Below are 115,343 nucleotides of genomic sequence, written 5' to 3'. Positions count from 1 at the left end.
CACTGATAACTGATAACTGATAACTGATAACTGATAACTGATAACTGATAACTGATTAAAATGACTTTAATTTTAGGAACTACGTTAGCTGATAATCTCGCTGGATTTGTCGAAAACGATGAAATCTATGGTTTAGAAGGAGATGATACTCTACAAGGTCTTGCGGGTGATGATACGATTAATGGCAATCCGGGAAAAGACTTGATTTATGGCAACCCCGGAAATGATTTACTCTTTGGAGGAAAAGGAGACGATATTCTGATTGAAGAATCAGGCACTAATCAACTCTTTGGGAATTTAGGTTCAGACTACTTAGTTGGGGGAGTTAATAATGACTCTTTGTTTGGGGGGAAAGACCAAGATTTACTGGCAGGTGGAGGGGGGAATGATTATGTTTCTGGTGATGTTGGGGATGATTATGTAGCGGGTGTGGATGTTAATACTGCCAGTCCGGGATCGGGTGAAATTGATACCTTAGTGGGTGGAGCCGGATTTGATGCGTTTTATTTGGGAAGTTCTGATTCTACCAGTTATTATTCAACTGGAGGTTTAACGGATTTTGCGTTTATTACTGATTTTAAGGTTGGTGAAGATTACTTTGCTTATAAAACTGGGGATGTAATTACATTCAATGATTTAACATTATCAGGTTATGGAACAGGAGCCGGTATTTATGTTAACAAATCCGGTCAACAGGAATTAATTGCATTTTTACCGGGAGTACAAGCCAATCAACTTAATCTTAACCTGGATTTTACACCGATTTAAAGATTAGGAGTAGGGGTAATTCATGAATTACCCCTACATATTGAATTCCGCCTATATCAGTAAACAGTTATCAGTGATCAGTAATTCGTAATTCCCTGCTCCCTGTTCCCTATTAACTAATTACTGATTACTAATTTGGGCTGCATATTGTTGGGCTCCTAAACCGACTAATAAATGCAAGATCCCATCCGGTAAACGTAAAATTCCTTCTACACCTGCCGCTGTTAATGCCGCTTCATCAATTAGGGTATTATCAATCACTTGGACTCGTAATCGAGTTAAAGCAACTGCCTCAACCGTTTGAATATTCTGTTTTCCTCCGAGAGCAATAATGATATTTTGAATCCGATTTTTTGCCTCTACATCTAGGGTAATTGTAGGTGAAATTTCCTCATTTTGTATGGAATCAGCAGAAGCTGTTGCAGAGGGTGAACTTTCCACAATATCTGCTTCTGGGCCAGCCGTTTTGAGATATTCAATCATATCGGTTTTTAAGTTTTCTGAACGAGGGCCAAATATAGCTTGGGCGTTATTTCCAATTTCTAACACTCCCGATGCGCCTAACGCTTTCAGTCGGTCTTTATTGACCTTTTTCATATCCTTAACCGTGATGCGTAACCGAGTAATACAAGCATCTAATGTTGTAATATTACTGCGTCCTCCAAAAGCTCGTACCAGTTCCATTGCTAGACTACCTACTCCGGTTCCTAGGGCAATATTTTCTACTATTTCTACATCATCTTCTCGACCTGGGGTAGGTAAATTGAACTGTCGGATTCCAAAGTAAAACACACAGAAATATAAAGCGGCAAAAAATGGCCCTAAAGCGGGAATTAACCAAGCTTTTGTTCCTAAACTATTGAATAGGAAAAAGTCAATAAATCCCTGGGAAAAGGTAAATCCCATACGCCCACCGAGGGTAATAAATAACCAATCACAAAACCCTGCCATTAACGCATGAACTCCATATAAAGCTGGGGCGACAAACATAAATGAAAATTCAATCGGTTCGGTAATTCCGGTTAGAAAAGAGGTAAAAGCTGCGGAGATCATAATCCCTCCCGTTACCACCCGATTTTTGGGTTTTGCAGCCCGCCAAATGGCAATGGCAGCAGCAGGTAAACCGAACATTTTAAACCAATAAGCACCCCCTAGAATTCCGGCTGTTGGGTCACCTGCAAAGAAGCGATTAATATCTCCGGTAACGACTCGGTTTGTAATCGGATCAGTAAAGGAACCAATTTGAAAGAAGAACGGAACATTCCAAATATGATGTAATCCAAAGGGCAATAATAAGCGTTCTACAACCCCATAAATTGCGGCGGTAATACTAACATTATTTCCCGATGCAGCCGCATTTGCAGCCGCAGAAATCGCGTCTCCAATGGGGGGCCAGATCACGCTCATTAAAATTCCCATTGCGATCGCTGCAAAGGACGTAATAATGGGAACAAATCGTTTTCCGGCAAAAAATCCTAAATATTGTGGGAGTTGAATTCGGAAAAATCGGTTAAATAAATAAGCTGCAACACAGCCCATAATTAAACCCCCAAATACCCCCGTATCTAACGAAGAAATCCCCATGACTTTGACTAAATCGTCGGGATTCATGCCAAATAAAGTGGTAGAAGCTGCCCCCAATGAAGCCACAAAAACAACGAATCCAACGGTCGCAGCTAAGGCAGAAACCCCATCATTTTCAGCAAATCCAATAGCAACGGAAATCGCAAAAATAATCGGTAAATTGCCAAAAATAGCATCCCCGGAATTCTTCATAATGGTGGCTAACCAATCAGGTAACCACCAAAATTTAGGGGAGGTAATCGTTCCCGATGCCAAGTTTTGCAATTCAATTAAACGAGCACTCCCCAATCCCAATAATAAACCAGCAATGGGTAACACAGAAACGGGAAGCATTAAAGACTTTCCCATTTTTTGTAATAAAGCAAAAGCGTTTTTTAGCATTGTTTTTCTTAAGTAGTGAGCCCTTCAGGGCTCTATCAAATGTAGTGAGTCCTTCAGGACTCTATCAGATTTGTTACTGATAACTGATAACTGCTACAGACGCGCCATGGCACGTCTCTACACTGATTAAAGCACCCGAACATCTGCTCCTGTTTCTGCGTTTAATGCTTTTTGGGCTAATTCTTGACATTGAACTAAACTTAATTCTCGGATTTGTGCCTTAATACTAGGAATATTGGGAACACTGACACTTAATTCCTTAACGCCTAAACCAATTAATAATGGAATTGCTTGCGGATCACTGGCTATGCCACCACAAACACCTACCCATTTTCCCTGTTTAGTTGCTCCTTTTACGGTTAAATCAATTAATCTTAAAATAGCGGGATTTAAGCCATCAACATAAGGAGCAAGTTTTGGATGTCCTCGATCCATTGCTAAAGTATATTGGGTTAAATCATTGGTTCCAATGGAGAAGAAATCAACTTCTTGGGCAAACTGTTCAGCCATCATTGCTGCGGCTGGAATTTCTACCATAATTCCCACAGAAACCGCCAGAGCATTTAACTTTTCTCGTTCTTCTTCTAACATGGCTTTTGCCATTTTTATTTCTTCTAATCTCGCAATCATGGGAAACATAATTTTCAGATTTCCCGAAGACGCTGATCTCAGAATGGCTCTTAACTGGGTTCTTAAAATTTCAGGACGATCAAACCCAACTCGAATGCCTCTTTCTCCTAAAAATGGGTTTTCTTCATGGGGAATGGGTAAATAAGGTAAAGGTTTATCTCCCCCAACATCTAACGTCCGAATAATTAACGGTCTTTCCTTTCCTAAAACTTCAGCAATACTGCTATAAATCTCGGTTTGTTCGTCTTCTGTGGGAGCCGATGAGCGATCCATAAAAATAAATTCGGTTCGCAATAAACCCACCCCTTCTCCGCCTAATTGAACGGCAGTTTCTGCATCTAGTTGGTTGCCAATATTTGCCACAATTTCCATTCGATACCCATCCGTTGTGATGGCGGGTTTCATCGCATTAGCTACATCCTGTTCTCGCTTTTTAGCAATTTCAATTTGTAAGGTTTTCACCTCTTCCATTTCTGCGGAAGTTGGGTTTAGCTGCAACGTTCCTTTATTGCCATCTAAAATCACCCAAGTTCCATCAGGTAAATCTAACACTTGGGGTTCCGTTCCTGCGATCGCTGGAATTCCCATTGAACGAGCTAAAATCGCAACGTGAGAAGTCGCTCCCCCCGCAACAGTACAAAATCCAATCACTTTAGATCGATCTAACGTTGCCATATCTGAAGGTGTTAAATCTTCAGCAATCAAGATAGTATTATCGGGATAAATAGGCCCGGTTGAATTGACTCCTGTAAGAATTCTGAGTACCCGTTGTCCCACATCTCGGACATCATTTGCCCGTTGAGATAACAATTCATTTTGTAATTTTGCTAATTGTTCTGCACTATTGGTAAAGGTTTGTTTCCAGGCAAAAGCGGCACTTTTTCCCTTATCAATGGTACTGGTTGCAATATCAATTAATTCGGGATCTTCTAATAATTCTTGATGAGCGGCAAAAATCGCCGATTTACTCGGATCACCTTGTCCATGTACATTAGCGCGTAACGCTTCTACCTCTAATTGGGCTTGTTTAATGGCGGCTTCTAGTTTACGCCGTTCTGAATTGGGGTTTTCGCCCCGTTCTTTCACCTCAATCTCCTGTTCCCGAACTCGGAACGTCTGACCGACAGCTACCCCGGAGGATGCTGCTACCCCTAAAATTAGATTGGGATCATCAGAACGGCGACGGGGAGGCGGTGCTGAGATGTCCCCTTGAGCAACACTCGCAGGTGCAGCAATGGGGACTGTTCCTTCTTCTCCTAAACCGGAACGGATGGCATCGCAGAGTTCGGCGATCGCTTCTGCTGCATCTAGCCCTTGGGCGACTAAAACCACCCGATCTCCGTGATTAACTTCTAACCCCATTAACCCAACAACGCTGCGAATATTGGCGTCTTGATCGCCCCGTTGTAACCGAATTTTCGATTGATATTTTTTGGCTAAATTGGCTAAGACAGCCGAAGGTCTAGCGTGTAATCCTGTGGGATTAGGAATAATAATTTCATCGGAAGTAATGGTCTGATTAGAAGTAGGAGTCTGCTTTTTAACGGTTGTGGACAAAATGAGTTTTAAAATCACCGTTTCGCCAGCAATAACAGTGCCAGAATTCGCCTGAAAATTTGCCACTTCCTCACTATTTGTAATTACAATTTGAGTGAGCAAACTTTTAGCATGAAGGGCAACATAATCAATATCAAATTCAATTAAGGGATCACCGGTTTGAATGCGATCGCCCATTTTTACTTTAGGCTTAAACCCCTCACCCCGCAATGTTACGGTATCTAAACCAATGTGCATCAAGACTTCTAACCCCTCGGCTGTTTTGAGAGTGACAGCATGATGGGAGGGATGGAGTTGTATAACTTCCCCATCACAAGGAGCAATTAAAACTTGACTCACCGGGTCAATTGAAATCCCATCCCCAACCATTTTTTGAGCAAATACCGGGTCAGGAACTTGTTCAAGGGGGAGAATATATCCCGATAAAGGTGCTTTTAAGACAACGCCAGTCCCTTGAGAAACTGGTGTTACAGTATTAATCATTATTAAGCTCTGTTTCAATTTTAGTTTTTTAATCAGGGTCGGTTGTTCAACCCTGGATATTGTTTAAGATACAGTGACCTTTTCTGTGTTGTTCAAAAATTCTTATTTTTTTTTAATTTGCAACAATTCTTAATATAAGCAAGATCAATTTTAAGCCCAAACAAAAGGGTTATGCAAATTTATGTTTCAATGAGGGTATAATACAAAAAAGTTGTCTTTTTAGTTTCCCCAATCCCAAATGAGTGACATCAAAAGAATAGACACAAACGCTTATGTGACAGTACAAGGGCAATATGCTGTAGTCAATGAAGGTTCTGGGTATGCGATCATCAATACTCAAACAAAACAGGTAATTGCCCGCAATATCTCATCTTTCCTGGATTGTGTAAAAACGCTAGAGTATATCTTGAGTAATGCTGAATCTAAAAATTCTGATCCAATTCAAACCTCTGCTTCTATTTCTGAACCAGATACTCCTCCTAAATCAGTTCAGGAAAAAATTAATTATGAAACTAAAAAACTAGATGAATTAGATTTTGCTCTTGTCAGAAGTATAGCCTCTTATTTTGAATAAATGAATGGTAAGATTCGCCACTACCATCGAGATCATCATGCCTCAAAAGAAGAAGCAGATGTAATCGGGAATTATTATCTAAAGACTGCTAGTATTGTTAGGGGTGTTAAAACTCAAAAAGATTTGGTAGAACTGATAGAATATATAGAAAACCTTAAGGAAAAGGTTAGCATATACCAGCATAAAAGCGATAAATATCGTTGGTCTACAGGTTTAGAAAAAGACGTTCTAGCTAAATTAAGGAAAATAAGGGATACACTCAAGAATTAATTGAAAGATGAGCAGAAATCAACTGATTAGCGAAAATTTGATTTTTTTGTGAGTCAGACCACAAACCAGTTCTCTACTCTTAAGTTTTGAAAATTAGCATAGTCTGAAACGTTATTAGTGATCAGGGTAAGATTATTAACCTGTGCAGTTGCGGCGATTTGTCCATCTGCATAAGCAGGAGGTTTACCGTTTGCTGTCAGTCTCGCTCTTTCTAAAGCAAACCACTCAGCCGCTGCGACATTATATGAAAGAATTGGAATATTCGGCTCGATTATTTCGTGAAGATACTGTTCAATTCTCTCTCTTCTTTTAGAAATAGGTAAACGATAGCAACCGAAAACTAATTCGTGCCAAGTAACGGTAGCAATAGAAACTTCCTCCTGATATTGTTGCAACCTGGAGATGATAACTGGATTGGGTTTCAGTTTTAAGGGTTCAGATATAATGTTAGTATCAAGTAAGAAGCGGTTCACAGGTTCACCTCACGTCCAGGGGACTTGTCGCGGACATTTTTCCACACTTCATCGGGGTCAATTTCGATGCCTTCTTCGATCATTTCTTGGCGAAATTGTTGAAGAGATTCCCAGAAACCAGGAGCTTTATTGACTAATCGTTCATATTCTGTTGTGGAAAGAATAACGGCAATTTGTTGACCTTGGCGTGTAATTTCAATGGGTTCACCTTGTTCGACTTCCTGAATAATTTTATTCAGGTTAACAGGTATTTGTTCAATTGAATATTGCTGAGACATTACGTTTCACCTCCATATTAGTTTTGACCTCACCCCAACCCATTGCCTTTTAGGAGAGGCGGCTAGGGGGAGAAGTTCTAAGGTCGCGTAACATTTTGCTTGTTCCTAAATCAATTGCTTTTGGTACCAGTTGGGGAATAATTTCTGTTAGGGATAACTCAGGAAAAATCCGACTATTAACCGTTTCAGTATAGCTTTGATCACAAAGCAAATAAATTTTTAACTGTTGATTTTCATAAATCCAAACTTCAGGAACTCCGATAGCTTCGTAGGCTTCTAATGTTGTTTTAGAAGTAACATCTGCTTCTATTGCTAAGTCTGGCGGTGGATATTGTTTTAAATCTAAATGAGTACAACCTTGCACCCGTTGAGCATTTTCAATATAAAAGCAAGTATCCGGTTCTATTCCAGCCAGGGGTGGACGTTTGAGCGTCGTTGAACCAAAATCCTCCCAATCTCGTCCTTGAATATCAAGAATTGTTGTTAGAATATAACCGATAATCCGGTGGGGACGATCAGGTCGTGCCAAAGGAGACATAATTTCTAAGGTTCCTCGGTAGTAAGCAACACGACTACTGCGTTTTTCTCCCAAATCGATCAAAATTTGTTCAAAATCTTGCCAAGATAGGTTAGAAATAGTAATCTGGCTACCCGGAGTGAGTTTAATCGCTTGAATTGGAAAAGTTACACTCATGTTTTTGTCCCCATTCCTGCATTGTTTCTTCAATTTTGGAGAGTCATCATTTCCCTTTAGCCTTAGCTTTTTTCTTTGCATCTTTCGCTGCTTTTTTAGTGGCTTTCTCCGCTTCCAATTTAGCTAAACGGGCTTGTTCTTTTTCTTCTTCCAGTTTATCGAGATAATAATGATAATCCCCTAAATAAACCCGAAACTCTCCATCTCGAATCTCAACAATTTTATTAGCAACACGAGAAATAAAATAACGGTCATGGGAAACAATTAAAACCGTACCCTCATAATGTTGTAAAGCTTCCTCCAACATTTCCTTCGCCGGAATATCTAAATGGTTTGTGGGTTCATCTAAAATTAAGCAATTCACCGGTTGCAGTAATAATTTCGCTAAAGCTAAACGCGCTTTTTCCCCTCCACTTAACGCCCCAACTTGTTTAAAAACCGTATCTCCGCTAAATAAAAACCGTCCTAATAAAGTCCGAACTTCTTCATTTTTCCACTCAGGAACTTCATCATGAATGGTTTCCATAACCGTTTTTTCTAAATCCAAAGCTTCCGCTTGATTCTGTTCAAAATAGCCCGGAATAACATTATGTTCCCCTAAACTAACAGTGCCTTCTGTGGGTGCTTCTAACCCCATAATTAAACGCAGTAAGGTCGATTTTCCACACCCATTCGGCCCTAAAAAGGCAATGCGATCGCCCCGTTCAACTAATAATTCTGTCCCTAAAAATAAGATTTTTTCATCATAAAAATGAGTTAAATCTTTAATATTTACCACTTCTCGACCACTTCTCACCGCCGACGGAAACCGGAATTTTAAGGTGGGGGAATAGGACGTAGGAGCTTCAATTCGTTCTATTTTATCCAGTTGTTTTTCACGGCTTTTTGCTTGGGTACTGCGGGTGGCACTAGCTCGAAATCGTTCAATAAAAGCCTGTTGTTTTTCTAACTCTTTTTGCTGCCGTTCATAGGCACTTAATTGAGCTAATTCCGCTTCTTCTTTTTGTTGTAAATAAGCTGAATAATTCCCTAAATAGGTTTTAGAAACTCCCTGTTCTGTTTCCACAATTTGAGTACAAAGACGATCTAAAAATTCTCGGTCATGGGAAACAATTACCATCGGCGTTGTTAAGCCTTTGAGATAGGTTTCTAACCATTCAATTGTTTCTAAATCTAAATGGTTGGTCGGTTCATCTAATAATAATAAATCCGGTTCTTGAAGTAAAATTTTTCCTAAACTCATTCGCATTTGCCAACCGCCACTAAAGGCACTAACTAAGCGATCGCCATCTTCTGAATCAAACCCCATTTCCGGTAATATTTTCTCAATTTGAGACTCCAATGTATACCCGCCAATGGCTTCCAATTCTCGATGTAAACGATCTAATTTTTTAATTAATCGATCTAACTCCTCTGGAGTTGCTGTTTGCATTTCATGTTGTACCTGTGTCAAAGATTCATGAATCTGATTTGCAGCTTCAAAAACTGTCCAAAACTCTTCCCGAACCGTATGAGTGGGATTAACTTCAAATTCTTGGGTTAAATAGGCAATTTTTAAACTTGCTGGACGAATAATTTCCCCAGAAGTCGGTTCCATTTCCCCCGCAATAATTTTTAATTGAGTTGATTTTCCCGCCCCATTCACCCCAACTAAACCCACGCGATCGCCCGGTTTTACTTCCCAATTAATATCTTTAAGAACTAAACCTGTAGAATAAATTTTACTGATATGTTCAAGTCGTAACATTTTAATTTCCTTGAGTATAATTGTTATTTTATTAAAGCCAAACTTTAAATTAAAAAATAATCTATTTATTTTCTATCTAGTTTAACCCTTTAAGTTTTATTATCATCTCTCTCCTTGCTGGCTTTATAAGTTTCTACTGCCTTTTGAATAATGGCTTTAAATGCTTCAGGCTCCCAGGGCTTTGTAATACATTTAAAAATCAAAGTTGATGTTATCGTTTCCGAATCCAACTCTAAAGCATCTTCAGAATAACCCGTTAGTAGAACCCTAATTGTATCAGGGAAACGGTCAGTGACCAGGGTAAAAAACTGGATTCCCGTCATTTCAGGCATACTTTGATCAGAAATAATCACCGCCATTTCTCCTTCTGTATCGAGAATATTCATAGCACTAGAAGGACTATCGGCTCTAAATACCTGAAATTCCCGCCTAAATGTTCGATAGAGCAGATCGAGATTATCTCGCTCATCATCAACCACCATGAGTTTCAGTTTGCTTTGCGGCATATCTTGATCTCTAGGAAACTAAAAATAAAATTAGATAAAATTTGGAGTTTAGGATAACCATTAATTGTAACTTCAATTCTATCTTAAAGCGCGCAAGAGGACTGCATTTACCCCCAAAAATAGGTTCTAGGGAGAAAATATTGAATATGAGTGGTGCTTAATGTCAAAAAAAGGCGAGACTCCGATGAGTTCTCGCACTTGCTGCAATTAGGACTGACTCTGGGAGAACATGATCTCAACAGTAAAGCCAAAACCCCTTGAATTACACTGAAACGGGATTAGATGTGGAGTTTGCTAATTCAGCTAACCGTTCCTCTTGATCTTTAGCAATACAGGCACCCAGTACATTTTCTAAATTTCCCTCCAAAATTGTAGCCAGAGGAAAATTTTCACCTAAGCGATGATCAGTCACGCGATTGTCTTTATAGTTATAAGTACGGATTTTCTCAGAACGTGACCCCGTTCCTACCTGGGAACGACGCATCGACGTTACAGCCTCCTGTTGTTCCCGCAGTTTTGCTTCGTACAACTTCGCGCGTAAAATTTGCATCGCCCGTTCCCGGTTTTGTAATTGACTGCGCTCTTCGGTACAGAAAATCCGAATTCCCGTGGGTTTATGGAACAGGTCAACCGCCGTTTCCACCTTGTTCACGTTTTGACCCCCCGCACCCCCGGAACGAGCCGTTGTCATCTCAATATCCTTGGGATCAATTTCGACGTCCACTTCATCCACTTCTGGCATCACCGCCACCGTCGCAGTAGAAGTATGAACCCGACCACCAGCTTCCGTTACCGGAACACGCTGAACCCGGTGAACGCCTGCTTCAAACTTGAGTTTGCTATAAACGCTATCCCCTTGGATTTCTAAAATCGCTTCCTTAAAGCCACCCATATCCGCCAGAGATTCGCTCACCATACTCACCCGCCAGCGTTGGCTTTCCGCATATCGGGTATACATTCGCACTAAATCCCCAGCCCAAATACTGGCTTCTTCTCCTCCGGTTCCAGCCCGAATTTCCAACATGATGTTTTTCTCATCATTGGGGTCACGGGGTAGTAACAGGATTTTGAGTAGAATTTCCAGTTGGTTAATTTGGGTTTCCAACTCTGCCACTTCCAGAGAAGCCATTTCCCGCATTTCCGGGTCTTCTCCAGCTTCCTTCATAACTTGACGAGCGCCCAGGAGTTGTTCTTGAGCGGTTTTCCAATCTTGATACGCGACCACAATTTCTTCCATTGAGGAGCGAGCTTTAGCAACCCGTTGAAATTCATCCGGGTCGGTGGCAATATCAGGATCAGCTAAACGCAGGGTCAACTCATTGAAAGTTTGTTCAATGGATTTAAGTTTATCAACAAGATAAGCATCAGCCATAAGGTTGTCCTTTGTCAGTTGTCAGTTGTCAGTTGTCAGTTGTCAGAGGCATTGAACCTCTCAATCAAATCAAAGGCTGGGGGAGGGCTGAGTCCAACTTGAAATCAGCACCGAATGCCCTGCCAAAACGGAAAAAGTCAGTTGTCAGTAGAGAAAACTACAGACAACAGACGACAGACAAACGACAACCTCGCTATTTTTGGGCTTGCTTATCATCCATCATGCCGTACTTCCGAAGGAAGCGCTCAACACGTCCTTCCGTATCTAAGAGTTTCTGAGTTCCAGTGTAGAAAGGATGATTTCCTGACCACACATCAACATAAAGCCGAGGCTGAGTAGAACCAACGGTTGTGACTAATTCACCGTTGCAATAAACTTCAGCCTCTGGATACCATTCGGGATGAATACCAGGTTTAGGCATGGCGAGTAATGTTCTAAATTTACAAAGTGTTCAATTACAATTTTAACGGGGATTCTGTTCCCCAAGGGGCGTAAACCTTGTCTCGGTTTACCGTTTGGAGTATTGAGGAGCTTTACGCGCTTTGCGTAAACCATATTTTTTCCGCTCTGTAGCACGGGGGTCACGAGTTAAGTAACCCTCGGTTTTAAGCGGTTTGCGGTTATCCGGGCTAAGTTCACATAAGGCACGGGCTACCCCTAAACGGATAGACTCGGCTTGGCCGGTTAAACCCCCACCCTTGACACTGACCAAAATATCATATTCATTTTCCAGTCCCAGGGTGTCCAGGGGAGCTTTAGCCGCAGACAGATAGCCCATGTTGTATTGCAAATACAAATCGCCCTCTTTACCATTAATCGTCAATTTGCCTGTGCCAGGAACCAGACGAACTCTTGCCACAGAACATTTACGACGGCCCGTTCCCCAATAAACAGCACGGCCAGTATCGGTTGCTTGCATTAATTACCTCCTGTTGGAATTGTATTAATTGTTAAAGTTTCGGGTTTTTGAGCTTGATGAGGATGATCCGGCCCTGCATATACTTTTAGTTTAGTAAACAGGTTCCGCCCCAAGGTATTTTTGGGTAACATCCCTTTAACGGCTTTCTCAATAATTCGTTCGGGTATCCGGGCTTGCAATTTATCAAAGGTTTCGGTTTTCATGCCCCCCGGTCTACCGGAGTGACGGCGATACAGTTTTTGAGTCCGTTTTTTACCCGTCACTTGAACTTTTTCCGCATTTACAATAATCACAAAGTCACCCGTATCTAAGTGAGGGGTGTAAATGGGTTTATTTTTTCCCCGAATAATGCGGGCGACTTCGCTGGCTAAACGACCTAAACGTTGGTCAGCCGCATCAATGACATACCATTTCGGTTCTAGGGATGTTTCTGAAGGAAGGAAGGTTTTTGTGGTCATTCTTGATTGTCCTTAAGTTTAAGAATAAATCGGTTGTGTGGAACAGGCATCTTGCCCGTTAACTGGGGTGTCAGGTCTCTGTTGGAACATCAACCATCAACCCACAACAAATTTAGGAAAAGTATCAAACCAAATAGCCTGATCAAAGGGAAACTCTGGATAACCAACTCGCAATAAACAAAGCCCTTGGGCTGGGGCTGCATATTTAACGACTTCTCGGCGTTCTTGAACCCAGATGTCTCGAAACTCCTCTAAGGAGCGTTCCCCGTTTCCAACCTGTACCAGCAACCCGACTAACAGCCGCATCATTCCATATAAAAATCCACTGGCTTGCACTTCAATATGGATGAAGGGTTCTTGGCGTTGACAACTGACAAATTGTATGTCTACCCAAGCATGGGGGCGGGATGTGCCACTCCGTTGAAAAGCCGATAAATGGTGATATCCCAGTAATTGCTCTAAGGCGGATTGGATTAACTGTTCATCCAAAGGATGATGGTAGTAATGCCAAGTGAAAGGACGGACAAATAAGTTGGGTCGAGGATCTGTATAGAGGGTGTACCGATATCGACGCCATTTGGCGGAAAAGCGAGCGTGCCAAGCGGAGGGAACAGAAGCTGATGACCGAATCAACACATCCTCAGATAAGCGATTGTTGAGAATGGTCGCCCAACGATAAGCTGGGATATGGCTGGGTGCATCAAAGTGCGCCACTTGGGCTGCCGCATGAACCCCCGTATCCGTGCGACCCGCTGCGTGCAGTGTCACGGGAGTTTGAGTTACCGTCGCAATCGCGGTTTCAATTTCCTGCTGTACTGTCCGTTGATTCGGTTGTCGTTGCCAACCTTGAAAGTGAGTTCCCTGATACTGAATCACTAAGGCAATACGCTGTTGATCCATTATTTGTTATGCAATGGAGGGATTAACCCCAGGCTTAACCGTTGACCATTAACCGCCAACCGCCAATCGTCAACAGCACTCAGGGTTCCTACACCAATTCAATAATTGCCATTTGTGAATTATCTCCCCGACGGCTTACGGTTCTAACAACACGGGTGTAACCCCCATTGCGCGAACCATACCGTTCTTGGGCTCCCTCAAATAAGGCATGAACCAGTTGTTTGTCATAGATATACCCCATGGCTTGGCGACGGGCTCCTAAGGAGCCGTCTTTGGCCAGGGTAATCATTTTTTCTGCTTCTGATTGTACCGCTTTCGCTCTAGCTTTCGTGGTGGTGATTCGACCATGACGAATAAGTTCGGTTGCCAGCGATCGCAACAGTGCTTTACGCTGATCCGCAGGTTTGCCCAATTGGGGAACACGACAACGATGACGCATAATTACCTTAAGGTAGAAAATGATTGAGTGGGTTAAATCAGTTATCAGTTATCAGTTATCAGTTATCAGTGCAAGAGTTTAGGGTTATATTTTCTTTTGGCTGATTACTGATTACTGATTACTGTTTACTGAATTCGGTCAAACTAGCTTCTCAAGGTGATGAAGCCGCCGGTTTAGAGGCTCGCTCTTGAGGTAGCGTAATTCCTAAGCGTTTTTGTAACGCCTCGATGACTTCTTCAGCAGACTTCTGACCGAAGTTTTTAATTTCTAATAGGTCTTCTTGAGTATAATCTCGTAAGTCTGCCACTGAGTTGATTTGAGCGCGTTTGAGGCAGTTGTAAGCCCGAACCGACAACTGAAGTTCTTCAATAGGGATTTGGCTGGTCGGATCGATATCATCATTCTGGTCACTTTTAATCGATTCCAGCGTGATATCTTTCAACGGGGTGAACAAATCCACCAGAATATTGGCGGCTTGGCTCAGGGCTTCTTGGGGTGAGAAACTCCCATTTGTCCAAATTTCCATGATCAGTCGGTCTTTTTCTAAAGACCCCCCGACCCGTGCATCCTCAACGGTGTAATTTACTTTTCGCACAGGCATAAACACGGCATCGATTTGGAGAAAATCCAAAGCCGTTGCCTCATCCCGGCTGCGCTCAACAGCCCGATATCCCGTTCCTTTCTCAACTTGGAATTCCATTTCCAAGGTTGCTCCAGGAGCCAGGGTAGCGATATATTGGTTTTTGTCTACTACCTCAACCTCGGACGGTAAATCAAAATGACCTGCGGTTACCGTCGCTGGGCCTTGGACAAGTAAGCGACCGATTTGTTTTTGATGGGTATAGCTTTTGAGAACAACTTCTTTGAGGTTGAGCAGAATTTCCAAAACATCTTCCCTAACCCCTGTAATCGTTGCGAACTCATGATTAACACCAGCAACCCTGACTGATGTAATCGCTGATCCTTCTAAGTTCGAGAGTAAAACCCGTCTTAGGGCATTACCAACCGTTGTCCCTTGACCCCGTTCTAAAGGTTCCAAGACAAATTTTCCGTACTGACTCCGGTCTGTATCAGTGTTCGATTCAATACACTCAATCTTAAACTGCGCCACCGATGGACCTCCCTTCTCCATTGAACCCCAAAATGAATTGACAGTATAAGGCAAAGAATGAAACTAAGCGTTTTGGTTCATTCTTGCTAGTAGAGACGCGACCCACGTGCACCTGTACAGCTTTGCACAACTGCACTTAAACTCGACGTCGTTTGGGGGGACGGCAACCATTATGGGGAATTGGAGTAATGTCTCGAATCAGGGTAATTTCTAAACCAGCCCCTTGCAACGCGCGAATCGCGGTTTCCCGACCCGCACCCGGGCCACTGACCATGACTTCAATCTGACGCATTCCCTGATCATTGGCTCGGCGTCCCGCGTTTTCTGCTGCGGTTTGTGCAGCGAAAGGAGTCCCCTTTTTAGCCCCTTTAAATCCTGTAGACCCGGCAGAGGCCCAAGAAATGACCTCTCCATTAGGGTCAGTAATCGTTACAATCGTATTGTTAAAGGTGGATTGGATGTAGGCTACCCCATTGGGGACGTTACGTTTTTGCTTTTTAGGCCCTGTTTTTTTCGTTTGTCGCGCCATAGTAATCTCGTTTACGATTTTCTTGTTCTGTGAATTCAGAACGCTGCTGGAGTTTAATCAGCAGTTTCTGTCGTTGGAAACGCCCTGCCTAATTATTTCTTAGCGGCTGCTTTTTTCTTGCCCGCAACGGTACGGCGAACGCCTCGACGGGTTCTAGCATTTGTCCGTGTGCGTTGACCGCGCACAGGCAGACCTAGACGATGACGACGCCCCCGATAGGTACCAATATCCATGAGGCGTTTAATATTCATCGCCTCCATCCGTCGCAGATCCCCTTCCACCTGATACAGTTGAACGGCGGCGCGTAGGGCTGCAACATCAGCATCACTCAAATCTTTAACGCGGATATCAGGATTGACACCCGTGTCTTTGATGATTTGTTGAGACCGTGAAAGTCCAATTCCATAAATGTAAGTCAGACCGATTTCAACACGTTTATCCCGTGGAAGGTCTACTCCGGCTATCCGTGCCACAATGAACGTCTCCCTTTAAAATGTACAATCACAACAATGCCTAAATCATGCAGTAGAATGATAGGCAATTAATTGATCCCCAATCGGCTGAAGGGCTTGAGCCCTGAATGCAAGTTGAAGCTACGGTTTAGATGGATACTGCACACTCTTTCGCGTGGGAAGGAGCATAATTGTAGCTACTCCTTAAAGACTTAACCAGGATCTAGGCGGGTTCAAAGCTAGGCGTGAATCGCAGCAGTTTGAAATCTTGAGTCTGTTTCGTTTTCCTGTGTTCAGGAAGACCCAGAGCCAGTCCTCGCCGAATCACCCAGGGTGTTAGCCTTGGCGTTGCTTATGCTTGGGGTTAGAACAAATCACCATCACTCGTCCTCGACGGCGAATGACGCGACACTTTTCACAAATTTTGCGGACTGATGCTCGAACTTTCATGCCAATTTGGGCGACACTACAACAAATTTATTATTATATCACTGAAAACCTGATTTTTATCTAGTCTAACCCTTACCCCAAAGGCTAAGGGATAAGATTTCAATCTATTTTTTGCGTAGACGATAGGTGATTCTGCCTTTGGTTAGGTCATAGGGGGTTAATTCTACTTTGACGCGATCTCCCGGCAAAATCTTAATGTAATTCCGACGAATTTTGCCCGAAATGTGCGCCAAGACATTAAACCCATTATCCAAGTCTACGCGAAACATAGCATTAGGAAGGGATTCAGTGACTGTCCCTTCCATTTCAATGAGATCTTGTTTAGCCAAGTTATTTTTACCTCAATTCAACAATCTGTCCCCTCGATCAACAGAAGACCGAGATTTGCTCCTCTGACGACGTTTAGAAATTCGAGTTCAAACGCATTTCTTAACAGATTTTATCAAAAAATTGAGCGTAATCTCTGTTTTTTGTCAATCTCTTTCCTTCAATTCCTGGGGAAATCTAGGGTAAACCAACGGCTGAGGGGAGATGTTGACTCGTAAGGTAGGAGGAACTTTAGTCCAAAGAGTTGCTCTTCGATCCATCTGGCTGCTGGAAAACTTCGGGAAAAAGTTTACACTTCAAGAACCCGGAAATCTCCTAAGCAGAAACAATCTGGCTCAAATCCTCAGTCACTTCATCAATAGAACGGTTTCCATCGATGTGATAAAGCTGATCTCGATCCTGATAATAATCAATTAAGGGAGCCGTTTGTTCCCGATACACTTGCAAGCGGTGACGAATGATTTCCTCATGATCATCCTGACGTCCTCGGGCTAACAATCGCTGTACCAGAATATCATCAGGAACATCTAAGTTAATCACTCGAAGCTCTCTGACTAATTCTTTCGGGTGACTGTCAGCCGGGATAATTGTGGTTGCCACGAAGTCCGCTTGAGAAATGTTTCGGGGAAACCCATCTAAGATCCAACCGTTTTGAGCATCAGATTGTTCAAGACGATGGACAACCATATCCAAGATCAAATCATCAGGGACTAATTCCCCTTGATCCATATAATCCTTAGCTTTTTGACCCAGATCAGTTTCTTGACTGACATGAGTGCGTAAAATTTCACCGGTCGAGATATGAGGCACTGTAAACTTGGCAGAAATCTGGCCTGCTTGAGTCCCCTTTCCCGACCCTGGAGGGCCTAGAAAAATCAAGTGCACTATCGTTTCACCATTCCTTCATATCGTTGAGAAATCACGTAGGTTTGTACCTGTTTAGCCGTATCAATGGCTACCCCCACCAAAATCAGCAGAGAGGTGGCGCCAAAGCCCCGGAAAGTAGGAACTCGTGTAGCACTCTCAACGATGGTTGGGATAATGGCAACTAACCCTAAAAAGATAGCTCCCAAAAAGGTCAAGCGATTCAAAACCCGCTCAATATACTCACTGGTAGCGCGACCTGGACGAATACCCGGAACACTAGCTCCCATTTTCTTAAGGTTCTGTGCCATATCTATAGGATTCATAATTAATGAAGCATAGAAATAGCTAAAGAACACAATCAGGAATAAATAGAAAATGGCATAGAGCCAAGGGGAACCACTTGGCGTTAAAGCGGTTGCTATGTTAACCAGAATCGGATTGTTTGTAAATTGAGCCAGGGAAGCCGGTAAGACCAAAACCGCCGAGGCAAAAATAATCGGCATCACCCCGCCTTGATTTAAGCGCAGAGGCAGATAGCTGGTTTTTTCTCGGTATAATTTACGACCGACTTGGCGACGAGCAGAAACGATCGGAATTCGTCGTGTTCCTTCCTGAACAAACACAATCCCCACGATCATCGCTAGAAAAACGATTAACAGCAGAATCACCCGACCCACAATCGCCTGATCTCCGCTTTGAGCTAACTCAAAGGTATTACCGAGGGATGTCGGTAATACGGCCACAATGCCCAGAAAAATCAGTAAAGAAGCACCGTTGCCAATGCCGCGTTCAGTAATTAGTTCCGAGAGCCACATGACAAACATTGATCCGGCTGCCAGGGCAAGAACCACTTGAACTTGGAATAGGATGCCGGGATTATCCGCAAAGGGATTAATCCAAATGGCAATCCCCACACTTTGTAACAGGGCCCACCCTAAAGCGACATAACGAGTAATTTGAGAAATCTTCCGGCGTCCGGCTTCTCCCTCATTTTTTTGTAAATCTTCGAGACTGGGTAAAGCCGCCGTCATCAATTGCATGATGATGGAGGCATTAATATAGGGCAAAATCCCCAGTGCAAAAATTCCCAGAGCCGATAGTCCGCCTCCAGAAAATAAATCAAGGAATCCAATCACCGGACTATTCTGAATTGCCGCAGAAAAACTGGCCCGATCAATTCCGGGAATGGGGATGAATACCCCCACACGCACCAGAATGAGTAAACCAATGGTGACTAAAATCCGACCTCTTAGACCAGCAGCTTGTGCCATCTGCAAGAAGGTTTCCTGTGCAGTTGGCGCTTTGTCTCGACTAACGACCATGAAGGACGACCTCAATCAGTAATCAGTTGTCAGTTATCAGTAATCAGTTGTCAGTTATCAGTAATCAGTTGTCAGAAGTCAGTTTTTAGTTAACAATTGACGACTATTAACTATTAACCTCTTAAGGATTTACTGATTACTATTGACTGGTAACTGACAAGTCCCACCTGCGGCTTCAATTTTGGTACGGGCTCCTTGGGTAAAGGCTGCCGCTTCTATCCGCAGTGCCACATTCAGTTCCCCATGCCCTAAAATTTTCAGAGGGCCACGAGATCCTGTTAAGAGTCCCGCTTCTAATAGGGAATTCAGGGTAACTTCAGTATTAGCACTCAGGGATGCCAACTGACCTACATTAATCGTAGTGTATTGTTTACGATTAACGAGAGGGAAGCCTTTAAGTTTAGGAAGGCGACGATAGAGAGGATTTTGACCTCCTTCAAAGCCAGGGCGGGTACTGCGACCGGAACGAGAATTTTGACCCCGCATCCCTTTTCCAGAGCTTGCGCCTTGACCAGCAGAGATCCCACGACCTAGGCGACGACCGCGTTTGCGAGAGCCTGGTTTGGGTATAGCATCGTTGAGTCTCATGATTGCTTCTACTTGAACTGTTTCAGATGAATAATGGAATTAGGCGTAAAGATGCTCAATGGGAATGCCCCGCTCTTTGGCCACGTCTGCAAAGGTTCGTAATGATTTTAAAGCATGAATTGTGGCTCTGGCATTATTCAGAGGGTTGCTGGAACCGAGTTGTTTGGCTAAGATATTGCGAACCCCTGCTAATTCCAAAACGGTACGCACCGCTCCCCCAGCAATTACCCCTGTCCCCGGAGCAGCAGGACGCATCATGACTTGAGCGCCTCCCCCTTCACCATTAACCGGATGGGGAATCGAATTAGATTTAGTTAAGGGAACTTCTACAACGTTTTTACGACCGTCTGCCACCCCTTTTCTCACGGCTCCGATGACATCGGCGGCTTTACCGACACCGACACCAACCTGACCTTTTTCATTACCAACAATCACCACAGCCCGGAAGCTGAGTTTTTTACCGCCTTTGACCACTTTAGTAACCCGACGGATTTGGACAACCCGTTCTTGCCACTCAGTTTCTTTTTCTTTGGTGCGATTACTTTTTTTACGACGCTGCTGTTGCTGCTGCTCTGCCATAGTTTTAATATCCTGAACAACTTTTACGATTGAGGGGTTGACTGTTAACTGTTGAAACACCACCACAGCCAACCTGATTAGAAGTCTAGTCCAGCTTCTCGGGCGGCATCGGCTAAAGCTTTGACACGACCGTGATAGATGTATCCACCCCGATCAAAAACAACCTGTTTGATGCCTTTAGCTACAGCGCGTTCAGCAATTAACTGGCCAATTTTGACAGAAGCGTCGCAGGTTGAACCTGATAAATCTTCGGATTTAAAACCCGGTTCCACCGTAGAAGCCGCAACTAAAGTGTGATGTTTGGTATCATCTATCACCTGCACATAAATATGCTGGTTGGAGCGAAACACTGCTAATCTGGGACGTTCAGCAGTGCCAAATACCTTGACCCGAACTCTGCGATGACGACGATCACGGGATTCTTGACGAGTTAGTTTCATAGTTTATTTTTTCCCACCCTTACCAGTTTTACCAGCTTTACGTCTAACCACTTCGCCTTGATAACGAATGCCTTTGCCTTTATAAGGTTCTGGGGGACGCACAGCCCGAACGCGGGCGGCCATATTGCCGACAATTTCTTTGTCAATCCCGCTAATAATGACGTTCGTGTTATTTTCAACAGCAACGCGAATGCCTTCAGGCGGTATCATTTCTACGGGTTTACTGTAACCCACATTTAACACCAGGTTTGTCCCTTGCACGGAAGCCCGATAACCCACCCCTTGGATTTCTAAACGTCGTTCAAACCCATTAGAAACCCCTTCGACCATATTAGATACAAGGGTTCGACAAAGGCCATGACGCTGACGAGCAGTCCGGGATTCGGAAGCTCGTTTGACATTGACGGTTTCTCCGTCCTGTTCCACTACGACTTCCGGGGGGAGAACACGAGAAAGCTCACCCTTGGGGCCTTTAACAGTCACGTGTTGACCATTAATGGTAAGGGTGACTTGCTTAGGTACGGAAATTGGACGTTTACCAATTCTAGACATAGTTATCTATTTGTTGACAGTTAACGGTTGACAGTTGACGGTTGACAGTTGACGGTTGACAGTTGACAATGAACACCTCAACAGTCAACAGACAACGGACACTCTTACAACTACCAAATGTAACAAAGCACTTCACCACCGAGTCCTTGACGTCGAGCTTCTCGGTCGGTCATCACCCCGCGAGATGTAGAAATAATGGCTACGCCAATTCCACCTAAAACGCGAGGGAGTTCTTTGCGGTTGCGATACACTCGCAAACCCGGTCGGCTGACTCGCTGTAACTTCTGAATGGTGGGAGCCTTCGTTTTAGAGTTGTACTTGAGAGAGACAACCAAGTATTTTTTAATGCCTTCGCCAGTTTCTTCAAAATCCCCAATAAAGCCTTCTTGTTTAAGAACTTGGGCAATACTACGGGTCATTTTTGTAGAAGGAATTTGTGTAGTTTGATGCCGCGCCATGCAAGAATTGCGAATGCGCGTCAACATATCCGCAATGGTATCGTTTGCCGCCATAGTTTCCTCGTTACTTTAAGTTACAGGCAAGATGCCTGTTCCACACTAGCTGTCCCGGAAGGGCATTCCCATTTCTTTGAGCAAGGCTCGCCCTTCTTCGTCGGTTTTGGCTGTGGTCACAATTGCAATATCTAAGCCTCGAATTTGATCAATACTGTCATAGTTAATTTCAGGAAAGATCAATTGTTCTCGGACACCCAAACTGTAATTTCCTCGACCATCAAAGCTTTTGCCACTGACACCGCGAAAATCACGAATCCGAGGCAAAGATAAATTGATCAGTCGATCTAAGAAGGCATACATCCGGTCTGAACGTAAGGTTACCATCACACCGACGGGCATTCCTTTGCGAATTTTGAACCCGGCAATGGCTTTTTTAGCGCGGGTGACAACGGGTTTTTGTCCCGTAATCACAGCTAATTCATTGATGGAGGACTCTAAAGCTTTGGCATTTTGAGAAGCTTCGCCTAAACCCCGGTTGACCGTGATTTTAACAATCTTAGGCACTTGATGGATATTTTCATATTTGAACTGATCCATCATTTTGGGAACGATTTTGTCCAAGTAGATCGTCTTGAGTTTAGCTACCATAGTTGTTGCTCTTTATGAACCCTGGGCTTGGTCAGGATAATTGTTGACAGTTGCAATTACGAATTGCGAATGGGTAATAGGTAATGAGTAAGGGGTAATTGCCTGTTCCCTGTTCCCTGTTCCCTGTTCCCTCTTTAATCAATAATTTCACCAGTTTTTTTCAACATTCTCACCTTGCGGCCGTCGTCGGTAAAGGTATAACACACCCGACTGGCAACGTTTTCTTTGGTGGAATAAAGCATGACGTTAGAACTATGAATCGGAGCTTCAAAGGTCGTAATTTGACCGGATTCACCCTCTTGACGAGGTTTAACGTGCTTGGTTCTCACGTTAACATCTTTAACAACGACTTTGCTCACTTTAGGGAGAACTCGTAGGATTTCTCCCACCTTCCCTCTATCGCTACCCGTAATCACCTGCACGGTGTCGCCTTTTTTAACGTGCATTTTATAACGTTGGGATTTGTCGGATGTTGTTTTCTTGGACATTAAAGAACCTCCGGTGCAAGAGAAACAATTTTGGTGAAATTCTTATCCCGTAGTTCCCGCGCTACAGGGCCAAATACACGAGTTCCTCTGGGATTCCCATCGGCGTTGATAATCACAGCCGCATTGTCATCAAACCGAATACTCATGCCACTATCCCGGCGTAAACTATGACGAGTCCGAACAATTACAGCCCGAACCACATCGGATTTTTTGACCGCCATATTGGGGATAGCATCTTTAACAACAGCAATGATGACATCACCAATGCCGCCATAACGACAGTTGCCACCTTTTAAAACGCGAATACACATTAATTTTCGTGCACCGCTATTGTCAGCAACATTCAGAATCGTTTGAACTTGGATCATAGTCTTATTTTTTCCCTCTCAGGTATGACGATTCCTTATAGAGAGTTGAAAGCTCAAGTCTCTACAGATCAGTTTTGCTTTTATCGCTTAGAATTTCGACCACATTCCAGCGTTTGGTTTTACTTAAAGGACGAGTTTCAGAAATCCGAACTCGATCTCCTTCTTGACAATCGTTATTTTCGTCGTGGGCTTTATATCGTTTCGTTTTAACGACAATTTTGCCGTATTTAGGATGGGGAGAACGGTTTTCCACCGCTACAACCACCGTTTTATCCATTTTGTTACTAACGACCAAGCCAACTCGTTCTTTTACTGCCATTGCTGTACTCCAAAATCAGTAATCAGTTGTCAGTAATCAGTAATCAGTTATTAGTTATTAGTTATCAGTTGATAAGGAGTAACGATTAATATCAGCTATCAACAATTAACCCTTGACTCTTCACTGATAACTGTTAACTGTTAACTGATAACTGATTACTGATTTGGCGTTCCCGCTCCACCGTTTTCAATTGAGCTAAACGATGGCGAATATGCTTAAATTCATGGGTTTTTTCTAAACGCCCTGTCGCTTTGAGTAAACGAAGGTTAGCCAGTTGTTTTTTGACTTCTAAGATTTGCTGAGACAGTTCTTCATCATTCAACTGTCTTGCTTCTTCGATTTTAGGAAAAGACATAACTGAGTCCTTTGGGGTTGACAGTATCGACTACTGTTAACAATAGATTTACTGAGCTTCTTCCTCAACGGAACGGGCAATAAACTTGGTTTTAATCGGTAATTTAAATGCCGCTAACCGCATTGCTTCCCGTGCAATTTCTTCGGAAACGCCTGCAATTTCAAAGAGCACCCGACCGGGTTTGACCACAGCGACCCAATATTCAGGCGCCCCTTTACCCGAACCCATCCGGGTTTCAGCAGCCCGCATCGTTACAGGTTTATCCGGGAAAATCCGAATCCAAATTTTGCCACCCCGACGAATATAACGGGTCATGGCTCGTCGAGCCGCTTCAATTTGACGGGAGGTAATCCAACAGGGTTCTAAGGCTTGCAGTGCAAAATCACCGAAGTTTAGATCATTACCGCGAGTGGCTTGACCTTTCATCCGGCCACGCTGTTGTTTGCGGAATTTTGTTCTTCTGGGACTTAACATGATCGTGTTCGATTTGGGGTTTGATGTTTCTCTTTATCCTTCGTTAGAACGGTCGTCATATTTCTGACGACGAGGTTGCCGATTTCGACGAGGTTGAGTTGTCGTTGAGGCAGCCACTTCTTCTTGTCCCGGAATAATTTCGCCCTTGAAGACCCAAACTTTAACACCCAGAATGCCGTAGATAGTCAAGGCGGTACAGTAGGCGTAGTCAATATCAGCCCGCAGGGTATGCAGAGGAACTCTGCCTTCACGAGTCCATTCGGTTCGGGCAATTTCTGCACCGTTTAACCGACCACTGACTTGAATTTTGATCCCTTCAATTCCGGCTTTTTGTGCCCGTGTAATCGCCTGACGCACAACTCGACGGAAGGAAACCCGTTTTTCGAGTTGTTGAGCGATATACTCAGCAATCAAGGTGGCATCGGCATCAACGCGGGCAACTTCCACGACATTGATCCGAATTTGACGATGTGACCCTAGTTTTTTCTGAAGGCCGAGGCGCAGAGATTCAATCCCTGTTCCCCCACGACCAACCACAACACCAGGTCTAGCGGTTTGGACTTCTAAATCAATTTGATCGGCTTTGCGTTCAATGCGGACTTTAGAAATCCCAGCATTGTTGAGTTCCTTACGAACAAATTCCCGAATGGTATGGTCTTCTTGTAACAGTTCAGGATACTGTTTGGAATCAGCAAACCAACGAGATCTATGCTCTTGGGTAATTCCCAGTCGAAACCCAACAGGATGAATTTTTTGTCCCATAGCAGATTAAGGGTGAGGTAGTTTCAATTCTCGTTTCAATTCTCGTTTCAATTCTCGAATCGAAAAGAGTTAAGCTTTTCCATTCCTTGATGTCCTGATAGCTCTTAGCTTTCGGCTTGAGGTGCTACAGCAACAACAATATGACAAGTCGGCTTGCGAATTTGGTAAGCACGGCCTTGAGCGCGGGGTCTAAACCGTTTAATCGTTGGGCCTTGATCGGCGTAAGCTTGAGAAATCACTAAGTTCGCTGGATCTAATCCCTCGTTGTGTTCTGCGTTAGCGACCGCCGAGCGCAAAACCTTGAGAATCGGCTCACAAGAGCGATAGGGCATGAATTCCAAGATGATCAAAGCTTCTCGATAGGATCGTCCCCGAATCTGATCTAAAACTCGTCTTACTTTGGAGGGTGACATCCGAATGTAACGAGCGATCGCTTTTACTTCGGCGCTAGTATCTATAGCCATAGTTCATGTTAATTCCGAGTCGGCATTCAATGGAGTTTTCAGCGTCGCAACTCTTCTAACGGCGGGCTTTTTTGTCACTTTTAGCGTGACCCCGAAAGGTGCGAGTTGGAGCAAATTCCCCTAATTTGTGACCCACCATTTGATCCGTAACAAACACAGGAACGTGTTGTTTTCCGTTATGGACGGCGATCGTATGACCGACCATCTGGGGAATAATTGTGGATGCTCTTGACCAAGTTTTGATGACTTGTTTTTCTCCCTTGGCATTGAGTTTTTCAACTTTGCTCAGGAGATGATCCGCCACAAAGGGGCCTTTTTTGAGTGAACGAGACATACAGTAATCAGTTATCAGTTATCAGTTGTCAGTTGTCAGTAATCAGTTATCAGTCGATTACTGATTACTGATTAAGTTTGCCGTCCACCTTTACCCCGTTTCGAGGATTTCCGACGACGACGAACAATTAAAGCGGTACTGCGTTTTTTCTTGTTGCGAGTCTTCGCCCCTAATGCGGGTTTACCCCAAGGTGTTACAGGGCCAGAACGACCGATAGGTGCGCGTCCTTCTCCACCACCATGAGGGTGATCCACCGGGTTCATGACGCTACCGCGAACTTCAGGACGACGACCTTTCCAACGGGTGCGACCCGCCTTCCCAACACTGATGTTACGCGCATCAATATTGCCGACTTGTCCGATAGTGGCGTAGCATTTCGCCGGAATTTTTCGTTGTTCCCCAGACGGCAGTTTGAGGGTGACATAGCTCCCTTCTTTTGCCATAACTTGAGCCGTTGCACCCGCAGCGCGAACGATTTGTCCTCCTTTACCGGGAACTAACTCGACGTTATGCACTTCTGTCCCTAACGGGATTTTAGCTAAAGGCAGGGCATTGCCGATTTCAATCGGAGCTTCGGGGCCAGAAATAATGACGGTTCCCACTTTGAGCCCAAGGGGATGCAGGATATAGCGTTTTTCGCCATCGGTGTAATACACCAAAGCGATCCGAGCATTCCGGTTGGGATCGTATTCAATCTCAGCAACTTTAGCAGGGATATTGTGTTTATCCCGGCGGAAATCAACGATCCGATACAGTTTTTTATGTCCGCCTCCCCGATGGCGACAGGTAATCACGCCTCGGTTATTGCGCCCTTTATCCCGGTGTTTGGAAACCGTTAAAGAAGGCTCAGGTTCAGAACGGGTAATTTCTGCAAAATCGGAAACGGTATGTTGGCGAGTGCTGGGAGTATAGGGTCGGTATGAACGAATTCCCATATTTGATCCTTAGATTCTAAATCAGTTATCAGTTATCAGTTATCAGTTATCAGTTGACAGACAACAGACAACAGACAACTTTATACCTCTGGGAACAGGACTTTCCGCAGAGGTTCCCCATCCTCCAGGGTGATAATTGCCCGTTTGTAGCCCGTTTTGTACCCAACAAACTTACCGACCCGACGACGTTTACGAGGCGGAATATGGGTATTAACGGCTTTGACTTTAACGGGGAATAACAGTTCAATGGCTTGTTTGATCATGGGCTTGGTCGCCTTGCGATCAACATCAAAGGTGAACTGATTCAGTTCCATTAACCTTGTGGCTTTTTCGGTCACAATGGGGCGCTTGACCAAATCAATCAGATCGCCGGTATTATGTTCACTCACCGTAAACCTCCTGAATTTTGGCAAGGGCAGCAGTTGTGGTTACGATTTTGTCGGCTGCGAGCACATCATAAACGTTAAGGCTATCCGCCAAGCACATTCTCAGTTTGGGAATGTTCCGACCCGATAGATAAACGTTGGGTTGTTTCTCAGGTAACACCAACAGCACTCTAGCTTCGGGTTCAACGCCCCAACGGGTCATCGCCGATACTAAGTCTTTGGTTTTGGGTCGAGAAAACTGATCGGCAAATTCTTCAACGACAACCAGATCTTCAACACGACTTTGAAACGCTGTCCGCAATGCTAACTGTCTTTCTTTGCGGTTCATTTTTTGAGAATAATCTCTGGGTTTTGGCCCAAAAATTACCCCACCGCCTCGCCATAAGGGAGAACGAATGGAACCCGCCCTAGCGCGACCGGTTCCTTTTTGACGCCAAGGCTTACGGCCACCCCCCCGAACTTCTGAACGGGTTTTAGTGCTGGCTGTACCTTGACGCGCATTTGCCATTTGCCGCACTAAGGCTCTATGGACAACGTGGCTGGCATTTTCTTCGGATGCGACTTTTAGGTCAAGGGTGGCTTGTCCTACGCTTTCACCCTGCCAATTTCGGACTACACAATCAACCATGGTTGTTTTCTCCTCTACTTGCCACCGACTAAGTTAGCGGGTGCGATACTTAACAAACCGCCGGGTTTGCCAGGAACTGCGCCTTTCACTAACAGCAGGTTACGTTCGGAATCAACACGCACAACGGTTAATTTGCGAGTGGTGACTTGGCTGGCTCCATAGTGTCCAGCCATGCGTTTTCCGGGGTAAACCCGTCCTGGGGTGGTTCCAGGGCCGATTGAACCGGGAAGACGATGGTTTTTTGAACCGTGAGCCATAGGGCCCCGTTTAAAGTTATGGCGTTTTTGATAACCCGAAAAACCACGACCCATGCTGGTTCCACTGACATCCACCAGTTGTCCGGGGGTGAAAATATCCGCCTTCAGTTGTTGGCCTAATTCAAAGGTTTCGGGATCGCTAACGCGATACTCTTTGAGGTGGCGCAGCATTGTTCCACCAGATTTGGCTAAATGCCCCTGTTCCGCATTACTGAGATACTTATTGACCTCTTTGTTGGGAGATTTAGTCGTATTAAGCTTGCGTTTTTTATCAGGAACTTCACCGTATCCTAGTTGAATAGCGGTGTAACCATCCGTTTGTTTGGTTTTAATCTGGGTAATAGTGCAAGGCCCTGCTTGAATCACGGTAACGGGAATAGCTTTTCCGCTTTCCGCTTCAAACACTTGGGTCATGCCGACTTTTGTGCCGAGGATACCTACAGACACTTAAACTAGCCTCTCTTTTCTACGCATTACAATAAAGTTCGGATCGACCGTGAGGAAGAATCCGCTTGCTGAAATGAACAAGACATGATTTAAAATGCCTTGTGGATGTTTAAACACACCAAAATAGTCTCCCACCGTTTAAGGAGGATAAACCCTTGGGAGTTTAGAACAGTTTCAGGCTATCAACAAGTTTTAAGCTGTTTGCGGATCAAGGATTTCCCTCGATTCTGCCTGTATGTCGCTGGGACTTGAGCAGCAAGCTACTCAGTATCCTGTGGGTTACAGATCTTTAATCCCATGCAGATGACTGGCTTGCGCCAAGCTTGTTTAGGGTTTAAAGTCAGCCTTGCTGCTGTTTTCTGACCGATTCGGCTTAACTGCTTAACTATTTTTGCCCAATCGCTGATTCATGGGGGCTAACAACGTTAACGCCATGAATTAAGTTCAGTCTTTAGAAAGTTAGCAGCATCTTCCCGATTAGCGACAATTTTTGATTGTAGGGTAATTTTTACCAACTGTCAAGAACGAATCGCGACTTTGATAAGATTTTTAATTTAACTCAGGGGAGTTAGGTTAAGGGTTGTTTCACCACTAGGGACAATTGGAAAAGCAAGAGCAGTCTTGATGAGTGAGTTGGTTGACGGGAGATTATCGAGAATTTGGGTCTAAAACCCCGTGCTTTGAGCATCGGCTTTGGATTAAGATAGAGAGGATTGAAAGGTTTGAGTATTGCTCGAAAGAGATACGGTGCTTAAAGGTCAGTCGCTGAATTAAGAATCTCCGCGCGTTTACGCGCCGAGAGTGTCAAGTCAAAATATTGCAAGCGAAGATAACAAAGATTTAGTAAAGAGGTTTATTATCGAGTTATGCCACTGATTACAACCGGGAGCAAACTAATTCGAGATTTAGAAACATACGGAGCTTTAGGACTGTATGTTCCCCTAGAAGGGGGGTTTGAGGGGCGGTATCGTCGTCGGTTACGAGCCCATGGATATACAACCTATAACCTGTCTGCACGGGGACTCGGAGACTTAGCCGCGTATTTAACGGGAGTTCATGGGGTTCGTCCTCCCCACTTAGGCAAAAAAAATAGTGGGAATGAAGCGGCTGTTGGCAATGTTTATTATGTCCCCCCCATTTTAAATACACAGTTAGATCAACTTCCCCCTAAATCCAAAGGTTTAGTGCTTTGGATCATTGAAGGTCATATTTTGTCCAGTCAAGAAATCGCCTTTTTGACACAACTCCCCCAACAAGAACCCCGTGTCAAGTTGGTAGTGGAGATGGGAGGAGCACGAGTCGTGCAATGGACACCCCTTAAAGATGTTAATGTTGCCGCTTGAAGAGTGCTCTTATTTTTGAGGTTGATATTAAACCGAATGAGTTGGGTAAACACCCAACTTATTTTTTTTAGATTGCCTCAAAAATTTAGATGATGAACCCTTTTGCTTCGTTATGATAGAAAGAGTGAACACTTATGATTCCCCTTTAACGGCATTGCAACAAGGTAACTGGTTCAAACTTATCTGCGGAGCGAGTTACCAGCACTTGCCTGCGGTCAGAAGTTTAACCTTGGCTTACACCTTAGCAGGTGCAGACTGTATTGATGTAGCTGCTGACCCAGCCGTGATTGCCATAACCCAGGAGGCTTTAACACAAGCCGAAGCTTTAGGCGAACAAGCTCAAGCTTTAGGATTTAGTTATCGCTATCGTCCTTGGTTAATGGTCAGCCTCAATGATGGTGAAGATCCCCATTTTCGTAAAGCAGAATTTGAAGCAACCGCTTGCCCATCCAGTTGTAGGCGACCGTGTGAAACTGTTTGTCCGACGGGGGCAATTACCTTTTCTGACGTAAAATCCGGCATCATCGATCAACTCTGTTACGGCTGTGGACGTTGTATTCCGATTTGTCCCAGTGATTTAATTTATGCCCGGTCTTATGTCTTCCGCCCCGATGTAATTGCACCCTTAGTCTTACAAACTGGAGTAGACGCCCTGGAAATTCATACCCAAATTGGACGAGACAAAGACTTTAAACGGTTGTGGAGTAGTATTCAACCCCATCTAGCCCAACTCAAACTGGTTGCCATTAGCTGCCCTGATGGGGAGGGTGTAGTTGAATATCTCCAAACCTTATATGACCTAATCAGCCCCCTTTCCTGCCCCTTAATTTGGCAAACTGATGGGCGTCCAATGAGTGGAGATATTGGGGTGGGTACAACTATCGCTAGTGTCAAGTTGGCTCAAAAAATTTTAGCTGTGAATTTACCGGGATATGTACAGCTTGCGGGTGGCACAAACGATTATACTGTAGCCAAGCTCAAATCCCTTGGGCTTTTACAATCATCTGGTACCGCTTATCCGCCTGTGTATCCCAACTCCGTTTTGGCTAATTCCGAGCAACCGACTCAAGCGTTTCTGAAAAACGGGATACGGTCAATGGATGACGCTAGTTTCGACAGGCTCAACTACCAACATCGGGTGGCGGGTGTCGCCTATGGAAGCTATGCCCGTGTCCTGTTATCACCGATTTTAGAACAGTTAGAATCCCGGTCTACCCTAAAACTCAAAGCCGAATCTGTTTCTGGGGAAGAACGAATCACCCAAACCTATAAATCTTTGAGGGAAGACGAGATCGTTCAACAAGTAGAGACAAGCCCGGTCACATATACGCTTGAAGCCAACCCTGACTTGCTGTGGCAAGCGGTAGGTAAAGCTTCCACCCTAGTTTCCCAACTCAAATCATAACTGATAACTGATAACTGATAACTGATAACTGATAACTGTTTTGAGTATGCAAATTACAGACGACCTGAATAGATTACTCGAAGTTGTTCCCGATGAAATTCGGCAGAATTTGCAGCAGCATCCACAACGAGACAGTTTGATTGAGATTGTGATGGATTTAGGCCGTCTTCCAGAAGCCCGTTTTCCGTCTAAAGCCGAATATCTCTCAACTATTCCCGTCTCCTTAGAAGATCTGGAACATTGTATTTCACAAATTGGAGAGTTTAGCGGTGATAACCGAGCAGGACTCTCGCAAACCCTACATCGGATCAGTGCCATTCGCAACCGTACCGGAAAAATTATTGGTTTAACCTGTCGGGTCGGTCGAGCGGTCTTTGGCAAAATTGGCATGATCCGGGATTTGGTAGAAACGGGTCAATCTATCCTGATGCTAGGTCGTCCTGGAGTTGGAAAAACAACAGCATTGCGAGAAATTACTCGTGTATTGGCGGATGAGTTAGAAAAGCGGGTGGTGATTATTGACACGTCCAATGAAATTGCTGGAGATGGCGATATTCCTCATCCTGCCATTGGCAGAGCCCGGCGGATGCAAGTCGCACGTCCTGAACTGCAACATCAAGTCATGATCGAGGCTGTGGAGAACCATATGCCGGAAGTGATTGTGATTGACGAGATTGGTACAGAACTCGAAGCATTAGCGGCTCGCACCATCGCAGAACGGGGGGTACAGTTAATTGGCACGGCTCACGGCAACCGCATTGAGAACTTAATGAAGAACCCTACTTTAGCAGACTTAATTGGGGGAATTCAAGCGGTAACGTTAGGGGATGAGGAAGCTCGGCGCCGGGGTTCGCAAAAAACGGTATTAGAACGGAAAGCACCCCCCACCTTTGATATTGCCATTGAAATGTTAGAGCAACAAAGGTGGGTTGTACATGAATCTGTTTCGACCACCATTGATCATCTGTTACGGGGACTGCAACCGACGTTACAAGTTCGGACGCTTAATGATGAGGGTGAGGTTAATATTTTTGAAGAACGATATACTCCCACAACTCCGGTTTCTATGGAAGGACGCTCGGCCCTCAAACCCCGTGAGCCTGTGGCTGCAATACCCGGTCTGCGAGGGTTGCGAGGTTCAGGGAAAATGATGGCCGTTCCCCCAACTCCCCTAGGAAAAGCCAGGGAAGATACAGTATCAGAGTCTCAATATTTTGAAGAACTCCTAGAACAATCGTTTTCTGGGGTCACACCTCTGCATACTGATGAAGAATTCCCTTTTATCAAGACTATCGGGGAAGGTTCATCTTTAAATATTTATCCGTATGGGGTTCCTCGTCATCAAATTGAACAGGTGATCCAAACCCTTTCTTTACCTGTAATTTTGACCAAGGATATTGATAGTGCGGATGTGGTGTTGGCGTTGCGATCGCATATTCGGAATCAATCTAAACTGCGCCACATGGCAAAAACCCGTCAAGTTCCAATTCATACGATTAAATCAGGAACACCCCCTCAAATTGCACGAGCGTTGCGGCGTTTATTGAATATGGAAGATCCCAGTACCCCAGAAATTGCGGATTTGAGTTTGTTTACAAAGAGTGGTTCTTCGGATGAAATTGAAGCGTTAGAAGAAGCACGTTTAGCAGTGGAACAAATTGTGATTCCGAAGGGACAACCGGTGGAATTACTTCCTCGGTCTCCGCAGGTTAGGAAAATGCAGCATGAATTGGTAGAACATTATCGCTTGAAATCTAATAGTTTTGGAGAAGAACCCAACCGTCGTTTGCGAATTTATCCAGCTTAGAATTCAAGCAAGGAAGGGGGGACAAGGGGATAAGGGGACAAGGGGACAAGGGGATAAGGGGATAAGGGGATAAGGGGACAAGGGGATAAGGGGATAAGGGGATAAGGGGACAAGGGGATAAGGGGATAAGGGGATAAGGGGATAAGGGGATAAGGGGATAAGGGGATAAGGGGACAAGGGGATAAGGGGATAAGGGGATAAGGGGATAAGGGGATAAGGGGACAAGGGGATAAGGGGAAATAATAGACACTCCTTCGGTGAAACCTGAAACCTGAAACCTGAAACCTGACACCCGATACCCATTAACCGTTAACCGTCAATAACCAAAATTCGGTAATTTTTAACGAGAAATCGTATAATTCATTTATTAGAGTGTATTTGTTCACCACAGCCTTTCATTGTGCCAAAAACCCTCGATCAGGATTTATTTTTCCGTTGGCTATCTTTCGATTTCCACTCACCGCCTGACATTGCTCATGGAACCAGCACTAATCGAACTTTTTATTCAGCTTATTGCGACGCAGACGGGATTATCCATTCGTGTACAAGACTATGCTGGATTGGCTCAAAAAATTAAGGCAAGAGTTAAAGCTTTAAAGTTACCGAATCCCCAAGCTTACTTTAATTTATTAAGTGCCGATACGGTAACGAGCCAACAGGAATGGAAACAATTAATTCCTTTAATTACAACGATTGAGAGTTATTTTTTTCGAGATCAAGGTCAAATTAATTTATTACGCGGGGTAATTTTACCAGATTTAATAGCGTCTCGACAAAAAACGAAAACCTTAACCTTCTGGAGTGCCGGTTGTTCGACCGGAGAAGAACCCTATACCCTTTCAATTTTACTGCAACAGTTACTCCCTGATTGGACTAACTGGACTATTAATATTCTGGGAACTGATGTTAATGAAGAAGCATTGCAGAAAGCCAGACAAGGCTTGTATACGTCTTGGTCTTTTCGCATGGTTGACCCAGAAATTAGAAATCAATATTTTTCGCGACAAGGACAAGATTGGAAAATCAATTCAAAAACTCAGTGTTCTGTACAATTTTTTAAGTTAAATTTAGTTAAAGACCTCTATTGCTATCCTAATTATACTGCAATTCAAGACGTTGATTTAATTGTTTGCCGGAATGTTTTTGTTTATTTTGAGAAGAATTATATTAATCAAGTCGTTTCTAAATTTCATCACGTTTTGAAACCAGGAGGTTATTTAATAACAGGTCATGCAGAATTAAATCATCAAGATTGTATTGAATTATTTCAATCTAAAATTTACCCTGAATCGATGGTTTATCAAAAAATGATTGGTTTAATAGAAGAATCTGTGTTGAGTCAAAAAACAGGATTGACTCATCATAATCAGGGTGAACATTTATTATCTTCATCGGTGCAACATCAAGATTCACATCTGAAAATCCAGCAAGCGAGATCCTTGGGTCATCTATCCGAAACAGTGAAGTTACCTAAACGAACCTTAGAAGAGGCAAAACAATATTTCCAAAATAAACAGTATAAAACTGCTATTCAAAAAGCTGAACAATTTCTTCAAAGTAGTAACCCTTATTTGAAAAGTTGGGAACTCGGAAACAAAAACCCAGAAGGAGGTATTAAAGGGCAAGAAGATAGAATAGGAAGTCGAAATCTGAAACCGGAAACTCAATTTGAGGCTTATTATTTATTAGCACAAGCATCCGCTAATTTAGGTCAATATGAACAAGCCATATTCTACTGTAAAAAAGCACTGGAAATAGACTCTTTATCAATTTTTCCCTATTATTTACTTCTGCGTATTGCTCAAGAGCAGGAAGATTTAGCCGGAGCAAAATTATTGTCTAAACGAATTATTTATTTACTTCCTTCATCGGTTCCTGCTTATTTAGAACTGGCATCTATTTATGAGCAAGAAGCAGATTACACAAGAGCCGTTAAAATGTATAGTACCGCTTTAGCTCTGCTCAAATCCTTACCTCCTAGTATGGGAATTGAACATTTGGAAGGGGTAACGGCTCAAGATTTAATTGCATTTTTAGAAAAGAAACGTTTAGTTGTTGACTGTTAACAGTTAACTCCCCAAATTTTAGGGACAGGTTCTGTAATGATATTCAAGTTTCAGTAATATTAATTATAGAACCCGCCCATCTTAGAAACAATCGCGCCTATATAAACCGTTAACGGTTAGCCCAAAAGGTTCAACCATTCTTGAACGTCTAAGCCTAGGGTTTGACCTAATTGTAACAGGCGACGAATTTGATGGAGTTGGCTTGTATGACCTTCGGATACAATTTGAACCGCAACCCTTGTGTCTGAATTGTTATTTTCTGCAAAATCAACGTAGATTTCCTGATGATTTCGTTGTAAATAACCCAAACATAATGGAATAATATGGGTTTTCAGATATTGGAAATAAAATTCCTGAGCTTGATTTAAAGAAACGCCTAAATTCAAGTTATAATTGAGTTGAATTAACCGTTGTAAATTCTGTAAATCTTCGGCAATTGTCCCTAGATCATGATCTTGTAACCGTCGCCAGAGAAACTGAATAATTAATCGTTCAAAACTCTCTTTAACCTCTGGATGTTGTAGCCGACATCGTAATAATTGAGCTTCCTTGGCGATCGCTTCTAATTCTCCCAAATGATTAATACTTAATCGTCCTTCACTGCTTTCTGATTCTAAAGCACGAACACTGCTTAAAAATCGATTCCCTAATGCCACTTCTGTTGCGACTTGTAACTCAGGAGGAACCGCTAATTCATCGCGATGAAACGCCATCATAATTCCATAATTATCTCGATAAACCTGAGTATACAATTGATCCAAACGAGTTAACGTTTCATGACACAATAACCCCATAATTCGCTGCCGTTCTTCTGCAAATAAATCTCGTAAACTAAAGGAATCATCGCCAAAGCTCTGTACTAATCGCAACATTAAATGAGCGGCACTCGCTTCCTGTAATGCCTCAAATAATAGCCGTTTTAATTCAAAATAGGATCGTCGTCCGCTAAAAGGTTGAATACAGCAATGGAAATCCCAACCGCCTAAATGAAAAACAGCAAACACAAAATGGGTTTGTTCTCGTGTAATTTCAGACACTAATAAAACTTCACCGACTGCTAGGTTCAAAGACCCCATGCGCTGCATTTGATAGTCTAATTGTTGAGCCTTATAACAATACAGCCGTTGTTCCCTTTGGTAAGTCGTAAACAACGAAGTAATGGCATAATGGGCAGCGACTTGTTTTAAACTAACTCGCGCCGTTGTGACTAATTGACGATAAACTTCATCCCCTGTTTTAAATAATTCAACGTTACTCGGTGCTAACGCCAAATTAAAGATAAATTCAGTTTCTAATTCTACCCCTGCGACTTCTGCTGCCAATTCAATGGCACGACTGGCATAGCATAAAACTTGGACACCTTCGGGTCGAGATAATTCTTCAAAAAACCAGCCACAACTGGTAAACATTAACAGACAATGACGCTGCATTTCTAACAGTCGTAAAGCGTCTACCTGTTCTGAATGAGTCAGATCATGGGTTTGATGTTGGGCAAAAAAAGCATTAATATTGGCATCAGAACGATTCCGAATCACCTGGATATAATGATCTCTAGCGACCCAAGGATCATGGAAGAATTGACAACCATATTGATCATAAATTTCAATTAAGCGATCGCGTAATCCATTTAACGTATCCCGCAGGGGACGACGCCATTGTTGATGCCATCCGCCTCCAGAAGCACAACCGCAGTCATCCTGCCATCGGTCTACCCCATGACTACAACTCCAAGCGGTCACAGGTTTGAGTTGCACTTCCCAAGTGGGGGGATACAAACTTAAATAATGGGCAAAATTCGTTACTGTCCAGCCATTCTGGGGAAATTCTGTTACAAAAGCATAAGCTAAACATTTTTCCGTTCCCCCCCGATGATGGCCAAAAGTTTCACCATCGGTGGCTACAGAAATTAATTGCGTTGGACGATGATCTCCCCGGACGGCTTGGCGGATGCGTCCCGATAGGTGATGGGAACTATTTAAAACATCATTAAACCCCATATCACGCGAAATGGGGCCATCATAGAAGAAAATATCCAGATAACGAGATTCGTCTTTAGCTCCGGTTTTGTCTTGCAGATAACAGCGATAGGGACGGGTGGTATCAATTTGACTTCCCCCCACTTCCTGCCATTCTGGTTCGGGACAATTCGATGTGGCAAAGGGCCGACAGCGTTCCGCTTGGGAGGGGGCTAAAATGGTAAAGCGAATGCCTTCATTGACTAATACTTCTAGGGTAGCGTAGTCTATCGCTGTTTCTGCTAACCACAGTCCTTCGGGATCACGGCCAAAACGAGAGCGAAAATCTGCTTTTGCCCAACGAATTTGGGTATATTTATCCCGTTCATTCGCTAAGGGCATAATAATATGGTTATAAACCTGAGCGATCGCATTTCCATGTCCATTTAAGCGTTGACAACTTTTGCGATCCGCTTCCAGAATTTTCTGATAAACCTCCATATCATAGCGTTCTAACCAACTCATCAAGGTAGGGCCGATATTAAAGCTTAAATATTCATAATTATTGACAATTCCCACCACTTCTCCGCGATCATTGAGGATACGAGCAAAGGCATTTGGACGATAACATTCATGATGAATTCGTTCATTCCAGTTATGATAGGGGGCTGCGGTAGATTGACGTTCAACTACATTGAGATAGGGATTTTCACGGGGAGGTTGATAAAAATGTCCGTGAATTGTGACATACACTCCCGTCGCTGTGGATGGGGAATCAAATTCAGGAGGTTGGGTGAATTCTGACCCAGCAAAATTCAGGTCAGTATCAGCAATTCCAAAAACCTGAAAATTAGATGTAGAAACCATGCAACTGTAATCCTATAAGATACAAACAATTCAAGAAGTCCCAAAAAAGCTTTAACTTTTAGTAGATTTAAGAGGAATCAGCATTGATAATCCGCCTCAAAATTTGTTGTCTATTCTAATAAAGACAGGGCAATGCTATCAGAACAGAATAAACCGAAGTCTTCAGCTTTTTTAATCGGTTTAAGGAATGATCAAAGTCTTTTCATCGGTGTTAATTCCGTACAATTTGAAGAGATAGTTCTGAAATTTTAGGATAAAATTTTTGACTGCTGTGATTGTATGATAATTAAAATTTCAAGGTCTGGCAAGTTAAGTTAAAAAAGTTAATATTTGTTTATATCGCTTTGCAGTACACCGGAGTATTGTTATTCTTTCTATGACTGATTGAGCTTAATTTTAAACCCTCCCTAGGAAATAGGTTTTTCAGGGATAAATTAAGAGTCAGATCACAGCAAAGAACAGATTATCCTGTAAATCTATGAATTGAACGGATGAAGAGTTGATGGCGGTTGTTCCATCCTCCTAATGTTTGCAAATCCTGACTTTTCTCCTACATTAGGGTATGAATCCTGTTAACAAGGGCTGGTGGTAATCTCGAAAACGGCTTACTCTAAATTCTCAACTGCCAAATTCCAGTCTTGTATTCCCATATTGGTTCTAAATTCCATGTTAAATACCAAAACCTTACTGTCAACACTCTTAATTTTTGTTCCCATTTCCATCGCGGCGCACTTTTTCGAGTGGGGATCAACAATTGTATTTATTACCTCAGCCTTGGCGATTATTCCCTTAGCGGGTTGGATGGGAACCGCGACCGAAGAAATCGCCGTTGTCCTTGGCCCTAATTTAGGGGGGTTGTTAAACGCGACCTTTGGTAATGCCACTGAATTAATTATTGGAATTGTAGCCCTAAACGCTGGATTAGTGGATGTGGTGAAATCCAGTTTAGTGGGATCAATTATGGGAAACCTGCTGTTAGTCATGGGATTATCCATGTTTTTAGGAGGTTTGCGCTTCAAAGAGCAGCAATTCCAGCCCGTGATTGCCCGTTTAAATGCCTCCGCCATGAATTTAGCCGTGATTGCCATTTTAGTGCCAACGGCTGTGGATGTGACCTCTATCGGCATCCAGGAACCCACCATGCAAACCCTCTCGGCGGCGGTTGCAATTGTTTTGATTACGGTTTATATCCTCACCTTGCTGTTTTCCATGAAAACCCACTCCTATTTATATGATGTGGGAGTGGCTGAAAACGATGCGGATGGACAAATCACCCCAGAAGAAGCCGGACATGAAGCGGAAAAGGTTAATTTAAAGCTGTGGATTGGTGTTTTGCTGCTCGCGACGCTGACAGTCGCCTTCGAGTCGGAATTATTAGTCGGTACCTTGGAAGAAGCAACTAATAATTTGGGACTTACCGCACTCTTTACCGGGGTGATTTTAGTTCCCATTATTGGAAATGCAGCCGAACACGCCACGGCCGTTACCGTTGCCATGAAAGATAAAATGGATTTATCCGTCTCCGTTGCCTTGGGGTCTAGTTTACAAATTGCTTTATTTGTCGCCCCAGTCTTAGTATTAGCTGGATGGATATTAGGCAAACCAATGGATTTGAATTTTAATCCCTTTGAATTAATCGCCGTTGCGGTCTCTGTGTTAATTGCCAACTCCGTCAGTTCTGATGGTCGTTCTGATTGGCTGGAGGGGGTTTTACTCTTAGCTGCTTATACGGTACTGGGGATTGCGTTTTACTTCCATCCGATTATTGAAGGAATTGGTTGATTTAATACTAAACCACTACCTGTGTAGGGGATGGATCACTGAATACTTCGTTTCCCTGTTATAGTGGAATTAGTCTAAGGACATTCATACAGAAGACAGGAAACGGGATATAGAAGGAAAAAAGGGTAGAGGATTAAGGGAGCAGGAAGGATATCAGGACAAGGACATGACGAAGGGAGTCAGGAGACAAGGGGAACGGGGGAAATTAATTCCATCTGAAACCCAAGTCCTGAAACCCAAAACCCAATATCCGAAACCTCACACCCCATACCCCATACCCCATAACCTTCTGCCTCCTGACTTCTGACTTCTGGCTCCTGACTCTGCAACCTAGATCTGGGTTCTCGCTTCTGTGAGTTATTGCCTTAATCCTAAGTGCCCAAATCCAACTGATTCAGCAAACGAGAATCGGCGCATTTGTTGTCAATGCGGTTCAGAGCTTTTGCTGGAGGGGCGATATCGTGTCATCAAACAACTTGGCGGTGGCGGTTTTGGCAAAACATTTGAAATTGATGATCAAGGAAAATGTAAAGTTCTGAAGGTTTTATTAAAAAACCATCCCAAAGCAGTCACTTTGTTTAAGCAAGAAGCAAAGGTTTTGAGCAATCTTAACCATCCGGGTATCCCTAAAGTTGATCCTGATGGATACTTCACTTATACCCCCAAAGGGAGCGAAGAAACCCTCCATTGTTTGGTCATGGAAAAAATTGAGGGTTTAAATTTACAGGATTGGATGAAGGAACGGAAAAAGGAGCCCATCAGCCAAGAACAGGCGATGGAATGGTTAAAACAACTAGCCGAAATTTTAGATCAAGTTCATAATTTGCAATACTTCCATCGGGATATTAAGCCTCAAAATATTATGAGGAAACCCAATGGCCAGTTAGTTTTAATTGATTTTGGAACCGCACGAGAAGTTTCAGGAACCTATTTAGCCAAGGTAGAACAGGGGCAAAATGTGACGGGTATTGTTTCCCCTGGATATACGCCCCCAGAACAAATGAATGGGAAAGCCGTCCCTCAATCTGATTTTTTTGCCCTAGGGCGAACTTTTATTTATTTATTAACCGGAAAACCACCCACTGCTTATCCCGAAAATCCTCGAACTGGGAAGTTATTGTGGCGTAAAGGAGCTCCTAATATTTCGGATCAATTGGCGGCACTGATTGATTATTTAATGGCGACTTTTCCCGGTAATCGCCCCCAAAATCCACAGATGATTTTGCAATGTTTGGCAGAGGTTGATCTGAATCAATCTGCAAATAATAAGAATAATACGTCTGAATCTAAAGATACTGCTGGCTCTAAACGTCAACGCTCTAAACGCGAGCAGATAAATGCCACCCAAAGTACAGGTTTTAATTTTTCCGCCCCTAAAATTACACTCCCTAAAATTCCAATTAAATATTTCTGGGTTTTCGGAACCTCTTTACTAATATTGGGGGGAATTTATACTCAAATTGATGGCTATGTACGCTATGGATTCATTCCAGCTAATCCTATTTTAATTTTAAAAAGTTTACCAAGTAGTATTTTTTTAGAGGACTACAAACGAGCCGTTGGTCAGGTTTATGCGGTTGTGATTAGTCCTAATAATCAAACCTTAGCGGTGGGAAGTTTTGGAGCGATTAGAATTTGGGATTTAAAAACAGATGCCCCACCCCGTACAATTGCAGCCCATTCCAGTTGGGTGAAAGCCTTAGCCATTAGTCCAGACGGTAAAGTTTTAGCCAGTGGTAGTAATGATAAAACCATTCGTCTGTGGGATTTGAAGGACGGAAATCGAATGCGAACCATTGAAGGGCATACTGAAGCGGTCAATGCGATTGCCTTTAGTCCCAATGGTCAGATTTTAGCGAGTGGTAGCGATGATCGAACCATTCGCCTCTGGGGTTCAGAAACTGGATCTCGGCTATTAACAATTACAGGTCATGAAGGGGCAATTAATACCTTAGCTTTTAGTCCTGATGGTCAAACTTTAGTCAGTGGCGGAACAGACCGCTTGATTCGATTTTGGAATCTACAAACCGGGACTCGCAAACGCAGCATATCCGGTCATGAAGGAACTATTACTGCCCTAGTTTATAGTCCCGATGGTAAAACTTTAATTAGTGCCAGTGATGATGGCACAATTCGGTTATGGAATCCCAATACTGGGGAACAAAAAGCAGTCTGGAAAGCGAATAATAATCCTGTGAAATCTTTAGCAATCACCAAGGATGGTAAAACCCTTCTCAGTGGCGGTGATAATGTGGTGGTTTGGGATCTCAAAACTGGGAAAAAACTGGCAACATTATGGGGTCATTCTAAACCCATTAATGCCTTGGCTGTGAGTTCCAATGGTCAAATCGTAGTCAGTGGTAGTGAAGATAAAACGATTAAAATTTGGCAAATGCCTTTGAAATAGGGAAGATTCAGGTGATCACAAATTCTTCTAATGGTTCAGAGCTAATTAGAAATTGATCATCAGCCCAAGCTGTTAATCATTTATCCACCTTAACCTATTCTCAGGTGCTAATTGTAATCTGATTTTAAATATTAAATTAAACCCGTATGGTTGAGAAATAATCTTGTGATAGTTTTTTAACAAGCTTGTGATAAATATCACCGCTAAATTGGCAACTTTTAAGGAAAGCTCAGTTGATGTAAAAACCCAGTAAAATAACTTAAGTAATCATACGGAGGTTCGGTTCATGTCTCTAATACCATTGACGGAAGCGATACAAACAAATGCACTTCAGCATATTCGTTTGATCGCAACGGATATCGATGGAACCCTAACAAAACAGGGAAAATTGACAACGGATTTATTACAAGCTTTATCTCAATTAAAGCAAGCTAAAATCCCCATCATTTTAATTACAGGACGTTCTGCGGGATGGGTTCAAGCCTTAAAATATTATCTTCCGGTGACAGGTGCGATCGCCGAAAATGGCGGATTATTTTATCCTTTTGAATTTGATCAGCCTCAATTTTTAATTTCCTTAAATTCCCTCTCCCAACATCGTCAAAACTTAGCCCAAGTTTTTCAAATTCTCCAAGTCCAATGTCCCCATCTACACGCTTCCGCCGATAATCCCTTTCGGTTTACAGACTGGACTTTTGATATTCAAAATATTAGTTTATCCGAAATTCAACTGTTAACAGAACTTTGTGAAGAATTAGGATGGGGATTTACCTATAGCACCGTTCAAGGTCATATTAAACCCAAAACCCAAGATAAAGCTACAGGATTATTAAAAGTAATTCAGCAATATTGGTCAGAATTAACCCCTGAACAAATTCTCACCATTGGCGATAGTCCCAATGATCAAACTTTATTTAATTCTGAGTTATTTCCTGAATCCGTTGGAGTTGCTAATCTTTTAGACTATACTGATCAATTAACCCATAAACCCCGTTATATAACCGCAGGTTTAGAAGTGGAAGGGTTTTGTGAAATTGTTAATATTTTTCATTCTTTCTTAGTGCCTTAGTGCCTTTGTGGTTCCTTCAAAAATCTACAACTAATTTTATGATCAGTTGTGCTATTATCGGCTCAACAATACTTTCTTCCCCCCCTTCCCTGCGATGAGTTACTGTGTGACCGTAGGATGTTCTCACCCAGAAAATCCCAACTTAGCCGAATATTGTCAAGGTTGTGGTCAATTCCTATTACTTCAAAACCGTTATCTCGCTATAAAGCCTTTAAGCCGAGGCGGTTTTGGTAGAACTTTTTTAGCAATTGATCAACAAATTCCTTCCCATCCCTATTGTGTGATTAAACAATTTTTGTTTCAATATGAAAACCCCAAAGATTATGAAACCGCCGCGAAATTATTTCGTCAAGAAGCAGTGCGTTTAGATCAATTGGGAAAACACCCTCAAATTCCTCAACTTTTAGCTCATTTTGAACAAAATCAACAATTGTTTATTGTACAAGAATATATTGAGGGAAAAACTTTATTTGATGAATTAAAAGAAAGCGGATTATTTCAAGAAAAAAAAATCTGGCAAGTTTTAAAACAAATTCTTCCCGTTTTACAATTTATTCATGAACACAATATTATTCATCGAGATATTAAACCTGCTAATTTGATGCGGCGGTGTTCTCTCTCTCCTGCTTATGAAAAATCCTTCGATCCTGATGAAGATTTAACCCAAAGTCCTCCAACTCTGAAAATGGGAGAACAAGAACAGGCTCAAATTAGTATAAAACTAAAACAGCAGATTTCAAATATTATATATGAGAATAATTTTCAAAATAAAGTTAACCCAAATATAGAAACAGGTGATATTGTTTTAATTGATTTTGGCGTAGCAAAAGTGTTAACGGGAACTGCTTTACTCCAGAGTGGAACGATTATTGGAACGCCAGAATTTATGGCTCCTGAACAAACCAGAGGAAATGTTTATCCCGCGAGTGATTTGTATAGTTTAGGGGTTACTTGTTTATATTTAATCACAGGAATTTCCCCAGGGAATTTATATGATGAGCATGAGGAAAAATGGAATTGGCGCAATTATTTAACACCTAAACAAATCATTAGCGATCGCTTAGAAATTGTATTAAATCGATTAACTTCACCAGCCATTAATCAGCGTTATAAATCGGCTGAAGAAGCCTTAAAATCGATTGAATCTTTTGAAAGTTCTGTAAATCTTGCAGTTAAACCTGTTATTCCTCTTAAAAAGACATCTCAAAAGGTTCCCCAGACTCCTCCTAAAACGCCTAATTTATTAGAGCGAATTAAAGAAAATTTTGGCTATCAGCCATTAAATGATCCTTTAAAATCCGCCGTTGGTGTTGATTATACTAAACTACAAACTCTCTTAGCTCAAAAACGGTGGAAACAAGCGGATCAAGAAACCTGGCTTGTCTTGTGTGCAGCACTCAAAAAATCGAAAAAAGCTTACATACACGCTAAGGATTTAGAAAACTTACCCTGTGAAGATTTAAAAACGATTAATCATCTGTGGGTAAAATATAGTAATGGACGGTTTGGGTTTAGTATTCAAAATCAAATTTATCAACAAACTGAAAGAGATTATGGAGAATTTTGTCAGCAAGTGGGATGGTTAACTTATAATCCCCATGATCCTGATTATGGTATTGAATATAAAACCTCTGCTCCTATCGGACATTTACCCACCCGCAATTGGATTATTGCTACCGGAAAATGGTGGCAACATTTAGAAATATTAGCAGAAAAAATAGAAAGTTGTAAAATTAGATAAAAACCCGGTTTCTCAAAAACCCGGTTTCTTGAAGAAACCGGGTTTTTGTTGTATACTTTATTCAGGAGAAATCGGTTGTACAAAGCGTTGATTTGCTCGAACAAAACAGTGAGAAGGTGCGCCTGTTTCATTGGTTTTTTCAACATAAATCCAAGGTTGTTGTTTCGTATCGTAAACCACACCAAACCCTGCTGGGCCTAAATTAATTTCAAAATCCTGTCCGGGTTTTAGTTGTCCAACTACAGGCCAATTTTCAATATTTAATTCGGTTTTATTGCTGGGATTTTCTAATTTTTCATAAGGGGTATTTCCTAACATTCGACAATCAATTCCTTGAGCATTGGGGTTGGTGGCTTCCCAGGAGGAATGAGGCGATCGCTGATAATCTCCATTCGCCTGCGGTTGGGGTAATTGTACAGGATTTTTCTCGGTTTCCCCAGAATTTAAGGGAACTTCTGGTAATTCCCAATAATAATCTACCGTCGCCTCTGCTTCAGGAGTTGGGGAATTAGGAGCGAGTTGACAGGCGATGGCTCTCACTCCCATTCCCGTTACAACTAACCCCAAACCCAAGGATAAAATCGTCGTTCTCAAATTATTTTTAGCGGTCATACGGGTATACACAACTCAACAGGCTCCCCAGTGAGACTAAAGGGTCTTACCTGGGTTATTTTCACTTTCACCTGTTGACCTTTTAATTCCGCTAAATTTCCAGAGAAAAACGTTAAACGATTTCCCCGTGTTCGTCCCATGACTTGAGATGGATCTTTAGAATTTGTTCCCTCAACTAACACTTCTTCAATTCTGTTAAAATAACGTTGTGAACGTTCAGCTGCCTTAACAGAAACTAAGCGATTTAATCGTTGTAAACGATCAGCTTTCACCTCCTCACTCAGTTGATTTTCCCACAACGCCGCCGGAGTCCCAGGACGAGGAGAATAAGCGGCAGTATTTAACAAATCAAAGCCAATATCATCTACTAATTTTAGTGTATTTTCAAATTGTTCCTCAGTTTCCCCTGGAAATCCCACAATGGCATCTGCACTAATAGAAGCATCCGGCATATACTCCCGAATCGTATTAATAATTCGGCGATATTTTTCATGGGTATAACCTCGTGCCATTGCTTTCAAAATCTGATTATCTCCCGACTGAAACGGGATGTGAAAATGTTCACAAACTTTCGGTAATTCCGCACAAGCTCGAATCAATCTTTCGGTAAAATAACGAGGGTGACTGGTGGCAAAGCGAATCCGTTCAATACCGGGTACATCATGAATAAAATACAATAAATCCGTAAAGTTATAGAGATGCCGACCTTCAGGAGTTGAACCCGGCAAATCACGACCGTAGGCATCAATATTTTGCCCTAATAATGTTATTTCTTTATAACCCAAACGACCTAATTCTTCCATTTCAGCGCGAATTGCTTCCGGTGTGCGTGACTGTTCAATACCGCGCACATTAGGAACCACACAATAGGTACAGCGTTCATTACAACCATAAATTACATTAACCCACGCCGTAACATCACTATCTCGACGAGGTTTTGTAATATCTTCGATGATTTCTATGGGTTCTGTGGCAACAATTTGATGACCATCAAACACCTGTTCTAATAAGTCTTGTAAACGGTTGGCGTGTTGTGGCCCCATAACTAAATCAATTTCAGGAACCCGACGCAGCAAGGTTTCCCCTTCCTGTTGGGCAACACATCCCGCGACAATAATCGTTAAATCCGGCTCTTCCTGTTTGCGTTTTGCCTGTCTTCCTAAATAGGAATAAACCTTTTGTTCGGCATTATCTCGAATCGTACAAGTATTATAAAGAATCACATTGGCATCATTGGGATCTTCGGTAAAATCAAATCCCATCTCTTCTAAAACACCTGCCATGCGTTCCGAGTCGGCTTTATTCATCTGACAGCCGAAAGTTGTAATATGGTAACGTCGAGAATTTGTAGTCATCGAATTTCAGAAGTATCCTATTTCTGTAGAAAGGTTCATTCAGCTTTTCTACATCGTTTATTATAATTCATTTTGTCTAGGTTTGTGACATTGACAGTTCAGAACGATGAAACCCAAACACATTGTATATACTTTAGCCCTTGTTTCAATTATCGGCTCGTTTTTGTTAACAACTCAAAATCCAGCGTTAGAATTATCGTTTTTAATGGGATTTTTATTAGCAATTTTAACCAAAGGAATTAGAAAACGGCGTTCTGTTTCTAAAGAAATTTAAAAATTATTCATAAAACTGAAAATGATGCGGAATTTGGAAAAAACATCACCAATTCAATATCATCGCTTATACTAAAATTATATTATCGATCATTTTAGGTACAACCCTGATGAGTGTTCTGATTCCTGATGATATCCTCCGAGCCACAAAGATGACTGAGGATGAATTGAAGTTAGAAATTGCTATTTTGCTATATCAGCAAGAAAAAATTAGTAGTGGTAAAGCTCGGACTTGGACTAAGCTAACTGTGATTGAGTTTCAACATGAACTTGCTAAAAGAGGTTTGTGTATCAACTATGATGTAGAGGATTTTGAAGCCGATATAAAAACATTGCAATCCATGGGGTTATTGTGATTGTTGTTAGTGATACTTCACCTATTACCAATTTAGCAGCAATTGGGCAATTAGAACTGCTAGAAAAACTTTATACTCGTGTACTCATTCCCACAGCCGTTTATAATGAAATGGTAGGAGTTGAATCTCTAGTTCCTGGTGCTGTAGAAGTTCAAACATTACCTTGGATTGTCACTCAATCTGTCATCAATTATGAGCGAGTAACAGAAATATTAGAAAGCCAAGAAAATATTGATTTAGGTGAAGCTGAAGCGATTGTACTGACTTTAGAATTAAGTGCAGACCTTCTGTTAATGGATGAACGTCGAGGTAGATTGTTAGCAGCAGAATATAGGTTAAAAGTAACAGGTTTACTAGGAGTATTACTACAAGCTAAACGGAATGGTTTTGTCTTAAATCTTAAACCACTTCTTGACCAACTCATTAACCAAGCTGACTTTCGAGTTAGTCAAGAGTTATACACAACTATTTTGCAAGCAGCAGGTGAATAAATTACTCATAAAAAAATTTCTGTTCATCAACTATTATAACAATCCCTATCGGATCTGTAAAAAATATTAGGATTTGGTCTCAAACCCCCCATAAGAATAGGATAATAAGACCAGAACCCTAAAGTTAAATGGATTTATTTTGCAGGTTGGAAATTGAAGACTTTGGCATAAAAACCAAATTCACCATCAATGGCGCGTTTAATATTTTCGGCTTTTCTGAAACCGTGTTGTTCTCCTTCAAACAAAACGTATTCTACAGTAACACCTTTTGCTTTTAAAGCTGCTACCATCATTTCGGCTTGGTTAGGAGGAACAATTTTATCCTCTGACCCTTGAAAAAATATCACCGGACAAGATAATTGATCGACATAATGAATGGGAGAACGCTGTTGATAAATAGCCTTTTCTTCAGGATAATCCCCAATTAATTTATCCAAATAACGGGATTCAAATTTATGGGTATCCGTTGCTAAAGCTTCTAAATCACTAACTCCATAATAACTCGCTCCCGCCTTAAATACATCCTTAAATGTTAAAGCACATAAAGTGGTATAACCGCCTGCACTTCCCCCCGCAATTGCCATGCGATTTCCATCCACTAAACCCTGTTCTGCGAGATATTTTGCCCCATTACAACAATCATCAACATCCACAATTCCCCAACTTTTATTTAACCGTTGACGATACTCTCGTCCGTAACCTGTACTTCCCCCATAATTAACATCTAAAACCGCAAATCCCCGACTTGTCCAATATTGATTTTTTAAGCTTAAACTACTCGAAGTAGCTGCCGTTGGCCCCCCATGACTCTTAACAACTAAAGGTGGTTTTTCTGATTCTGAAGCTTGATAATCTTTGTTTTGAGGCGGATAGAAAAATCCATAAGCCGTTTTCCCATTTTCTGTAGGAAATTCTATCGGTTGAGGTACAGATAAATAGCCTTTATCGAGGACAATTTGACTAGAACGTCTTAATACTTCCAGTTCTCCCGTCTCTAAATTGAGTTTGACAATAGCACTGCTTTCTGTGGGAGAACTGCCAATAAATAATACTTGATTTCCTGAAACGGTTAAGCCATCAATTGCTGTGTAAGGTGTCTCAATATCCTGTAATTGCAGAGTTTTAGTATCTAAACTTGCTAGATAGGAATTTCCATTTTTACTGTAGGTACAAATAATCTTTTCAGCAGAACTAAACCCATAGGTTGACATTCCAAATACCCAAAGGGGTAAACCAAATTCTGCCGCTATTGGATGTAAGGGTTCTATTGTTCCAGTATAGCGATATAAGTTCCACCAATTCGAGCGATCGCTAACAAAATATAATATCCCATCTGGCGACCATTGGGGTTGAAAAATAGATTCTTCTAAACCTCCCGCAATTAAGATTTTTTCTCCTAACAACCCCTCGGAATTAACATCAGCAACCCATAATTCTGTACCATCCCAAGGCATATTCGGATGATTCCATGAAATCCAAGATAATTTGTTACCATTGGGACTTAAACGGGGAAAGGCATAAAAATCATTACCCTCGACTAAAACCCGAATATCCTCACTATTATTCAGATTAATACTAACAATTGTATTAACAGGTTCTCCCCCTTGCGTATGATCTTCTCGAACACAAATTAACCGTTGATTTTGGGTATCAATTACCCCATCTGCATAACGATAGTCTCCTTCTGGGGTCAGGGGTTCTGGAGTAACTTCATAAGGTATATTTTTCCCTTGAATTTTCTGTTGATAAAGACGTTGATCCACGAAATTTGAAAAATAAACATTTCCTTGATCAACGGTATAAGAACCCCCACCATATTCATGAACACGAGTTCTAGCATTAAAGGATTGAGGTGTGACATCATTTAATTGATTATCAGGTGTCAGACGCACAATCACACTTCGTCCCGCTTCTGATGGCCGTCCTTCTATCCAATAAATATTATCGCCATCCCACGTTAAACCACCGAGTCCTACAGTTCCTTCTACAATTAAATCTGTGGTAATGGGAGATTTCCAAGATCCATAAGGTGCAGTTTTCTTACTCATATTTTTCTCATCTCATTTTTGACAATATCAAAAATTTTAACACTTGTAGAGCTTAGGAATCAGATTTTCTCACCCTTCCACCATCACGCACCATAAATTAATGATTAACCTCTACCATTTTAGTATTTAAGAAGTTTAACACTAGAAAAACTTGGACAAAGCTCTTTTATAAGCTATTATGATTTTTATCTACTCGAAATGCTTTTCTATTAGGATCAGAAGTTATGGCAGCGACCCGTGAGAGTATTTATGAATTTATTAATTTTTGTGAACAACATATTACTGAAGGTAGAGAAAGGCAAGATTCACCTGAGTTTTTAATCAAGTTTTTTCAAGCCTTTGGACATAAAGGACTCAAAGAAGTTAATGCACAATTTGATCTCCCTATACCTAAAAGTAGCCAAAAAGGAAATATGGGTTTTGCTGATTTATGGTGGCAGCGTGATCGCTTGGGTTCTGTATTAATTGAGATGAAGTCTCGTAAGGAGAAAAAACTGAATAAACATTATGGTCAAGCTTGGAGATATTGTCAATGTTTACCTGTGTTTCCTAAGTATGTAATACTCTGCAATTTTGATGAATTCTGGATTTATGATTTTAGCATTCAAATTGATACCCCCGTAGATATTATTACTCTCCAAGAGCTTCCTGAACGGTTAGACGCTTTTAAATTCATGGAATTTACGCCTGAAATTCCAAAATTTAGAAACAACCAAGTTCAAGTTACAGCATTAGCGGCTCGGAGGATGGGAGAATTATTTCAAGAACTCAAAAATCGCTCTAAAAAAGCAGGTTTTAGTGAACAAACAGCACAACAATTTATTCTTCAGTGTGTCGTTGCTATGTTTGCTCAAAGTAGAAATTTATTACCCCCTAATCGTTTTATGGAGTGCATTGATGAGTGCATGAATGGACAAAGTACATACGAAGTTTTATCGGATGGTTTATTTAGACACATGAACCTTCCAGGGGTAGTAACTGTGGGTCGTCGTTATAAAGAAGTACAATATTTTAACGGGGGATTATTCTCGGTTGTCCATGAAATTGATCTAACGCGAAAGGAATTAGAATATTTAAAAGCTGCGGCTGAACAAGACTGGAGTAAAGTTAGACCTGCAATTTTTGGTAACATATTTGAAGGCACAGTTAATGAAGAGGAACGCCACAAGTATGGTATCCATTTTACGTCTGAAAATGATATTATGAAAATTGTTTATCCCACAATTACAGAATATTGGGAAGAGAGAATTGAAGCAACAACTACGATTGAAGAATTAACTTTACTGCATGATGAAATGGCAAATTATCGGGTACTTGATCCCGCTTGTGGGTCGGGTAATTTTCTTTATATTGCTTATCAGGAACTCAAACAAACCGAACAATTATTATTAGATAAACTAGCAGAATTTCAGAAGTCTTCTCCTATTGTAGCAGGAAAAGTGAGTCCTAAGCAATTTTATGGAATTGATAATAATCCTTTTGCCGTTGAATTAGCTAAGGTAACATTACTCATCGCCCGAAAAATAGCAATTGACAAATTAGGGTTGACTGAATCCGCATTACCTTTAGATACTTTAGATGAAAATATTACTTGTAAAGATGCACTTTTAAATGAGTGGTATCCAGCCGATGCAATTATTGGTAATCCCCCATTTTTAGGCGGTAAACATATCAGAACTCAACTCGGTGATCAATATATTGATCAAGTCTTTAAACGATTTTCAGATGTAAAAGATTCAGTTGATTTTTGTGCGTATTGGTTTCGTTTGGCACAGGATCATCTTAATGAAAATGGAAGAGCCGGGTTAGTAGCGACTAACTCAATTAGTCAAGGAAAAAGTAGAATCGCTGCATTAGATTACATTACTCAAAATGGGGGTTATATCTATAATGCAATTTCAACTCAACCTTGGTCTGGAGAAGCTGCGGTTCACGTCAGTCTTGTTAACTGGAGTAAGCAAAAACCCCAACAATATTATTTAGATAATCAAGAAGTTTTATCTATTAATTCTTCTCTAAATTGTAATACCGATGTTTCTCAAGCTGTTCGCTTATCAGCTAATCTAAATCAATGTTTTCAGGGTATCATTCCTGTGGGGATGGGATTTATTGTCACTGAAAATCAGGTTAAAGAATGGATAAAAGCGGATTCAAAAAATCAAGAAGTTCTTAAACTTTTTTCAATGGGTGCAAATCTAGCTAAAAATCCTCATGGATTACCGGATAGGTGGATTATTGATTTTAATGATATGACTTTTGAAGAGGCTAGTTATTATCAGCTACCTTTTGAACATATTCAAAATACTGTCAAACCAGAGCGAGATAAAAACCGCAGAGAGGTGACTAAAGTTAATTGGTGGAAATTTGGAGAAAAAAGACCTGCAATGAGAAAAGCACTGGCAAATTTATCGTATTATTTTGCTGTTCCAGAAGTATCAAAATGGGCTATTTTTATTCCTTGTAATTCTGACTGGCTATCAGGAAATAAAACTAAAGTTGTTGTTTCAGAAGATTTTTATATTTTGGGTATACTTTTATCTAAAGTTCATCGGATATGGATGCACGCCCAAAAATCTACATTAAAAGCGGATATTGCTTACACTCACAATACTTGTTTTGAAACCTTCCCTTTTCCTCAAAAACCTAATACCAATTTAGTTAAACAGATTCGAGATACTGCTATAGAATTGCATCATTATCGGACTAAACAAATGGATAAAAATAATTGGGGAATTACTAAACTTTATAACGAATATTTTGATCAGCCCTCTACTCAGCTTTATCAACTTCATGCAAAGCTTGACAGTCTGGTGATAGAAACCTATGAATTCAAACTTTATGATAATATTTTAGAACGCCTATTAACTTTAAATTTTGAACTAGCAGAAAAAGAAAAGCAGGGTGAATCAATTATAGGGCCTTGGGTATCGAATTAAACTTAAATCGGTCTAATTTAGGTTAACTCGCAGTCAACTGTTGAACAAAATCTTGATGCTCAACGGTGGCAATTCCCTGTTGTAAAATCGCTAAAACTTGAGCTAAATTACCCGCTAATAAGGCTTGTTCATCTAACCATAAACCCGGAAATACTTCGCTTTTTATAATGCCTTCTGAATCTGCTAGCTGCCATATAAACAATTCCTTCGATCAATTCTGCTTTTTTTATATCCGACATCGTGGCATAACGACGTTCAAATTCGATTCGAGTTAATTGATCGCCGTTTTCTAAGGGTAGAGTTGTTAAAGGGGAGATCATGTTATTAGAGCTTAACGTTCATCATATAAATAAGTTTAGCATATTTAAAAAAAATTATTATTGCTTTTACTAAAAAAATAATTATTTTGGTATAATTATATTGATTCAATCTTTTCTATATCCTAAAAGCGAAAAATGAATTTAACTGAAGCAATAGGAATTTTGGGTGAACCTTATTTTAAAACTAATAACTGCTTGATTTATAATTTAGATTGCTTAGAAGCCTTAAAACAAATTCCTGCTGATAGCGTCAAATTAACGATATCAAAATAAAAATGGTAAAATTAAAGTTAATCCATTAGGTAAAAACCCGACAGATGTTTGGTCATTTCCTAAAGTTACATCCGGTAAAAATCGTGCTTCTAAAGAACGAACTTCCCATCCGGCACAATTTCCCATTGCTGTTATTGATCGTATTATTAAAGCCTCTTCTAATACCGGAGATTTAATTCTAGATCCTTTTTTGGGTTCTGGAACAACTGCGATCGCAGCTTTAAGTTTAAATCGTCCGGTGATTGGTTTTGAAACTAAACCCGAATATTGTGAAATTGCGACTCAAAGAATACAAAATTATTTAGAAGGAATAAATTTAATACAAACTTCATTGTTGCCTCTGATTTATAATGAATCTATAAATCTGGTAACGGATATTTGTTAGATTAACTCTATTCTAAATTTTCCAGCTTTTGTTTAAATTCCAACAATTTTTGATTGTTCCCTTGATAGTTTTTCAACTCTCGAACTGTTTTAATGCCTTCTGCTTCAAATATTTTAGCTGTCTTTTTACCAACGCCTTTAAGCAGTGTGACAGGAGTATTTAACCGATATTCTCCAACAATAGGAATTAACTTATAGGTGTAAGTCTCTTCACTTAAACCTGCGGCTTGACCTGTTTGTGATAATTGTGCTTTCCAATCTGAATGATCAATCCAACCAAAATGGAGTAAAATTGATTCGGAATATAAACCAGATCTTTTTCTTCTTTACTAATACCACCCCTCCATACTTGAGGTTCTCTCATTTGTAGTTCTTTAGCAAATAACTTTTCAAAGCAATTTCTCTAATCATTTCTAAATGAAGCGGATGATCAGCAATTAACTCTTGTGTTTTAGTTGTCCATTCTTCGATACTTAAACCCTGATAAGGTGAAGTCATTAAATTTATTACTCCTTATGCAAACATTAAAAAGTTGAGGTGTTTAGATCAAACACCTGATATCTGATGTTAAAAATTCTCATAATATTTTAGGAAGAAGGTGCAACGGTTTGGACTAAAATTTGATTACGATTTGAATCACCAATACCCGGATGATGACTATCAATATGAGGTTGAATTAATTCAGGTAAAGTATTAGGAGAACCCCATTGACTTACCAATTGTTGTAATAATAAATCCTGATCGGCTCTTAACCCATCTAAATCCGTTCCGCGATTAATAATAGCAAACCAAACTAAACCGCGATCACGGGTGGGTAAAACCCCTGCTAACGCACTAACATCAGATAAGGTTCCGGTTTTGACCGGAGTAGAAATGGGAATTTTTCGGTCTTCTAATGTGCCTTGGGTGTCTATGCCTGAAATCGGAAATAAATCAGCAACCGTAAGATTTGTATCTTGTAAATATCGGGCTAAAGCCATAAACATTCCCACCACAGCCCTGGGAGAAATCTGATTTTCAGGTTCTAATCCCGAACCATTAATTAATCGAATTTCATCGATAGGAACTCCTGCTGCTTGTGCAGCTAATTGCCGAACCGTAGCAGCCCCGCCAACATTAGCTGCTAAAATTTCAGCCATCAAATTATTACTATAAATATTCATTTGTTTAATAATTTCTGCTAAAGCTAAAGACTGATGACGGATAATTAATGTTGAATTAGCTCCCCCCAATTGAGAAACGACCGTTCCCGCAATTAAAACTTGCGGTTTAGCGGTTCCCGGTGTCATGCGAGAATGTTGGTAAATAATTTCTTCATTCCAAGATGCTGAATTTAAGGCTTGTTTTAATAATTGACCCGCTTTCATGGGATCAACTTCATAATTCATATAAAAACTACCTGAAATGATTAAATTGCCAGCGACCCCGCGAATTCCCATTTGATTTAAAGTATTTCCTAATGCGATCGCTTCTTCCCAAATAAAAAACGGATCGCCATTCCCGGTAATGACTAAATCCCCCTGTACCACACCGCCAACAATCGGCCCTGTGACCCCTATTAACGTCTCAAACCGATGTTCAGGACTCCAGACCTGGAGGGATGCCAAAGAAGTCGCAATCTTCGTCAGAGAAGCTGCGGGTAGGGGTGTTGTCCCCGAATTCTTAGCTAAGGGAACCCAACTTGACTGCACCCAAACGCCCTGTATATCCTTGGAAAGTCCCTTAGCTGATAACCGATTCAAATATTGCTGCACCACCGCTTCCGCAACCGGATCAGGCTGTTGGGGAAACACCACCTGCGATAACTCCGTTTCCAAATCCTCCAACACAGAGGCATTCAGTCCTTCCTGATTCACCCCTGCCATTTCCAACCAAACACTCACTAATCCCGAACTAATAATATCAATCATATTTAATCGCTAAAAAACATAAAACCAACCCAATACTAAAGAATAAAGGAAAAACTCTTCCCCTACTTCCCCTACTTCCCCTACTTCCTCTACTTCCCCTACTTCCCCTACTTCCCCTACTTCCCCATCTCCCCATCTCCCCCCGTCCCCTTGTCTCCTTGTCCCCCCGTCCCCTTGTCCCCCCGTCCCCTTGTCCCCCCGTCCCCCCGTCCCCTTGTCCCCCCGTCCCCTTATCCCCCCGTCCCCTTATCCCCCCGTCCCCCCGTCCCCCCGTCCCCTTATCCCCCCGTCCCCTTATCCCCCCGTCCCCCTTCCCCCCATCTCCCCCCCTCTTTTAGACTTGGCAATCTTCCGGTAAAATTTTGAAGGTTTCTCTAACGTTGGTCAATGGGTTCAACTCGCGCACGAATTGCAATTGACGCTATGGGCGGAGATCATGCTCCGGCCGAAATTGTTGCAGGGGCAATCATGGCCCAGGAAAAATGGGACGTGGACGTCTTTTTGGTTGGTGATCCCGATCAAATTGAATCCGCCCTCAAACACCACTCTAGCAATTTGCCCCTGCCCCAAATTATTCCTGCTGAGGGAACGATCGAAATGCACGAAGAACCCTTGGGAGCATTGAAACGCAAACCCAAGGCTTCAATTAACGTGGCAATGAATTTAGTTAAGCAAAAAAAAGCGGATGCTGTCGTCTCGGCGGGTCATTCCGGTGCAGCAATGGCTTCGGCTTTGTTGCGTTTAGGACGTCTTCCCGGTATTGATCGCCCTGCTATCGGTGCTGTTTTGCCCACCATGAAGCCTGACTCTCCGGTTTTGGTGTTGGATGTCGGTGCGAATGTCGATTGTCGCCCCAAATTTTTAGAACAGTTTGCCGTAATGGGAACGATTTACAGTCGTTATGTCCTGGGAACGTCCCAACCCCAAGTGGGGTTACTGAATATTGGTGAAGAAGCCTGTAAAGGTAATGATCTGGCAATTCGCACCTATCAACTCCTAGAAAATCATCCTGAGATTGCCTTTGGTGGAAATGCTGAAGGGCGAGATGTTCTATCGGGAAAATTTGATGTCATTGTCTGCGATGGCTTTGTCGGGAATGTACTGTTGAAATTTGCTGAAGGGGTGGGAGAAGCAGTTTTACAAATGCTGAAGGAGGAATTAACCTCTGGATTACAAGCTAAATTAGGAACAAGTTTGCTCAAACCCAGTTTAATGCGGTTTAAACAACGGGTGGATCATGTTGAACATGGCGGTGCTTTACTCTTAGGGGTGGCGGGGGTTTGCATTATTAGTCACGGTTCCTCGAAAGGAGCAACAATTGCTAATGCGGTTCGTTTGGCAAAAGATGCCATCGATAACCAAGTGCTAGAACGCATTCAATCCCAATATCAACACCACCTTGAACCAGATGAAAAAGCCATCAGTGGTTAATTCCCACTGGAAGACTGAAGACTAAAGTAAAAAGTAAAACGGCAAAATGTTCTTGTTTTTAACGTTTACCTTTTACCTTTTTTCTCATCACTGCTCGCCATCTTCAAGCTCTTGATACAGAACAGAGGTTCAGTCAATAACCCACCGCTAATCGGAGTACCAATATAGCGGGGGCTTGTAAAAGCCCTAGTTGACCAGGCTCAGGTAGAAATACCTCCGTTGTAGGGAAGCGTTAAAGTTCACACCTTAGAATGCGTAGCTAGTTCTAAGCTCTGTAATCTCAATATTAATTAGCCATTTGGGAGGCAGGTGTATTGAGAAAGTACCAACCTACAACATTGCCGAAGCTAACATTACACAACAGTGGAGAGACACAACAATGTCTAATCTCGTTTTCGTCCTTGATACCAATAAAAAACCACTAACACCATGCAAGCCGTCAATGGCTCATAAGTTGTTAACGGCGGGTAAAGCTGCGGTATTTAGAAGGTATCCATTTACGATTATTCTCAAAAAGGTGGTAATCGCAACTCCGCAATTAATTATTCTCAAATTAGACCCAGGTTCTCAAACTACGGGGATAGCTTTAGTTCAAGATGAGCAAGTTATTTTTGGTGCTGAATTAACCCATCGAGGTCAAACAATAAAAGCGTCTTTGGAGTCCCGTCGTTTATTGCGTCGCTCTCGAAGAAACCGCCATACTCGCTATCGTCAGGCTCGATTTTTAAATCGCACCCGACAAGAGGGTTGGTTAGCACCCTGCTTACAGCATCGAGTAGAAACAACCCTAACTTGGGTGAATAAATTGCTCCGACTCGCACCCATCAGTTCCATTGTTCAAGAGTTAGTAAGATTTGACTTACAACAACTGGATAATCCTGAAATCTCAGGCATTGAATATCAACAAGGGGAATTAAAGGGCTATGAAATTCGGGAATATTTACTGAATAAATGGCAGAGAAAATGTGCTTACTGTGGTATTGAAAATGTGCGTTTACAAATAGAGCATATTCATCCCAAATCTCAGGGTGGAAGTAATCGAATTTCTAACCTATGCCTAGCCTGTGAAAAATGCAATACCCAGAAAGGAACTCAAAGCATTGAGTTATTTCTTACCCATAAACCTGACATTTTAAAGAAGATTTTATCTCAAGCTAAACATCCTCTCAAAGATGCTACAGCCGTTAATTCAACTCGATGGGCATTGTTTAATCGTCTTAAAGAAACAGGCTTACCTATTTCTACGGGTAGTGGTGGTTTAACAAAATTCAATCGAACCCGGTTAAATTTACCAAAAACTCATTGGCTAGATGCAGCCTGTGTTGGAGAAGTTAATTCTTTGCAGGTATTGACTTCTCAACCCTTGTTAATTAAGGCGACAGGACACGGTTCTAGGCAGATGTGTCGCACGGACAAGTTTGGATTCCCATCTCGATATGTTCCCAGGTTGAAATTCGTCAAAGGGTTTCAAACTGGAGATATTGTGAAAGCAATTGTTTCCTCTGGCCATAAAGTGGGAACTTATATTGGTCGTGTGGCAGTTCGTACAACAGGTAGTTTCAATATTTCCTTAAAGAAAACACTTGTACAAGGTATTAGTCACAAATATTGTTCACTTATTCACAGAAAAGATGGTTATTTGTATGCAACATAGCCCCTGCCCCCCTTTTCCTCCCAATACCAAGCTGATTACAGCTATGGTGTGGGTCTCCAAGGGGGAAGACAGATGACAATAACAGGCATTGCAATTACGGGCTGCGGATCTGCTACTCCCTCGGTTTTACTAGATAATCACGGACTGTCTCAACGGGTCGAAACGTCCGATGAATGGATTGCTTCTCGCACGGGAATTCAGCATCGGCGATTAGCTGATCCCAATACTGGGTTAAGTACATTAGCAACATCGGCGGCTCAAGAGGCGATCGCCATGGCGAACCTTGACCCAGCCGCCATTGATTTAATTATCTTAGCGACATCAACGGCTGATGATTTGTTTGGGAGTGCCAGTTTAATTCAAGCTCAATTGGGTGCAACTAAAGCGGTCGCCTTTGATATGACCGCCGCTTGTTCGGGGTTTGTGTTTGGGTTAGTTACCGCCGCCCAATTTATTCGCACAGGGGTCTATCAAACTGTTCTTGTCATTGGTGCTGATGTTCTATCCCGTTGGGTTGATTGGTCAGATCGCAGAACCTGTATTTTATTCGGTGATGGGGCGGGAGCCGTGATTTTACAGGCTGATGAACAGGAGCATTTATTGGGATTTGAAATTAGAAGTGATGGCCGACAAAATCAATCTTTAAATTTATCCTATCAACCCCAACCGCAAGAAATATTACCGGGAATTACGATTGGTCAAGGAACCTATCATCCCATTACGATGAATGGTCAAGAAATCTATCGATTTGCGGTGAAAAAAGTTCCAGAAGTTATCGAAAAAGCATTATTTAGAGCGAATTTAACCGTTGATCAAATCGATTGGTTAATTCTACACCAAGCGAATCAACGTATCTTAGATGCTGTCGCAGAACGGTTAAATATTCCCTCAGAAAAAGTCATTAGTAATTTAGCAAAATATGGTAATACTTCGGCAGCTTCTATTCCTTTAGCTTTAGATGAAGCTGTTCGAGAGGGAAAAATTAAACTCGGCGATCGCATTGTTACATCTGGTTTTGGAGCCGGATTAACCTGGGGGGCTGCCGTGTTTGAATGGGGAAGATAATCAGTTATCAGTTATCAGTTATCAGTTATCAGTTATCAGTTAAGAGTCAACCGTTAATTATTGAAAATGACAAAAACAGCATGGATTTTTCCGGGTCAGGGTTCGCAAAAAATTGGCATGGGAGCAGGTTTATTTGAACAATCTGACCTTAAAACGAAATTAGAATTAGCTGAAAATATTTTGGGGTGGTCTATTTCTGAAATTTGTAGTGATCCAGAAGATAAAATTTCTAAAACTTTGTATACCCAACCCTGCTTATATGTGGTTGAAACTTTACTGGTGGATCGCTTAAAACAGGAAGGTCAATCTCCTGATTATGTGGCGGGTCATAGTTTAGGAGAATATGTAGCTTTATATGCTGCTGGTGTCTTTGATTTTGAAACAGGTTTAACGTTAGTTAAACGTCGGGCTGAATTAATGGATAGTGCCGATGGGGGTCAAATGGCGGCGTTAATTGGGTTTAACTCAGAACAGTTACAAGAACAAATTCAAAAAACAGACAATGTTGTTCTAGCTAATGATAATAGTGCAGCACAAGTTGTGATTTCAGGAACCCCAGAAGCCGTCGATCAAGTGTTAGCAAATATTAAAGTCAAACGAGCCGTTAAATTAAACGTTTCCGGTGCATTTCACTCTCCTTTAATGGCGGAAGCAGCTACAGAATTTCAACGAATTTTAGATGAAATTCCCTTTAACAACGCACAAGTTCCCGTCTTATCCAATGTTGACCCTACCCCCACAACGGATGCAAGTTTGTTAAAACAACGCCTAACTCAACAAATGACGGGTTCTGTCCGGTGGCGAGAAATTTGTTTACAATTATCAGAATTAGAGGTGCAACAAGTGGTGGAAATTGGCCCCGGAAACGTTCTAACGGGTTTAATGAAGCGGACTTTTCCTGAAATTGTGTTGCAAAATATAAGTTAATGGTTGACTTTTGACAGTTGACTGAAACCTAATAACATACTGTTAGCGGGCGGGGAAAACCCGCTCCACACCCCTGACACCTAAATTATGACTGTTTCTTCCTTCACACCATCCAGAGTCGCTGAAAACACCCTGCATTTTTTTCGACCAACTTCCCCTAAACCCGATTTACCGTTATTTTTGTTTTTACCGGGAATGGATGGGACAGGGAAACTATTCAGTGTTCAAATTCCCCGGTTGATGGATGCGTTTGAAATTCGGTGTTTAACCATTCCTAAAACTGATCAATCTGACTGGGAAACTTTAGCTTCAAAAACCATTGATTTAATTGATGCAGAGCGTAAAGCTAATCCTAAACGTGAGATTTATTTATGTGGAGAATCCTTTGGGGGGTGTTTAGCTTTATTAGTTGCTATTGTAGCTCCTCAATGGTTCAGCCGTTTAATTTTAGTTAATCCCGCTTCATCCTTTAAACAACGACCTTGGTTAAGATGGGGTTCCTATTTAACTCAATGGCTTCCTGATTGGTTTTATCCGAGTTCGGTGATGGGTTTACTGCCATTTTTAGCTTCTTTAGGACGCATTGAAGCTTCGGAACGTCAAGCTTTATTAGCAGCGATGAATTCATTACCTCCAGAAATTTCAGCTTGGCGATTAGAATTATTGCAAGCGTTTAAACCGAATGAAGCCCATCTTCGGGAAATTGATATTCCTGTTTTAGTCATTGCTAGTGGTGCGGATCGATTATTACCTTCTGTTTTAGAAGCCCAATATTTAACTAAAACCTTACCCAATTCTCAAATGGTGGTTTTACCCGATAGTGGTCATGCTTGTTTATTAGAAAATGATGTTGATTTATATGCGATTATTCAGGCTTATTCTGTATCTGAAGACAGCGATCGCATCGTTCAATATCAGAGGTAATGGGGATCACGGATTTAAGAGGATTTCACGGATTTTAATCTATCTTAAACTGATAACTGATAACTGATAACTGATAACTGATAACTGATTTAAGGTCTAACATAACTTAATCGCGCCAACAAAGAAGGCGGTTTTAAATGGGTAACAATCCGATTTAAGGGTAAAATCCGAATTTGATTATTATGCAGAACATTCACCTGATACACTTTTTTATTCGTAATATCCAATCCCGTTAACCAGCCACTTCTGGCATGATAAACCCCCGTATCAATTCCTAACCATCCTTGGCCTTGAACTAAATTACCGGGTTCAATGCCATCAAAGGTAAACGTAATGGTATGACCGATAATAATTAATTTATTGGCAAAATAGGGTTTAGGGATATTGTGAAATTCTCGCCGTATCCAACAAAATTCCGCTTCATCTTGTTCTTTAATGGACATTTTGGGATGAACACCCGCATGAACCAGCCAAACATCTCCTAAATCGACATATAAAGGTAAAGAAGCCATCCAGTGCACATGATCCCTAGGAATAATTCCTAAATCTTGATAACTGGTAATTGTCGTCATACCGCCACTATACAACCATGCTTGCCAAGCTTGAGGATTTTTTCCGTCCTCCGGCAAAGCATTTAACATCAATTGTTCATGGTTGCCCCTTAAACAATGATACGGGCTATTTTTGACGAATTCGACCACCTGGGCACTTTTGGGGCCACGATCAATTAAATCCCCCAAAAAATACACTTGATCATTTGCACCCGGAGCAATACGCTCTAAAAGGGTCATTAGCCCGTCATAATGCCCATGTACGTCACCAATAACAATGCGTCGAGTCAACATTTTTGATTCACTTGCACACGTTAGAGGGTGTTCGTAGGAACAGGACTCATCGGCTTAAGGCGCGAATAAAATTCTGAAGTCCAGACAAAACACCTTTTTTGGGCCGTTGGACAGGTTGTGCCACTGACTCATCACTTTCTTGAGTCACCTGTGCCAGAATTAGATCCAGTTCATCGCCGACGGGTTTTGTCGGCTGCTCAGTGATCAACTGGTACTGCCCATCAATTTCTAACCAAACTTCCCACATTGAAGGATAACAACGTCTGAGCGCAGCACCTTCTAAGGCTTTGAGGTAATAGCAAGACTCAATAGTCTTGATAAACCGTTCGCGTAACTGACGAGCAGCATATCCTATTCCTATAATAGCAAGATCTTCAAGCTTTGGATTCAGTAAAATTACGGGGCGATCTCCGGCTAATTGGTACAATTTTTCCACCTGCGCCACTTCCACCGCAGAGGGAGAGACGACTAAAAACTGTTGATCTTCTGGCTCTAATCGGGTTTCAACCGGAGAACGGGAGGTTCCTAAATCTGTCACCCGAAAAGAAGTTTCTCCCCAGTCCCGACGAGCTAAGGCTGCGGCACCGGTATCGGGGAACAATACCACTAATTGATGATTCGGTTCTTCTATCGCCGGAATAAATTCTTGAGCGATAGATTGAGCTTGTAGTTCAATTTCAGGGAACACTAATTCAACTTGAATTAATTTATAATCATCGGCTAATGCCGCTTTTGTTGCTTGTTTAGCTTGTTCAATTGCTTCTTCTAAACTGTTAGGTAGTTGAGACATAGGTGGGATAGGATTATTAATGGCTTTGATTAAGTTACTGTTGTTGATTAATTGATCTTGAGTATAACCCTCTTCGGGCTTTTAACCAAGCTTGTAAATCAAAATTTGTGATTTCAGATAAATAGTCAAAGGCATCTTGTCCCGATAGCACCCTCCACCCCCCTACAATACAAGCATTGATAGCTTGAGGTAAACTATCAGTTCGCAAAATCAGTAAAACAGGTTTGTACCCCCTATTCGTTAATCGTTCAGCGTATTGCTTAAACTTCTTTAACGTTCCTGAATCTCCTGATCCAATTCTATATTTTGCATCGATAGCATCGGTTCCAATGACTAAATCACATAATTCATCTTTTCCATCTCGAATGGCAGGAGAAAAGTCTATACAACTTTGTCTACCAACTTCAATAATAAGACGTTCCCAACATTTGCCTAATTCTCTTCCCCAATACTGTTTATTGAGATCTTTGATTTCTTGTGTCAAACCAAAAACCAGCATTAAATCATCTTCTTCCAAGGATTCTTCTATAAATTTTTTTGCATTGAATGATACACTATACTGCTGTAAAATGGATTCAAGATGCCGATCATCAATGGAATTAGACATTAATTTATTTTCTCCAGCACAATAATAGTATCATGTTTAATAGTTCCAGCCCAATTAACGTTTCTGGGTAGATTCAAACGTCGATTTTTTAAAAGAAGGTTGAAATTGAATATTTTCTTAAAGCCTAAGTCACAAGCAATTTCTGACAAAAGAGATGCTACAGGAATTTCCACGCCACAAATATTGCTAACATCGCCTACAGAAAAACAGTAATACCCACCTTTTTTTAATACCTGTAAACTCTGTAAAAAATGTAACTTCATATCCATAAAATATTTATAAACAACTCTGGATCTAAGTTGATTTTGACCCGAAGTTGCTTGATATTTTTTACCAAAATAGATATTTTCGATCAACTGATCTAAATGCAAATAACCCGTTTTTCCTAATTCTTTACACTCCTGCTTGGGAATTCGTTCAGTTCCGATTTCTTGAGAGTATAAATTTAAACGTTCCTGGTTACTATTTACCAATCCTAACCAATGCAGTTCAAACTTAGAAGCCCAAACATAATCAATCGCATTAATATAGGGTGGAGAAGTAATAATTGCATCAACTGTTAAGGGTTCTGGCAGTTGTCGAGCATCTTGAGAAGATAGTTGTTGAATTTGAGCCGTAAAGTTTTTTAAGAAAGGGTTCCATTCCCCAAAAGCTTCAATAGATTGTTTAACATAGTGTTGAAAATATTGAAATACATCTGAACGGGAACGAATAGGGATTTTCTCAATATGGGAACGTCGGGCTGCCAAAATCATACCATCATTCATATTTGAAGTCTTTCTAACGGTTGAGCTAAATGCTAACCAAAGTAAAGGTTGAAGGCTATAGTCAGCTAATAGAATCTGTTCTCTTAAAAGTTCTAATCCTTCTTGTACAGGCTGCTGAAACCAAAAATCTTTATTGGAAAAATTGATGGTTGCGGGTGCAAACTTTTGGGTAGATACTTTTTCGATAATTTGGGTTGTTGCTTCTAAAATCTCCTGGGTTGAAAATACAGTGGTTTTAACTTGGCAAATTAAACGACTGAGAGGGTGATAGTCTAACCAGTAGGCTGAAATATTTTGTTGAATGGCTTCTAATAAAGTTGTACCGGAGCCACAAAATGGGTCAAGAATTGTACAAGCAGGAACAGCGTATTTTTTGAGAAACCAACGAGGAATCTCTGGGATAAATTTTGCAGGTTGGAATCCTAAAGAATAGACTTTTAGAGGGGGAACTCTTTCAACAGTTATAAACTTTCCAGACTCCAGATTATCAGGAATTTGCTCTGCAATCTGTGAATAGGAATGCAACTGTTGTTCAAATGTGTTGAGCATACTCTTTAGAATTCTATCAACCTGATTAAGTTAAACACTCATGGCTAACAACTGATTGGGAATCAAGCGTTCTAAGACTTGTTTCAGAACCATTGCTGTCCAATCAATATCTGCTTCGGTGGTATCCCGTCCCAAGGTAAACCGAATTCCCCCTAAAGCCACAGTTTCGTCATATCCCATCGCTAATAAAATCGGACTGGGACTGAGTTTACCACTGCTACAAGCCGAACCTGCACTAATGCCAATTCCGGCTAAATTCAGTTGACGAACCAGGGTTTTTCCGGTTAGGGTGGCGGGGTCAATGTGTTTTGGGGGAATAACAGAGAAACTGACATGATGGGGTAAACGATTTAAGCGATCGCCTGTGGGTAATAAATAGGGTACATCAGCCAATAAGTCAAATAAGCGATCGCGCAACCGAATTAACCGAGGGGTTTCCGTGGCCATTTCCTGGGCGGCTAATTCGCAGGCTAACCCAAATCCCGCAAGGGTGGGAACCCCCTGCGTCCCTGAACGCAATTGAAATTCCTGTCCGCCTCCGGCTAACAACGGCGTTAACGTTACCGTATCCCGAACATATAACGCCCCGGCTCCTTGGGGGCCATATAATTTATGACTGGATAGGGATAATAAATCAACGGGTAACTGCTGCACATCCAGGGGTAAACGTCCGGCTACCTGTACCGCGTCGGTATGGAATAAAATCCCCTGGGAATGGGCTATTTTACCTAAGATTTCAATCGGTTGCAGTGTTCCTACTTCACTTTGACCATAAATAACCGACACTAACACCGTATTCGGTTGAATGGCCGCTTGTAAGTCCAAGGGGTGAATCCGTCCGCGACAGTCTACGGGTAATCGGGTGACTTGCCATCCCCATTGTTCCAGCATTCGCACCGGTTCCGCAATAGCCGAATGTTCCACCGTAGAAATAATCAAATGTTGGGGTTGAGCATATTGACGGGCTACCCCTAAAATCGCCAAATTGTCCGCTTCAGTTCCCCCGGAAGTAAAAATAATCGATTCCGGTGGAGCATTAATCAGATGAGCCACTTGTATTCGAGATCGTTCTAAAACCGTTGCGGCTCTTTGACCCCACTCATGAAGACTCGAAGGATTTCCCCACTGTTGAGCCATCACCCTTTGCATCAGGGTCATCACTTCAGCATGGGGAGGAGTGGTTGCACTATAGTCGAGATAAATTTGCATGGATGTTTCTCAATCAAAAGTTAAGTTTTGTTATCAAGGAAAAAAATAAACGGGTTAGGATTTTAGCGATTTAATCTCCCGGTTTACAAACGTTGTAATCTTCATGGGAAAGAACTTTTTGGGGAACGAGGAAAGTACCACTATCTTGACAAAGCATCCGATAATTCCGCGTTACGGGAATACTGATAATAAACCGATTATGGCGAAGTCGCTTCCCCCCAAAGTCTCGATAACTTTTCTGGTCATTTAAGCCAGCAATAATGGCCCTGGCTTTAATCACGACATAATCTGGTAAGCCTCTCAGGTCAATAATATCCTGAGCAAAGGAGGCTTCCCATTCTAGTTTTTTAGTTCGTTTGTCCTCAATAGCCTGATGTTGGGAATCCTGTGTCACTTCTTGTTGATTACAACGATGACAAAGTTTCCCATATCCTTTATGGCCACAGGGAAATGTCCTCTTTCGTTTTGGCATAATACAGCAGTGAGGGTTATTACCCGCGCCGATAAGCCCTGAGCGAGTGCTTACAGCGACAGACCGTTAAAAAGTGAAACATCCTTTTAACTCGGTAGCTTGGCAGAAATTAAGTTAATCTCCCCCCTATTAATAGATTACCTGAATCAGGAGGCAGGAGTAAGTCAACCGTTACCCGTTAGCAACTCCTAGTTCCCTCATCCCTTCAGGGAACTGTGTTCCATCCCTTGTTTGTCGCTCCTGTTGCTGCCAAACTGTTAATAGAATCCATTTAATGGTTGCTGATCGGTGAATAAATTGCGTCAAATTTCACTGCGGTTAGGGTTAATACTATTATGGGCTGGGGGTCTGGGTGCTTGTGTGAAAACATCCTCCCAGTCTGTATTAAAACCTCGTTTAGATTCTTTAGAACAAGATGCTTTAATTCAAGTTTATTTTAATCATTCTGAAGCTTCTGTTTATCCAGAACCCTATCGTCAATCTTTGCGGTTTGGGGATAATTTAGAACAAGTTATTATTGATACAATTCATCAAGGAACATCAACAATTGATATCGCGGTTCAAGAATTTCGTTTACCGAATATTGCTCAAGCGTTAGTGGAACGTCACCAAGCTGGGGTGAAGATACGAGTTATTGTAGAAAATACTTATCGCCGTCCTTGGAGTCAATTTACAGCCACCGAAATTCAGCAGTTACCTGAACGAGAGCAGGAGCGATATCAGGAGTTTATCTTACTAGCAGATGTTAATCAGGATGGAAAAGTTGGCCCAGAGGAAAGTCAGCAACGAGACGCTTTAATGTTATTAGAAAACGCTGGAATTCCGATGATTGACGATACGGAAGATGGCTCCAAAGGGACAGGGTTAATGCACCATAAATTTATGGTCGTTGATGGAAAGAATGTTATCATTACGTCTGCTAACTGGACAACCAGTGATGTTCATGGAGATTTTAAAACCTTAGAAAGTCAAGGAAATGCCAATAATTTATTAAAAATTGAAAGTTCCAAATTAGCCCAATTAATGACTCAAGAGTTTAATTTAATGTGGGGGGATGGGGTTGGGAAAAAAAAGGATAGTTTATTTGGAATTAATAAACCTTTTCGAGGTCATCAAACAATTTTAGTCGGGAATACTCCTGTAACCGTTCAATTTTCTCCGACTTCTCAAAAACAACCTTGGCAAAACAGTACCAATGGTTTAATTCAACAAGAATTACAGAAAACTCAACAATCCTTTGATTTTGCTTTGTTTGTATTTTCAGATCAAAAAATTGTCAATACCTTAGAAAAAAAACATCAAAATCAGGTCTTAATTCAAGGCTTAATTGATCCGAGCTTTGCCTATCGTTCCTATAGTGAAGGGTTGGATATGATGGGAATTTCCTTAGTTAATCAATGCCGTTATGAAGCGGAAAATAAGCCTTGGAAACAACCCATTTCAACGGTAGGAAGTCCGAATTTACCTCCGAGCGATCGCTTACATCATAAATTTGGAATTATTGATCATAAAATTGTGATTACAGGTTCCCATAATTGGACAGAAGCCGCCAATACTCAAAATGATGAAACTTTGATAATTATTAATAATACAACAGTTGCTACTCATTTTAAGCGAGAATTTGAACGATTATATCAAAATTCAGCTTTAGGGATTCCCACTTGGCTATTAACAAAAGTCGAAAAAGATTTAAAAGCCTGTGGGGATTCTATTGTTACAACATCTAATTCTTATCAATCTGTAAAACCTTTAAATTCAGGGTCTTCAGATATTAAAATTAATCTCAATACAGCAACCCAAGCGGAATTAGAAACCTTACCCGGAGTCGGTGCAAAATTAGCTCAAAATATTATAGCGGCTCGGCAGAAAAAACCCTTTACTTCCCTCGAAGATTTAGATCAGGTGTCCGGCGTTGGGCCAAAATTATTAGAAAAAATCCGCGATCGCATTACTTGGTAAACTAACTTAGAAACTAGGTTGATCAATGACCCAGGTGAAAAACCTAGTTTCTTCTATCTTTTAAATCAATTCTTAACGCTGTTGTTTGGGGAAGGGAATTCCCAACGTGCTGTGGAAATCTTGTTGAGTTTTGGCGCTGAGACGACGGGAAACTTGTTTAACAATATTTTTTAATAAGGTATCCCCAGTTTTTTGAATTAACGATTGAGATTTGGAACGAATAAACTTAGGAAATTGTACCCCGACTGCTAAATCTAAGTGCCATTTTGCTCCGGTAATTTGGGTAGGACATTCACTTAATTTAATGCCGCGTTCAGCGCAAAATTCTGCTGGGGGTAATTCCACTAAAGTCATGGTAGATTGAAAATCGACCTCATAACCGGGAGCCGTATAATTGGGTATGGGAACTGTCCGAATCCGATAAACCCCCTCAGCATCCGGTGGGACTAATTCTAACCCAATTCGCGCTTCCACCAGATAGCCAAAAGCTCCAAATCTGCCAATCAGTAAATCATAAGCGTTATTTCCTAACGGTTCTGTTTTCATCGGTAACGCACACCGACAAAACCAGCCACTATGCTGACCTAAATATTCCGCCACCGTATCCATATCGGCGAACATTTCCATACAGTCTTCAAACTGGCTATGAAACCACATTAACTCCTGAGAATCCAGCACGGTCTGGGTTTCGTCTTCAGGGTTTGGGAGAGCAGTAGAATCATCAATCAAATTATATGATGCTCTTGATGCTTGAAGTTCAGCCATATTATACTGCATGATCCATTCTCCTACAAGCGTTTCTTCCTATTTCCAGGATGCCTTGTGTTATCTCAAACCGCTACAATAAATATACGGGTGCGAGACTTTCCTGTCAAAGTCTAGGTTGGAATTTTCGACAATACCCAAACTGAACCCTTGTATTTAGAAGCGATCGCAATTCTACAAAACAGTTTAGGATCACAACAATTGTTCCTGATATTGTTATTTTTGAATGGCAAAATATACCTTTAGATGAACAAGGAGAAATTGCCAATGATGCGACTATCGCCCCAGATTGGACAATTGAAATCTTATCCCCAGAACAACAGTCAACCCGTGTGATTAATAATATTTTATTTTGTTTAAAACATCAAACGCAATTAGGTTGGTTAATTGATCCGCAGGAACGATTAATATTAGTCTTTAAACCGAAGCAAGAACTGGAAGTATTTGAAGGAGAACAAATTTTACCGATTTTAGATAGCTTAAAAGGTTATCAATTATCCGTTAATTAATTATTCAGTTGGTTAACCTTTAAACTCTGAAACTCTCAATAGAATTACGCACCCCAAGTTTTTCTTCCTAATGCAATCATCATCGAACCTAATACAACTAAAATTGCTCCTATAATTGCTAAACTTGTTAAATGTTCGGGTTCGATTAATAGGGGAAATAATAGGGCAACCAGATCAACAGCAATTAATGTTATAATCGGGGCTAAGGCTAAAACGGCACTCACTCTGGATGCTTCCCAATGTTCTAAAGATTCGGCAAAAGCGCCGTAAGCAATTAATGTATTGAGTCCGCAAAACAGTAAAATTAAGAGTTGAAAAGGGGTGAGAGTAAAAATAGCTGTTGGTGTCGCAATGGGTAAATATAAAATGGTGCAGCTTCCATAAATAAACCACATAATATGAGTAGAGGGAAGTTGTTGTAATAATTGTTTTTGAGCTAAGGCATAAATTGCCCATGAGATTGCTGCAACTCCAATTATAAAACTTCCCCATAAATATTGATCAGAAGCCGTAACTAAAATTCGTAATTGTTCATTAAAAAATAAACTAAAACCTAATGTCAGAACTCCTAAACCTAACCCTTGTAATCGTGTATAACGTTCTTTAAAAAAAACAATCGCCCCTAACCCCATTAAAACAGGAGACAGTTGAATTAAAACTTCTGCATTTGTAGGGGAAGTCAAAGCTAACCCTTGTAAAAATAGTACATAGTTAGCAGCTAAAAATATTGTAGCAATTGCTAATAATCCCCAAGGCATTAAACGCCACTTTTGGATATCAGGAAGTTGTTGACGAGTTGCTAAATATCCTCCTAACAGGATAAAAGCAATTAAAAATCGAAACCAAGTAACGGTATAAACATCTAAAGCTTGTAAAATAATGGCTAATCCTAATGGTAAAATTCCCCATAAAAATGTTGTTAATAGCGCTAACCCTAATCCTAACCGCCAACGCCCTGATGTTGAATGAATTGACATTTTAAAAATTTAAATAAGCTCATATTAATTATACAATAAAATCGATTGTATTGATCTGTCTTAGGATTGATTATTCTCATGATTTAATTGCTGCTTAAGCACAGTTACTGAACTCTACAGTAAGGTTAATAATTCTTCTTCGGATAACAGGGTAATTCCTAAATCTTGGGCTTTTTTGAGTTTAGATCCGGCTTCTTCTCCTACCACAACATAATCAGTTTTTTTACTCACCGATTCCGTTACTTTTCCGCCCGCATTTTGAATTAATTTTTTAGCTTCATCTCGTTTTAAAGTGGGTAAAGTTCCTGTGATTACAAAAGTTTTACCTGCTAAATATTGAGATCTATTAGTTATATTATAATTTATTTTTTCAGAATTAGCAAGCTGTAATTCTGCGAGTTTTAATCGTTCAATTAAGTCTTGATTTGCGGGAAGATTAAACCATTGATAAACTGAATAGGCAATTTCTGGCCCAATTCCATAAACCCCTTCAATGTCCGTGGCAGATGCTTGGGTTAACTGTTCAACACTTTTAAATTTTTGAGTAATTAATTCCGCGTTGACACTGCCAACGTGACGAATGCCTAACCCATATAATACCCGCGACCAAGGTTGAGTTTTAGAGGTAGCGATCGCATTCATAATTTTAGTGGCTGATTTTTCCCCCATGCGGTCTAAAACCATTAATTTTTCAACGGTTAAATCATATAAATCAGCTACAGAATTAACTAATTTTTTACTGACTAATTGTTGTACTAATTTATCCCCAATGCCATTAATATCTAAGGCATCTCTGGAACACCAATGAATCAAAGATCCTTGTAAAATTGCCGGACAAGACTCATTAATACATCGCGTCACTGCTTCTCCCACAGGTTGTACAACGGGTTGGCCGCATTCGGGACAATGGGTGGGCATTTCAAACCGTTTAGCGTCCTTGGGGCGTAATTCTAATAAGACTCTCAGCACTTCGGGAATAATTTCCCCGGCTTTCCGTACAATTACAGTGTCACCGAGATGCAAATCTAACTCAGTAATGCGATCGCGATTATGTAATGTTGCTCGTTGAACCGTAGTTCCTGCGAGTAAAATGGGGTTAAGTTCTGCAACCGGGGTTAACGCCCCAGTTCTCCCCACTTGTACTGTGACAGATTTTACTTGCGTTGGGGCTTCTTCGGCGGGATATTTATAAGCGATCGCCCACCGGGGGAATTTTTGAGTAAATCCTAATTTTTTCTGTAAAGACAAAGGATTAATTTTAATTACAACCCCATCAGTCATATAAGGTAAATTATGCCGTTCTTGATCCCAATATTCACAATATTTTATCACTTCTTCTAAATTAGAACAGACTTGACGATTTGGATTAACTTTAAATCCCATTGTTTGCAATAATTCTAAATTATCCCATTGGGTTTGGAAATCAGTAATTTCTAAATTATCTTGTTGGGGAATTTGTAAAGTATAAGCAAAAAAATCAAGCTTCCGTTGAGCTACAATTTTAGAATCTAATTGTCTTAAAGTTCCAGCAGCAGCATTTCTCGGATTAGCAAATAACGCCTCTCCTGCTTGTTTTCGTTCTTGATTAATTTGTTCAAATACAGTTAAGGATAAAAAAGCTTCTCCTCGTACTTCAACTAAAGCAGGTGGATTTTCTCCTTCTAATTTTAAGGGGATGGAACGAATTGTTTTAACATTTTGAGTAATTTCTTCCCCGGTTATTCCATCTCCTCGCGTTGCGCCTCGAACTAATATTCCGTTTTCATAAGTTAATGCTAAGGCTGAACCATCTATTTTTAATTCACAAACATAAGTCGGTAATTTGGAGGAATTTGTGGCTATTTTTTGTCCTCGATCTTGCCAAGTTTTTAACTCGTTAAAATTAAAGGCATTTTCTAAACTATATAAAGGAATATTATGTTGAACAGATTGAAATTGGGTAGCAGGTCTTTCTCCAACTCGTTGGGTCGGACTATCTAAGGTAATTAATTCAGGATATTTTTGTTCTAAATCTTGCAGTTCTCGATATAATTGATCATAAATAGAATCCTCCATTGTTGGAGCATCCAAGACATAATATTCATAACTAGCTTTTTGCAATAATTTTCTTAATTCTTCAACTCGTTGTTGCATTTTTTGGGTAGCTTCTGTCATGGTTAAGACCTCAAATCTTTTACAGTTATAGAGATAAAAAGGAAAGTTAATTGATCAACCTCCCTTTCTCAATTTTGAATTTCCCTTTTTTCAAACCATCCTAAGTCTCTATAAATTTAACTCCGTTAATTCACTAAAGACTAACGGTTTTTGCTCATTGAGAACACCGTCTTTATTTTGATCTGTTCGACTTCCGCCATTCGTTTCCGTGGGAAATTGATTAATTCCTTGTAAAATTCGAGATTCATTTTCCACTTGAAAGACATTAGCATAGAGATTTGCTACAACTTGCTTTCCTTCTTGGGTGAGTTCTAAATATTTGAGAGCCGCCGGAATATAAGGAAATACGCCATTCCAGTAAAACTTAGCGTAATTTCGGCGTAAATCTCCAGGGGTTTTATACCCTAAAACTTTGTTCGTTCCCACTTCTTCAAATTCATAAAATAAGGAACTAATTTTTTTCAAATAGCGCGGATCACTGAGTTGACCAATCAAATCAGCGGCTCTTGCTAGTCCTGAATAATTATGTCGATCTTGGTGGGTTTCATCGGCGGGAACCGGAAAACGAGTTAATTCAATATTGCGTTTAATTTGTTCCGCATCGATTAAATTATGACCGCCAAATCGTTCATCAATGACTAATTTTCCGCGATCAACATGATAAGGTGTTAAACTAGCTGACGTGGCTCCAACAGAAATCGAAACAATTCCATCTCCAATTCCAGTTGCATATAAACCAATTGATTCTTGATCCTGACGACAAACGCCTTTGACATAACCAATATCATGACACAGCAAGGAAATAATAAAATGCAACCAATCTTGAGGTGTAACACCGCCTTCTCGGATATGTTTTCCGCGTAAAATTTCTTGTCCTACTAACGTCACTAACATAGTATGCTCGACGTTATGATAAAGAGCATCACAATTGGCAATATTTTCTAAAGCCATTGTTCCAGCCCAAGCAATAATCTCAGGGTAGTCTGGTTTAAACCCTCCATAAGTACGACGATATCCGGCTTGTAATTGTTGAACAAAGGCATCAATTAGAATGGCTGTGGCATTAAACATAATAATCCGTTGGATAAAGAATTAGAGATGTCAATCCGGGTACAAAAGAGTGCAAGGTTTGGGCTTGTGATTGGCAATCCCGCATTTTTGCAGTAAATTTATTTAGAGTCTCAAGGTTGATCCTATTATATTCGACTTATCCCTTATCTTGCTATCAGTGAGTTTACGGAATTATGGCAATTGACAGTTGTTGAATTTTGCAGTCTCGAAGGTTCGGAATGAGGAGAACAAATAGGCTGGATTTTAATATAATTGAGTAATGCACAGGCAAAAATCTGAAAAACTAACCGTTTGGTTGTCGTTAGGCTACTTCAGAGTTGGTAAAATTTAAGACAAACTTAATGCTTAACTGATTATGACATCCGCATTTGATCCTAACTTAATTTTCCTATTATACGACCAAACCCTTCCTGGGGACACCTTAACCAATGATACAACCGGGGGTAATAATGGAAATGATACCGTGACCGGAAATGATACCGTGACCGGAAATCAAATTCCCCAGGTGAGTGATACCTTGGGAGCTAGTCTAGCTGGAACTGCTGCTGCTGATATTATTCGAGGCAATATAGGGGATGATAGTTTGTATGGTCGGGGGGGAGGGGATACCATTTTTGGTGATGACGGAGAGGATTTGATTGAGGGTGAAACGGGAAATGATTATATTAATGGGAATCAAAGTCGGGATTCTATTTTAGGGAATGAAGGAAATGATACCTTGTTTGGAGGAAAAGGTAGTGATACCTTATATGGAGGGAATGGACAAGATTTTTTATCAGGAAATAATGATAATGACCTCTTGATAGCGGGTAGTGATTCGATCGGAACTGATGATAATAATAACACCCTATATGGCGGAGCCGGTGATGATTGTATCTTGGGGGGAAATAGAGATGATTTGTTATCGGGAGATCGAGGTCAAGATATTTTAGTCGGCGGTGAAGGACAAGATGGATTTTTGATTTCTGTTAATTCTGGTAGTGCTAATTCAGCTTTCGTTGATGTGATTTTCGATTATAATGATAATAACGACTTCTTTTTTCTGCCGTCAGACTTAACCTATAGTCAATTAGTCATTGAAACGGGAAGTGTTAATGACATTAACGGTGTATTGATTCGCACGGATAATGTTAATAATCCCACTTATTTAGCATTCCTTCCCGGTTTTACAGGAAATTTAACATCTGGAGATTTTAAATCTCTCTCTTAGCTAAAATTTGAGAAAATAATAGGATAAAATAACGATTTCATAGAGAGTATTCAATACCATAATGTACGGGTTTCTCAACCTTAATAAATCTGCGGGTTTAACCTCCCATGACTGTGTGGCGCGAGTGCGTCGAATCTTACGATTAAAACGAGTCGGACACGCCGGAACCCTCGACCCAGCAGCAACAGGAGTGTTACCCCTTGCTCTGGGAAAAGCCACTCGTTTATTACAATTTCTCCCGCCTCAAAAAGCCTATCAAGCTAGAATTCGATTTGGTGTCACCACCACAACCGATGACTTGGAAGGAGAAATATTAACGAGTCAACCTGTACCCCATTTACAACTCCAACAAATTCAAGAAATTCTTCCTCAATTTAAGGGTAAAATTCAACAGATTCCTCCGCTTTATAGTGCCATTCATGTTCAAGGAAAACGATTATATGATTTAGCGAGAAAAGGAGAAAATATTGAAGTTCCAAGTCGGACAGTTGAAATTTTTGATCTCAAAATTTTAAATTGGTATCCGGGAGAATTTCCTGAGTTAGAAATTGTGATCGCCTGTGGTTCAGGAACTTATATTCGCTCTATTGCTAGAGATTTAGGAGCGATACTGAATTGCGGTGGAACCTTAGCTCATCTTATCCGAACAGAAAGCAGTGGTTTCTCTTTAGAAAATAGTTTAACTTTAGAAACCCTAGAAACCCAAGTTCAACAACAAACATTTTTTCCCCTATCTCCGACCTTAGCTTTAAATCATTTAACAATTATTACACTCACCGATGAATCTGCAAAACGTTGGTGTCAAGGACAATCAATTGCTGTAGATTCTGAAACCTTAAAACCTCAACCCGTGAGTGTTTATGATTTAGACAATCAACTTTTAGGAATTGGAAAATTTATCGAAACTTCCGATCAAGTTCTCCTCGCTCCTCAAGTTGTTCTCGCTGAAAATTAACAAATTTAATGATATGAAAATTCTATTAATTACCTTAATTCGAGGCTACAGATTCTTAATTTCCCCCCTGTTTCCTCCCGTTTGTCGCTTTCACCCCACTTGTTCCCAATATGCCATTGAAGCCATCGAACGCTTTGGAATAATTCAAGGCAGTTGGTTAGCAGTGCAACGCATTCTACGCTGTCATCCCTATCATCCAGGGGGATATGATCCTGTCCCTCCTAAGCCGGAAGATTAAGCCATTACTGCCCATAAAAAATGGGGTAGACTAGCTACCCCCTAGAACTAAATTATAGCAAGTTCAGACTTAGAATAGTTCAAAGTCGCTGGCTGTTAGAGTAGGTTTATTGACAAATGTAGCTACTTCTTGAGCAGCACCACCCGTGACGAAGTATAACTTGCCACTTTGGGAGTCATAAATCAGTCCAGTCGTAGTACCGACGTTAGCAGTATTGAAGTTAGCAATCACTTGGAATTCACCAGCTTCTACACTGACACCTAGAGATGCGAACTCAGTAGTAGATAAGGCAATCTTGTCAGTTCCTGATGTGAAATCAACTACTACGTCAGCATCCGCACTACCAACTTGGGTGAAGGCAAATGTGTCACTTCCGGCATTACCCGATAGGTTATCATTGCCTTTGTCTCCAGTAATGAAATCATTACCGTCTCCACCCGCAATAATATCGTCTCCTTTGCCACCAAAGATGGTGTCGTTTCCGACTCCACCATAAAGGCTGTCATCGCCTTGTTGACCCCAGATGGTGTCATCGCCATCGCCACCATCAATAAGGTCATTTCCTCCGGGTAGCTCTGGGGCACCATCACCCGCAAGCTGGTCATTACCAACGCCACCGTACACCTTATCATCTCCTAGATCACCAAAGATGTTATCATTTCCATCTCCACCGTACAGCAGGTCATTGTCAGCACCCCCGGCAATCACATCATTTCCACCTAAACCATAGATGGTGTCAAGTCCCTCGTTACCGTACAGTTGATCGTTGCCACTGCTGGTACTGCTGCCACTGCTACCTACAATCGAATCATTGCCACCCAAACCTTGAATGATAATAGGGTTTGCTGCACCAGCTACGAGAGGGCCACCTTGAGCGTTACCCTTAATCAGGACGGTATTAGCGGTTCCTGTTATGTTGTTTTCTCCAGCTGTTGCCGCAACTAGAGTAACTAACCCGTTAGAGCCAGTCTGTACTTCCACTGTTGATGGATTGGTTCCTGCTATCTGAGACATTCAAGTCCTCCTCACGTGAGCTTAATGTTGTTAGGATTTTGATTTTTCTGGGATTCTACAATAGGAACTTCGCTACTGGTAGTCTTAGAGATGATTAAACTTTAACTGACCAGTGATTCCAGTTTGGTAATGAACACCAGGTTTAGTTTATCCTAAAAGGAATAAACAATCCAGTGTATTCTAACTGAAAAAAGGACATCGCTGGCAGTTGTGCAACCTGCATCTCTGTCAATACAAAAAACAGTTGAGCATCACCTAGGGGAAACCCTGATCGTAAAGCTAAACTTTCTTCAGTAATGAATAAAAAAATATCGTATCAGCTTAACAGAAGTGTCAAGAAAATAGCAAGCGATTGAGAAACTTTTGTTTAAGGGCTAAATGGACAGAAAAGAACGATTCGATGATCTCACCTCTTTTGTTTCATTGCTTTTAGGGGACAAACCCCTCATAAATTAATGATCGCTTGATGTGAAAACTATCCCTGTACTGCCCAAGCGTGAAACGCCAGTTCTCAATGCTGATGATCCCTGACATCGCTTCGTTTAAAACTCTCTTCTTGACAACAACCCTAAACTACCGCCGAAACGAACGCAAGATAAAGTCTAGCCTCATTGACTTATCCCACGGCTGAGATGTTCCCAGAGAATTATCTTTAATCTTAGAAAAAACAAAATCCATTGATCTGAATCGGCTAAAATGCTTGGAGTTAAAAGAATCAAGCGCGATTCATCCCAAAGGTCGATTGTTCTAATCAAATCTGGGACAGGAACCCCCTGGAGGAAAATCCGCTCTTGATCAGGACAACCCATCAATACCATATGTGCAATCAACCTAACCCGATACAACGATTGACTTTATCCATTCCCTCTAGGCTTTACAAAAGCAGGGGTTGGGTGACGACAATGGTGGGGCTCGGACTAATAGCGAGTTTAGAAACTCCAGTTTTGGCCAATCTCCAGAGGATTCCACCCTATCCCCGTTCAATTTCCCAAAATTTGGCCCAAGGTTCCGTGATTTATGTTGATTCTAGCAGTGGAATTGATAGCGGTGCTTCCACAGGAAGTCAAGCTGGCCCCTATCGTTCGATTAGCTATGCTGTCCAAAAAGCCCAACCGGGTACGGTGATTCAAGTTAACCCCGGAACCTATAGCCAAGAAACCGGAGAGAGTTTTCCCATCGTTCTCCCAGAGGGAATCACATTACAAGGAGATGTGTCTACCAATGGCCAAAATACTGTTATTATGGGCGGCGGTAATTTTGTTAGTCCTACTTTTGCTCGACAAAATGCCACCATTAGAACGGAAGGAAACAGTCAAATTTTAGGGTTAACTTTAACGAATCCAAATACTCGTGGAACGGCTTTATGGATAGAATCTTCTAATCCTACGGTGAGTAACTGTACGTTTATTAATAGCAAGCGAGATGGGGTTTTTATTAGTGCCGAAGGCAACCCTAAAGTGACCAGTAATATCTTTACTCAAAATGCTGGAAATGGAATTTCGATTGCTCGTTCAGGACGGGGAGAAATTCGCAATAATATTTTCCAAAATACAGGGTTTGGCATCTCGATTAATGACGAAGCAACCCCTGCCATTACGGAAAATAAAATTATTGAAAATCGGGATGGAATTGTGATTTCTCACCAAGCCAAACCCATCCTCCGCAATAATTTAATTGAAAATAATGAACGAGATGGAGTTGTTGCGATCTCCCAAGCTCAACCTGATTTAGGAACAGCCACCAGTCCCGGTCAAAATATTATTCGGAGTAATGGTCGCTATGATGTGTATAATGCGACACGCGGTTACACCCTTACGGTGGTGGGGAATGAAATCGATCAATCCAAAATCTCCGGCGCAGTGGAATTTTAAAACAAGAAAGCCAGCTTCCGTACCTTGGAAGCTGACCTCTAGGTTTTTATGAATGGATTTTCCTATGGTTAGGGTCTTTATAAAAGCTGACCCCATTTGAAGCATTAAAGTGGATTTATCTTTTAGGGTCTTTATAAAACTGACCCCATTTGATTCACTAAACTTAATCTTCTCAGGGATTATGACGAAACCTTAATTTCGTAATATTTTCTTTATTTTCTTTTGATTGCGTCTTGTTTTGGTTGATTGAGAAATGTGTCGTTATGTTACTTTGGGCCAGATATCCGGCGATTGGCCCGTTGTTCCCAACGAAACAACCCCACCATCAGAGCTACCACTCCCACTTGTAAGGCTAAGTTCGGTAACGCAGATTCAATATTCCGCCCCGCTAATAGTTGGGCCAAGAACACAAACGCACCAATTAAACCGGAAGCCCCAAAACCAACATAAATAAACTGTCGCAAACCCCGATAGGGAGCCTTTGCTTCTGCTTTCAGACGCGCATAGATTTCAGGACTGAGTTTTGATTTAGGAGTTGTCATATTCATTCACAAAATTAGAAAAGATAAACGCTATCGTAATATTAACAAAAGCGTCTGCAATAGCCCCACAATAATGCCTAAAATTCCCCCTAAATTAACAATCGCCTGTAATTCACTTTTAACGATACCGTTAATAGCAGCTTCCAAATTTTCCGGGGAAGTTCCGTTAACTCGATCAATAATCACCTGTTCAATATTGAGAATGGGAATCACTTGAGTCATAATTTTTTCTAAATCCTGTTCTAAATATCGTTCCAGAAGTAAGGCTAATTCTTGACTCACTAACTCTAAAGATGTATTCATCACAGGAGAGGTTTGTAATCGTTTTAAAATCAACGTTGAAAGATGATCCCAATCAATGGATTGGCTTAACCCTTGCATGACATCAATTCCTTGTTCCTGAATATAAACTTTAACGGCATCTCGTAGGGTTTTTCGCAGTTGTTTAACGGTAGAAACAGGTAAATTTTGCAAGGTAATATTCTGTAACCATTCTTGCAGCCTTATTCCTAATCCTAACGATTTAATTAATTCCGCTAGTCGTCGATTTGTTTCTTCTTTTTCATCTAAACAAAAAGTTCGCAGCCGAGTTAAACTATTGCGTAATCCTAATAAATTGGCAACAACCCAATAAGTTCCACTGCTTTGTTCGCGGAATCCCTCATCAATAATTGAAATATTGCGATCTGTGAGAAAATCAATTAAAGCTTGTCGCAAGACTTCTGGAGGTAACACAACCTCTAAAATCCATTCTGATAACTGTTCTGATTGTTTATCACTAAGTTGAAATTCTAATAACACTTGATCAAAAATTTGATTGATTTGAGGAGCCAAAAAATCATCTCTCCGGGCTAAAACTCTTAAAATTCTAGGTAAAGACTCCCCAATAAAATCATGTAAAATTCCTGATAAAATCTTAGCAGTTTTTTGCTCTGTATCAGATTTAACTTGATCTAATGCCAATCTTAAAAACCAATTAATAGCCGCTTGCATTCGTTCGGTTTCCAGCAACCGACGCGCTAAATTTTGTAACTCCTCTGGAGTCAATAATGACCCCATAATAGTATCAGAAATCCGTTTTGCTAAACGGTCTTGATTTCGAGGAATCAAACCCGGAGTAAACGGAACCCTTCGACCATAAACCTGTAGGGGTCGGTACGGACGAAATAACATTTTAATCGCTAAATCATTGGTAAAATAACCAATAATTCCCCCCACAATTGGGGGCGTAATTAAAACCCACAGATCAGAAAAATTAGCCATTCTTATCGCAAAAAACTATGAGTGAGCCTTCACCCTAGCTAACCGCTATCAGTTTTTTTACCCATCCAATCAAGGGAACAGAGCAGCTTTGCTAATCGTTTAATGGGCTTTAGTTATCACTAATACTCCCATCATACCGCTTGCAATCGGGTAATGTGTGGCTTGAGAAAATCCGGCTTCCTGAGCTAATATTACTTGTTCATTGCCCATCGGAAATTTATCTAAACTAGGGTTAATATAAGCGTATTCTTCTTTAAAACCTAATCGTTCTGCGGCGGGAACAACAATTTGATCCAAATACCATTGTTGAAAGGTACGCAGTAGGGAACTCGAAGGACGATGAAAATCCAAAATCGCCGCCGTTGATCCAGGCTTAAGGACTCGATACAGTTCTTGGAGACTGCGAGGAATATCGGGAACATTCCGCAAACCATACCCCATAGTGGCACAGTCAAAGGTATTATCGGCAAAGGGCAAAGCTAAGACATCCGCTTCTACCCAAGCGATCGCAGCCGATGGAATGGTAAAGGGTTGAGGTCGATATTTAGCAATTTCTAATTGACAATTAGAAAAATCCACTCCAAATACCTGTCCCGTTTCTCCCACTTGTTGGGCTAATAATAGGGCTAAATCTCCACTTCCACAACATAAATCTAGGGCTGTATCTCCTAATTTTGAACCACTCCAGCCCACTGCCATTTTTTTCCAAATCCGATGTTGTCCCAAACTTAACCCGTCATTTAACTGATCATAGACCGGTGCGATGCGATTAAAGATGTCTTGAACGCGGTTGTGTTCGTTGATCATTTTAAGTTTGGGGATTAATGGTCAAGGCTGATAACAGCCAAGGCGATTTGTTGGGCAACTAAATAAATGGTGGTTAAATCATCGGGACTCATCTGACAAGGATGCTTCCACTGTATTGATAATAGAGCAATTTGACGATCTCGATAGCGAATGGGAGCATTAATATGGGCTTGAATTCCTGAACTTTGATAGTGAGGGAGAGTTGCTAAGGTGGGATCAGCCGTAATATTAATAGAAGCCTGTACGGTTCCCGTTGTCATCGCTTCTTTAACAATGGGATCATGTTCTAACCAGTTTTCCCCAACACCTGCACCACTATAATGACCGATTGTTGGAGTCAGGTGATTGTCTTGAATGGATTGTAAAATGCAAACATCCGCTTGGAACTGTTTTGCTACCGCTTCAGCAATAGTTGTCAATAGACTTTCTTGATTAGTAGCAACTTGTGCAGTTTCCATAATCGTTGCTAACAGTTGGGTTTGAGCCTGAGCACGATTCAGTTCTGCGGTGCGTTGGTTCAGTAACTCATAGGTTTCTGCGGCGCGTTCCACAACGGCTTTGAGTTCATTGGGGTCCCAAGGCTTAGTAATGTATTTGTAGACCTGGCCAGAATTAATCGCATCTACCAAGTCCTCAATATCGGTAAACCCGGTTAGAATAATTCGCACGGTATTAGGGAACTGAGGCACTGTTTTGCTGAGAAACTCCGTCCCTTTCATTTCAGGCATTCGTTGGTCGGAGATAATAACGGCCACTTCCCCTTCATCTTCCAAAATTTCGAGTGCTCGAACGCCACTTTCAGCCTTAAATACATTAAAATTCCGTCGAAATGTACGGTAGAGCAGATCTAAATTATCTGGCTCATCGTCAACTACCAACATCTTGGGCTTTTTGGGTCGCTGATGGTTCATGAGTTGGCGCTTAACACTTTCTAGTTGGGGAATTTCAACTTCCATCTATACCTCCGCGGTTGGTACTCCTGCGGTATCCACCGGAAACTGCAATCAAAAAATTAATGGCAAACAGGAAACCCCGCTTCAGACTGGGAGCAGGCAGATTAACATCAATACTCAGTCTATCAGGTTTGTTGCCGAAAATATGACAGTGAATGCCCCTGCTCAAAGTTTATAGCAGGGGGAATATTCAAGTTAAAAGGAGCCTAGCCAAAATAACCCACCACTGATGAGCAACATCATGATTAACGCCACCCACAAAAAGTAATTGTCTTGGGTTTTTACCCCCTCGATATTGCTCACAAACACCGGAGGAGAGGATTTAGAAACAGACTGAGTTGATGTTACCGGATAAGCTTGGGAGCGCGAATCTTCCTTCTCATCGAGATGATTTAAATCAGGAATTTTCACAAATCCCTCTGGGTCAATATAGAGTTTGGGTGCTTCTAACACTTCTCGTAACCGACGCGCCTGTTGACGGGTCGCAACGGTCGGATGACGAATCAACTGTTTGCACAGGGCGAGAGCCTCCGACCGATGACCAGAGGCTTCTAACGCTGTCACTAACCAGATTTGGATTTCTCCACCCAGACGAGAATTAGAGTCCACAGCTTCACGAGCTTGTTCTAAATATTGAACAGAGTCTCGATAACGTCCCTGTTCAAACGCCAATTGACCCGCTTGGTATTGACTTTGGATGATGTCTAATGATTCTTGAGCCACAATATTCTCGTCTTAAAACTCATCGTAAGTGTTCCGAGGTGCGCCTTCTTCATCCCGTTTAGAACTCAGTAACTCTAAGTCTTCAACCGAAATTAAGGGTTTAGAACGCTGAAGTCCGGTATTGCGATCTTGCCAATGGTCAAATTTTAATGCCCCTTTAATCCCAATTAAAGTCCCCTTGCGGACATAGTTAGCCGCTACTTCTGCGGTTTTGTTCCACAGTTCAAGATCGAACCAATCCGGCTCATCGGTTTTGCTACTACGACGTCTGACAGCGAGTGTGAATTTACAGACGACTTTGCCCGACTATTAGAGTCGATAGGGATGTCGCCATTCCTACCTCTCGTTCAGAACCGTGCATGAAACTTTCGCTTCACACGGCTCCTCAGTGACTTGGCTGGTTAGAGTACCTCTTTATTCGCGTGTCTGATATCGTGACAGTGCGTATGTAGTAATTCAAGATTCTTCGTTTTGTTATTCGCTCGATTTCTGTCAATATGATGGATTTCAAGCAAGTCAATACTAATGAATCTCAGATTACAGTGGTTACATTTTCCTTCTTGTTTTTTAAGAAGTTTGGATGCCATATTTCTTAGCATTGGATGTTGGCTTAATCTTTGTCCCCAATATATCCAATCTCCGTTAAAAGGACTTTTTGTGTCTTTTACTTTGATATGGCGACGAATTTTCATGTTCTGGTGTTTTTCCAGTACATATTTGTTATCGGGGGTGATAAATATCCAGCCTAATCCTCTGTTGACTCCCCAGTATTTTGAGACGGTTTCAGTTTTATTCTGTCCTCGTCCACTTCTGCTGTTAGCCCATCCTCTTAGTTTGGAAAAAATTATGCTGTCGATTTTGCTGAAGGTATTGGCACTGGCTACCGTTGAGTAGTAAGCTGCCCATCCTCGTATTACCGGGTTTAGGGCGTTTATAACTTGCTCTTGGCTTGAGTTACGATTCCTTCTTAGTAAATCGTCAATATTATCCAAATGTCTTTGGATGGCTTCTTTACTGGGTTTGATGAGCGTTTTATGTCCTCTCTTTAATTCGGTTCCACCAATTGACCCACTTTGTTTATCACTAACTGGGTATTGCCGAATATTGAAACCTAGAAAGTCAAATCCCACTTTACCTTCGTATTTTTCAAAAGTGTGAGTGATTCTAGTTTTGCTTTCTTTGAGAGTTAGCCCCATTTCTTTTAACCATTCTTTGATTACTGATTTTGCTTCGAGGATTACATCTAAATCTTCATCCATGATTACAAAATCATCGGCATATCTAACAAAGCTTATATCCCGCTTTTGTTTAGTTTTGCTGACTCTTCGTTTGAATTTACCTTCTAAGGCGTTTTCCATCCCGTGTAAAGCTATATTTGCCAATAATGGCGTTATATCGCCTCCTTGGGGAGTTTCTTCATGGGTTGGAAATAATTTTTCGCCTGCCATTGCCCCAGATTTTAGCCATGCTTTAATTTGCCGTCTAAAAGTGGGTGAGGTGTTCAACTTTTCGAGTAGTTTCTCATGGTTAATTTGGTCAAAACATTTTTCAATATCGGCATCAAGAACATATTTCGGTTTTTGAACGATGCCATTGTATATTGCCGCTATTGCGTCATGTGCTGACCGTCCTGGTCTGAATCCATAAGAGTTAGGCTCAAATTTAGCCTCCCATTCGGGTTCAAGTGCCAGTTTCATTAGGGCTTGTTTCGCTCTATCTGTCATCGTAGGTATTCCAAGAGGTCTTTTTTCCTCTTTGCCTGGTTTTGGAATCCATACCCTTTTAGTGGGGTCGGATTTGTCATTGAAGTGTAACTCTTTGGCTAACCTGATTTTCTGAGGATTGCGAAGACGCTTTATCCCATCAAAGCCGGGAGTATTTTTACCCTTGTTATCTTGGGTCACTTTCCTGACAGCCAAAGCTTTGGCGTACCACGAATTAGTCAACAGCCTTTGTAACTTACGAACTGCCTTAACATCACCACGTTCAGAGGCTTGATAGATTCTCTTTTGAAGCTTGAAAACATATCTCTGGGCTTTTGCCCAGTTTATTGTTTCCCATTCATACATCGGTTTAATAGCCGTGTCCATGACGTTTTTACCTTTACTCGATTTTCTATCTCCAAATCACCGTGATTCCGTCAGCATATCCTTTAGCTTTCCTAAAGGCGTTGGCTTCTGAATCAATCTCGCTTCTTGGCATCATGCGGCTTGACTGCCTACTCAGGTATTCGACCTCCTGAGAGATTACCGAGAAGTTATCCCGTTCCTAATTCCTGCTTTACGGCGAGGTTAGAGTCCTGCTATCCACCGGGTTTCTTTGGGAATGCTCTAGGTCAAACTTCGAGTTGCCTAGCCCTTATCCTTGCCTTTTGGCCCAGCCCATAACCCACGTAGGCTGTTGTCAATAACGATGGTTCAATCGCAGATTCAGTTTTCCTTACTCATACTCACCTCACTAGAAGGGATTCCCTGTTGGGTTCAGAGTTACCTCCGTTATGCCCCGCTTCACCAGTTTGATGGTCAGTCTCCCCAGTGGGGGCATTGCTTCGTCTCGCATTTAGACGATGGGAATTGTATTATTAAGATTTTGTTAAGATTTATGTTTCTGTAACACTCCTTAATAATTCTCACCCACTCAGGAATTAAGTTGTCAAGGTCTTGTATGTTTGTACAATTCCTTGCAAGCGTTACACCATCAAGGTTGATGACTTTTACGCTTAACGGGTCGCACCAAAATATTTAACTTCGGGATCTCTGCCAGCACGACCAACCAAGGTAACGATATTTAGACTCATTATTTTGAATTAATAATTGACTAATAATTAACGATTGCGAATGATGTACGGGTATTAACAACCCTGATGGTATTGTATTCGATTTCACCGTGGGTTGTTGATGATTAACTATTGATTCACCCTCATCCCCTCATCCCCTTATCCCCTTATCCCTTGGTCTCCATAACCGAGAATCAATCCTGATCCGGTCTTTGAGCCAACGAACTATGGCTATAGTTAAGAGAAGGATAGCTCTTGCTGATTCATGCTAGAAGCGGGATGACTAGACGCAAACACCAAAACGTAATAAAATTCACATCGGTTACTCGCTCTTGGGGACACTCCGAATCAGCAAAGAACCGCTTTAGCATCCCTCGTCTAACATTCTGATTAACGCGGGAATCTGTCAAACTTCTATCAAACTTTGTTAAAAAAAATCGTATATTGGGGGCGGAAATAATAGTGGGTCTTTTTAGTCGTTTTTCTTTATCGCGGGACATGGGTATTGACCTGGGTACCGCTAATACGCTGGTTTATGTATCGGGTAAAGGGATTGTACTACAAGAACCCTCTGTAGTTGCCATTGACCAACAGGAAAAGATCCCGTTGGCTGTTGGAGAAGAAGCCAAAAAAATGTTAGGTCGCACGCCAGAAAATGTAATTGCGCTGCGACCTCTACGAGATGGGGTGATTGCGGATTTTGATGTTGCTGAACAAATGCTGAAACATTTTATTCGGCGAGTCCATGATGGAAAAACCCTGATTGCTCCTCGAATTGTGATTGGCATTCCCAGTGGTGTAACGGGAGTAGAACGGCGAGCGGTGATTGAAGCAGCGTCTCAAGCCGGAGCTAGAGATGTCCGACTAATTGAAGAACCCATAGCAGCAGCCATTGGTGCGGGTTTACCCGTTGCGGAACCGACGGGAAATATGATTGTGGATATTGGGGGGGGAACTACAGAAGTCGCGGTTCTCAGTTTACAAGGAACGGTCTTGAGTGAATCGGTACGGGTGGCAGGAGACGAACTCAACGATGCTATCATCCAGTATATGAAAAAAGTTCATAACTTGGTGATTGGAGAGCAAACGGCTGAGGAGATCAAAGTCAAGATGGGTTCAGCCTATCCCACCTATGCGGATGAAGAATTGATCATGGAAGTGCGGGGAATTCATTTATTATCGGGTTTACCCCGAACCGTGACGATTAAAGCACCGGAAGTTCGGGAAAGTATGTCAGAGCCATTATCCATTATTATTGATGCGGTTAAACGAACCTTAGAGCGGACTCCCCCAGAACTGGCAGCTGATATTATTGATCGGGGTATTATGTTGGCAGGGGGCGGAGCTTTACTCAAGGGAATTGATACCTTAATCAGTCATGAAACCGGAATTATTACCCATATTGCCGCTGATCCTTTGTGTTGTGTGGTGTTGGGAACAGGTCGGGTGTTAGAAAACTTTAAACAACTAGAACGGGTATTTACTGGAGGTTCTCGTAATCTCTAGGTGATATTCTTGGGGAAGTAGGGGATGGAAAATTTTTACCATCCTCAATTTTTTTTAAGCGTTTAATGGTCTGATGTATGGAAACACGGAGTTGGTGGAATCGGAGTCGGAATCAATGGATTTTACTGGGTTTAGCTGTTTTAGCGGCTTGGTTAGTCCGACAAACCCAAGGGGCGGCGTTATATGAAATGTATTATTGGTTAACTCGTCCCTTTCATTTAGCAACATCAACGGTTACAGAACAAGAGAAAATTGTTCGACAAATTGATCCTCGAATTAATCAGTTAGAAGCCCAAATTCAAGAATTACAAACCCAAAATCAAAAGTTTCAAGAACTTTTAAATTATGTGGCTTCTAAAAAACAAGATAAAGGAATTGTTTCTCCTGTAATCGGTCGCAGTGCAGATTCCTGGTGGAAACAAATTATTATCGGTCGTGGGAGTCGGCAAGGAATTCAAAATCAAGATTTAGTTGTGGCACCTGGGGGATTAATCGGACGAGTTATCAGTGTCACGCCTAATACTAGCACAGTCATGCTTCTGAGTGATCCGATGAGTCGCATTGGTGTCACAGTAAGCCGCAGTCGCAATATGGGATTTCTGAAGGGAAATGCGACGGAGCAAGGCGTGATGGAATTTTTTGAAAGTGATCCCAATGTTAAGGTGGGAGATGTGGTTGTAACGTCCGCTTTTAGTCAGCTTGTACCCGCTGGTTTACCCATTGGAAAAGTTGTTTCTTTAGATATGAATAAAGCTCCTGCTCCTGAAGCGATTGTTGAATTTTTTGTGCCGATTTCTTCTTTAGAATGGGTGATTATTTATCCTAATCAAAAAAACTCTTCGGAATCGAATAAAACTCTTAATCCTTCTGTACAACCTATTCCCCCAGGACAATAAATTTAACGTTTAAATTAAATTCTAGGGTTGGGGCTATTCACGTTAATTTATTCCTAAAACTCCTGTATCATTCAAAAAATAGTGATTTTTAATGAATTAATTCCCTAAATATAGCAATCCGCGCCTTCGAGACGGAGGTTGTAATAATTTAAAACTGATATGAAACAGCCAAAAGTATTATCCCTGTTGCCTGTTGCCTGTTCCCTGTTGCCTGTTCCCTTTTGAACCGAAATTTTGGATACAACTCAAATAGGATTGCTATATTCATGTTTTTTAAACCGAATCAAGTTTTAAATTGGACTGTTACCATTATTTCCTTAATGGTTTGTATGTGGTTATCTTTGGTTCGTATCCCTGGCTTAGAATTGTTTGGGATTACTCCAAACTGGGTGTTAATTTGGCTGGTGGCTTGGAGTATTAAACGAACTTTACTCGAAGCCGTTATTGGAGGTTTAAGCTGTGGATTAATTTTAGATGGATTAACCCGCGTTCAACCTTCCCATATCCTTCCTTTTATTGCTGTTGCCGTTTTAACCGTTGTGATTTACAGACGGATTATCAAAAAAATTCAGGAGGATTTTATTTCTGTTGCTTTGATTGTTTTTGGCATGGCTGTTATCGTAGAAACGATTCGAGGTTTACAATTTAGTGCCTTTGGTTATTCTAATTTGGAACAACTGTGGCTGCATCAACAACGGGTGGCACTGTCAACGGCCATTCTGAGCAGTTTGTGGGCTCCTGTCATCTATTTGCCGCTTAGTCGTTGGTGGGCATTTATGGAACCCTCAAATCAACTAAAATCTTAGGGGCGGGTTCGGTGAGATCTTGACCTAATTAACCAAAACCCTAATGAATCCGTCTCTAAACGTGCTCAGGAAATTTCTATGCTTAAATATAGCGACTTCGACAAAACCGAAACGGCGATTCGCGCTAAAGTCCTTAGTGAAGCGCTCCCCTATATTCAAAAGTTTTCCAATCGTACTATTGTAGTGAAATATGGTGGGGCTGCGATGAAGGACAGTACCCTCAAAGATAAGGTGATGCAAGATATTGTCTTACTTTCCTTTGTCGGAATTCGAGTGGTGGTGGTTCATGGAGGTGGCCCGGAAATTAACAGTTGGTTGGGAAAACTGGGAATTGAACCTCAATTTAAAAATGGGTTGCGCGTGACGGATGCAGCAACGATGGATGTGGTGGAAATGGTGTTAGTGGGTCGAGTGAATAAGGAAATTGTTTCTCTGATTAACCAAGCTGGAGGAGAAGCCGTTGGGTTATGCGGGAAAGATGCCAATTTAATTAAAGCTCGTCCTCAAGGTCAAGCTGATATTGGGTTTGTGGGAGAAGTCAGTAGTGTTAATACTAAATTATTAGAATCTTTGGTCAGTAGTGGTTATATTCCTGTTGTTTCTAGTGTCGCAACGGATGAAAATGGACAGGCTTATAATATGAATGCCGATACGGTTGCGGGGGAAATTGCGGCGGCTTTGGGTGCTGAAAAGTTAATTCTGTTAACGGATACGGCTGGAATTTTAGAGGATTATCATAATCCTGATACTTTAATTGCCCAAGTTAATATTCAGGAAGCTCGACAATTAATTGACCAAGGGATTGTTTCGGGTGGCATGATTCCTAAAGTGACTTGTTGTGTCAGAAGTTTAGCCCAAGGAGTCCGGGCGGCTCATATTTTAGATGGTCGTGTTCCCCATGCGTTATTACAAGAAGTGTTCACGGATGCCGGGATAGGAACAATGATTGTTGCTTCGGAATTTATGCTTTAAAAATCGAATAGAGACGTGATATTTCACGCCTCTATTGTCTCAAATTTATTCCAGATTCAACGAATGTTCCTTAAGCTTGAGGAACTAAACTCAAAAATGAATCTAAATCTTTGAGTGCTTCTTCATATCCTGACGCAGCTTTTACCGGGTCACGATTTTCTGCTGCTTTGGTCACTTCAACTAAGTGTTCAAACACTTCTCTCGACAGTTTGCGGGCTTTCGGTTGGGCATCGGGCAACAAATTTTTAGTAATATAATTCATTTCTTGCAACAATGAACCTAATGGCCCATGCACAAAGGTGTCCACTTGTACCCAATTCCGAGCGCTAATATACCGAGGAAGTTCGGTGGTAAAGCGATCGCGCAGGGCTAAAATATCAGTGTTATGTTTTTGGATCTGTTGAATTTGAATTTCCGTGTAGGTTTTAGGAATTTCCACTTTCGGAGAACTACAACCGACGACAAATGTTGTAACTAGGGCTTGCTGAAAAAAGGCGAAAAGCCAGAACAGGCGGGAGGAGAAGACAAGAAAAAATGAATCAGGTGCAAGGGATGGGTGTAAAATAGCGCAAAAACCTGGCAGGAGTTGGGGAAAATGTACCGTAAAGACGAACAACAGAAAACACCACCCGAAGAGTTCAAACTGCCATTTGAGGGAAAACTCTCAGAAGAGAATCGCTGGGTAATCATGGCTCAATGGATACCGTGGGAAGAATTTGAAGTGGAATATGCAGAATTATTCTCATCTGTGATGGGAGCACCCGCCAAAACATTTAGAATGGCATTAGGAGCCTTAATCATTAAAGAAAAATTAGGGATAAGCGACCGAGAAACAGTAGAACAAATCAAAGAAAATCCCTACTTGCAGTATTTTATCGGGTTGTCAGAATACAGGAACGAAGCTCCATTTGATGCCTCAATGTTAGTGCACTTTCGGACGAGAATCAATGTAAATTTAGTGAATAAAGTTAATCGGTTAATGGTCAAAAGAATGCGAGAGGCGAGTTCCGAGCCAGCCTCAGAAAATCAATCAGAAGCTGAAGAGGGAAGTGAGAGGAAAAACCGAGGAAAATTAATAGCTGATGCGACTTGTGCACCTGCGGATATCACATATCCAACAGACTTAAAAATTTTAAATAAAGCCAGAGAACAGACAGAAAAAATCATTGATAGTTTGCATAAAAGTCGTCAGGATAAATCAGAAAAGAAACCAAGAACTTATCGAAAAACAGCCAGAAAAGACTACCTAGAAGTAGCCAAACAACGCCGACCTTCCCGACAAAAAAGACGAAAAGCAGTTAAAAAACAACTGCAATATATTAAACGAAACTTAGGACATATAGACCAACTCATCGACAATGGAGCAACGCTAGATTGCTTAAATAACAAGCAATATAAGAGTTTATTAGTAATATCAGAAGTTTACCGTCAACAGCAATGGATGTATGAGAATAACAAACAGAGCATTTCCGATAGAATCGTCAGTTTGAGCCAACCTCATATTCGTCCGATTGTGCGAGGTAAAGCCGGAACGTCAGTAGAATTTGGTGCTAAATTGTCTGCGAGTTGTCTGGATGAATATGTATTTCTTGACCGGATTAGTTGGGATAATTTTAACGAATCCTGTGATTTAAAAACACAAATAGAGGCTTTTAAAGAATACACGGGGCATTATCCTGAATCAGTCCATGTAGATAAAATTTACCGGACTAGAGACAACCGAGCTTGGTGTAAAGACAGAGGAATTAGAATCAGTGGCCTCCCATTAGGGAGACCGTCAGCAAATCTTAGTAAAGCTACTAAGAAACAGGCGTTAGAGGATGAAAAAATTCGGAATTCCATTGAGGGGAAATTTGGCCAAGGGAAAAGAAGATTTAGCCTGAATCGGATTATGAATAAACTAGCTCATACTTCCGAAACAGCAATTGCTATTACTTTTTTAGTCATGAATCTCTCTGTGATTCTTAGACGGATTTTTAGGTCAATTTTTTTGTTCAATTACTTTTTTCGAGTTATTGATTACCAGAATTTATCTGTTAACTCCTTATCTCAAAAAAAACTTATTTATCCTTCTGACTCCATTTGCTAGTTAATCATTCTTTTGCTTTTCTGTTACTTTTTCAGCAAGCCCTAACTAGGGCTAAAATACAAGCCAGAAGTGAACGATAACGTTTCATATCCCAAATATTTTGAGTTGAATAAAAAAACACAACAGTCCCTCAACCCTTCCGAGTGGGGATGTTACTATTGTTGCAGATTAGGGGGACAGTTAATAATCCTCTCTCCTCTGCTGACCTTGGATCAAGGTAAAAATTGCTTAAGATCAACGTTTTCTACCTGGATCATCCGGGAGCGAAATGTCCCTGAGTTCATCTTTAAAGGATTAATTTCTAGCTTTAAAATCTTTGAATTTGGTCTGAAATTCGTACATCAACCGATTAACATTATTGGTTTGGCTGGGAACAATATCATATTCCCATTTACGTTTCCGACTGGCTAACAGTTTTGCCACGGGATTAGACGCACTATTAGATACAAAATAACAATCCCCAGCTACTCTTAATTCTGAAGAAAAGGCAATAAAAGCTTGAGCAAATTCTAGGCGCAATTCCGAGGCATAATGTTGACAATCGATGGCGAGAAAAATTCGAGAGGCGCGAGGTTCTCGTTTATTAGTGCGACAACTATCGGCTTCCATTTTATAAAGAACACAAACATCACAATCATACAACACCCTTAACCGACCATGAATTTTAACTCCGACATGAATTTCTAACGGAGGTTTTTGTTCAAATTCAATCACAGCATGGGTATAAGGTTGGGTGAGATCATAAATTTGTCCAGCCCGTCTACGAAATACTAAGGTTTCAGGATTTCGTTTCAAAACATCTTTATAATAAACAAAAGCTCCTTCATTCCGGGCTGCTTTCACAATAATATTGAAAATGTAAAATTTAAACCAATCGTTCAGATCTTTAGCCGTTTTGAGATCAGGATTTAAACTTTGTTTTAACTGTTGATTGATATTTTCGAGTAAGGCTGTATTAATTGACATCGCTTCCAATCTCCTGACGTAATTGTCCCAATAATTTTTGTAATTCTTGAATTTTTTGTTTTCGGCTATTAACGGATTCAATATTATATTTAAACAGTTTCCCTTTTCCATCCACCGATGAGGTAAACCTTAATTCGGGTTTTAAATCAGAAGTTGTCGCTTCATGGCTAAAAATATCCATGATTTCACCTTCAATTTCTCCGGTATGAATCACCGATTTTTCAATCGCATAAATCAACAGTAACAATTGTTCTTGGGGGGTATAATAACTTAATTTTAAATCAGGAGATTTTCGACCGGATACAATCTCTTCAGTGGTTTTTCCCGCGCTAATAACATCGGCGACTTGTTCTGTTACCCACCCCAATTTTATAGAATTTAACATCTCTATCAGCGCGTTATAAACGGCTGAACAATCTTCTTCATTCATGACGTTAATGTTCATAACTTTAACTGATCAGCCTCGACACTGCGTGAACACTCACCTTGATCTATTCTAACGGATTTTCTGGAATAATGACTTAAAAATCAACATTTCTTTAAAAAGGAAAATCATATCCCCCCCTAACTTTATGCTGAAGGGGGGAAGTGGACAGTCCTCATCTCTGGTTTTCAGAAACCGGGAAGTCCTAGAACCGAGCTTCAACAGGAGCTTGAGTTTTGAGGAATTCGGTATTCACGCCCGACTCCCGCACCAAGACAATTTTACCCGTGCGAGCAATTTCCCGAATACCAAAGCGGCTTAAGACTTGGACAATGGCTACCATTTTTCCAGGGTCGCCGACGACTTCGATGGTCAGGGAGTCATCGCCAATATCAACAACCCGCGCTCGGAAAATTTGGGCTAACTCAATAATTTCTGAGCGAGTAGTGCTGCTATTGTAATTGACCTTTAATAGCATCAACTCTCGTTCCACGCAGGGAACCTCGGTAATATCCTGCACTTTGAGAACATTGATCAGTTTGTAGAGTTGTTTAGTCAACTGTTCAATAATGTGGTCATCTCCTGGAACAACCATTGTAATTCGAGAAATACCAGATTGTTCAGCAGGGCCTACGGCTAAACTCTCAATATTGAAACCTCGACGCGCAAACAAACCTGCAATTCGCGTCAGGACTCCGGCTTCATCTTCTACTAGAACAGATAGGGTGTGTTTCATGTTTCTACAAGTTAACGTGGGACTATACAGCCCACTTAAAACCTAAAAGTTAGACTAAGTATATTTTTTGCTCCATAGTGACATCCTATAACGACAAAGCTATAAACCCAAATTTTTACTCAATATTTTAAAAAATGTAACTATAAGTTGACAATTATTTTCAATAAGACTATAGTAAATTGTAGTGTTCTCCTCTCAAAGGATCGGCAAACGGGGCAGTCGGCTATGGTAGACTCGCCCCGAATTTCTTGTTGGGGATGAGGGGATGAGGGGATGAGGGGACAAGGGGACAAGGGGACAAGGGGACAAGGGGACAAGGGGACAAGGGGATGAGGGGATGAGGGGATGAGGGGATGAGGGGATGAGGGGATGAGGAGAGGAGGGGATGAGGGGATGAGGGGATGAGTTGGGAGAGGAGGGGGTTAAGAGTTATAGCACTACGCATTACAGTTAGGAAATTTTTGAATCCTGAAACCCTTTCACTTCTTACTGTTCCCTGTTCGCTGTTCCCTGTTACCTAAAGCGTAGCGCCATAGTGGTTAAGGGTTTTTGGGGGAAGTGTGAAGATTGAACTCTCTGAATTGGGCGGAAGACGCTACACTGTAGAGTCAGGAAATGCTTAAGAGAGTTGACCCGATGCCTGTTTCTACGCCATTCCAGTCTTTTGCTGAATATAGTTCTGATGCCTATCAGGAATTTGACGTGATTGTCATTGGTTCTGGTATTGGAGGACTGGTGACTGCGACCCAATTAGCTGCGAAGGGCGCAAAAGTTCTTGTGTTGGAAAGCTATATCATCCCCGGTGGAAGTTCTGCATATTTTGAACGAGAGGGATATCGATTTGATGTCGGTGCGTCGATGATTTTTGGCTTTGGGGACAAAGGAACTACCAATCTTCTCACTCGTGCGTTACAAGCGGTAAACGTTACCTTAGAGACGATTCCCGACCCGGTTCAAATCCACTATCATCTACCCCATGATCTGACATTGAGAGTTCACCGGAATTATGAGAAATTTTTGCAAGAACTCATTACCCGGTTCCCCCACGAAGAAAAAGGAATTCGTAAATTTTATGATGAATGCTGGAACGTCTTTAACTGTTTGAACTCAATGGAGTTGCTGTCCTTGGAAGAACCTCGTTACTTAATGCGGGTGTTTTTCCAAGAGCCCGGATCTTGTTTAGGGTTAGTGCAGTATCTTCCCCAAAACGTCGGGGATATAGCGAAACGTTATATTACTGATCCTGAACTTTTAAAATTTATCGATATTGAATGTTACTGCTGGTCAGTGGTTCCGGCGGATTTAACTCCGATGATCAACGCTGGAATGGTATTTTCCGATCGCCATTATGGAGGAATTAATTATCCTAAAGGAGGCGTCGGTCAAATCGCCCTGAAATTAGTGGAAGGATTAGAAAAATTCGGGGGACAAATTGAATATAAAGCTAGAGTTAAACAAATTTTGCTAGAAAACGGAAAAGCGGTAGGTGTGCAGCTTGTTGATGGCACAGTTTATCGAGGAAAACGCATCGTTTCTAATGCGACTCGTTGGGATACCTTTGGTAAGTTAATCCCCCCGGAATTAATTCCTAGGGCTGAACATAAATGGCGAGAACGTTATCAAAAATCTCCGAGTTTCTTGAGTTTACATTTAGGAGTAGAAGCGTCTGTCTTACCCCCGGAAACGGATTGTCACCATATTATTGTTAAAGATTGGGAAAAAATGGAGGAACCAGAAGGAACAATTTTTGTCTCCATTCCTACTTTATTAGATCCGAGTTTAGCTCCAAAAGGGTATCATATTGTTCATACCTTTACCCCTAGTTGGATTGATGAGTGGGAAAAATTACCAGAGTCAGAATATGAAGCTAAAAAAGAAGAAGCCGCAGGTAGAATTATTAATCAGTTAGAAACCTTTTTTCCGGGGTTAGATGCGGGGTTAGATTATATGGAAGTGGGAACGGCACGATCGCATCGTCGCTTTTTGAACCGACAGGATGGAACCTATGGCCCCATTCCCGCCTACAAGTTAAAGGGACTCCTAGGAATGCCCTTTAACCGCACGTCAATTCGAGGGCTATATTGTGTCGGTGATAGCACCTTCCCCGGCCAAGGATTAAACGCTGTTGCCTTCTCCGGCTTCGCCTGTGCCCATCGGGTCGCTGTTGATTTGGGATTATAAACTCACCGTCAACAATCAACTTATTTCCTCAACAATTCGTTGTAGGGCAGTTGTGGGGTCATCTGAGGCGGTGATCGGACGTCCGATGACAAGATAATCGGCTCCGGCTTTGAGAGCTTGGGCGGGGGTAAAGGTGCGTTGTTGATCGCCGCGTTCTGACCAAGCGGGACGTACCCCAGGACAGACGAATAAAAACTCATTTCCGCAGGTTTGACGGAGTTGGGAGACTTCCAGGGGGGAACAAACGGCTCCTGCTAACCCGCTTTCTTGAGCTAATAAAGCCATATTTAATGTATATTCTGGTAATTCTAAAGGGACTTTTAAATCAAAGGCTAAATCCCTGGAATTTAAACTCGTTAATAGGGTAATGGCGATTAATTTGGGGGTGGGATACCCGGCTTCATTTGCTCCCTCTTCTGCTGCTTTTTGGGCTGCTTTTAAGGCTGTTTTTCCGGCGGTTGCATGAACGGTGATTAAATCAACCCCATATCGGGATGCAGATCGACAAGCTCCGGCTACAGTATTGGGAATATCATGGAATTTTAAATCAAGAAAAATACGTTTTTGTTGAGCTTTGAGGAAGGTTAGAATTTCGGGGCCACAACTGACGAATAATTCTAAACCGACTTTCCAAAATGTGACTTGAGGCAGTTTTTCAACCAGTGCGATCGCCTCTTCTTGAGTTGGAACATCTAAGGGAACAATAATTTTGTCTAAGCTCATGAGATTCTCTGACCCTAATTTTCTGGTTTTATTCTATCAAATTGTAGTCAGCTTTTTAGGAGTAGAAGTCAAGAGATTCGATGAATTCGAGAAATAATTTCCGCTACTTTTTGCTGTTTCATAGACGTTTAAAATTATTACAATCTCGGCGCGAATTACTATAGCTAAGAGAGAGTGTAAGTTATAGACAGGATTCGTTTGGGGTAATTAACACATTGAGCAAATTTGAGTTTATAGTAGATGGGCCACCAGTATCACAACAAGCTCGTAGACGAGAGCGTCTTAGAGAATGGAAAGCAACAGTACGACAAGAGGCGGAAAAATACTGGTCTTCGGATCAACAAACCCCTACTGGATTTGTTATGCTGCAAATAACCTATTTCTACGATTCTGTGGCTATAGATGTGGATAATATAGTTAAACCCATTCAAGATTCAATTATCGGGTTAGCCTATGTCGATGATGGTCAAGTAACCGATATTATCGTTAGGAAGAGGAATTTATCAGGTAACTTTAAGATAGAAAATATGACCTCGATATTGGCAGAAGGCTTTGCCCGTGGGAATCAATTTTTGCATATTGTCGTACTTGATGCTCCTGACCAAGAGGTACTTATATGATGTCAACTTTAACTGCCAAGCAGGAAAGAGAACAATTACTCAAATTAGCCGAGAATTATTGCCAAAAAGGTTATGAGATTTTCCTTCATCCTAACCTTGAAGAATTACCTGATTTCCTGAAAAGTTATCGTCCTGATCTGATAGTCCGTCGGGGCGAAGAAGCAGTCGTTATTGAGGTTAAGTCCCGCGCTTCACTCAACTCTTACTCTGATCAATATTTACAAAATTTAGCCCAAGCAGTAGAAAAACATCCGGGCTGGAGGTTTGAGTTTGTGATGATTAACCCGGAGGATATAACCTATTCCCCGAAAGCAGAATATTCGTTGCAAAAAGATGAAATTGAATCACAATTGCAAGTAGTAAAGCAACTAACAACGCAACATTTAGAATCAGCGATGTTGTATTGTTGGTCTTTAGTTGAGGCAACTTTAAGGTTAATTACAGAAAAAGAAGAATTGAGTTTACAAAGACTTGATCCACTTTATTTAGTCAAACAACTAGCAACAGAGGGCATAATTTCTCAATCTGAGTATCGGTTACTCATGGATGCGATCTCATTCCGTAACGCTATTGCTCATGGTTTTAAAACGACACAACTTACGCAAAATTTTGTCTATGAACTGATTGAAATTACGGAGAAACTCTTGAAAGATTTGCAGACAAGTGATGAATTAATTAACTGAATATCGCCAATTACTCCCATTCAAACAGGAATTGATAAAAATTGAACCCAAGCGCCCAAATAATGAGAAAATAACAGAACTGAGATCGCCCAGATCCCAGTAAAACGAACTTATTCAAGATTTAATAAGGGAAACGCTCAGATGTTCAAACGAATTTTGGCAATTGCTTTAGTCTGTTTTAGCCTTAGCTTAACAGGTTGTGTGTCTGTTGGTGTCGGATTAAATAGCTTTGTTGATACCGCAGATGGCTATGAATTTGCGTATCCGAATGGATGGACGCAGGTGAGTGTGTCTAACGGCCCTGATACGGTGCTACACGATATGATTGAACAAAGTGAAAATGTCAGTGTGGTAATTAATCCTATTTCTAATCCCAGTCAAACTTTATCCGATATTGGAAGCCCCACAGAAGTCGGATATACCTTAAGTAAAAAAGCGATCGCTCCTGAAGGTTCAGGACGCACCGCCGAACTGATTAGTGCAGAATCATACACGAAAGGATCGAATCTTTATTATTGGTTAGAATATGCGGTACAACTCCCTAATGAACAAAAACGTCATGATTTTGCCAGTGTTGCCATTAGTCGCGGTAAACTATTTACATTAAATGTTTCTACCACTGAAAAACGTTGGCAAAAAGCTCATCAACTTTTGGAACAAGTTGTTCAATCTTTTAACGTGTATTAATTAAGATCCATTGCGTTTATGACTCAGCCTAATCGAATCACATTTATTTTAGCTTCTGCTTCTCCAGCGCGCAAACGGTTATTAGAAACGGTGGGAATTCAGCCTATAATTTCCCCTAGTGATTTTGATGAATCTCAAATCCAAGATTCTAATCCGGTACAGTTAGTACAGAAACTCGCCCAAGCTAAAGCAGAAGTTGTAACCCAAACCTTAATCAATTCTCCTCAGATCGAGGAGGGAATAATCTTAGTTTTGGGATGTGATTCGGTTCTGGCGGTTGAGGGAGAAATTTATGGCAAACCTGCTAATATTGAAGAAGCGATCGCCCGTTGGCAAACCATGCGAGGTCAAGTTGGACAACTTTATACGGGTCATGCTTTAGTTAATGTTTCAACCCACCAAACTTTAGTTCATTGTCAAACGACTAACGTTTATTTTTCTGATATTTCCGATAGGGAAATTGAAGCTTATATTGCTACCGGAGAACCCCTCAACTGTGCTGGGTGTTTTGCTATTGAAGGAAAGGGGGGGTTATTTGTGGAAAAATTAGAAGGATGTCATACCAATGTGATTGGATTGAGCTTACCTTTATTAAGAAAAATGATCCAGGAATTTGGATACAATATTACTGACTTCTGGTCGTTGGCTAGAAACCACAAAGGTCTTTAAGATTTATCCGGGTATAGGGCGATCGCTATTGTCTAATTGCATAAAATGTGAAATTTGTCAAGCCCCCTGTTTTCGGTTTGATGTTCCCCTCCCAAAACTCGTGCATCGCCAAACGGAAATTTAGTCAGAAAATCAAGATATTTTACGACAGCATAAGCGTTTTAGCCCCAAAATTGACCTATAGACACAATAACCCCTTGGGTGGTATTTTTTAAGTCTACCAGAACCCCTATGATTTCGTCAACTATTTGAGAGGTATTTTCAATAAAATATCAAGATTCCCTGACAAACTTTTAAAAAATAAAACTATTTTTACAAACTGATTACAAAAACTTAACTATCTCTTCCTGTCTTTGGGGTTGCTTCCAGAGTTAAATTAGAGGGTCGGTTATGATACCCTTTCCTGAGTTTAATTAAGTGAATAAGCAGGAGAGGGGAAAGATTAAATATTCTAGGAAAAAGAGTTTCCAAATAAATTGATAACCTTGGGCGATGGATTGTTTTTGGCTTAAATCAATGCTTAGACTACGCCACCATAAGACAGCCAGTAAAATAAAATGGCTTAACCCTAAGAATAGAGAATTGACAGGGGATTGTAAAGTAAAACTCCCTAGAATCATTCCGAGATAACAAAGAGTAAGTATCCATCGAGAGATATTAAAGACTGTAACGGTTCCTAATTTTATCGTTAAAGTGTTAATCTGAAATTGGCGATCGCCTTCTAAATCTGGAATATCCTTGAAAATTGCGATCGCTACGGTAAACACTAAAATAAATAATGTTAACGCCCAAACAGAAGGCGGTATTGTCGGGATTAAGGATAGGGATTTCCCCGATAAAAGCCAGCTAAAGTGTAAATATAACCCTAAATTAACAATAATTCCCCTAACGGTAAAAATACAAAATGCAGCCCAAAAGGGAAAGCGTTTTAACCGAATGGGGGGTAAAGAATAGATTGTCCCTAAAAACAAGCTAATTCCTACCATTCCCAATAAATAATAGCCTTGAAAGGCTGCAATACTTAATGCTAATATTCCCGTTATTCCGACAATCAGTTGAGCTTGAAACCGGGAGTATTCCTCAGCAGCTAAGGGTAAATGGGGTTTATTGATCTGATCAATTTCAATATCTTCCAGTTGATTTAAACCCACAATATAAATATTGCCACAAATACAAGCTAACCAACTGAAAAATAAAGCCAACCCATTCCAACTAAAACCTGGAAATTGCCTAAACTCACTCATGGCAATTAAATATACCCCTAATACGCTTAAACTGGTTCCAATAATTGTATGGGGGCGAGAAAATTTCCAAAAGGAGTATAAACCTGGAAAACTCTGTTGAATCAAGTTAGGGGAAGAAATCACCGGAGGAGAAGAAGAAGTTTTCGTCATATTAAACCAGGGAACAGGGAATGGGGAATTACGAATTACGAATGGGGAATTGGGTTAATATTATTCTGGGGATTCTAAGCGCCAACCGGGTTTAATCACTTGACGTTCACGAGCAATGACTAAACTATCATCAGGAACATCATCAGTAACAACAGAACCCGCCGCCACCGTCACATCAGTTCCCAAGGTTAGGGGGGCGACTAAAACACTATTTGACCCGGTTTTAGTTCGATCTCCAATAGTTGTGCGATGCTTTTTCACCCCATCATAATTAGCCGTAATTGTTCCCGCCCCAATATTAACTTTATCTCCTAATGTGGCATCTCCCAAATAGGATAAATGGACAATATTTGTGCGATTTCCCACCTCTGCATTTTTCAATTCTACAAAATTTCCGATGCGACAGTGTTCACCGACTTTTGCATGACCCCTTAAATGGGCATAAGGCCCTATGCGGGTTTCATCCGCAATAACACTATCAGAAACAACGGAAAACTGCACCGTGACATTTTTTCCAATCTGACTATTTTCAATTAAACTTCCAGGGCCAATGCGACTTCCCGTTTGAATAATTGTGTTTCCTCGTAAGTGAGTTTGCGGTTCAATAATCACATCGGGTTCTAACTGTACCGTATCATCAATTGTGATACTATCGGGGTCAATTATGGTGACTCCGGCTGCCATCCACTTCGTTTTAACCCAATCTTGCAAAACATGATAGGAATTCGCCAAATGTTGGCGACTATTAATCCCTAAAATTTCTCGATAATCATCCACATCCACCGCCATCACTTGATCCAAAAGATGAACCGTATCTGTGAGATAATATTCCTGTTGATCATTATCGGCTTTGAGGTGGGGTAAAATTTCTGCTAATTTCGGCCAATTAAAACAATAAACTCCCGCATTAATCCGATGATTTTGGCGTTGAGCATCGGTACAATCTCGTTCCTCAACAATTTGCTTGACTAAATTTTGACTATCACAAAATACCCGACCATATCCTTTAGGATTAGGTAAATGGGCGGCTAATAAAGTCGCTGCATTTCCGTGTTCTTTGTGAATTTTAATTAACTGTTCTAAAGTGTCAGGGCGTAATAAAGGAACATCCCCATTTAAAACCAGTAAATCTCCTGTAAAGTCTGTTAAACAGGGGAGTAATTGTTGAATCGCATGGCCTGTCCCTAATTGTTCGATTTGTTCAACAAATTCTAAAGCTGGTGGATGATTTTGTCCGTTTGCAATAGCATCTGTTTGTTGAAGAGAATCGCGGACTAAATCAGCACCATAGCCCACAATTACTAATCTCCGAGAAGGTTGCAGCCGAACACAACTTTCTAAAACCCGTTGAACTAAAGTACGTCCCCCCAATTCATGCAAAACCTTGGGAAGGTCAGATTTCATGCGAGTTCCGCGTCCCGCCGCTAAAATTGCTACCGCTACCATCTACCGTTTTGGTGTCAACTGTGAGTAATAGACACGATAAATCGCATCTTAATCCATCTTTTCACAAGATGGACTGATTGCGCCATCGTTTCTTCCAATGGGATGTGGGTTCTAGGGGGGAGATGTCTTGTTCGGCTTGGCGACGGAGGATAATCACTTCCGCCGTATCGGATAAACTGGGATCTCGATACGGGATGGCGGCGCGGGTTTGCAGATGTTCCTGTTCTTGGAGAGACAGAGGCGGTAAACCCTCAAAACTGGCGATTGTTCCTGGTGTGCGCCTACCCACTGGAGAGGTAGAACCAATGTTTAATCCCGCGTCCAGTAAAGCCCTTCTGACCGCAGCCGAACAGGAATAAGTGGCTAACTGTCCCTGGGGTTTGAGACATTGGCCAACTAGAGTTAAAAATTCGACTGTCCACAATTGGGGACAATGGGGCGGGGAAAAGGGATCAAGAAAAATTGCATCGGCTTTAAACCCAGAATGATGAACAGTTTGAATGGTATTTCGAGCATCTGCAATCCTTAACTCAGCATTCAATAATTCTGTTTTTAGATAATAATTTTGGGCGAGTTCTTTTAAAATTTCTTGAATATAATTAGGATAGTCATTCAGTAAATTAAACTCTAGGGTTGCTGGCGGAATTCTGGGATCAAATTCTAAGCCGATCCATTCAATTTTGCAGTTAGGATTAATATCCCAAATCGCGGTTAAAGCCGCGGCTGTATTATAACCCAAACCGTAACAAATATCAAGCAAAAATAAAGAAGATTTTTGGGCTTTCTTTCTTAATTGTAAGGGTTCAACAAATTTGTGTTCTGCTTCCTGTTTCGCCCCAAAATGACTATGGAATAATTCTCCAAATTCCGAAGAGAAAAACGTAAACGAACCATCAGCCGTTAATTGGGGTATTAATCCTCTATTTTCTATCATTTTTTCTCCTCTGTAGGGTGTGTAAGTGCAGCACAGGCACTATCTAACTATTTATAATAACCATTCATGCTTGATTAGACTGTTCTTTTCAGCTTCGAGATCATCTTCACGCGCCCTATCGGGTTGAGCATTAGCCATCATAACGTTTTTCCTGATTTCTGTAAAAAAGATTAAACTCATTCTATTTAAGAATCCGATATGATAATTATAAAATAAATTCCCCTGATTAAGTAGTAAGCCCTTCAGGGCTACCCATGAACCTTTAAATCACATTATTATCAATATTGCCATGACAGAACCCCAATTAATTGTTTCCCCAGAATGGTTAGTAAACCATCTCGAAGATTCCAATATCGTCATTGTAGATTGTCGATTTTCCTTAGCAAATCCCCAACTCGGTCAACAACAATATCAAGACGGTCATATTCCGGGTGCTTATTATTTAGATTTAGACCAGGATTTAGCGAGTCCGATTCAAAAACACGGCGGACGTCACCCCCTACCCAACCCAGAAAAACTTGCTGCGAAATTATCAGAAATTGGCATAACTTCTCAACAAACCTTAGTTGTAGCTTATGATGATTCTCGATTCGCTTTTGCTTCGCGGTTGTGGTGGTTGCTGCGTTATTATGGACATGAAAAAGTCATTTTATTAGATGGTGGATTTAGCCAGTGGAAAAATTCGGGATATCCGATTAGTTCGGAAATTCCCTCAGCCCAATTCGGACAATTTACACCGCAAATTCATCCCGAAATGTTAGTTAATATTGAAACGGTAAAAGCCCGAAAAGATTTACCCGGAGTTGTGGTTGTAGACTCCCGTGAACCGGAACGTTATTTAGGAAAAACCGAACCCATTGATCCCATTGCTGGGTGTATTCCGGGGGCGGTTAATTATCCTTGGCAAGAGGTGACAGAACCCACCGGATTTGTTAAAATCAATGAACAATCTCAACGTTGGGAAAATATTAAAGAGGCTGAAGAAATTATCGTTTATTGTGGTTCAGGAGTTACAGCTTGTGTCAATTTATTATCCTTAGAATTAGCTGGAATTCATCACGCCAAACTGTACGGAGGAAGTTGGAGTGATTGGTGTTCTTATTTAATCGAAGAACAATAATAATCCATTAGGATTTTTGAAGATTAACTTCAAAAATCCGAGATAATTGATCGGTTTTTCCCCAGTTGAATTACAATAAAAGTTGAACGATAAAATAAACCGATTTGAACAATTTAGATTCAGGATTAACACGGATGCAAACCCTAGAAAAACCAACCCCATCTCTTCTGGATACCCCCTTAACCATTGGGAGAAAAACCTTTAAATCTCGGTTAATGACGGGAAGCGGGAAATATCGCAACCTCCAACAAATGCAAGATAGTATTGCAGCGAGTGGCTGTGAAATTGTCACCGTTGCTGTTAGACGAGTCCAAACCCAAGCTCCCGGACATGAAGGATTAGCTGAAGCCATTGATTGGAATAAAATTTGGATGCTTCCGAATACCGCCGGATGTCAAACCGCCGAAGACGCCATTCGGGTAGCCAGATTAGGGCGGGAAATGGCAAAATTATTAGGACAGGAAGACAATAATTTTGTCAAATTAGAAGTGATTCCTGATAGTAAATATTTGCTTCCTGACCCGATTGGAACCTTAGAAGCCGCCGAACAATTAGTGAAAGAAGGCTTTGCGGTGTTACCGTATATTAACGCCGATCCACTCTTAGCGAAACGATTAGAAGAAGTTGGCTGTGCAACGGTAATGCCATTAGGATCTCCCATTGGTTCAGGACAAGGAATTAGGAACGCTGCCAATATTGCCATTATTATCGATAATGCCAAAATTCCGGTTGTTGTGGATGCGGGCATTGGTGCGCCCAGTGAAGCCACATTAGCTATGGAAATGGGGGCGGATGCGTTATTAATTAATTCAGCGATCGCTTTAGCCCAAAATCCAATCGCTATGGCAAAAGCGATGGGAATGGCTACCGAAGCCGGACGTTTAGCTTATCTGGCCGGACGCATCCCTGTTAAAACCTACGCTGAAGCTTCTTCCCCCTTAACAGGTACAATTACCAGTTAATGTTTCCCTTTTGTGTAAATTTTTGTTATGGTTGATCCCAGATAGTAATCTATGGATTTTTACTCATGCCTTATACAAAAGAAGAGGGTGGACGCCTAAATAACTTCGCGGTGGAACCTAAAGTTTATACAGCCGAACCCCCGACCAGTTCACAAAAACGGAATTATCTGATTGCGGGTATTGCCGGGATTGTCTTAGTGGGGGGTTTAGTCGTCCTCGCTGCTTCCATATCCTAAAATATCAACGTTTCAGTCCAGGTGGGTTTTGGGAATTTTTTTGTTAATCTCAAAGATACAATTGAACTCGTCCTTATGGAAAATAGGGAATTTTAAGAGTAGGGGCGGGTTCTGTGAAAATTTTTACTATTCTTAAATAACCGTTAAAAAGTCGCCTCCTCCTGAGCCAGAACAACTTGATAGAAGAAAAGAAGTAGAGGTGTAATGGCTTAATGATTGACAATGGCGACGAGCAACAATTCTTCCATTCTATTCTCGGAAACTGATCAGCAAACTTATCATCGTTTACAACAGGCGCTACGTTTACAACTTCGCCATCAAATTTTTATTGCGGTTTGTGATAACTTAAAGTTGCGGAATTATCTGATACTCCAATTAGAAAAAGATTTGTTAGCCAAAAATCAGACAGTCTCAACCGCGCAACACAGTTTAAATTCCCCGCTTTTCTCACCCTTAATTAATTTAAAACTGGATTTAAACGATCCTAATCCCTTTGAAGCAATTACCCAATGGTATGCTCAAAATTCATCTAATTCTGACCCTAAATCTTTGCTCGGATTTCAAATTTTAGGCGTTGAACATCTCACCCGCCAACCTCCGGCGATGCAATGGTCATTTTTACGGCATTTACGCACCCTAGAACAGCATCTTGAGAGCTTAGAATGTAGCTTAGTGCTGTGGATTTCTTCCCCTTGGTTATGCTGTATCCAACAATCTGCACCGGAGTTTTGGCGCAGACGAACCGGAGTGTTTCACTGGATGAGTGATCCAACCCCCAGTGATTTAGAATCAGAGACGATTCCCTTAGATTCTCCTGGGGTTGCTGCACACCGAGACGAGACAATATCTGATCCTTTAAAACAACTCCTGGATCAGATTCAGCACCTGCAACGACAGTCCGACACTTTCTCCCTGCGCCAAGCCTATCGCCAATTAGGAACAATTTACCGCGATCGCATTTTAGCTGGAGAAAATTCAGAACTCAACTACACCCTTGCCATTCAAGCCCATGAAAAAGCCTTAGAGATTGTCCCAGAAACCGAGTTGTTGTTAAATCATTCCCCTAATTCGATTGATATCTGTAATGACTTAGGAACCTTGTATTGGATGCGATTTCGCCAACGAGTTCCAGAGAAACATTCTTCAGCCGATGTGGTTTCCGATTTAGAACAAAGCATTATTTTCTATCAAAATGCTTTGATGAAAATTAACCCCGAAGTTCAACCCCACCTGATCATCAAAATCCAAAAAAACCTAGGAACAGCCTACAGTGATTTAGCCACCCTACGAGATCCCATTGAAAACTTAGAACAATCCTTGATTGCCTATACAGAAGCCTTATCTTGCTTCAAGCTGAACAACAGTAAAATTGATGCTTCTGACATCCAAGATTATGCCACGATTCAAAATAACCTCGGAACCACCTATTGGAAACTCGCCCAACAAACTCACCCCATTCCTCACCTCAAAGCCGCCATTGCTGCCTATACTGAGGCGATGGAATTTTATACCCCGCAACAAGACCCCCTCAACTATGCCCTCCTCCAAACCAACTTAGGAACCGCCTATTGGACACTCAGCCAATATCAACCCTCAGCTAAATTGCTCCTGCAAGCTATTCATGCCTATCATCAAGCCTTAACCTATCGCACCAGCGCATCAGCCCCCATTGCCTGTGCAGCCACCTATAATAACTTGGGCATAGCCTATTGGCATTTAGCCAACCACTATCAGAAGTCAGAGATTCGTGCTAAATTCTTTAAAAGGGCAATTGCAGCCTATCAAAAGGCGCTCTCAATTGCATCCGCTCTGAGTCCAACCCAACTCACCTTTGATCCGTTAGCGACTCATAATAACCTAGGGCTTACGCATTACCAGCTTGCCACAGACTCGAACTTCCCCCTGAGCAAAGCTACTCGAATTTCTCTATTAGAAGTCGCACTCAAACACCATATTCAAGCTGATATTAATGGGTCTAGTCAGCTAGAAAAACAACGGCCAACAGAGGGTGTTATCCCTAACTCAAAGATCACCGAACATCATCAAACGACGTTGAGTTATTTGCTCAGAACCATTCGCGCCTTCTACAATGAGTTTGGGTTACAGGGACAAAATCAGGCTTTATCTCAAATTCCAGGTCATCTACTACCTGAAATATTACGCGCTCTGTAACGCAATACAACTAAATTGACATTTTGTTAGGTGTAGGTTCAACTTTTCCATTAACATTGAGATGTCTATTTAGTATTCTTGCTCAACCTTCTGCTCGATATGGGTGGTTATGGCATCTGCAAAGATTCTCGTGGTCGATGATGATCCGGCAATACGGAACTTAATTAGTCGCTATCTCAGCCAACAAGACTATCAAGTTGACACGGCGGGTGATGGCCATTCGGCATTGGAAAGGTTTGAACAGTTCAATCCTGACTTAGTAGTATTGGATCTCAATTTACCCGATACCACAGGTTTAGCATTATGCCGAGAAATGCAAAGTCGAACCAGTGTATTTATTTTAATGCTAACCAGTGAAAAAGATCCCAAACTCGGGTTAAAGGAGGGAGCAGATGACTTTGTAACAAAACCCTTTGATTTAGAAGAGTTAAACCTTCGCATCAAAGCGATTTTGAAGCGTCAACGAACTCCGGTACAAACACAACCCAAAAGTTTAGTTTATGGGGATTTAACCATTGATCCTAATCGTCGTGAGGTTTATATTCGGGGTGAAATCATCCCACTGAGTGCATTAGAATTTGATTTGCTGTATTGTTTAGCTCGTAAACCCGGTCGAGCTTGGCGACGGGCTGAATTATTGCAAGAAGTATGGGATTATGAGTATGAAGGAGAGCAGCGCGTCGTTGATGTTCATATCGGTCAGATTCGTAAAAAAATCGAACCTGATGCGGATAAACCTTCTTTTATTAAGACTATTCGGGGTGTGGGATATATGTTTGATCGACGCACCACAGAACGTCAATAATTAAAGATAATTATCATTAATTGTTAACGGTTTGTAGGTGAACATAATTGTCCAATTCAAAGGGGAGCTACTGATATTAAGGTTTTGAATATTATCCTCTTTTATACCCTCTATTCATTCTGAGGAAATGAGGACAAAATTCAACTCTTTAATGAGTATAAAAGTGTTTAGCTTATCCTTTTAGTCACCTCTTCGTTTAACCCTCTTGTTATGACATCGGCAAAAATTCTTGTAGTTGATGATGATCCGGCAATCAGGAATTTAATTAGTCGCTATCTTAGCCAACAGAACTACCAACTGGAGGTTGCATCCGACGGCGATTCAGCGTTAAAGGCATTTGAACAGTTCAACCCGGATTTAGTGATTTTAGATTTGAATTTGCCCGATACCACAGGTTTAGCATTATGCCGAGAAATGCAAAGTCGAACCAGTGTATTTATCTTAATGCTAACCAGTGAACAAGATCCTAAACTGGGGTTAAAACAAGGAGCAGATGACTTTGTAACCAAACCCTTTGATTTAGAAGAATTAACCCTTCGGATTCAAGCCATTTTGAAGCGCCATCGCTCAACATCTAACAAAGAACGTCAGAGTTTAACCTATCGAGATTTAATGATTGATCCTAATCGACGAGAAGTTTATCTTAAAGGTGAATTAGTCACTTTAAGTGCGTTGGAATTTGATCTGCTATATTGTTTAGCGAGTAAACCGGGTCGAGCTTGGGAACGCAAAGAACTATTACAAAAAGTTTGGGGCTATCAAGATGAGAGTAGTGAAGGGGTACGGGTGATTGATGTTCATATTGGTCAAATTCGGAAAAAAATTGAACCCGACCCTAAAAATCCTTCCTTTATTCAAACGGTTAGAAGTGTTGGTTATCGATTTGATTGATTGATGAGTAAACAGTTGTCAAGGACTCTCTACTCAGTCTATCCCCCGGAACCGAAAGGGTGCACCTGTTGATGCAACACCTTAGATTCGATCCGGATGCCGACAAAATTAGGTAATGGTTTCTTTATCCCCCTGTTGCTGATTCACCTGAAACAACTGCACAGAAGTATTTTTCTTCCTAAGACTGAAATAGGGTTTCCTGATAAACACGAGCCGCTTGATGATAAGTGCTCGATGCTTCTGGGGTGTTGCTATTTCCATTCTGCAACAAAAAAAGCGACAGGGCTGCGGAAAAAACCCGATCTTGATCCCAGTCTGGGTGGGTCTCCAGATAGCCCTGGAGGGATTCGTGCAGCGTTTCAGGAATTTCGGTCAAGATGCTTACACTTGTGTTCATGAAACTGCTCTCATCGGTGTTGGTACAGGACAATGCACAATTTCAACATCAGGGATGGGTTGGGACTCAATTTCCCCCTCAGCCCTAAAAGTTGAAATTGGGTAGTCGATTCATTTTGTGCGATCTAGGGGTAGGGTTGTCAATGTTGCAAACTGTTACAACCTGTCACGAAGTTTCTATTCAGTCACGAAAGAATCGATATTTGACCTGCTATTTCTGTTACAAAAGTTCATAAACAACTCGTTTTTCTCATCCTTTTCCCTGGGATAGGCAAAATCCCCAATTCCACCAGCAGGCTGCAACCTCACGTCTTCTCTTGTGGAAAACTCTGCTTTACCTGGGGAAAACGTTGCGCTTCACTGTGGAAAACCTGTGGAATCGGTGGGGAAAATTTGCGATAACGATAAGAATTTTAAAGATTGCACAGACTCAACACAGGAGACCGGATTAAAGCTCTAAAAACAGCATCAAATCCAGTTGCAATTCCTGGGGGAGAAAGTCTAGCTATAAACCCCATCAATTAAAAGTATTATTCATTGGATCTGATTCAAAGAACTCATGCGTTAAATTTGAGATTTTTCTGAATAAAAAACAATTTATCTTTGATGATCTATGATCAATTTTTGATCTGTGTCTGAACAGTTTAGAAGATTTCCTGGGGAGCAAAAATCAGATTGCCGTTATAGAGGATCATCAGGGATAACAGATCACGATTAACAGAGAAGTTTTTGTCCTTTGTGGAGCAGCCTCAGAAATTTTCTGGGATCAATTGGGGATAGATGATGAACCGTTGATCTTATATAATAATTAAGACTGAATCAATGAAAACTCTCATGTCCAGTTTTGTAAACGAGCAAATTTAGTGATAAATTGTCAGGGTTTAACCCTAACTCGTGATGATGCTGCAAAACTTGACGCTCAGTCGGTTAGGATAGGGATCTGTTTTTTTAGATCTGATGGATTCAGATCGGTTAAAGTCAAAGCATCATTGATCCATTATCCAGGGAACTGCTCTGTGCTGTTCACCCTTGCCACCTGTCTCCTGTTTCCTATCTTCTACTATGCCCAAGCTACGTCAATCTTCATTTCGCCGGATTCTACTGACGCAGATTTTACTGCTTAGTCTTCCTGTGCTGCTTGTGGGAGAGTATGTTACTTATAGAAAAGCTCGTTCTGGTTTATTAGAAACAGCCCGTTTTAATTTAACAGAGAGTGCTACTAAAAAAGCACAAACCCTTGAGGAATGGACTGCTTCTATCCAGTCTAATTTGAGGATTGCAACGGACAATATTGTTTTACAATCAGGGAAAACTCAACAGTATTCTGTTTTTCTTTCCCAGCTTAAAGGGCAAATGTTTCCTGTGGTCAATTGTCTACAATTGACTAATCTGCAAACAGAACAAGTGGTTGCGAGTACCTGTGGAAAACAGCCCATCTATTCTATCCCTAAAAATTTCTGGCCTTTACAAAAGCCTCAAAACTCTCAGATTTATATTAATTATTTAGCTCCTGAAGTAGATTCACAGCAGTCAGATTGGCAGAATCAAGTTAGATTAGTATTTAGTTCTCCAGTTTATATTAATCAGAATAAAAATAAAAGCGTATTAAAATATGCGTTAAGTTTGCAATCAACCTTATATTTAGAAGCCAAAGATCGTCCTAAATCTTTAACAGGATTTACAGTGATTATTGATCAAGGGGGAACTATTATCAGTCATCCTAACATTGATCAAGTGGGGCGAAATATTGAAGAAGAAACAGATTCTGATCGATTAAATAACTTATTATCTAATGCTTTAGCAGAGAATAAAAATTCTTATATTCATTTATTTTCTTTTGATAAATCCGGTCGGGAACTTTTAGCAGGATATGATGCAATTCCTAGCCCAATTACCCAAGAAAAGGATAATCAGTGGGTGGTTTTAGCGGTTGTTGATTTAGACGATGCTTTATCAGGATTAAGAGATATTAAGTCTTTGTTAATTTCATTAATTTTATGTTTGGTTATTGCCAGCATTATTGCAGCCCTTTATATTTCCAGAGATTTAGCTTATCCATTAGAAAAGTTGAGAGATTATGCCCTCAAAGCTAATGATTTAGATGCTCCGGGTAATGTTCCTCGAAATCTTAAAATTCGAGAATTTAATCAATTAGCTGAAGCTCTGAATACAATGGTCGGGAGTCTTAGAGCAAGAGCGCAAGCTTTAGAGTATGCGTCCAAAGAAGCCAAAGTTGCTAATCGATTGAAAAATGAATTTTTGCGAGTTGTTTCTCACGAATTAAGAACCCCTTTAAATGGGATTATTAATTCAATTAACTTAATTCAAGATGGATTTTGTGATACCCAAGAAGAAGAGGACGATTATCTTCAAATTGCCTATGATTCCAGCAAACATTTATTAAATTTAGTTGATGATATTTTAGATATTGCTTTAATTGAAGAAGGCAAGTTGTCGGTCATGCTTGAACCAACGGATTTAGAACAAACCCTGAAAGATGCGGTGAATTTAAAAATGGTAGATATTCAACAAAAAGGCTTAACCATTGCTCTACCCATTCTAAATAAACCGATTATTGTTCACGCTGATCCTGATAAGTTAAAACAAGTTTTTATTAATATTATTGACAATTGCGTCAAGTTTACGAAGTCTGGAGGAATTACAATGGCAACCTGCATTGAATCTATCTCAAATTCCCCCGAAAATTCTGATACTAATCCTTTTGAAATAACGGAAGATGAACCCCGCTCAAAATCCGCTTTAATCCGGTATCAAGTTATGGTAACAATTAAGGATACGGGAATTGGAATTGCGCCCGAACAACAGGAAAAAATCTTTCAACCGTTTGCGATGGTGGATGGTTCAACGACACGGGAATTTGGGGGAATTGGATTAGGTTTAGCGATTTCCCGGAGTTTAATGCAAATGATGGGGGGTTATATTGTTCTCGATAGTGCGGGATTAAATCAAGGAACAAGTGTGATGATTGGAATTCCTTTGTCCGATACTGATGTTAAATCGCCGGAAAATCAAGATTCAATTTCTCCTCCTAAAGTTAACTCAGTTTCAACTTAGGAATGAAAAATCAATAACTTGTAAATGTTCCCTACTCTAATAAAATAGGCTGTCCATCTGCTTTTAACGATTCACTCAACGCACACAAAACATTAACTAATTCTGCACCAACCCAGCCGGAAGAAATGGGGGAAGGTTGATGATTCTGAATCGAATTGAGAAAGCGATCACAAACTTGAGCTAAAGGTTCACGGCGTTCAATAGAAATAATTTCTTGATTTAATCCAGCCGCTTTCCAAGTATTATCAATTCGATTAAAATAACCGTGTTGTAAAGTAAGAGGTGCTTCTGATTGGAGTTCATCAAAAATTAAGGTTCCCTGAGTTCCAACTGCTGCTAAACGACGCTGTTTGTCAGGATTTAGCCAACACAAATGTAGAAACGCTTGAAATCCACTGGGATAGGCTAAATTAGCGATCACTAAATCCGATAACCCTGATTCAGGTTGTAACCAAACCGTTCCAGTCGCTTTAACTTTGATGGGTTTTTCCCCTAACCAATGGTTAAAAATTCCAATATCATGAATGGCTAAATCCCATAACGCATCAACATCTTGTCGGACAGGCTCTAAATGTGTTCGGGTGGCGTAACCATAGCGTAATTCTCCTAATTTTCCTGATTGAATAACCCTTTGACCCTCTTCTACAGCCGGATGAAATAAATAAGTATGATCCACAAAAAGTTGCTTCTGTTTTTGTTCTGCTAATTCACACAATTGCAAAGATTCAGAAACACTTAAAGTTAAAGGTTTTTCTGTAAAAACATGACATCCATTTTTTAAAGCGGCTGAAATTAAAGAAAAATGTGTTACCGCCGGAGTCGCAATTACAACGGCATCTAAATTCGGTAAATTCCAAATGGTTGATCCATCCGTTACTAACCTGACCGTTTCAGGGAGTTGAAATCGTTCTCTAACAGCTTGTAAACCTTCGGGATTAGAATCTACGATCGCCACAA

115 protein-coding genes and 2 pseudogenes (1 of these 117 only partly in view) are annotated in these 115,343 nt (G+C 41.2%); 44 read left to right on the top strand and 73 right to left on the bottom strand.

What is annotated here, in order from left to right; translation table 11 throughout:
• Nucleotides 1-60: 60 nt before the first annotated feature.
• Nucleotides 61-768 carry a calcium-binding protein gene (locus tag NMK36_RS18745; protein ID WP_072719747.1) on the top strand — a complete coding sequence of 236 codons (708 nt, stop codon included), beginning with the start codon at nt 61-63 and terminating at the stop codon, nt 766-768.
• A gap of 120 nt (nt 769-888) precedes the next feature.
• On the opposite strand, the gene ptsG is transcribed toward NMK36_RS18745, so the two are convergent.
• Complete coding sequence (gene ptsG / locus NMK36_RS18740; protein ID WP_072719746.1) at nt 889-2,733, bottom strand: glucose-specific PTS transporter subunit IIBC; 1,845 nt, start codon at nt 2,731-2,733, stop codon at nt 889-891.
• 126 nt (nt 2,734-2,859) lie between these two features.
• The gene (gene ptsP, locus NMK36_RS18735) at nt 2,860-5,403 is read right to left on the bottom strand and encodes a phosphoenolpyruvate--protein phosphotransferase (RefSeq protein WP_254174372.1); all 2,544 of its coding nucleotides are present in this window, start codon (nt 5,401-5,403) and stop codon (nt 2,860-2,862) included.
• A 238-nt stretch (nt 5,404-5,641) separates the two neighbouring features.
• Here ptsP and NMK36_RS18730 point away from each other — a divergent pair, with 238 nt between their 5' ends.
• Both NMK36_RS18730 and NMK36_RS18725 read left to right on the top strand, forming a co-directional pair.
• Nucleotides 5,642-5,977 carry a hypothetical protein gene (locus tag NMK36_RS18730; protein ID WP_254174371.1) on the top strand — a complete coding sequence of 112 codons (336 nt, stop codon included), beginning with the start codon at nt 5,642-5,644 and terminating at the stop codon, nt 5,975-5,977.
• Nucleotides 5,978-6,247, top strand: coding sequence for a hypothetical protein (locus NMK36_RS18725; RefSeq protein WP_254174370.1), 270 nt, complete (start codon nt 5,978-5,980; stop codon nt 6,245-6,247). It abuts the gene before it with no gap.
• 53 nt (nt 6,248-6,300) lie between these two features.
• Here the strand turns inward: NMK36_RS18725 and NMK36_RS18720 are convergent, their stop codons facing one another.
• The 36 genes from NMK36_RS18720 to rplC all read right to left on the bottom strand — a co-directional run bounded on the left by NMK36_RS18720 (nt 6,301) and on the right by rplC (nt 28,570).
• A complete protein-coding gene (locus tag NMK36_RS18720; protein ID WP_254174369.1) occupies nt 6,301-6,720 on the bottom strand; it encodes a type II toxin-antitoxin system VapC family toxin in 420 nt (139 codons plus the stop codon).
• Complete coding sequence (locus tag NMK36_RS18715) at nt 6,717-6,998, bottom strand: type II toxin-antitoxin system Phd/YefM family antitoxin (protein WP_072719741.1); 282 nt, start codon at nt 6,996-6,998, stop codon at nt 6,717-6,719. The genes NMK36_RS18720 and NMK36_RS18715 overlap by 4 nt, the downstream gene beginning before the upstream one ends.
• Nucleotides 6,999-7,047: 49 nt before the next feature.
• Nucleotides 7,048-7,692, bottom strand: coding sequence for a Uma2 family endonuclease (locus NMK36_RS18710; RefSeq protein WP_254174368.1), 645 nt, complete (start codon nt 7,690-7,692; stop codon nt 7,048-7,050).
• Between the two features lie 46 nt (nt 7,693-7,738).
• Complete coding sequence (locus tag NMK36_RS18705; RefSeq protein WP_254174367.1) at nt 7,739-9,439, bottom strand: ABC-F family ATP-binding cassette domain-containing protein; 1,701 nt, start codon at nt 9,437-9,439, stop codon at nt 7,739-7,741.
• An 89-nt stretch (nt 9,440-9,528) separates the two neighbouring features.
• Nucleotides 9,529-9,945: a response regulator gene (locus tag NMK36_RS18700; protein ID WP_072719738.1), complete on the bottom strand. Its 417-nt coding sequence runs from the start codon at nt 9,943-9,945 to the stop codon at nt 9,529-9,531.
• Nucleotides 9,946-10,207: 262 nt separating this feature from the next.
• Nucleotides 10,208-11,317, bottom strand: coding sequence for a peptide chain release factor 1 (gene prfA / locus NMK36_RS18695; protein WP_072719737.1), 1,110 nt, complete (start codon nt 11,315-11,317; stop codon nt 10,208-10,210).
• A gap of 193 nt (nt 11,318-11,510) precedes the next feature.
• Entirely contained in the window at nt 11,511-11,738 is a 228-nt protein-coding gene (gene rpmE / locus NMK36_RS18690; RefSeq protein WP_072719736.1) for a 50S ribosomal protein L31, read from the bottom strand.
• Nucleotides 11,739-11,825: 87 nt separating this feature from the next.
• Nucleotides 11,826-12,236, bottom strand: a complete 411-nt coding sequence (gene rpsI, locus NMK36_RS18685; protein WP_072719735.1) for a 30S ribosomal protein S9 — start codon at nt 12,234-12,236, stop codon at nt 11,826-11,828.
• A complete protein-coding gene (gene rplM / locus NMK36_RS18680) occupies nt 12,236-12,694 on the bottom strand; it encodes a 50S ribosomal protein L13 (RefSeq protein WP_072719734.1) in 459 nt (152 codons plus the stop codon). Before rplM ends, rpsI begins: the two co-directional genes overlap by 1 nt.
• Nucleotides 12,695-12,790: 96 nt before the next feature.
• On the bottom strand, nt 12,791-13,597 hold the full coding sequence (gene truA / locus NMK36_RS18675; RefSeq protein WP_072719733.1) for a tRNA pseudouridine(38-40) synthase TruA: 807 nt from the start codon (nt 13,595-13,597) through the stop codon (nt 12,791-12,793).
• Between the two features lie 85 nt (nt 13,598-13,682).
• A complete protein-coding gene (gene rplQ / locus NMK36_RS18670) occupies nt 13,683-14,033 on the bottom strand; it encodes a 50S ribosomal protein L17 (RefSeq protein ID WP_254174366.1) in 351 nt (116 codons plus the stop codon).
• A 151-nt stretch (nt 14,034-14,184) separates the two neighbouring features.
• Nucleotides 14,185-15,144, bottom strand: a complete 960-nt coding sequence (locus tag NMK36_RS18665) for a DNA-directed RNA polymerase subunit alpha (RefSeq protein WP_186440374.1) — start codon at nt 15,142-15,144, stop codon at nt 14,185-14,187.
• Between the two features lie 136 nt (nt 15,145-15,280).
• Nucleotides 15,281-15,673, bottom strand: coding sequence for a 30S ribosomal protein S11 (rpsK, locus tag NMK36_RS18660; RefSeq protein WP_072719730.1), 393 nt, complete (start codon nt 15,671-15,673; stop codon nt 15,281-15,283).
• Between the two features lie 92 nt (nt 15,674-15,765).
• On the bottom strand, nt 15,766-16,146 hold the full coding sequence (gene rpsM, locus NMK36_RS18655; RefSeq protein ID WP_072719729.1) for a 30S ribosomal protein S13: 381 nt from the start codon (nt 16,144-16,146) through the stop codon (nt 15,766-15,768).
• A gap of 315 nt (nt 16,147-16,461) precedes the next feature.
• A complete protein-coding gene (gene rpmJ / locus NMK36_RS18650) occupies nt 16,462-16,575 on the bottom strand; it encodes a 50S ribosomal protein L36 (RefSeq protein ID WP_071782548.1) in 114 nt (37 codons plus the stop codon).
• Between the two features lie 104 nt (nt 16,576-16,679).
• The gene (infA, locus tag NMK36_RS18645; RefSeq protein WP_008191178.1) at nt 16,680-16,904 is read right to left on the bottom strand and encodes a translation initiation factor IF-1; all 225 of its coding nucleotides are present in this window, start codon (nt 16,902-16,904) and stop codon (nt 16,680-16,682) included.
• A 313-nt stretch (nt 16,905-17,217) separates the two neighbouring features.
• A complete protein-coding gene (locus tag NMK36_RS18640) occupies nt 17,218-17,790 on the bottom strand; it encodes an adenylate kinase (protein WP_139295069.1) in 573 nt (190 codons plus the stop codon).
• On the bottom strand, nt 17,787-19,091 hold the full coding sequence (gene secY, locus NMK36_RS18635; protein ID WP_072719727.1) for a preprotein translocase subunit SecY: 1,305 nt from the start codon (nt 19,089-19,091) through the stop codon (nt 17,787-17,789). Before secY ends, NMK36_RS18640 begins: the two co-directional genes overlap by 4 nt.
• Nucleotides 19,092-19,220: 129 nt before the next feature.
• Entirely contained in the window at nt 19,221-19,679 is a 459-nt protein-coding gene (rplO, locus tag NMK36_RS18630; RefSeq protein ID WP_072719726.1) for a 50S ribosomal protein L15, read from the bottom strand.
• Between the two features lie 39 nt (nt 19,680-19,718).
• Complete coding sequence (gene rpsE, locus NMK36_RS18625; RefSeq protein WP_072720071.1) at nt 19,719-20,258, bottom strand: 30S ribosomal protein S5; 540 nt, start codon at nt 20,256-20,258, stop codon at nt 19,719-19,721.
• A 77-nt stretch (nt 20,259-20,335) separates the two neighbouring features.
• Entirely contained in the window at nt 20,336-20,698 is a 363-nt protein-coding gene (rplR, locus tag NMK36_RS18620) for a 50S ribosomal protein L18 (RefSeq protein WP_072719725.1), read from the bottom strand.
• Nucleotides 20,699-20,701: 3 nt separating this feature from the next.
• A complete protein-coding gene (gene rplF, locus NMK36_RS18615; protein WP_072719724.1) occupies nt 20,702-21,250 on the bottom strand; it encodes a 50S ribosomal protein L6 in 549 nt (182 codons plus the stop codon).
• A gap of 110 nt (nt 21,251-21,360) precedes the next feature.
• Complete coding sequence (rpsH, locus tag NMK36_RS18610) at nt 21,361-21,762, bottom strand: 30S ribosomal protein S8 (RefSeq protein ID WP_072719723.1); 402 nt, start codon at nt 21,760-21,762, stop codon at nt 21,361-21,363.
• A 45-nt stretch (nt 21,763-21,807) separates the two neighbouring features.
• Nucleotides 21,808-22,353, bottom strand: coding sequence for a 50S ribosomal protein L5 (gene rplE, locus NMK36_RS18605; RefSeq protein WP_072719722.1), 546 nt, complete (start codon nt 22,351-22,353; stop codon nt 21,808-21,810).
• A 134-nt stretch (nt 22,354-22,487) separates the two neighbouring features.
• A complete protein-coding gene (gene rplX, locus NMK36_RS18600) occupies nt 22,488-22,841 on the bottom strand; it encodes a 50S ribosomal protein L24 (protein WP_072719721.1) in 354 nt (117 codons plus the stop codon).
• Nucleotides 22,841-23,209 carry a 50S ribosomal protein L14 gene (gene rplN, locus NMK36_RS18595; RefSeq protein WP_072719720.1) on the bottom strand — a complete coding sequence of 123 codons (369 nt, stop codon included), beginning with the start codon at nt 23,207-23,209 and terminating at the stop codon, nt 22,841-22,843. Before rplN ends, rplX begins: the two co-directional genes overlap by 1 nt.
• A gap of 61 nt (nt 23,210-23,270) precedes the next feature.
• Complete coding sequence (gene rpsQ / locus NMK36_RS18590) at nt 23,271-23,528, bottom strand: 30S ribosomal protein S17 (RefSeq protein ID WP_072719719.1); 258 nt, start codon at nt 23,526-23,528, stop codon at nt 23,271-23,273.
• 133 nt (nt 23,529-23,661) lie between these two features.
• Nucleotides 23,662-23,883 carry a 50S ribosomal protein L29 gene (gene rpmC, locus NMK36_RS18585; protein WP_072719718.1) on the bottom strand — a complete coding sequence of 74 codons (222 nt, stop codon included), beginning with the start codon at nt 23,881-23,883 and terminating at the stop codon, nt 23,662-23,664.
• A 48-nt stretch (nt 23,884-23,931) separates the two neighbouring features.
• Entirely contained in the window at nt 23,932-24,357 is a 426-nt protein-coding gene (gene rplP, locus NMK36_RS18580) for a 50S ribosomal protein L16 (protein ID WP_072719717.1), read from the bottom strand.
• A 33-nt stretch (nt 24,358-24,390) separates the two neighbouring features.
• Nucleotides 24,391-25,119 (bottom strand): 30S ribosomal protein S3, encoded by a 729-nt coding sequence (rpsC, locus tag NMK36_RS18575; RefSeq protein ID WP_072719716.1) that lies wholly within the window; start codon nt 25,117-25,119, stop codon nt 24,391-24,393.
• Nucleotides 25,120-25,223: 104 nt separating this feature from the next.
• Nucleotides 25,224-25,583 (bottom strand): 50S ribosomal protein L22, encoded by a 360-nt coding sequence (gene rplV / locus NMK36_RS18570; protein ID WP_072719715.1) that lies wholly within the window; start codon nt 25,581-25,583, stop codon nt 25,224-25,226.
• A 55-nt stretch (nt 25,584-25,638) separates the two neighbouring features.
• Nucleotides 25,639-25,917, bottom strand: coding sequence for a 30S ribosomal protein S19 (gene rpsS / locus NMK36_RS18565; protein WP_072719714.1), 279 nt, complete (start codon nt 25,915-25,917; stop codon nt 25,639-25,641).
• A 71-nt stretch (nt 25,918-25,988) separates the two neighbouring features.
• Nucleotides 25,989-26,852, bottom strand: a complete 864-nt coding sequence (gene rplB, locus NMK36_RS18560) for a 50S ribosomal protein L2 (RefSeq protein ID WP_072719713.1) — start codon at nt 26,850-26,852, stop codon at nt 25,989-25,991.
• Between the two features lie 80 nt (nt 26,853-26,932).
• Entirely contained in the window at nt 26,933-27,241 is a 309-nt protein-coding gene (locus NMK36_RS18555) for a 50S ribosomal protein L23 (protein WP_072719712.1), read from the bottom strand.
• Nucleotides 27,234-27,866, bottom strand: coding sequence for a 50S ribosomal protein L4 (gene rplD, locus NMK36_RS18550; protein WP_072719711.1), 633 nt, complete (start codon nt 27,864-27,866; stop codon nt 27,234-27,236). The genes NMK36_RS18555 and rplD overlap by 8 nt, the downstream gene beginning before the upstream one ends.
• 14 nt (nt 27,867-27,880) lie before the next feature.
• Entirely contained in the window at nt 27,881-28,570 is a 690-nt protein-coding gene (rplC, locus tag NMK36_RS18545) for a 50S ribosomal protein L3 (protein WP_072719710.1), read from the bottom strand.
• Nucleotides 28,571-29,436: 866 nt separating this feature from the next.
• Here rplC and NMK36_RS18540 point away from each other — a divergent pair.
• The 4 genes from NMK36_RS18540 (at nt 29,437) to NMK36_RS18525 (ending at nt 35,191) form a co-directional block, all read left to right on the top strand.
• Nucleotides 29,437-29,913: an NAD(P)H-quinone oxidoreductase subunit N gene (locus NMK36_RS18540; RefSeq protein ID WP_072719709.1), complete on the top strand. Its 477-nt coding sequence runs from the start codon at nt 29,437-29,439 to the stop codon at nt 29,911-29,913.
• A gap of 124 nt (nt 29,914-30,037) precedes the next feature.
• Nucleotides 30,038-31,318 (top strand): circadian clock protein LdpA, encoded by a 1,281-nt coding sequence (ldpA, locus tag NMK36_RS18535; protein WP_083580064.1) that lies wholly within the window; start codon nt 30,038-30,040, stop codon nt 31,316-31,318.
• A gap of 46 nt (nt 31,319-31,364) precedes the next feature.
• A complete protein-coding gene (locus NMK36_RS18530; RefSeq protein ID WP_072719707.1) occupies nt 31,365-33,125 on the top strand; it encodes a R3H domain-containing nucleic acid-binding protein in 1,761 nt (586 codons plus the stop codon).
• A gap of 476 nt (nt 33,126-33,601) precedes the next feature.
• A complete protein-coding gene (locus NMK36_RS18525; protein WP_072719706.1) occupies nt 33,602-35,191 on the top strand; it encodes a CheR family methyltransferase in 1,590 nt (529 codons plus the stop codon).
• Between the two features lie 116 nt (nt 35,192-35,307).
• On the opposite strand, the gene NMK36_RS18520 is transcribed toward NMK36_RS18525, so the two are convergent.
• Nucleotides 35,308-38,013, bottom strand: coding sequence for a DUF3536 domain-containing protein (locus NMK36_RS18520; RefSeq protein WP_254174365.1), 2,706 nt, complete (start codon nt 38,011-38,013; stop codon nt 35,308-35,310).
• A gap of 666 nt (nt 38,014-38,679) precedes the next feature.
• On the opposite strand from NMK36_RS18520, the gene cax reads away from it, so the two are divergent.
• The 4 genes from cax to NMK36_RS18500 all read left to right on the top strand — a co-directional run bounded on the left by cax (nt 38,680) and on the right by NMK36_RS18500 (nt 45,012).
• Nucleotides 38,680-39,795 (top strand): calcium/proton exchanger, encoded by a 1,116-nt coding sequence (gene cax, locus NMK36_RS18515; RefSeq protein ID WP_072719705.1) that lies wholly within the window; start codon nt 38,680-38,682, stop codon nt 39,793-39,795.
• A gap of 352 nt (nt 39,796-40,147) precedes the next feature.
• Entirely contained in the window at nt 40,148-42,202 is a 2,055-nt protein-coding gene (locus NMK36_RS18510; protein ID WP_072719704.1) for a serine/threonine-protein kinase, read from the top strand.
• A 286-nt stretch (nt 42,203-42,488) separates the two neighbouring features.
• Nucleotides 42,489-43,271 (top strand): HAD hydrolase family protein, encoded by a 783-nt coding sequence (locus NMK36_RS18505; RefSeq protein WP_072719703.1) that lies wholly within the window; start codon nt 42,489-42,491, stop codon nt 43,269-43,271.
• 94 nt (nt 43,272-43,365) lie between these two features.
• Nucleotides 43,366-45,012 (top strand): serine/threonine-protein kinase, encoded by a 1,647-nt coding sequence (locus NMK36_RS18500; RefSeq protein ID WP_254174364.1) that lies wholly within the window; start codon nt 43,366-43,368, stop codon nt 45,010-45,012.
• Nucleotides 45,013-45,069: 57 nt separating this feature from the next.
• Here NMK36_RS18500 and NMK36_RS18495 read toward each other — a convergent pair whose 3' ends face one another.
• Nucleotides 45,070-45,624: a hypothetical protein gene (locus NMK36_RS18495; protein WP_254174363.1), complete on the bottom strand. Its 555-nt coding sequence runs from the start codon at nt 45,622-45,624 to the stop codon at nt 45,070-45,072.
• Nucleotides 45,621-46,979 carry a tRNA (N6-isopentenyl adenosine(37)-C2)-methylthiotransferase MiaB gene (miaB, locus tag NMK36_RS18490; RefSeq protein ID WP_254174362.1) on the bottom strand — a complete coding sequence of 453 codons (1,359 nt, stop codon included), beginning with the start codon at nt 46,977-46,979 and terminating at the stop codon, nt 45,621-45,623. The genes NMK36_RS18495 and miaB overlap by 4 nt, the downstream gene beginning before the upstream one ends.
• 106 nt (nt 46,980-47,085) lie before the next feature.
• Here miaB and NMK36_RS18485 point away from each other — a divergent pair, with 106 nt between their 5' ends.
• The 3 genes from NMK36_RS18485 (at nt 47,086) to NMK36_RS18475 (ending at nt 48,099) form a co-directional block, all read left to right on the top strand.
• On the top strand, nt 47,086-47,253 hold the full coding sequence (locus NMK36_RS18485; RefSeq protein ID WP_186440373.1) for a hypothetical protein: 168 nt from the start codon (nt 47,086-47,088) through the stop codon (nt 47,251-47,253).
• A 109-nt stretch (nt 47,254-47,362) separates the two neighbouring features.
• On the top strand, nt 47,363-47,608 hold the full coding sequence (locus NMK36_RS18480) for a UPF0175 family protein (protein ID WP_072719700.1): 246 nt from the start codon (nt 47,363-47,365) through the stop codon (nt 47,606-47,608).
• Nucleotides 47,605-48,099 carry a DUF3368 domain-containing protein gene (locus NMK36_RS18475; RefSeq protein ID WP_254174360.1) on the top strand — a complete coding sequence of 165 codons (495 nt, stop codon included), beginning with the start codon at nt 47,605-47,607 and terminating at the stop codon, nt 48,097-48,099. The genes NMK36_RS18480 and NMK36_RS18475 overlap by 4 nt, the downstream gene beginning before the upstream one ends.
• Before the next feature lie 134 nt (nt 48,100-48,233).
• Here the strand turns inward: NMK36_RS18475 and NMK36_RS18470 are convergent, their stop codons facing one another.
• Nucleotides 48,234-50,147 (bottom strand): S9 family peptidase, encoded by a 1,914-nt coding sequence (locus tag NMK36_RS18470; RefSeq protein WP_254174358.1) that lies wholly within the window; start codon nt 50,145-50,147, stop codon nt 48,234-48,236.
• Between the two features lie 224 nt (nt 50,148-50,371).
• On the opposite strand from NMK36_RS18470, the gene NMK36_RS18465 reads away from it, so the two are divergent.
• Nucleotides 50,372-53,083 carry a DNA methyltransferase gene (locus NMK36_RS18465; protein ID WP_254174356.1) on the top strand — a complete coding sequence of 904 codons (2,712 nt, stop codon included), beginning with the start codon at nt 50,372-50,374 and terminating at the stop codon, nt 53,081-53,083.
• 22 nt (nt 53,084-53,105) lie between these two features.
• On the opposite strand, the gene NMK36_RS29145 is transcribed toward NMK36_RS18465, so the two are convergent.
• Nucleotides 53,106-53,285, bottom strand: a complete 180-nt coding sequence (locus NMK36_RS29145) for a hypothetical protein (protein ID WP_072719696.1) — start codon at nt 53,283-53,285, stop codon at nt 53,106-53,108.
• A gap of 401 nt (nt 53,286-53,686) precedes the next feature.
• Between NMK36_RS29145 and NMK36_RS18455 the strand changes: the two genes are divergently transcribed.
• Nucleotides 53,687-54,061 carry a DNA-methyltransferase gene (locus tag NMK36_RS18455; protein ID WP_139295068.1) on the top strand — a complete coding sequence of 125 codons (375 nt, stop codon included), beginning with the start codon at nt 53,687-53,689 and terminating at the stop codon, nt 54,059-54,061.
• 349 nt (nt 54,062-54,410) lie between these two features.
• On the opposite strand, the pseudogene NMK36_RS18450 reads toward NMK36_RS18455, so the two are convergent.
• Nucleotides 54,411-54,558: pseudogene (locus tag NMK36_RS18450) on the bottom strand (ScaI family restriction endonuclease); the annotation flags it as partial.
• Nucleotides 54,559-54,647: 89 nt separating this feature from the next.
• Nucleotides 54,648-55,970 (bottom strand): D-alanyl-D-alanine carboxypeptidase, encoded by a 1,323-nt coding sequence (locus NMK36_RS18445; RefSeq protein WP_072719694.1) that lies wholly within the window; start codon nt 55,968-55,970, stop codon nt 54,648-54,650.
• 387 nt (nt 55,971-56,357) lie between these two features.
• Between NMK36_RS18445 and plsX the strand changes: the two genes are divergently transcribed.
• The 5 genes from plsX to NMK36_RS18420 all read left to right on the top strand — a co-directional run bounded on the left by plsX (nt 56,358) and on the right by NMK36_RS18420 (nt 61,971).
• Complete coding sequence (gene plsX / locus NMK36_RS18440; protein ID WP_254174354.1) at nt 56,358-57,401, top strand: phosphate acyltransferase PlsX; 1,044 nt, start codon at nt 56,358-56,360, stop codon at nt 57,399-57,401.
• 379 nt (nt 57,402-57,780) lie between these two features.
• Nucleotides 57,781-59,055 (top strand): RNA-guided endonuclease IscB, encoded by a 1,275-nt coding sequence (gene iscB, locus NMK36_RS18435; protein ID WP_254174352.1) that lies wholly within the window; start codon nt 57,781-57,783, stop codon nt 59,053-59,055.
• 72 nt (nt 59,056-59,127) lie between these two features.
• Nucleotides 59,128-60,120: a beta-ketoacyl-ACP synthase III gene (locus tag NMK36_RS18430; RefSeq protein ID WP_072719691.1), complete on the top strand. Its 993-nt coding sequence runs from the start codon at nt 59,128-59,130 to the stop codon at nt 60,118-60,120.
• A 66-nt stretch (nt 60,121-60,186) separates the two neighbouring features.
• A complete protein-coding gene (fabD, locus tag NMK36_RS18425) occupies nt 60,187-61,047 on the top strand; it encodes an ACP S-malonyltransferase (protein WP_072719690.1) in 861 nt (286 codons plus the stop codon).
• 87 nt (nt 61,048-61,134) lie between these two features.
• On the top strand, nt 61,135-61,971 hold the full coding sequence (locus tag NMK36_RS18420) for an alpha/beta fold hydrolase (RefSeq protein WP_254174350.1): 837 nt from the start codon (nt 61,135-61,137) through the stop codon (nt 61,969-61,971).
• A gap of 89 nt (nt 61,972-62,060) precedes the next feature.
• On the opposite strand, the gene NMK36_RS18415 is transcribed toward NMK36_RS18420, so the two are convergent.
• The 6 genes from NMK36_RS18415 to NMK36_RS18390 all read right to left on the bottom strand — a co-directional run bounded on the left by NMK36_RS18415 (nt 62,061) and on the right by NMK36_RS18390 (nt 67,210).
• Nucleotides 62,061-62,816 (bottom strand): metallophosphoesterase family protein, encoded by a 756-nt coding sequence (locus NMK36_RS18415; RefSeq protein WP_072719689.1) that lies wholly within the window; start codon nt 62,814-62,816, stop codon nt 62,061-62,063.
• Between the two features lie 46 nt (nt 62,817-62,862).
• The gene (locus tag NMK36_RS18410) at nt 62,863-63,606 is read right to left on the bottom strand and encodes a DUF1995 family protein (RefSeq protein WP_072719688.1); all 744 of its coding nucleotides are present in this window, start codon (nt 63,604-63,606) and stop codon (nt 62,863-62,865) included.
• 34 nt (nt 63,607-63,640) lie between these two features.
• The gene (locus tag NMK36_RS18405; RefSeq protein ID WP_072719687.1) at nt 63,641-64,213 is read right to left on the bottom strand and encodes a hypothetical protein; all 573 of its coding nucleotides are present in this window, start codon (nt 64,211-64,213) and stop codon (nt 63,641-63,643) included.
• On the bottom strand, nt 64,213-65,529 hold the full coding sequence (locus NMK36_RS18400) for a DNA methylase (protein WP_072719686.1): 1,317 nt from the start codon (nt 65,527-65,529) through the stop codon (nt 64,213-64,215). Before NMK36_RS18400 ends, NMK36_RS18405 begins: the two co-directional genes overlap by 1 nt.
• Nucleotides 65,530-65,559: 30 nt before the next feature.
• Nucleotides 65,560-66,738 (bottom strand): cysteine desulfurase family protein, encoded by a 1,179-nt coding sequence (locus tag NMK36_RS18395; RefSeq protein ID WP_072719685.1) that lies wholly within the window; start codon nt 66,736-66,738, stop codon nt 65,560-65,562.
• A gap of 70 nt (nt 66,739-66,808) precedes the next feature.
• Nucleotides 66,809-67,210: a DUF7682 family zinc-binding protein gene (locus NMK36_RS18390; protein WP_072719684.1), complete on the bottom strand. Its 402-nt coding sequence runs from the start codon at nt 67,208-67,210 to the stop codon at nt 66,809-66,811.
• Nucleotides 67,211-67,498: 288 nt separating this feature from the next.
• On the opposite strand from NMK36_RS18390, the gene NMK36_RS18385 reads away from it, so the two are divergent.
• Nucleotides 67,499-69,169 (top strand): DUF655 domain-containing protein, encoded by a 1,671-nt coding sequence (locus NMK36_RS18385; protein WP_072719683.1) that lies wholly within the window; start codon nt 67,499-67,501, stop codon nt 69,167-69,169.
• A 72-nt stretch (nt 69,170-69,241) separates the two neighbouring features.
• Here NMK36_RS18385 and NMK36_RS18380 read toward each other — a convergent pair whose 3' ends face one another.
• Entirely contained in the window at nt 69,242-69,946 is a 705-nt protein-coding gene (locus tag NMK36_RS18380) for a DUF1997 domain-containing protein (protein WP_072719682.1), read from the bottom strand.
• A gap of 179 nt (nt 69,947-70,125) precedes the next feature.
• On the opposite strand from NMK36_RS18380, the gene NMK36_RS18375 reads away from it, so the two are divergent.
• On the top strand, nt 70,126-70,443 hold the full coding sequence (locus NMK36_RS18375; RefSeq protein WP_367997216.1) for a Uma2 family endonuclease: 318 nt from the start codon (nt 70,126-70,128) through the stop codon (nt 70,441-70,443).
• Between the two features lie 44 nt (nt 70,444-70,487).
• On the opposite strand, the gene NMK36_RS18370 is transcribed toward NMK36_RS18375, so the two are convergent.
• From NMK36_RS18370 to NMK36_RS18360, 3 genes are all read right to left on the bottom strand, one after another.
• Nucleotides 70,488-71,420, bottom strand: a complete 933-nt coding sequence (locus tag NMK36_RS18370) for a DMT family transporter (protein WP_072719681.1) — start codon at nt 71,418-71,420, stop codon at nt 70,488-70,490.
• Nucleotides 71,421-71,534: 114 nt separating this feature from the next.
• Nucleotides 71,535-73,574, bottom strand: coding sequence for an NAD-dependent DNA ligase LigA (gene ligA / locus NMK36_RS18365; protein ID WP_254174349.1), 2,040 nt, complete (start codon nt 73,572-73,574; stop codon nt 71,535-71,537).
• Nucleotides 73,575-73,682: 108 nt separating this feature from the next.
• Nucleotides 73,683-74,645, bottom strand: coding sequence for an Npun_R2479 family HD domain-containing metalloprotein (locus tag NMK36_RS18360; protein WP_072719679.1), 963 nt, complete (start codon nt 74,643-74,645; stop codon nt 73,683-73,685).
• A 355-nt stretch (nt 74,646-75,000) separates the two neighbouring features.
• Here NMK36_RS18360 and NMK36_RS18355 point away from each other — a divergent pair, with 355 nt between their 5' ends.
• The 3 genes from NMK36_RS18355 to yidD all read left to right on the top strand — a co-directional run bounded on the left by NMK36_RS18355 (nt 75,001) and on the right by yidD (nt 77,048).
• Nucleotides 75,001-75,855, top strand: a complete 855-nt coding sequence (locus tag NMK36_RS18355) for a calcium-binding protein (RefSeq protein WP_083580047.1) — start codon at nt 75,001-75,003, stop codon at nt 75,853-75,855.
• Between the two features lie 61 nt (nt 75,856-75,916).
• Nucleotides 75,917-76,810, top strand: coding sequence for a tRNA pseudouridine(55) synthase TruB (gene truB / locus NMK36_RS18350; protein ID WP_072719678.1), 894 nt, complete (start codon nt 75,917-75,919; stop codon nt 76,808-76,810).
• 13 nt (nt 76,811-76,823) lie between these two features.
• Nucleotides 76,824-77,048, top strand: coding sequence for a membrane protein insertion efficiency factor YidD (yidD, locus tag NMK36_RS18345; protein ID WP_072719677.1), 225 nt, complete (start codon nt 76,824-76,826; stop codon nt 77,046-77,048).
• Nucleotides 77,049-77,117: 69 nt separating this feature from the next.
• On the opposite strand, the gene NMK36_RS18340 is transcribed toward yidD, so the two are convergent.
• Nucleotides 77,118-78,062, bottom strand: coding sequence for a calcium-binding protein (locus NMK36_RS18340; RefSeq protein ID WP_072719676.1), 945 nt, complete (start codon nt 78,060-78,062; stop codon nt 77,118-77,120).
• Nucleotides 78,063-78,964: 902 nt separating this feature from the next.
• Here NMK36_RS18340 and NMK36_RS18335 point away from each other — a divergent pair.
• Complete coding sequence (locus tag NMK36_RS18335) at nt 78,965-79,933, top strand: DUF1565 domain-containing protein (protein ID WP_072719674.1); 969 nt, start codon at nt 78,965-78,967, stop codon at nt 79,931-79,933.
• A 266-nt stretch (nt 79,934-80,199) separates the two neighbouring features.
• Here NMK36_RS18335 and NMK36_RS18330 read toward each other — a convergent pair whose 3' ends face one another.
• The 7 genes and pseudogenes from NMK36_RS18330 to ltrA all read right to left on the bottom strand — a co-directional run bounded on the left by NMK36_RS18330 (nt 80,200) and on the right by ltrA (nt 86,311).
• Nucleotides 80,200-80,475, bottom strand: a complete 276-nt coding sequence (locus NMK36_RS18330) for a DUF3493 domain-containing protein (protein WP_139295066.1) — start codon at nt 80,473-80,475, stop codon at nt 80,200-80,202.
• Nucleotides 80,476-80,505: 30 nt separating this feature from the next.
• Nucleotides 80,506-81,738: a DUF445 domain-containing protein gene (locus tag NMK36_RS18325; protein WP_072719672.1), complete on the bottom strand. Its 1,233-nt coding sequence runs from the start codon at nt 81,736-81,738 to the stop codon at nt 80,506-80,508.
• 99 nt (nt 81,739-81,837) lie between these two features.
• A complete protein-coding gene (gene ubiE / locus NMK36_RS18320) occupies nt 81,838-82,545 on the bottom strand; it encodes a bifunctional demethylmenaquinone methyltransferase/2-methoxy-6-polyprenyl-1,4-benzoquinol methylase UbiE (RefSeq protein WP_254174348.1) in 708 nt (235 codons plus the stop codon).
• Nucleotides 82,546-82,559: 14 nt separating this feature from the next.
• A complete protein-coding gene (locus tag NMK36_RS18315) occupies nt 82,560-83,501 on the bottom strand; it encodes a response regulator (RefSeq protein ID WP_254174347.1) in 942 nt (313 codons plus the stop codon).
• A 192-nt stretch (nt 83,502-83,693) separates the two neighbouring features.
• Complete coding sequence (locus NMK36_RS18310; RefSeq protein WP_072719669.1) at nt 83,694-84,221, bottom strand: tetratricopeptide repeat protein; 528 nt, start codon at nt 84,219-84,221, stop codon at nt 83,694-83,696.
• A 12-nt stretch (nt 84,222-84,233) separates the two neighbouring features.
• Nucleotides 84,234-84,515 (bottom strand): annotated as a pseudogene (ssb, locus tag NMK36_RS18305) (single-stranded DNA-binding protein); the annotation flags it as partial.
• Between the two features lie 107 nt (nt 84,516-84,622).
• Nucleotides 84,623-86,311 carry a group II intron reverse transcriptase/maturase gene (gene ltrA, locus NMK36_RS18300; protein WP_072719668.1) on the bottom strand — a complete coding sequence of 563 codons (1,689 nt, stop codon included), beginning with the start codon at nt 86,309-86,311 and terminating at the stop codon, nt 84,623-84,625.
• A gap of 1,184 nt (nt 86,312-87,495) precedes the next feature.
• On the opposite strand from ltrA, the gene NMK36_RS18295 reads away from it, so the two are divergent.
• From NMK36_RS18295 to argB, 4 genes are all read left to right on the top strand, one after another.
• Nucleotides 87,496-88,503 carry a rod shape-determining protein gene (locus tag NMK36_RS18295; protein ID WP_186440372.1) on the top strand — a complete coding sequence of 336 codons (1,008 nt, stop codon included), beginning with the start codon at nt 87,496-87,498 and terminating at the stop codon, nt 88,501-88,503.
• Nucleotides 88,504-88,580: 77 nt separating this feature from the next.
• Nucleotides 88,581-89,399: a rod shape-determining protein MreC gene (gene mreC / locus NMK36_RS18290; RefSeq protein ID WP_072719666.1), complete on the top strand. Its 819-nt coding sequence runs from the start codon at nt 88,581-88,583 to the stop codon at nt 89,397-89,399.
• 266 nt (nt 89,400-89,665) lie between these two features.
• Nucleotides 89,666-90,205, top strand: a complete 540-nt coding sequence (gene mreD, locus NMK36_RS18285; RefSeq protein WP_072719665.1) for a rod shape-determining protein MreD — start codon at nt 89,666-89,668, stop codon at nt 90,203-90,205.
• A gap of 78 nt (nt 90,206-90,283) precedes the next feature.
• On the top strand, nt 90,284-91,177 hold the full coding sequence (gene argB, locus NMK36_RS18280) for an acetylglutamate kinase (RefSeq protein WP_072719664.1): 894 nt from the start codon (nt 90,284-90,286) through the stop codon (nt 91,175-91,177).
• 70 nt (nt 91,178-91,247) lie between these two features.
• Here argB and psbQ read toward each other — a convergent pair whose 3' ends face one another.
• Nucleotides 91,248-91,688 (bottom strand): photosystem II protein PsbQ, encoded by a 441-nt coding sequence (gene psbQ, locus NMK36_RS18275; RefSeq protein ID WP_302184693.1) that lies wholly within the window; start codon nt 91,686-91,688, stop codon nt 91,248-91,250.
• 84 nt (nt 91,689-91,772) lie between these two features.
• On the opposite strand from psbQ, the gene NMK36_RS18270 reads away from it, so the two are divergent.
• On the top strand, nt 91,773-93,266 hold the full coding sequence (locus NMK36_RS18270) for an IS5 family transposase (protein WP_254173932.1): 1,494 nt from the start codon (nt 91,773-91,775) through the stop codon (nt 93,264-93,266).
• 294 nt (nt 93,267-93,560) lie between these two features.
• On the opposite strand, the gene NMK36_RS18265 is transcribed toward NMK36_RS18270, so the two are convergent.
• From NMK36_RS18265 to ilvN, 3 genes are all read right to left on the bottom strand, one after another.
• Complete coding sequence (locus tag NMK36_RS18265) at nt 93,561-94,232, bottom strand: hypothetical protein (protein ID WP_245824259.1); 672 nt, start codon at nt 94,230-94,232, stop codon at nt 93,561-93,563.
• Nucleotides 94,222-94,677 carry a hypothetical protein gene (locus tag NMK36_RS18260; RefSeq protein WP_245824258.1) on the bottom strand — a complete coding sequence of 152 codons (456 nt, stop codon included), beginning with the start codon at nt 94,675-94,677 and terminating at the stop codon, nt 94,222-94,224. The genes NMK36_RS18265 and NMK36_RS18260 overlap by 11 nt, the downstream gene beginning before the upstream one ends.
• 184 nt (nt 94,678-94,861) lie before the next feature.
• A complete protein-coding gene (ilvN, locus tag NMK36_RS18255) occupies nt 94,862-95,392 on the bottom strand; it encodes an acetolactate synthase small subunit (RefSeq protein WP_072719663.1) in 531 nt (176 codons plus the stop codon).
• Between the two features lie 636 nt (nt 95,393-96,028).
• Between ilvN and crtH the strand changes: the two genes are divergently transcribed.
• Entirely contained in the window at nt 96,029-97,573 is a 1,545-nt protein-coding gene (gene crtH / locus NMK36_RS18250; RefSeq protein ID WP_072719662.1) for a carotenoid isomerase, read from the top strand.
• 15 nt (nt 97,574-97,588) lie between these two features.
• Here crtH and pyrF read toward each other — a convergent pair whose 3' ends face one another.
• Nucleotides 97,589-98,296, bottom strand: a complete 708-nt coding sequence (pyrF, locus tag NMK36_RS18245; RefSeq protein WP_072719661.1) for an orotidine-5'-phosphate decarboxylase — start codon at nt 98,294-98,296, stop codon at nt 97,589-97,591.
• Between the two features lie 215 nt (nt 98,297-98,511).
• On the opposite strand from pyrF, the gene NMK36_RS18240 reads away from it, so the two are divergent.
• The 4 genes from NMK36_RS18240 to NMK36_RS18225 all read left to right on the top strand — a co-directional run bounded on the left by NMK36_RS18240 (nt 98,512) and on the right by NMK36_RS18225 (nt 100,955).
• Nucleotides 98,512-98,916, top strand: coding sequence for a RusA family crossover junction endodeoxyribonuclease (locus tag NMK36_RS18240; RefSeq protein WP_254174345.1), 405 nt, complete (start codon nt 98,512-98,514; stop codon nt 98,914-98,916).
• A complete protein-coding gene (locus NMK36_RS18235) occupies nt 98,913-99,599 on the top strand; it encodes a hypothetical protein (RefSeq protein ID WP_254174344.1) in 687 nt (228 codons plus the stop codon). Before NMK36_RS18240 ends, NMK36_RS18235 begins: the two co-directional genes overlap by 4 nt.
• Nucleotides 99,600-99,740: 141 nt before the next feature.
• Complete coding sequence (gene psbP, locus NMK36_RS18230; protein WP_072719658.1) at nt 99,741-100,286, top strand: photosystem II reaction center PsbP; 546 nt, start codon at nt 99,741-99,743, stop codon at nt 100,284-100,286.
• Between the two features lie 18 nt (nt 100,287-100,304).
• The gene (locus tag NMK36_RS18225) at nt 100,305-100,955 is read left to right on the top strand and encodes a Maf family protein (protein ID WP_072719657.1); all 651 of its coding nucleotides are present in this window, start codon (nt 100,305-100,307) and stop codon (nt 100,953-100,955) included.
• A 413-nt stretch (nt 100,956-101,368) separates the two neighbouring features.
• Here NMK36_RS18225 and NMK36_RS18220 read toward each other — a convergent pair whose 3' ends face one another.
• From NMK36_RS18220 to NMK36_RS18210, 3 genes are all read right to left on the bottom strand, one after another.
• On the bottom strand, nt 101,369-102,349 hold the full coding sequence (locus tag NMK36_RS18220; RefSeq protein ID WP_254174343.1) for a homogentisate phytyltransferase: 981 nt from the start codon (nt 102,347-102,349) through the stop codon (nt 101,369-101,371).
• Nucleotides 102,350-102,409: 60 nt separating this feature from the next.
• On the bottom strand, nt 102,410-103,795 hold the full coding sequence (glmU, locus tag NMK36_RS18215) for a bifunctional UDP-N-acetylglucosamine diphosphorylase/glucosamine-1-phosphate N-acetyltransferase GlmU (RefSeq protein WP_072719655.1): 1,386 nt from the start codon (nt 103,793-103,795) through the stop codon (nt 102,410-102,412).
• A 61-nt stretch (nt 103,796-103,856) separates the two neighbouring features.
• Entirely contained in the window at nt 103,857-104,729 is an 873-nt protein-coding gene (locus tag NMK36_RS18210) for a tRNA (5-methylaminomethyl-2-thiouridine)(34)-methyltransferase MnmD (RefSeq protein WP_072719654.1), read from the bottom strand.
• A gap of 289 nt (nt 104,730-105,018) precedes the next feature.
• Here NMK36_RS18210 and NMK36_RS18205 point away from each other — a divergent pair, with 289 nt between their 5' ends.
• From NMK36_RS18205 to NMK36_RS18180, 6 genes are all read left to right on the top strand, one after another.
• Nucleotides 105,019-105,849 (top strand): sulfurtransferase, encoded by an 831-nt coding sequence (locus tag NMK36_RS18205; RefSeq protein ID WP_072719653.1) that lies wholly within the window; start codon nt 105,019-105,021, stop codon nt 105,847-105,849.
• 134 nt (nt 105,850-105,983) lie between these two features.
• Complete coding sequence (locus NMK36_RS18200) at nt 105,984-106,811, top strand: thiazole synthase (RefSeq protein WP_072719652.1); 828 nt, start codon at nt 105,984-105,986, stop codon at nt 106,809-106,811.
• A 65-nt stretch (nt 106,812-106,876) separates the two neighbouring features.
• Complete coding sequence (gene psb34 / locus NMK36_RS18195) at nt 106,877-107,047, top strand: photosystem II assembly protein Psb34 (protein ID WP_139295065.1); 171 nt, start codon at nt 106,877-106,879, stop codon at nt 107,045-107,047.
• Nucleotides 107,048-107,269: 222 nt separating this feature from the next.
• Nucleotides 107,270-109,219 (top strand): tetratricopeptide repeat protein, encoded by a 1,950-nt coding sequence (locus NMK36_RS18190; RefSeq protein WP_072719651.1) that lies wholly within the window; start codon nt 107,270-107,272, stop codon nt 109,217-109,219.
• A gap of 109 nt (nt 109,220-109,328) precedes the next feature.
• Nucleotides 109,329-110,024 (top strand): response regulator transcription factor, encoded by a 696-nt coding sequence (locus NMK36_RS18185; protein WP_072719650.1) that lies wholly within the window; start codon nt 109,329-109,331, stop codon nt 110,022-110,024.
• A gap of 210 nt (nt 110,025-110,234) precedes the next feature.
• A complete protein-coding gene (locus NMK36_RS18180; RefSeq protein ID WP_072719649.1) occupies nt 110,235-110,915 on the top strand; it encodes a response regulator transcription factor in 681 nt (226 codons plus the stop codon).
• Between the two features lie 178 nt (nt 110,916-111,093).
• Here the strand turns inward: NMK36_RS18180 and NMK36_RS18175 are convergent, their stop codons facing one another.
• On the bottom strand, nt 111,094-111,312 hold the full coding sequence (locus tag NMK36_RS18175; RefSeq protein ID WP_254174342.1) for a DUF2811 domain-containing protein: 219 nt from the start codon (nt 111,310-111,312) through the stop codon (nt 111,094-111,096).
• Between the two features lie 1,061 nt (nt 111,313-112,373).
• On the opposite strand from NMK36_RS18175, the gene NMK36_RS18170 reads away from it, so the two are divergent.
• Nucleotides 112,374-114,386 carry a sensor histidine kinase gene (locus tag NMK36_RS18170; protein ID WP_072719647.1) on the top strand — a complete coding sequence of 671 codons (2,013 nt, stop codon included), beginning with the start codon at nt 112,374-112,376 and terminating at the stop codon, nt 114,384-114,386.
• Nucleotides 114,387-114,417: 31 nt separating this feature from the next.
• Here NMK36_RS18170 and NMK36_RS18165 read toward each other — a convergent pair whose 3' ends face one another.
• Nucleotides 114,418-115,343: the 3' portion of a Gfo/Idh/MocA family protein gene (locus NMK36_RS18165; protein ID WP_072719646.1), read on the bottom strand. 91 nt of this gene lie beyond the right edge of the window; the window shows 926 of its 1,017 coding nt (coding positions 92-1,017); its start codon lies off the right edge, out of view; its stop codon occupies nt 114,418-114,420.

The organism is Planktothrix pseudagardhii (genome assembly GCF_904830925.1).
Taxonomy (GTDB): Bacteria; Cyanobacteriota; Cyanobacteriia; order Cyanobacteriales; family Microcoleaceae; genus Planktothrix; species Planktothrix tepida.
The sequence above is the reverse complement of the archived record's forward strand: the minus strand, read 5'-3'. Positions and strand labels throughout refer to the sequence as shown.

What these genes read in the sequence shown, in the direction of transcription:
- NMK36_RS18705 (WP_254174367.1), bottom strand. Translation starts at nt 9,439, where the DNA reads ATGTTACGACTTGAACATATCAGTAAAATTTATTCTACAGGTTTAGTT.
- rpsI (WP_072719735.1), bottom strand. Translation starts at nt 12,236, where the DNA reads ATGCAAGCAACCGATACTGGCCGTGCTGTTTATTGGGGAACGGGCCGT.
- NMK36_RS18185 (WP_072719650.1), top strand. Translation starts at nt 109,329, where the DNA reads ATGGCATCTGCAAAGATTCTCGTGGTCGATGATGATCCGGCAATACGG.
- NMK36_RS18480 (WP_072719700.1), top strand. Translation starts at nt 47,363, where the DNA reads ATGAGTGTTCTGATTCCTGATGATATCCTCCGAGCCACAAAGATGACT.
- ptsP (WP_254174372.1), bottom strand. Translation starts at nt 5,403, where the DNA reads ATGATTAATACTGTAACACCAGTTTCTCAAGGGACTGGCGTTGTCTTA.
- NMK36_RS18235 (WP_254174344.1), top strand. Translation starts at nt 98,913, where the DNA reads ATGATGTCAACTTTAACTGCCAAGCAGGAAAGAGAACAATTACTCAAA.
- NMK36_RS18340 (WP_072719676.1), bottom strand. Translation starts at nt 78,062, where the DNA reads ATGTCTCAGATAGCAGGAACCAATCCATCAACAGTGGAAGTACAGACT.
- fabD (WP_072719690.1), top strand. Translation starts at nt 60,187, where the DNA reads ATGACAAAAACAGCATGGATTTTTCCGGGTCAGGGTTCGCAAAAAATT.
- NMK36_RS18330 (WP_139295066.1), bottom strand. Translation starts at nt 80,475, where the DNA reads ATGACAACTCCTAAATCAAAACTCAGTCCTGAAATCTATGCGCGTCTG.
- rpsC (WP_072719716.1), bottom strand. Translation starts at nt 25,119, where the DNA reads ATGGGACAAAAAATTCATCCTGTTGGGTTTCGACTGGGAATTACCCAA.
- NMK36_RS18410 (WP_072719688.1), bottom strand. Translation starts at nt 63,606, where the DNA reads ATGTCTCAACTACCTAACAGTTTAGAAGAAGCAATTGAACAAGCTAAA.
- rplX (WP_072719721.1), bottom strand. Translation starts at nt 22,841, where the DNA reads ATGTCCAAGAAAACAACATCCGACAAATCCCAACGTTATAAAATGCAC.
- ltrA (WP_072719668.1), bottom strand. Translation starts at nt 86,311, where the DNA reads ATGGACACGGCTATTAAACCGATGTATGAATGGGAAACAATAAACTGG.
- NMK36_RS18175 (WP_254174342.1), bottom strand. Translation starts at nt 111,312, where the DNA reads ATGAACACAAGTGTAAGCATCTTGACCGAAATTCCTGAAACGCTGCAC.
- ilvN (WP_072719663.1), bottom strand. Translation starts at nt 95,392, where the DNA reads ATGAAACACACCCTATCTGTTCTAGTAGAAGATGAAGCCGGAGTCCTG.
- NMK36_RS18260 (WP_245824258.1), bottom strand. Translation starts at nt 94,677, where the DNA reads ATGAACATTAACGTCATGAATGAAGAAGATTGTTCAGCCGTTTATAAC.
- miaB (WP_254174362.1), bottom strand. Translation starts at nt 46,979, where the DNA reads ATGACTACAAATTCTCGACGTTACCATATTACAACTTTCGGCTGTCAG.
- NMK36_RS18715 (WP_072719741.1), bottom strand. Translation starts at nt 6,998, where the DNA reads ATGTCTCAGCAATATTCAATTGAACAAATACCTGTTAACCTGAATAAA.
- psb34 (WP_139295065.1), top strand. Translation starts at nt 106,877, where the DNA reads ATGCCTTATACAAAAGAAGAGGGTGGACGCCTAAATAACTTCGCGGTG.
- NMK36_RS18325 (WP_072719672.1), bottom strand. Translation starts at nt 81,738, where the DNA reads ATGGCTAATTTTTCTGATCTGTGGGTTTTAATTACGCCCCCAATTGTG.
- cax (WP_072719705.1), top strand. Translation starts at nt 38,680, where the DNA reads ATGTTAAATACCAAAACCTTACTGTCAACACTCTTAATTTTTGTTCCC.
- NMK36_RS18180 (WP_072719649.1), top strand. Translation starts at nt 110,235, where the DNA reads ATGACATCGGCAAAAATTCTTGTAGTTGATGATGATCCGGCAATCAGG.
- NMK36_RS18225 (WP_072719657.1), top strand. Translation starts at nt 100,305, where the DNA reads ATGACTCAGCCTAATCGAATCACATTTATTTTAGCTTCTGCTTCTCCA.
- rplE (WP_072719722.1), bottom strand. Translation starts at nt 22,353, where the DNA reads ATGGTAGCTAAACTCAAGACGATCTACTTGGACAAAATCGTTCCCAAA.
- NMK36_RS18205 (WP_072719653.1), top strand. Translation starts at nt 105,019, where the DNA reads ATGACAGAACCCCAATTAATTGTTTCCCCAGAATGGTTAGTAAACCAT.
- rplD (WP_072719711.1), bottom strand. Translation starts at nt 27,866, where the DNA reads ATGGTTGATTGTGTAGTCCGAAATTGGCAGGGTGAAAGCGTAGGACAA.
- NMK36_RS18710 (WP_254174368.1), bottom strand. Translation starts at nt 7,692, where the DNA reads ATGAGTGTAACTTTTCCAATTCAAGCGATTAAACTCACTCCGGGTAGC.
- NMK36_RS18370 (WP_072719681.1), bottom strand. Translation starts at nt 71,420, where the DNA reads ATGTCAATTCATTCAACATCAGGGCGTTGGCGGTTAGGATTAGGGTTA.
- NMK36_RS18700 (WP_072719738.1), bottom strand. Translation starts at nt 9,945, where the DNA reads ATGCCGCAAAGCAAACTGAAACTCATGGTGGTTGATGATGAGCGAGAT.
- NMK36_RS18210 (WP_072719654.1), bottom strand. Translation starts at nt 104,729, where the DNA reads ATGATAGAAAATAGAGGATTAATACCCCAATTAACGGCTGATGGTTCG.
- NMK36_RS18485 (WP_186440373.1), top strand. Translation starts at nt 47,086, where the DNA reads ATGAAACCCAAACACATTGTATATACTTTAGCCCTTGTTTCAATTATC.
- NMK36_RS18405 (WP_072719687.1), bottom strand. Translation starts at nt 64,213, where the DNA reads ATGTCTAATTCCATTGATGATCGGCATCTTGAATCCATTTTACAGCAG.
- NMK36_RS18220 (WP_254174343.1), bottom strand. Translation starts at nt 102,349, where the DNA reads ATGACGAAAACTTCTTCTTCTCCTCCGGTGATTTCTTCCCCTAACTTG.
- pyrF (WP_072719661.1), bottom strand. Translation starts at nt 98,296, where the DNA reads ATGAGCTTAGACAAAATTATTGTTCCCTTAGATGTTCCAACTCAAGAA.
- NMK36_RS18170 (WP_072719647.1), top strand. Translation starts at nt 112,374, where the DNA reads ATGCCCAAGCTACGTCAATCTTCATTTCGCCGGATTCTACTGACGCAG.
- NMK36_RS18745 (WP_072719747.1), top strand. Translation starts at nt 61, where the DNA reads ATGACTTTAATTTTAGGAACTACGTTAGCTGATAATCTCGCTGGATTT.
- NMK36_RS18470 (WP_254174358.1), bottom strand. Translation starts at nt 50,147, where the DNA reads ATGAGTAAGAAAACTGCACCTTATGGATCTTGGAAATCTCCCATTACC.
- ubiE (WP_254174348.1), bottom strand. Translation starts at nt 82,545, where the DNA reads ATGATCAACGAACACAACCGCGTTCAAGACATCTTTAATCGCATCGCA.
- NMK36_RS18500 (WP_254174364.1), top strand. Translation starts at nt 43,366, where the DNA reads ATGAGTTACTGTGTGACCGTAGGATGTTCTCACCCAGAAAATCCCAAC.
- rplV (WP_072719715.1), bottom strand. Translation starts at nt 25,583, where the DNA reads ATGGCTATAGATACTAGCGCCGAAGTAAAAGCGATCGCTCGTTACATT.
- rplQ (WP_254174366.1), bottom strand. Translation starts at nt 14,033, where the DNA reads ATGCGTCATCGTTGTCGTGTTCCCCAATTGGGCAAACCTGCGGATCAG.
- NMK36_RS18265 (WP_245824259.1), bottom strand. Translation starts at nt 94,232, where the DNA reads ATGTCAATTAATACAGCCTTACTCGAAAATATCAATCAACAGTTAAAA.
- rpmJ (WP_071782548.1), bottom strand. Translation starts at nt 16,575, where the DNA reads ATGAAAGTTCGAGCATCAGTCCGCAAAATTTGTGAAAAGTGTCGCGTC.
- NMK36_RS18520 (WP_254174365.1), bottom strand. Translation starts at nt 38,013, where the DNA reads ATGGTTTCTACATCTAATTTTCAGGTTTTTGGAATTGCTGATACTGAC.
- crtH (WP_072719662.1), top strand. Translation starts at nt 96,029, where the DNA reads ATGCCTGTTTCTACGCCATTCCAGTCTTTTGCTGAATATAGTTCTGAT.
- ligA (WP_254174349.1), bottom strand. Translation starts at nt 73,574, where the DNA reads ATGACAGAAGCTACCCAAAAAATGCAACAACGAGTTGAAGAATTAAGA.
- rplB (WP_072719713.1), bottom strand. Translation starts at nt 26,852, where the DNA reads ATGGGAATTCGTTCATACCGACCCTATACTCCCAGCACTCGCCAACAT.
- NMK36_RS18445 (WP_072719694.1), bottom strand. Translation starts at nt 55,970, where the DNA reads ATGATTGATATTATTAGTTCGGGATTAGTGAGTGTTTGGTTGGAAATG.
- yidD (WP_072719677.1), top strand. Translation starts at nt 76,824, where the DNA reads ATGAAAATTCTATTAATTACCTTAATTCGAGGCTACAGATTCTTAATT.
- rpsH (WP_072719723.1), bottom strand. Translation starts at nt 21,762, where the DNA reads ATGGCGGCAAACGATACCATTGCGGATATGTTGACGCGCATTCGCAAT.
- NMK36_RS18390 (WP_072719684.1), bottom strand. Translation starts at nt 67,210, where the DNA reads ATGCCAAAACGAAAGAGGACATTTCCCTGTGGCCATAAAGGATATGGG.
- rplO (WP_072719726.1), bottom strand. Translation starts at nt 19,679, where the DNA reads ATGAGACTCAACGATGCTATACCCAAACCAGGCTCTCGCAAACGCGGT.
- rpmE (WP_072719736.1), bottom strand. Translation starts at nt 11,738, where the DNA reads ATGCCTAAACCTGGTATTCATCCCGAATGGTATCCAGAGGCTGAAGTT.
- argB (WP_072719664.1), top strand. Translation starts at nt 90,284, where the DNA reads ATGCTTAAATATAGCGACTTCGACAAAACCGAAACGGCGATTCGCGCT.
- plsX (WP_254174354.1), top strand. Translation starts at nt 56,358, where the DNA reads ATGGGTTCAACTCGCGCACGAATTGCAATTGACGCTATGGGCGGAGAT.
- NMK36_RS18420 (WP_254174350.1), top strand. Translation starts at nt 61,135, where the DNA reads ATGACTGTTTCTTCCTTCACACCATCCAGAGTCGCTGAAAACACCCTG.
- truB (WP_072719678.1), top strand. Translation starts at nt 75,917, where the DNA reads ATGTACGGGTTTCTCAACCTTAATAAATCTGCGGGTTTAACCTCCCAT.
- rpsE (WP_072720071.1), bottom strand. Translation starts at nt 20,258, where the DNA reads ATGGCAGAGCAGCAGCAACAGCAGCGTCGTAAAAAAAGTAATCGCACC.
- rplN (WP_072719720.1), bottom strand. Translation starts at nt 23,209, where the DNA reads ATGATCCAAGTTCAAACGATTCTGAATGTTGCTGACAATAGCGGTGCA.
- mreC (WP_072719666.1), top strand. Translation starts at nt 88,581, where the DNA reads ATGGAAACACGGAGTTGGTGGAATCGGAGTCGGAATCAATGGATTTTA.
- rplP (WP_072719717.1), bottom strand. Translation starts at nt 24,357, where the DNA reads ATGTTAAGTCCCAGAAGAACAAAATTCCGCAAACAACAGCGTGGCCGG.
- NMK36_RS18465 (WP_254174356.1), top strand. Translation starts at nt 50,372, where the DNA reads ATGGCAGCGACCCGTGAGAGTATTTATGAATTTATTAATTTTTGTGAA.
- rplM (WP_072719734.1), bottom strand. Translation starts at nt 12,694, where the DNA reads ATGACCACAAAAACCTTCCTTCCTTCAGAAACATCCCTAGAACCGAAA.
- NMK36_RS18730 (WP_254174371.1), top strand. Translation starts at nt 5,642, where the DNA reads ATGAGTGACATCAAAAGAATAGACACAAACGCTTATGTGACAGTACAA.
- NMK36_RS18190 (WP_072719651.1), top strand. Translation starts at nt 107,270, where the DNA reads ATGGCGACGAGCAACAATTCTTCCATTCTATTCTCGGAAACTGATCAG.
- NMK36_RS18415 (WP_072719689.1), bottom strand. Translation starts at nt 62,816, where the DNA reads ATGTTGACTCGACGCATTGTTATTGGTGACGTACATGGGCATTATGAC.
- NMK36_RS18360 (WP_072719679.1), bottom strand. Translation starts at nt 74,645, where the DNA reads ATGTTTAATGCCACAGCCATTCTAATTGATGCCTTTGTTCAACAATTA.
- NMK36_RS18430 (WP_072719691.1), top strand. Translation starts at nt 59,128, where the DNA reads ATGACAATAACAGGCATTGCAATTACGGGCTGCGGATCTGCTACTCCC.
- rplF (WP_072719724.1), bottom strand. Translation starts at nt 21,250, where the DNA reads ATGTCTAGAATTGGTAAACGTCCAATTTCCGTACCTAAGCAAGTCACC.
- psbP (WP_072719658.1), top strand. Translation starts at nt 99,741, where the DNA reads ATGTTCAAACGAATTTTGGCAATTGCTTTAGTCTGTTTTAGCCTTAGC.
- NMK36_RS18525 (WP_072719706.1), top strand. Translation starts at nt 33,602, where the DNA reads ATGGAACCAGCACTAATCGAACTTTTTATTCAGCTTATTGCGACGCAG.
- mreD (WP_072719665.1), top strand. Translation starts at nt 89,666, where the DNA reads ATGTTTTTTAAACCGAATCAAGTTTTAAATTGGACTGTTACCATTATT.
- NMK36_RS18395 (WP_072719685.1), bottom strand. Translation starts at nt 66,738, where the DNA reads ATGCAAATTTATCTCGACTATAGTGCAACCACTCCTCCCCATGCTGAA.
- NMK36_RS18530 (WP_072719707.1), top strand. Translation starts at nt 31,365, where the DNA reads ATGCAAATTACAGACGACCTGAATAGATTACTCGAAGTTGTTCCCGAT.
- NMK36_RS18200 (WP_072719652.1), top strand. Translation starts at nt 105,984, where the DNA reads ATGCAAACCCTAGAAAAACCAACCCCATCTCTTCTGGATACCCCCTTA.
- NMK36_RS18540 (WP_072719709.1), top strand. Translation starts at nt 29,437, where the DNA reads ATGCCACTGATTACAACCGGGAGCAAACTAATTCGAGATTTAGAAACA.
- NMK36_RS18315 (WP_254174347.1), bottom strand. Translation starts at nt 83,501, where the DNA reads ATGGAAGTTGAAATTCCCCAACTAGAAAGTGTTAAGCGCCAACTCATG.
- NMK36_RS18270 (WP_254173932.1), top strand. Translation starts at nt 91,773, where the DNA reads ATGTACCGTAAAGACGAACAACAGAAAACACCACCCGAAGAGTTCAAA.
- rpsK (WP_072719730.1), bottom strand. Translation starts at nt 15,673, where the DNA reads ATGGCGCGACAAACGAAAAAAACAGGGCCTAAAAAGCAAAAACGTAAC.
- rplR (WP_072719725.1), bottom strand. Translation starts at nt 20,698, where the DNA reads ATGAAACTAACTCGTCAAGAATCCCGTGATCGTCGTCATCGCAGAGTT.
- NMK36_RS18335 (WP_072719674.1), top strand. Translation starts at nt 78,965, where the DNA reads ATGGTGGGGCTCGGACTAATAGCGAGTTTAGAAACTCCAGTTTTGGCC.
- rpmC (WP_072719718.1), bottom strand. Translation starts at nt 23,883, where the DNA reads ATGTCTTTTCCTAAAATCGAAGAAGCAAGACAGTTGAATGATGAAGAA.
- NMK36_RS18380 (WP_072719682.1), bottom strand. Translation starts at nt 69,946, where the DNA reads ATGCAGTATAATATGGCTGAACTTCAAGCATCAAGAGCATCATATAAT.
- NMK36_RS18725 (WP_254174370.1), top strand. Translation starts at nt 5,978, where the DNA reads ATGAATGGTAAGATTCGCCACTACCATCGAGATCATCATGCCTCAAAA.
- ptsG (WP_072719746.1), bottom strand. Translation starts at nt 2,733, where the DNA reads ATGCTAAAAAACGCTTTTGCTTTATTACAAAAAATGGGAAAGTCTTTA.
- NMK36_RS18295 (WP_186440372.1), top strand. Translation starts at nt 87,496, where the DNA reads ATGGGTATTGACCTGGGTACCGCTAATACGCTGGTTTATGTATCGGGT.
- glmU (WP_072719655.1), bottom strand. Translation starts at nt 103,795, where the DNA reads ATGGTAGCGGTAGCAATTTTAGCGGCGGGACGCGGAACTCGCATGAAA.
- iscB (WP_254174352.1), top strand. Translation starts at nt 57,781, where the DNA reads ATGTCTAATCTCGTTTTCGTCCTTGATACCAATAAAAAACCACTAACA.
- rpsS (WP_072719714.1), bottom strand. Translation starts at nt 25,917, where the DNA reads ATGTCTCGTTCACTCAAAAAAGGCCCCTTTGTGGCGGATCATCTCCTG.
- NMK36_RS18495 (WP_254174363.1), bottom strand. Translation starts at nt 45,624, where the DNA reads ATGACCGCTAAAAATAATTTGAGAACGACGATTTTATCCTTGGGTTTG.
- NMK36_RS18505 (WP_072719703.1), top strand. Translation starts at nt 42,489, where the DNA reads ATGTCTCTAATACCATTGACGGAAGCGATACAAACAAATGCACTTCAG.
- rpsQ (WP_072719719.1), bottom strand. Translation starts at nt 23,528, where the DNA reads ATGGCAGTAAAAGAACGAGTTGGCTTGGTCGTTAGTAACAAAATGGAT.
- secY (WP_072719727.1), bottom strand. Translation starts at nt 19,091, where the DNA reads ATGGTCGTTAGTCGAGACAAAGCGCCAACTGCACAGGAAACCTTCTTG.
- NMK36_RS18400 (WP_072719686.1), bottom strand. Translation starts at nt 65,529, where the DNA reads ATGCTCAACACATTTGAACAACAGTTGCATTCCTATTCACAGATTGCA.
- NMK36_RS18355 (WP_083580047.1), top strand. Translation starts at nt 75,001, where the DNA reads ATGACATCCGCATTTGATCCTAACTTAATTTTCCTATTATACGACCAA.
- prfA (WP_072719737.1), bottom strand. Translation starts at nt 11,317, where the DNA reads ATGGCTGATGCTTATCTTGTTGATAAACTTAAATCCATTGAACAAACT.